The 115,343-nt window shown below is 46.8% G+C and carries 104 protein-coding genes (1 of these 104 running past the window's edge); 81 read left to right on the top strand and 23 right to left on the bottom strand.

Annotated features, from left to right (window positions below; all coding sequences use genetic code 11):
• The coding region (locus ACTHPG_RS01490) for a hypothetical protein (RefSeq protein ID WP_440387310.1) at nucleotides 1-203 on the bottom strand (203 nt) is incomplete at its 3' end.
• A gap of 58 nt (nucleotides 204-261) precedes the next feature.
• Here ACTHPG_RS01490 and ACTHPG_RS01495 point away from each other — a divergent pair.
• The 3 genes from ACTHPG_RS01495 to ACTHPG_RS01505 all read left to right on the top strand — a co-directional run bounded on the left by ACTHPG_RS01495 (nucleotide 262) and on the right by ACTHPG_RS01505 (nucleotide 2,838).
• A complete protein-coding gene (locus tag ACTHPG_RS01495) occupies nucleotides 262-1,242 on the top strand; it encodes a glycoside hydrolase family 43 protein (RefSeq protein WP_440387311.1) in 981 nt (326 codons plus the stop codon).
• A 194-nt stretch (nucleotides 1,243-1,436) separates the two neighbouring features.
• Entirely contained in the window at nucleotides 1,437-2,282 is an 846-nt protein-coding gene (locus ACTHPG_RS01500; protein WP_440387313.1) for an EcsC family protein, read from the top strand.
• 67 nt (nucleotides 2,283-2,349) lie between these two features.
• On the top strand, nucleotides 2,350-2,838 hold the full coding sequence (locus tag ACTHPG_RS01505; RefSeq protein WP_440387314.1) for a prolyl-tRNA synthetase associated domain-containing protein: 489 nt from the start codon (nucleotides 2,350-2,352) through the stop codon (nucleotides 2,836-2,838).
• Nucleotides 2,839-3,226: 388 nt separating this feature from the next.
• Here ACTHPG_RS01505 and ACTHPG_RS01510 read toward each other — a convergent pair whose 3' ends face one another.
• On the bottom strand, nucleotides 3,227-4,501 hold the full coding sequence (locus tag ACTHPG_RS01510; protein ID WP_440387315.1) for an MFS transporter: 1,275 nt from the start codon (nucleotides 4,499-4,501) through the stop codon (nucleotides 3,227-3,229).
• A 274-nt stretch (nucleotides 4,502-4,775) separates the two neighbouring features.
• Between ACTHPG_RS01510 and ACTHPG_RS01515 the strand changes: the two genes are divergently transcribed.
• Complete coding sequence (locus ACTHPG_RS01515; protein ID WP_440387316.1) at nucleotides 4,776-4,988, top strand: hypothetical protein; 213 nt, start codon at nucleotides 4,776-4,778, stop codon at nucleotides 4,986-4,988.
• 324 nt (nucleotides 4,989-5,312) lie between these two features.
• On the opposite strand, the gene queF is transcribed toward ACTHPG_RS01515, so the two are convergent.
• The 6 genes from queF to ACTHPG_RS01545 form a co-directional block, all read right to left on the bottom strand.
• Complete coding sequence (queF, locus tag ACTHPG_RS01520; RefSeq protein ID WP_076251365.1) at nucleotides 5,313-5,804, bottom strand: preQ(1) synthase; 492 nt, start codon at nucleotides 5,802-5,804, stop codon at nucleotides 5,313-5,315.
• Between the two features lie 154 nt (nucleotides 5,805-5,958).
• Complete coding sequence (queE, locus tag ACTHPG_RS01525) at nucleotides 5,959-6,732, bottom strand: 7-carboxy-7-deazaguanine synthase QueE (RefSeq protein ID WP_440387317.1); 774 nt, start codon at nucleotides 6,730-6,732, stop codon at nucleotides 5,959-5,961.
• A complete protein-coding gene (gene queD, locus ACTHPG_RS01530; protein ID WP_036611465.1) occupies nucleotides 6,725-7,216 on the bottom strand; it encodes a 6-carboxytetrahydropterin synthase QueD in 492 nt (163 codons plus the stop codon). The genes queE and queD overlap by 8 nt, the downstream gene beginning before the upstream one ends.
• Entirely contained in the window at nucleotides 7,213-7,893 is a 681-nt protein-coding gene (gene queC, locus ACTHPG_RS01535) for a 7-cyano-7-deazaguanine synthase QueC (RefSeq protein WP_440390076.1), read from the bottom strand. Before queC ends, queD begins: the two co-directional genes overlap by 4 nt.
• Before the next feature lie 389 nt (nucleotides 7,894-8,282).
• Nucleotides 8,283-8,987: an AIM24 family protein gene (locus tag ACTHPG_RS01540; protein ID WP_440387318.1), complete on the bottom strand. Its 705-nt coding sequence runs from the start codon at nucleotides 8,985-8,987 to the stop codon at nucleotides 8,283-8,285.
• A gap of 18 nt (nucleotides 8,988-9,005) precedes the next feature.
• Nucleotides 9,006-9,461: a hypothetical protein gene (locus ACTHPG_RS01545; RefSeq protein ID WP_440387319.1), complete on the bottom strand. Its 456-nt coding sequence runs from the start codon at nucleotides 9,459-9,461 to the stop codon at nucleotides 9,006-9,008.
• Nucleotides 9,462-9,792: 331 nt separating this feature from the next.
• Between ACTHPG_RS01545 and ACTHPG_RS01550 the strand changes: the two genes are divergently transcribed.
• The 3 genes from ACTHPG_RS01550 to ACTHPG_RS01560 all read left to right on the top strand — a co-directional run bounded on the left by ACTHPG_RS01550 (nucleotide 9,793) and on the right by ACTHPG_RS01560 (nucleotide 12,001).
• Entirely contained in the window at nucleotides 9,793-9,960 is a 168-nt protein-coding gene (locus tag ACTHPG_RS01550; protein WP_440387320.1) for a hypothetical protein, read from the top strand.
• A gap of 207 nt (nucleotides 9,961-10,167) precedes the next feature.
• Nucleotides 10,168-10,872 (top strand): hypothetical protein, encoded by a 705-nt coding sequence (locus ACTHPG_RS01555; protein ID WP_440387321.1) that lies wholly within the window; start codon nucleotides 10,168-10,170, stop codon nucleotides 10,870-10,872.
• A 157-nt stretch (nucleotides 10,873-11,029) separates the two neighbouring features.
• Nucleotides 11,030-12,001: a helix-turn-helix transcriptional regulator gene (locus ACTHPG_RS01560; protein WP_440387323.1), complete on the top strand. Its 972-nt coding sequence runs from the start codon at nucleotides 11,030-11,032 to the stop codon at nucleotides 11,999-12,001.
• Nucleotides 12,002-12,058: 57 nt separating this feature from the next.
• On the opposite strand, the gene ACTHPG_RS01565 is transcribed toward ACTHPG_RS01560, so the two are convergent.
• A complete protein-coding gene (locus ACTHPG_RS01565; protein ID WP_440387324.1) occupies nucleotides 12,059-12,730 on the bottom strand; it encodes an exonuclease domain-containing protein in 672 nt (223 codons plus the stop codon).
• A 437-nt stretch (nucleotides 12,731-13,167) separates the two neighbouring features.
• On the opposite strand from ACTHPG_RS01565, the gene ACTHPG_RS01570 reads away from it, so the two are divergent.
• Nucleotides 13,168-15,114 (top strand): FAD-dependent oxidoreductase, encoded by a 1,947-nt coding sequence (locus ACTHPG_RS01570; protein WP_440387325.1) that lies wholly within the window; start codon nucleotides 13,168-13,170, stop codon nucleotides 15,112-15,114.
• A 368-nt stretch (nucleotides 15,115-15,482) separates the two neighbouring features.
• A complete protein-coding gene (locus tag ACTHPG_RS01575) occupies nucleotides 15,483-17,267 on the top strand; it encodes a proline--tRNA ligase (protein ID WP_440387327.1) in 1,785 nt (594 codons plus the stop codon).
• A 595-nt stretch (nucleotides 17,268-17,862) separates the two neighbouring features.
• Here the strand turns inward: ACTHPG_RS01575 and ACTHPG_RS01580 are convergent.
• The 3 genes from ACTHPG_RS01580 to ACTHPG_RS01590 form a co-directional block, all read right to left on the bottom strand.
• Entirely contained in the window at nucleotides 17,863-19,662 is a 1,800-nt protein-coding gene (locus ACTHPG_RS01580) for a 5'-nucleotidase C-terminal domain-containing protein (RefSeq protein ID WP_440387328.1), read from the bottom strand.
• Nucleotides 19,663-19,842: 180 nt separating this feature from the next.
• The gene (locus tag ACTHPG_RS01585) at nucleotides 19,843-20,259 is read right to left on the bottom strand and encodes an ImmA/IrrE family metallo-endopeptidase (protein WP_440387329.1); all 417 of its coding nucleotides are present in this window, start codon (nucleotides 20,257-20,259) and stop codon (nucleotides 19,843-19,845) included.
• A 42-nt stretch (nucleotides 20,260-20,301) separates the two neighbouring features.
• On the bottom strand, nucleotides 20,302-20,745 hold the full coding sequence (locus ACTHPG_RS01590) for a helix-turn-helix domain-containing protein (RefSeq protein ID WP_440390078.1): 444 nt from the start codon (nucleotides 20,743-20,745) through the stop codon (nucleotides 20,302-20,304).
• An 833-nt stretch (nucleotides 20,746-21,578) separates the two neighbouring features.
• Between ACTHPG_RS01590 and ACTHPG_RS01595 the strand changes: the two genes are divergently transcribed.
• From ACTHPG_RS01595 to ACTHPG_RS01630, 8 genes are all read left to right on the top strand, one after another.
• The gene (locus ACTHPG_RS01595) at nucleotides 21,579-22,064 is read left to right on the top strand and encodes an ArpU family phage packaging/lysis transcriptional regulator (RefSeq protein WP_440387331.1); all 486 of its coding nucleotides are present in this window, start codon (nucleotides 21,579-21,581) and stop codon (nucleotides 22,062-22,064) included.
• Nucleotides 22,065-22,160: 96 nt separating this feature from the next.
• Nucleotides 22,161-23,828: a GAF domain-containing sensor histidine kinase gene (locus ACTHPG_RS01600; protein WP_440387332.1), complete on the top strand. Its 1,668-nt coding sequence runs from the start codon at nucleotides 22,161-22,163 to the stop codon at nucleotides 23,826-23,828.
• A gap of 18 nt (nucleotides 23,829-23,846) precedes the next feature.
• Nucleotides 23,847-24,581 (top strand): response regulator, encoded by a 735-nt coding sequence (locus ACTHPG_RS01605; protein WP_440387333.1) that lies wholly within the window; start codon nucleotides 23,847-23,849, stop codon nucleotides 24,579-24,581.
• A gap of 193 nt (nucleotides 24,582-24,774) precedes the next feature.
• Nucleotides 24,775-25,350: an NADPH-dependent FMN reductase gene (locus ACTHPG_RS01610; RefSeq protein WP_440387335.1), complete on the top strand. Its 576-nt coding sequence runs from the start codon at nucleotides 24,775-24,777 to the stop codon at nucleotides 25,348-25,350.
• Nucleotides 25,351-25,401: 51 nt separating this feature from the next.
• On the top strand, nucleotides 25,402-25,860 hold the full coding sequence (locus ACTHPG_RS01615) for a VOC family protein (RefSeq protein ID WP_440387337.1): 459 nt from the start codon (nucleotides 25,402-25,404) through the stop codon (nucleotides 25,858-25,860).
• Nucleotides 25,857-26,492, top strand: a complete 636-nt coding sequence (locus ACTHPG_RS01620; RefSeq protein WP_440387338.1) for a VOC family protein — start codon at nucleotides 25,857-25,859, stop codon at nucleotides 26,490-26,492. Before ACTHPG_RS01615 ends, ACTHPG_RS01620 begins: the two co-directional genes overlap by 4 nt.
• Nucleotides 26,493-26,749: 257 nt before the next feature.
• A complete protein-coding gene (locus ACTHPG_RS01625; RefSeq protein WP_440387339.1) occupies nucleotides 26,750-27,700 on the top strand; it encodes a hypothetical protein in 951 nt (316 codons plus the stop codon).
• Between the two features lie 593 nt (nucleotides 27,701-28,293).
• Entirely contained in the window at nucleotides 28,294-30,144 is a 1,851-nt protein-coding gene (locus ACTHPG_RS01630; protein ID WP_440387340.1) for a DUF4127 family protein, read from the top strand.
• Between the two features lie 4 nt (nucleotides 30,145-30,148).
• Here the strand turns inward: ACTHPG_RS01630 and ACTHPG_RS01635 are convergent, their stop codons facing one another.
• Nucleotides 30,149-30,493, bottom strand: coding sequence for a YfjL-like protein (locus ACTHPG_RS01635; protein ID WP_440387341.1), 345 nt, complete (start codon nucleotides 30,491-30,493; stop codon nucleotides 30,149-30,151).
• A 433-nt stretch (nucleotides 30,494-30,926) separates the two neighbouring features.
• On the opposite strand from ACTHPG_RS01635, the gene ACTHPG_RS01640 reads away from it, so the two are divergent.
• From ACTHPG_RS01640 to ACTHPG_RS01705, 14 genes are all read left to right on the top strand, one after another.
• Nucleotides 30,927-31,850: a hypothetical protein gene (locus ACTHPG_RS01640; RefSeq protein ID WP_440387342.1), complete on the top strand. Its 924-nt coding sequence runs from the start codon at nucleotides 30,927-30,929 to the stop codon at nucleotides 31,848-31,850.
• Nucleotides 31,851-32,036: 186 nt separating this feature from the next.
• A complete protein-coding gene (locus ACTHPG_RS01645) occupies nucleotides 32,037-32,237 on the top strand; it encodes a hypothetical protein (protein WP_440387343.1) in 201 nt (66 codons plus the stop codon).
• Entirely contained in the window at nucleotides 32,237-33,700 is a 1,464-nt protein-coding gene (locus ACTHPG_RS01650) for a phage tail sheath subtilisin-like domain-containing protein (RefSeq protein WP_440387344.1), read from the top strand. Before ACTHPG_RS01645 ends, ACTHPG_RS01650 begins: the two co-directional genes overlap by 1 nt.
• 244 nt (nucleotides 33,701-33,944) lie before the next feature.
• Nucleotides 33,945-34,352, top strand: a complete 408-nt coding sequence (locus ACTHPG_RS01655) for a phage tail tube protein (RefSeq protein ID WP_440387345.1) — start codon at nucleotides 33,945-33,947, stop codon at nucleotides 34,350-34,352.
• A 294-nt stretch (nucleotides 34,353-34,646) separates the two neighbouring features.
• Nucleotides 34,647-35,081: a phage tail assembly chaperone gene (locus ACTHPG_RS01660; protein WP_017690174.1), complete on the top strand. Its 435-nt coding sequence runs from the start codon at nucleotides 34,647-34,649 to the stop codon at nucleotides 35,079-35,081.
• 182 nt (nucleotides 35,082-35,263) lie between these two features.
• A complete protein-coding gene (locus tag ACTHPG_RS01665; RefSeq protein WP_440387346.1) occupies nucleotides 35,264-36,994 on the top strand; it encodes a hypothetical protein in 1,731 nt (576 codons plus the stop codon).
• Nucleotides 36,995-37,048: 54 nt separating this feature from the next.
• Nucleotides 37,049-37,681 carry a LysM peptidoglycan-binding domain-containing protein gene (locus tag ACTHPG_RS01670; protein ID WP_440390080.1) on the top strand — a complete coding sequence of 211 codons (633 nt, stop codon included), beginning with the start codon at nucleotides 37,049-37,051 and terminating at the stop codon, nucleotides 37,679-37,681.
• Nucleotides 37,678-38,664, top strand: a complete 987-nt coding sequence (locus tag ACTHPG_RS01675; RefSeq protein WP_440387347.1) for an XkdQ/YqbQ family protein — start codon at nucleotides 37,678-37,680, stop codon at nucleotides 38,662-38,664. The genes ACTHPG_RS01670 and ACTHPG_RS01675 overlap by 4 nt, the downstream gene beginning before the upstream one ends.
• Complete coding sequence (locus tag ACTHPG_RS01680) at nucleotides 38,657-39,067, top strand: hypothetical protein (protein WP_440387349.1); 411 nt, start codon at nucleotides 38,657-38,659, stop codon at nucleotides 39,065-39,067. The genes ACTHPG_RS01675 and ACTHPG_RS01680 overlap by 8 nt, the downstream gene beginning before the upstream one ends.
• Nucleotides 39,060-39,515, top strand: a complete 456-nt coding sequence (locus ACTHPG_RS01685) for a DUF2634 domain-containing protein (RefSeq protein ID WP_440387350.1) — start codon at nucleotides 39,060-39,062, stop codon at nucleotides 39,513-39,515. Before ACTHPG_RS01680 ends, ACTHPG_RS01685 begins: the two co-directional genes overlap by 8 nt.
• 4 nt (nucleotides 39,516-39,519) lie before the next feature.
• The gene (locus tag ACTHPG_RS01690) at nucleotides 39,520-40,659 is read left to right on the top strand and encodes a baseplate J/gp47 family protein (protein WP_440387351.1); all 1,140 of its coding nucleotides are present in this window, start codon (nucleotides 39,520-39,522) and stop codon (nucleotides 40,657-40,659) included.
• 137 nt (nucleotides 40,660-40,796) lie between these two features.
• Nucleotides 40,797-41,378, top strand: coding sequence for a YmfQ family protein (locus tag ACTHPG_RS01695; protein WP_440387352.1), 582 nt, complete (start codon nucleotides 40,797-40,799; stop codon nucleotides 41,376-41,378).
• A complete protein-coding gene (locus ACTHPG_RS01700) occupies nucleotides 41,378-44,497 on the top strand; it encodes a pyocin knob domain-containing protein (RefSeq protein ID WP_440387353.1) in 3,120 nt (1,039 codons plus the stop codon). Before ACTHPG_RS01695 ends, ACTHPG_RS01700 begins: the two co-directional genes overlap by 1 nt.
• A gap of 60 nt (nucleotides 44,498-44,557) precedes the next feature.
• Complete coding sequence (locus ACTHPG_RS01705; protein WP_440387354.1) at nucleotides 44,558-45,094, top strand: phage holin family protein; 537 nt, start codon at nucleotides 44,558-44,560, stop codon at nucleotides 45,092-45,094.
• Between the two features lie 124 nt (nucleotides 45,095-45,218).
• Here ACTHPG_RS01705 and ACTHPG_RS01710 read toward each other — a convergent pair whose 3' ends face one another.
• Nucleotides 45,219-45,518, bottom strand: coding sequence for a hypothetical protein (locus tag ACTHPG_RS01710; RefSeq protein ID WP_339259386.1), 300 nt, complete (start codon nucleotides 45,516-45,518; stop codon nucleotides 45,219-45,221).
• Nucleotides 45,519-45,725: 207 nt separating this feature from the next.
• Here ACTHPG_RS01710 and ACTHPG_RS01715 point away from each other — a divergent pair, with 207 nt between their 5' ends.
• The 9 genes from ACTHPG_RS01715 (at nucleotide 45,726) to ACTHPG_RS01755 (ending at nucleotide 60,410) form a co-directional block, all read left to right on the top strand.
• Nucleotides 45,726-46,655, top strand: a complete 930-nt coding sequence (locus ACTHPG_RS01715; protein WP_440387355.1) for a glycoside hydrolase family 25 protein — start codon at nucleotides 45,726-45,728, stop codon at nucleotides 46,653-46,655.
• A gap of 936 nt (nucleotides 46,656-47,591) precedes the next feature.
• Nucleotides 47,592-49,241, top strand: coding sequence for an ABC transporter substrate-binding protein (locus ACTHPG_RS01720; protein ID WP_440390082.1), 1,650 nt, complete (start codon nucleotides 47,592-47,594; stop codon nucleotides 49,239-49,241).
• 222 nt (nucleotides 49,242-49,463) lie between these two features.
• Complete coding sequence (locus ACTHPG_RS01725) at nucleotides 49,464-50,468, top strand: ABC transporter permease (protein ID WP_440387356.1); 1,005 nt, start codon at nucleotides 49,464-49,466, stop codon at nucleotides 50,466-50,468.
• A gap of 41 nt (nucleotides 50,469-50,509) precedes the next feature.
• Entirely contained in the window at nucleotides 50,510-51,409 is a 900-nt protein-coding gene (gene nikC, locus ACTHPG_RS01730; protein WP_440387357.1) for a nickel transporter permease, read from the top strand.
• A 726-nt stretch (nucleotides 51,410-52,135) separates the two neighbouring features.
• Nucleotides 52,136-54,016, top strand: coding sequence for a molecular chaperone HtpG (gene htpG, locus ACTHPG_RS01735; protein WP_440387358.1), 1,881 nt, complete (start codon nucleotides 52,136-52,138; stop codon nucleotides 54,014-54,016).
• Nucleotides 54,017-54,704: 688 nt separating this feature from the next.
• The gene (locus tag ACTHPG_RS01740) at nucleotides 54,705-56,120 is read left to right on the top strand and encodes a deoxyguanosinetriphosphate triphosphohydrolase family protein (RefSeq protein WP_440387359.1); all 1,416 of its coding nucleotides are present in this window, start codon (nucleotides 54,705-54,707) and stop codon (nucleotides 56,118-56,120) included.
• A gap of 20 nt (nucleotides 56,121-56,140) precedes the next feature.
• Nucleotides 56,141-57,166, top strand: a complete 1,026-nt coding sequence (locus ACTHPG_RS01745; protein ID WP_440387360.1) for an MsnO8 family LLM class oxidoreductase — start codon at nucleotides 56,141-56,143, stop codon at nucleotides 57,164-57,166.
• Nucleotides 57,167-57,450: 284 nt separating this feature from the next.
• Nucleotides 57,451-59,163 carry a methyl-accepting chemotaxis protein gene (locus ACTHPG_RS01750; RefSeq protein ID WP_440387361.1) on the top strand — a complete coding sequence of 571 codons (1,713 nt, stop codon included), beginning with the start codon at nucleotides 57,451-57,453 and terminating at the stop codon, nucleotides 59,161-59,163.
• 269 nt (nucleotides 59,164-59,432) lie between these two features.
• A complete protein-coding gene (locus ACTHPG_RS01755; protein ID WP_440387362.1) occupies nucleotides 59,433-60,410 on the top strand; it encodes a TRM11 family SAM-dependent methyltransferase in 978 nt (325 codons plus the stop codon).
• 163 nt (nucleotides 60,411-60,573) lie between these two features.
• Here ACTHPG_RS01755 and ACTHPG_RS01760 read toward each other — a convergent pair whose 3' ends face one another.
• On the bottom strand, nucleotides 60,574-61,530 hold the full coding sequence (locus ACTHPG_RS01760; protein ID WP_440387363.1) for a D-2-hydroxyacid dehydrogenase: 957 nt from the start codon (nucleotides 61,528-61,530) through the stop codon (nucleotides 60,574-60,576).
• 206 nt (nucleotides 61,531-61,736) lie between these two features.
• On the opposite strand from ACTHPG_RS01760, the gene thpR reads away from it, so the two are divergent.
• Together thpR and ACTHPG_RS01770 are read left to right on the top strand one after the other, a co-directional pair.
• Nucleotides 61,737-62,339: an RNA 2',3'-cyclic phosphodiesterase gene (gene thpR, locus ACTHPG_RS01765; protein WP_440387364.1), complete on the top strand. Its 603-nt coding sequence runs from the start codon at nucleotides 61,737-61,739 to the stop codon at nucleotides 62,337-62,339.
• A 131-nt stretch (nucleotides 62,340-62,470) separates the two neighbouring features.
• Nucleotides 62,471-63,328: a cell wall hydrolase gene (locus tag ACTHPG_RS01770; RefSeq protein ID WP_440387365.1), complete on the top strand. Its 858-nt coding sequence runs from the start codon at nucleotides 62,471-62,473 to the stop codon at nucleotides 63,326-63,328.
• Nucleotides 63,329-63,604: 276 nt separating this feature from the next.
• Here ACTHPG_RS01770 and ACTHPG_RS01775 read toward each other — a convergent pair whose 3' ends face one another.
• Nucleotides 63,605-64,819: an MGDG synthase family glycosyltransferase gene (locus ACTHPG_RS01775; RefSeq protein ID WP_440387366.1), complete on the bottom strand. Its 1,215-nt coding sequence runs from the start codon at nucleotides 64,817-64,819 to the stop codon at nucleotides 63,605-63,607.
• 378 nt (nucleotides 64,820-65,197) lie between these two features.
• On the opposite strand from ACTHPG_RS01775, the gene ACTHPG_RS01780 reads away from it, so the two are divergent.
• The 3 genes from ACTHPG_RS01780 to gltB all read left to right on the top strand — a co-directional run bounded on the left by ACTHPG_RS01780 (nucleotide 65,198) and on the right by gltB (nucleotide 73,539).
• Nucleotides 65,198-65,779 (top strand): TetR/AcrR family transcriptional regulator, encoded by a 582-nt coding sequence (locus ACTHPG_RS01780; protein WP_440390084.1) that lies wholly within the window; start codon nucleotides 65,198-65,200, stop codon nucleotides 65,777-65,779.
• 206 nt (nucleotides 65,780-65,985) lie between these two features.
• Nucleotides 65,986-68,268: a YhgE/Pip family protein gene (locus ACTHPG_RS01785; RefSeq protein ID WP_440387368.1), complete on the top strand. Its 2,283-nt coding sequence runs from the start codon at nucleotides 65,986-65,988 to the stop codon at nucleotides 68,266-68,268.
• A 672-nt stretch (nucleotides 68,269-68,940) separates the two neighbouring features.
• Nucleotides 68,941-73,539, top strand: coding sequence for a glutamate synthase large subunit (gene gltB, locus ACTHPG_RS01790; RefSeq protein ID WP_440387369.1), 4,599 nt, complete (start codon nucleotides 68,941-68,943; stop codon nucleotides 73,537-73,539).
• 484 nt (nucleotides 73,540-74,023) lie between these two features.
• Here gltB and ACTHPG_RS01795 read toward each other — a convergent pair whose 3' ends face one another.
• Nucleotides 74,024-74,392, bottom strand: a complete 369-nt coding sequence (locus tag ACTHPG_RS01795; RefSeq protein ID WP_047841965.1) for a helix-turn-helix domain-containing protein — start codon at nucleotides 74,390-74,392, stop codon at nucleotides 74,024-74,026.
• A 379-nt stretch (nucleotides 74,393-74,771) separates the two neighbouring features.
• On the opposite strand from ACTHPG_RS01795, the gene ACTHPG_RS01800 reads away from it, so the two are divergent.
• From ACTHPG_RS01800 to ACTHPG_RS01935, 28 genes are all read left to right on the top strand, one after another.
• Nucleotides 74,772-75,176: a hypothetical protein gene (locus tag ACTHPG_RS01800; protein ID WP_440387370.1), complete on the top strand. Its 405-nt coding sequence runs from the start codon at nucleotides 74,772-74,774 to the stop codon at nucleotides 75,174-75,176.
• A 155-nt stretch (nucleotides 75,177-75,331) separates the two neighbouring features.
• Nucleotides 75,332-76,090: a tyrosine-protein phosphatase gene (locus ACTHPG_RS01805; protein WP_440387372.1), complete on the top strand. Its 759-nt coding sequence runs from the start codon at nucleotides 75,332-75,334 to the stop codon at nucleotides 76,088-76,090.
• A gap of 33 nt (nucleotides 76,091-76,123) precedes the next feature.
• The gene (locus tag ACTHPG_RS01810; protein ID WP_440387373.1) at nucleotides 76,124-76,879 is read left to right on the top strand and encodes a YveK family protein; all 756 of its coding nucleotides are present in this window, start codon (nucleotides 76,124-76,126) and stop codon (nucleotides 76,877-76,879) included.
• The gene (locus ACTHPG_RS01815) at nucleotides 76,860-77,537 is read left to right on the top strand and encodes a CpsD/CapB family tyrosine-protein kinase (protein WP_440387374.1); all 678 of its coding nucleotides are present in this window, start codon (nucleotides 76,860-76,862) and stop codon (nucleotides 77,535-77,537) included. The genes ACTHPG_RS01810 and ACTHPG_RS01815 overlap by 20 nt, the downstream gene beginning before the upstream one ends.
• Nucleotides 77,538-77,723: 186 nt before the next feature.
• Nucleotides 77,724-78,626 (top strand): UTP--glucose-1-phosphate uridylyltransferase GalU, encoded by a 903-nt coding sequence (gene galU, locus ACTHPG_RS01820; protein ID WP_440387376.1) that lies wholly within the window; start codon nucleotides 77,724-77,726, stop codon nucleotides 78,624-78,626.
• The gene (locus ACTHPG_RS01825; RefSeq protein WP_440387377.1) at nucleotides 78,623-79,321 is read left to right on the top strand and encodes a sugar transferase; all 699 of its coding nucleotides are present in this window, start codon (nucleotides 78,623-78,625) and stop codon (nucleotides 79,319-79,321) included. The genes galU and ACTHPG_RS01825 overlap by 4 nt, the downstream gene beginning before the upstream one ends.
• Nucleotides 79,322-79,355: 34 nt before the next feature.
• Nucleotides 79,356-80,732 carry an O-antigen ligase family protein gene (locus ACTHPG_RS01830; protein WP_440387378.1) on the top strand — a complete coding sequence of 459 codons (1,377 nt, stop codon included), beginning with the start codon at nucleotides 79,356-79,358 and terminating at the stop codon, nucleotides 80,730-80,732.
• Entirely contained in the window at nucleotides 80,729-81,187 is a 459-nt protein-coding gene (gene pssD, locus ACTHPG_RS01835; RefSeq protein WP_440387379.1) for a PssD/Cps14F family polysaccharide biosynthesis glycosyltransferase, read from the top strand. The genes ACTHPG_RS01830 and pssD overlap by 4 nt, the downstream gene beginning before the upstream one ends.
• Complete coding sequence (gene pssE, locus ACTHPG_RS01840) at nucleotides 81,184-81,663, top strand: PssE/Cps14G family polysaccharide biosynthesis glycosyltransferase (RefSeq protein ID WP_440387380.1); 480 nt, start codon at nucleotides 81,184-81,186, stop codon at nucleotides 81,661-81,663. The genes pssD and pssE overlap by 4 nt, the downstream gene beginning before the upstream one ends.
• Nucleotides 81,664-81,701: 38 nt before the next feature.
• Entirely contained in the window at nucleotides 81,702-82,769 is a 1,068-nt protein-coding gene (locus tag ACTHPG_RS01845) for a glycosyltransferase family 4 protein (protein ID WP_440387381.1), read from the top strand.
• A 21-nt stretch (nucleotides 82,770-82,790) separates the two neighbouring features.
• Nucleotides 82,791-83,735, top strand: coding sequence for a glycosyltransferase family 2 protein (locus ACTHPG_RS01850; protein WP_440387382.1), 945 nt, complete (start codon nucleotides 82,791-82,793; stop codon nucleotides 83,733-83,735).
• Nucleotides 83,736-83,746: 11 nt separating this feature from the next.
• Complete coding sequence (locus ACTHPG_RS01855) at nucleotides 83,747-84,769, top strand: glycosyltransferase (RefSeq protein WP_440387383.1); 1,023 nt, start codon at nucleotides 83,747-83,749, stop codon at nucleotides 84,767-84,769.
• Between the two features lie 46 nt (nucleotides 84,770-84,815).
• Entirely contained in the window at nucleotides 84,816-85,718 is a 903-nt protein-coding gene (locus ACTHPG_RS01860) for a glycosyltransferase (RefSeq protein ID WP_440387384.1), read from the top strand.
• 8 nt (nucleotides 85,719-85,726) lie between these two features.
• The gene (locus ACTHPG_RS01865; RefSeq protein WP_440387385.1) at nucleotides 85,727-87,103 is read left to right on the top strand and encodes a lipopolysaccharide biosynthesis protein; all 1,377 of its coding nucleotides are present in this window, start codon (nucleotides 85,727-85,729) and stop codon (nucleotides 87,101-87,103) included.
• Entirely contained in the window at nucleotides 87,090-88,118 is a 1,029-nt protein-coding gene (locus ACTHPG_RS01870; RefSeq protein ID WP_440387386.1) for a polysaccharide pyruvyl transferase family protein, read from the top strand. Before ACTHPG_RS01865 ends, ACTHPG_RS01870 begins: the two co-directional genes overlap by 14 nt.
• Nucleotides 88,115-89,497 carry a sugar phosphate nucleotidyltransferase gene (locus ACTHPG_RS01875; protein WP_440387387.1) on the top strand — a complete coding sequence of 461 codons (1,383 nt, stop codon included), beginning with the start codon at nucleotides 88,115-88,117 and terminating at the stop codon, nucleotides 89,495-89,497. Before ACTHPG_RS01870 ends, ACTHPG_RS01875 begins: the two co-directional genes overlap by 4 nt.
• A 32-nt stretch (nucleotides 89,498-89,529) precedes the next feature.
• Nucleotides 89,530-90,861: a UDP-glucose dehydrogenase family protein gene (locus ACTHPG_RS01880; protein WP_440387388.1), complete on the top strand. Its 1,332-nt coding sequence runs from the start codon at nucleotides 89,530-89,532 to the stop codon at nucleotides 90,859-90,861.
• A 14-nt stretch (nucleotides 90,862-90,875) separates the two neighbouring features.
• On the top strand, nucleotides 90,876-91,796 hold the full coding sequence (locus ACTHPG_RS01885) for an LCP family glycopolymer transferase (protein WP_440387389.1): 921 nt from the start codon (nucleotides 90,876-90,878) through the stop codon (nucleotides 91,794-91,796).
• A 21-nt stretch (nucleotides 91,797-91,817) separates the two neighbouring features.
• The gene (locus ACTHPG_RS01890) at nucleotides 91,818-93,977 is read left to right on the top strand and encodes a WD40/YVTN/BNR-like repeat-containing protein (protein WP_440387390.1); all 2,160 of its coding nucleotides are present in this window, start codon (nucleotides 91,818-91,820) and stop codon (nucleotides 93,975-93,977) included.
• A 31-nt stretch (nucleotides 93,978-94,008) separates the two neighbouring features.
• Nucleotides 94,009-94,572: a VanZ family protein gene (locus ACTHPG_RS01895; protein ID WP_440387391.1), complete on the top strand. Its 564-nt coding sequence runs from the start codon at nucleotides 94,009-94,011 to the stop codon at nucleotides 94,570-94,572.
• An 85-nt stretch (nucleotides 94,573-94,657) separates the two neighbouring features.
• Nucleotides 94,658-95,179 carry a hypothetical protein gene (locus ACTHPG_RS01900; RefSeq protein WP_440387392.1) on the top strand — a complete coding sequence of 174 codons (522 nt, stop codon included), beginning with the start codon at nucleotides 94,658-94,660 and terminating at the stop codon, nucleotides 95,177-95,179.
• Between the two features lie 291 nt (nucleotides 95,180-95,470).
• The gene (locus ACTHPG_RS01905; protein ID WP_143023589.1) at nucleotides 95,471-95,722 is read left to right on the top strand and encodes a hypothetical protein; all 252 of its coding nucleotides are present in this window, start codon (nucleotides 95,471-95,473) and stop codon (nucleotides 95,720-95,722) included.
• A gap of 32 nt (nucleotides 95,723-95,754) precedes the next feature.
• Nucleotides 95,755-96,663, top strand: coding sequence for an ABC transporter ATP-binding protein (locus tag ACTHPG_RS01910; RefSeq protein WP_440387393.1), 909 nt, complete (start codon nucleotides 95,755-95,757; stop codon nucleotides 96,661-96,663).
• Nucleotides 96,656-97,435: an ABC transporter permease gene (locus tag ACTHPG_RS01915; RefSeq protein ID WP_440387394.1), complete on the top strand. Its 780-nt coding sequence runs from the start codon at nucleotides 96,656-96,658 to the stop codon at nucleotides 97,433-97,435. Before ACTHPG_RS01910 ends, ACTHPG_RS01915 begins: the two co-directional genes overlap by 8 nt.
• Nucleotides 97,436-97,610: 175 nt before the next feature.
• On the top strand, nucleotides 97,611-98,684 hold the full coding sequence (locus ACTHPG_RS01920) for an AI-2E family transporter (RefSeq protein WP_440387395.1): 1,074 nt from the start codon (nucleotides 97,611-97,613) through the stop codon (nucleotides 98,682-98,684).
• Nucleotides 98,685-98,887: 203 nt separating this feature from the next.
• Nucleotides 98,888-99,283 carry a GntR family transcriptional regulator gene (locus ACTHPG_RS01925; protein ID WP_440387397.1) on the top strand — a complete coding sequence of 132 codons (396 nt, stop codon included), beginning with the start codon at nucleotides 98,888-98,890 and terminating at the stop codon, nucleotides 99,281-99,283.
• Nucleotides 99,284-99,306: 23 nt separating this feature from the next.
• Entirely contained in the window at nucleotides 99,307-100,407 is a 1,101-nt protein-coding gene (locus ACTHPG_RS01930) for a DUF1648 domain-containing protein (RefSeq protein ID WP_440387398.1), read from the top strand.
• 51 nt (nucleotides 100,408-100,458) lie between these two features.
• Nucleotides 100,459-102,042: an alpha/beta hydrolase family protein gene (locus tag ACTHPG_RS01935; RefSeq protein WP_440387399.1), complete on the top strand. Its 1,584-nt coding sequence runs from the start codon at nucleotides 100,459-100,461 to the stop codon at nucleotides 102,040-102,042.
• 90 nt (nucleotides 102,043-102,132) lie between these two features.
• On the opposite strand, the gene ACTHPG_RS01940 is transcribed toward ACTHPG_RS01935, so the two are convergent.
• On the bottom strand, nucleotides 102,133-103,491 hold the full coding sequence (locus ACTHPG_RS01940; RefSeq protein ID WP_440387400.1) for a hemolysin family protein: 1,359 nt from the start codon (nucleotides 103,489-103,491) through the stop codon (nucleotides 102,133-102,135).
• 367 nt (nucleotides 103,492-103,858) lie between these two features.
• On the opposite strand from ACTHPG_RS01940, the gene cls reads away from it, so the two are divergent.
• Nucleotides 103,859-105,298 carry a cardiolipin synthase gene (gene cls / locus ACTHPG_RS01945; RefSeq protein ID WP_440387401.1) on the top strand — a complete coding sequence of 480 codons (1,440 nt, stop codon included), beginning with the start codon at nucleotides 103,859-103,861 and terminating at the stop codon, nucleotides 105,296-105,298.
• Nucleotides 105,299-105,646: 348 nt separating this feature from the next.
• A complete protein-coding gene (locus ACTHPG_RS01950; protein ID WP_278296378.1) occupies nucleotides 105,647-106,558 on the top strand; it encodes a YitT family protein in 912 nt (303 codons plus the stop codon).
• A gap of 55 nt (nucleotides 106,559-106,613) precedes the next feature.
• Here ACTHPG_RS01950 and ligD read toward each other — a convergent pair whose 3' ends face one another.
• The 5 genes from ligD to ku all read right to left on the bottom strand — a co-directional run bounded on the left by ligD (nucleotide 106,614) and on the right by ku (nucleotide 111,925).
• Nucleotides 106,614-107,504, bottom strand: coding sequence for a non-homologous end-joining DNA ligase (ligD, locus tag ACTHPG_RS01955; protein WP_440387402.1), 891 nt, complete (start codon nucleotides 107,502-107,504; stop codon nucleotides 106,614-106,616).
• A gap of 39 nt (nucleotides 107,505-107,543) precedes the next feature.
• Nucleotides 107,544-108,494, bottom strand: coding sequence for an ATP-dependent DNA ligase (locus ACTHPG_RS01960; protein ID WP_440387403.1), 951 nt, complete (start codon nucleotides 108,492-108,494; stop codon nucleotides 107,544-107,546).
• Nucleotides 108,495-108,547: 53 nt separating this feature from the next.
• On the bottom strand, nucleotides 108,548-109,645 hold the full coding sequence (locus ACTHPG_RS01965; protein WP_440387404.1) for a GerAB/ArcD/ProY family transporter: 1,098 nt from the start codon (nucleotides 109,643-109,645) through the stop codon (nucleotides 108,548-108,550).
• Nucleotides 109,646-109,822: 177 nt separating this feature from the next.
• The gene (locus tag ACTHPG_RS01970; RefSeq protein ID WP_440387405.1) at nucleotides 109,823-110,692 is read right to left on the bottom strand and encodes a VOC family protein; all 870 of its coding nucleotides are present in this window, start codon (nucleotides 110,690-110,692) and stop codon (nucleotides 109,823-109,825) included.
• Nucleotides 110,693-111,013: 321 nt separating this feature from the next.
• Nucleotides 111,014-111,925, bottom strand: a complete 912-nt coding sequence (gene ku, locus ACTHPG_RS01975) for a non-homologous end joining protein Ku (RefSeq protein WP_440387406.1) — start codon at nucleotides 111,923-111,925, stop codon at nucleotides 111,014-111,016.
• A gap of 209 nt (nucleotides 111,926-112,134) precedes the next feature.
• Here ku and ACTHPG_RS01980 point away from each other — a divergent pair, with 209 nt between their 5' ends.
• From ACTHPG_RS01980 to tsaD, 6 genes are all read left to right on the top strand, one after another.
• Nucleotides 112,135-112,431: a hypothetical protein gene (locus ACTHPG_RS01980; RefSeq protein WP_440387407.1), complete on the top strand. Its 297-nt coding sequence runs from the start codon at nucleotides 112,135-112,137 to the stop codon at nucleotides 112,429-112,431.
• Between the two features lie 4 nt (nucleotides 112,432-112,435).
• Complete coding sequence (locus tag ACTHPG_RS01985) at nucleotides 112,436-112,612, top strand: H-type small acid-soluble spore protein (protein WP_026081228.1); 177 nt, start codon at nucleotides 112,436-112,438, stop codon at nucleotides 112,610-112,612.
• Nucleotides 112,613-112,798: 186 nt separating this feature from the next.
• Nucleotides 112,799-113,281, top strand: coding sequence for a tRNA (adenosine(37)-N6)-threonylcarbamoyltransferase complex ATPase subunit type 1 TsaE (gene tsaE, locus ACTHPG_RS01990; protein WP_440387408.1), 483 nt, complete (start codon nucleotides 112,799-112,801; stop codon nucleotides 113,279-113,281).
• Nucleotides 113,282-113,283: 2 nt separating this feature from the next.
• Nucleotides 113,284-114,132, top strand: a complete 849-nt coding sequence (tsaB, locus tag ACTHPG_RS01995) for a tRNA (adenosine(37)-N6)-threonylcarbamoyltransferase complex dimerization subunit type 1 TsaB (RefSeq protein ID WP_440390087.1) — start codon at nucleotides 113,284-113,286, stop codon at nucleotides 114,130-114,132.
• Nucleotides 114,133-114,418: 286 nt separating this feature from the next.
• On the top strand, nucleotides 114,419-114,889 hold the full coding sequence (rimI, locus tag ACTHPG_RS02000; RefSeq protein ID WP_440390088.1) for a ribosomal protein S18-alanine N-acetyltransferase: 471 nt from the start codon (nucleotides 114,419-114,421) through the stop codon (nucleotides 114,887-114,889).
• A protein-coding gene (gene tsaD / locus ACTHPG_RS02005) for a tRNA (adenosine(37)-N6)-threonylcarbamoyltransferase complex transferase subunit TsaD (RefSeq protein WP_440387409.1) crosses the window boundary here: on the top strand, nucleotides 114,886-115,343 show its start. 598 nt of this gene lie beyond the right edge of the window; 458 of the gene's 1,056 nt are visible here — the first part of the coding sequence; it begins with the start codon at nucleotides 114,886-114,888; the stop codon falls past the right edge of the window. Before rimI ends, tsaD begins: the two co-directional genes overlap by 4 nt.

Consider the following 115,343-nt stretch of genomic DNA (forward strand, 5'->3'; position numbering starts at 1 on the left):
TAACCCAGCAAGCGCGAAAAGAGCGAGCTGCGGGGCTGAGGGTGCACAAGCAGTGAGGGGGAGGAAGGAGCCGCAGGAGTGAGTTTGGCATCCGATTTCAACCGCCAAGAGCGGTGATCAAAGAAATCGGAGGACAAGAGAGCCCCAAGGCACTGCCACCCCCGAACGTCCGCTGTGCACCATGTCTTGCCTGTTCTTTTCACGTATGCGTTATATCCTCAACTCCGAGCCATCACACACATTTGAAAGGGGAACATTCCCATGACTGATTCCATTACCTTTACTAATCCCATTCTGGAGCAGCGCGCTGATCCATGGGTGTACCGTCATACAGACGGTTACTATTATTTTTCCGCTTCCGTGCCGGCCTTCGATCGGATTGAGATCCGGCGAGCAGAGACTATAGAAGAGTTAAGAAATGCTGAGCCGGTAACGGCTTGGACCAAGCGTGACACGGGGCCGATGAGTGCCAATATCTGGGCACCGGAGATTCATTTTATCGATGGGAAATGGTACATACATTACGCTGCGGCTCATACCAGTGAGACCAATGAAGGCTTGTTCGATCACCGGATGTATGTGCTGGAGAACGATTCTGCGAATCCACTCGAAGGGGAGTGGGTAGAGAAGGGGCAGATCTATACAAAATGGGAAACATTCGCGCTGGATGCAACGACCTTTGAACATAAGGGAATCCGCTATCTGGTCTGGGCACAGAAAGATCCCGACATCGTGGGCAACTCGAACCTCTACATTGCCGAAATGGAAAACCCGTGGACGCTGCGCGGCGAACAGGTTATGATCTCTACGCCAGAGTACGATTGGGAAATCATTGGCTTTAAGGTCAATGAAGGTGCAGCGGTGATGCACCGGAATGGCAGGTTGTTCATTGGATACTCAGCGAGCGCGACCGATTACAACTATTGTATGGGTCTGCTCACCGCAGATGAAAATGCCGACTTGCTTGATCCGGCGAGTTGGGTGAAATCACCCAAACCGGTGTTCCAGACCTGCGAAGCGAATGGCCAATATGGTCCGGGGCATAACAGCTTTACCGTATCGCCAGATGGCAAGACCGATATTCTGATTTATCATGCTCGTAATTACAAAGATATCGAGGGTGATCCCTTGTACGATCCGAACCGCCATGCCAGAGCGCAAGTGATTCATTGGCGTGAAGATGGTACGCCTGATTTCGGTGTTCCAGTACCAGATGGAAGAGCAGTAGCTGAAACGAAATAAGATGTAGTATGACTTCAATATGAGAGCCCTTGGTTAGCGAGTGATGCTGATTAAGGGCTCTTTTGTATGTAAACGATAGGAAAGAGCGGTATGGGGATCGATGTGTTGAATATAAAACAAAGCAACCACAACGATGATTTCTGCGTATGAGAAAGATACAGATTACGATGCACAACCTATTAGGAGGATTATATATGGATTCACGCGAAACATTGGACCAGGAACTTGAACAGATTTTGAAATGGGAAAAACAGCAAAAAGACTTGTTTATATGGGATAAAATCGGGCGTTTGCCCTTTGCAATGTTGGATAAAGTGATGCCTAAAGCGCTGAAACAGAAAATCGGAGATTCCCTGAACGACGTCGGGCAGTATGTACAGCATGGAGGGAAATTCCTCGTACAGAAGAAAAAAGTAGCCAAGTTGCTGCAAGAGGAAGCCGAGAAGTCGGGTTATTCCATGCTGGATACGCCCCATACGCTAGAACAGGAAGCTGAAACCGAGGGTACAACGAAGATTCATAGCGTGGAAAAGTTGCCACTTCACGTGCTGGACCAGGTGGCTGATAACATTACCGAGAGTCGAACGAAGTTTGCTGCGGCTCAGGGAGCAGCTACAGGATTTGGTGGTATTGTAACCATTGCAGCAGATATTCCGATGGTGATGGGACTTTCCCTGAAGGTACTTCAGGAGATGGCGCTATGTTACGGGTATGATCCCGATGAACCGCTGGAGCGCATCTTTATTGTGAAATGTCTGCAATTCTCATCCGCAGATATCGTAGGCAAGAAAGCAATTATCGAAGAACTCGCAGCTTACGATGACCCGGACAAGCCCATTGAAGTGGTATCGCAGATGCAGGGCTGGCGGGAAGTTTTTAACTCCTATAGTGAATCCTTTGGATGGAAAAAGCTGTTCCAGCTCATTCCGATTGCCGGCATGGTGTTTGGTTCGGTGAGCAACAAAAATACGATCCGGGATGTAGCGGAAGCAGGCAAAATGCTGTACAAAAAAAGGCTGATCCTTCAGCGTTTGAAGTAATATCAGAGCAAACGTAATTAACGTAATATTGCAGAAGAATACTTTTATTGAAAGAGATGAATTTAACATGTTAAACAAACAAGGTTTCTATGATCTTTTGGATCGCAATAATATCGTCTACGAGAGTATTGAACATCCTGCAGTATATACGATGGAGGAAATATTCTCTTACCAAATTCCACATACAGAACATATCGTTAAAAATCTATTTCTGCGTGATGACAAGAAACGCAACTATTATCTGGTGACGATTGCTGGAACGAAGTCAGTTGATCTGAGAAGTTTAAGCGAGAAGATACCTAGCCGTAAACTAAGTTTTGCTAGCGAAAAGGATTTGTTGGAATACCTCGGACTGGAAAAAGGGCACGTCAATCCGATGGGGGTTCTCAATAATACTCAGCAAAACGTAACCGTCGTCTTTGACAAGGATCTGGTCGGTCAAAAAATTGGAATTCATCCCATGGAAAATACAGCGACGGTATTCCTTGAGTTTGAAGATGTGAAGGAACTGATTACAGCTCAGGGTAGCAGCGTTGTGATGTGTGACGTGGAGTAACGGGGTTAAGTCTAATTGAGAGAAAAACAAATATAACAAAAAGGTTCCTGCCGGTCTGTTCATACAGATGGCGGGAACCCTTTTGTTGTTATGGTTTAAACAGTTTGTTTAGACTTCAAATGTAGGTGACTAAAGTGAATCTAACGAACTCAGCAGACGCTAATTTGTGATATTTTACTCATCCCGATTTCTAAAGAATCTCAGGCACGTTATTTCTACATTTAACATGTACATTGCAAGGTTTTCAGTCTTTTTCTCGGAAATAGCGTTGCTCAGATTCATTATACTGCGAAATATGTGATATTCGTTTAAATAAGAGCCGTCAGGTTCGTTAGCACAACATAACGTCTTATAGTTGCGATGATTTCACGTGTAAGTAATGCCTTGCTTACTCTTCACTACCGTTTTCTTTTGCCCAGATATTCAGCAATTTATCGGATGGAAGCAGGAACGTAAAGATCCCGAGCAGGGGCAGGAAGCTGCACATCTGCATCACGGGTGATACGCCGAAAACGTCAATCCAGTTGCCCAGCACGAGTGCACCGAGACCTCCCATACCAAATGCCAGACCCGTAATCAGACCGGAAACCGTTCCAATTTTGCCTGGAATCAGCATTTGTGCATATACCACCGTAACCGAGAAGCTGGATAACATGATAAAACCAATAATGGTTAGCAGTACACCTGTCCAGAACAGATTCGCGTAGGGCAGTAACAGAGCAAGTGGAGCAGCTCCGGCCATGGACAGGAAGATCAGATTACGTTTGCCGAATCGATCCGCAAGAGGTCCTCCGAAGAATGTACCAAGTGCTCCCGCAGCCAGAAACAGGAAGATATAGATCTGTGCGTCCTCTGTGGACAATCCAAAGGTATCTTTCAGATTAAACGCGTAAAAGCTGCCAATGGAAGCGATATACCAGGAACGAACAAAGACGAGCAAGATCAATAGCGTTATTGCGGCAGTAATCTTTTTGCGTAAAGCAGGATTGGGTGCACGACGGGCAGCAGCCTGTCTACGCAGGTATCCTCCAGATTGCAGCATGCGGCCATACCAACGGGCGATGTAGATCTGAACGGCGATCCCCATGGCTGCAATGCCTGTAAATCCAATCGCACCGAATAGTCCAAACGGTATAAAGATCCAGCGTGTAAGCAAAGGGGCAAGGGATTGCCCGGCGTTACCACCGACCTGGAAGATGGACTGCGCCAGTCCGCGACGCTGACCGGCAGCCATATGGGATACCCGTGAACCTTCCGGATGAAAAGCGGCTGAACCCAGGCCGACAAAGATTACGGAAATCAGGACAGCCATATAACTGTCAGCAAAGGCCAACAGCAACATGCCGGTAAATGTAAAACCCATACCGATGGGTAGAATGGACGGTGTCGGTTTTTTATCAGCAAACCAGCCTACGACAGGCTGCATAATGGATGCGGTGAAGTTGATCGCAAAAGAAATCCATCCGATCTGAGTATACGTGAGATGCATGGAGTCTTTCAGAATCGGAAAAATGGCGGGAATGACCGACTGGATCGAATCATTGAACAGATGAACCAGACTGATCGCAATGAGTATCCGGTAAACGGTGCTTTGGGCATCCAATCCGGGTGGGGCTTTCGAACGCGCTGCGGCGTCCTTAGTTAATGAGTTTTGTGTAGACATGTACAATTCTCCTTTGGTCGCGGTCACGAGGGATCAGCGCCTGATGTTGTATTCTATGCGTGTAAGCATATTGTTACATAATAGGACAGATTGATTGGACCGACAAGGGGAACAAGAGAAATAGAATAACGTGGAAGAGTCAATTTTTGCTAATAAATATCTAGTTTGAAGCGTATTTTTGTTGTGATTGCATTTATAAAAGAAACGTACTATTTTAGCATTCAGTGTAAGAAGATCCATATTTCATTGCAAGAAGGCCTGAGGAGGGATGGAAATGAAACCACTGTCACCTTATGCTGCTGCCAAACGTGAGCTGGTCATGAGTATTGTATATATGGCTGTAATCACGTTTCAGGCAATCTATGTTGCACCGACATCTCTAACTACTGCCATCGTCATATTTATCATTTTTCAATCGATTGGTGTGTGGATGTTGATACATTTCCCAAAAAAAGTTAAAGAACTAAAGGAAGATCAGTCTACTTGAGAGTGTCTCCAAGCTTAGGATTGAGACACTGAGGTTCTACAGATTTATACTAAAAAGCCGAACTTCTTAAGCTATATAAGCTGAATTAATAATTTACACGATAACGGAGAGGACAGAAAAAACCTGAAAAAGCGAAGCGTTCGCCTTTATCCCCGGATTTTCCCCTTTTAGAAAGGGAATGGAAAAAATCTGGGGATAACAGCGATTGGAAGGTTGTTCTGTCAGCGTAGTGTCAGTGTAAATAATTAGTTCAACTTATATAGTAGAGTTCGGCTTTTGACATTCTATGATTCTATTTTGTACAGGATGTTTAAACCTCAAGAATCAACGATTATCAATCGTCTCCGGATACATATCATGATTCATCATGCGGTGGTCGGCCATCTGCTCGTACTTCGTTCCCGGCTTACCGTAGTTCGTATACGGGTCAATGGAGATGCCGCCGCGAGGGGTGAATTTGCCCCAGACTTCAATGAAGCGCGGATCCATCAGCTTGATCAGGTCGTTCATGATGATGTTCACACAATCCTCGTGAAAATCACCGTGGTTGCGGAAGCTGAACAGGTACAACTTGAGCGATTTGCTTTCGACCATTTTGATATCAGGAATATAGCTAATATAGATCGTCGCAAAGTCCGGTTGGCCTGTAATCGGGCACAGGCTGGTGAACTCCGGGCAGTTGAATTTTACAAAATAATCACGGTACGGGTGCTTGTTATCAAAGTTCTCCAGGATTCCCGGATCATATTCAAACGTATATTTTACGTTCTGGTTGCCCAGCAACGTCACATCTTGCATCTCATCAGGTTGTCTCATCGGTTCGTAAACGCTCCTCGTTTCCGCTTAAGCCCGAAGCCTCGCGGTATATATGAATAGGCGATTTGCCTGTTTAATTCTCTTTCATTATCTGGGTGTTTCATCTTTTATCCTCATCCGTACATCATGCCGCCCATTTCACCCATAATGCCCATCAAACGCCGCGTTTGTTGCCCCATACCAATGTATGAAGCTGTGGAAGCACACGCACATCATTCAGGTCATCGGAGGCACTGACTTGGTCGATCAGCCACTCATAACGAGTAAGCAGTGAGGACGCCAGATCTGGCGTATCAGCCGAAGTCACATCCGGGTTCCCGGTTTGTAAAAATAAATCCGTGCCCGGATACCGCGCATGCACACGACGGGCATAGTCCAGGTCTGTCTCATCGAAGATCACGATCTTCAGACTATGGCTTCGTTCTGCCGGGCCAGCGGCCAACCGGCCGATCAGATCATCCAGCACGGCCCAATCGGTGTCCATGCCGGAGCTGGGTGGCTTGGGCGATACCGTGACTTCGTCAATGTCCGCCAGCCAAGGTTGCCAGCGGGAGCCCTGCGTCTCCACCGCGGTGCGGATGCCATTCTCCCGCAGCAGGGCAACCAATCCGCCCAGCGAAGCGAGCAGGGCGGGATTGCCGCCGGAGATGGTGACATGAGAGAAACGCGTGCCGCCAACGCGGCGCAATTCTTCCCATGCATCCTCCGGCGTAATCATTCGAATCTGGTCCTTGCCACTGCCGTCCCAGGTAAAGGCTGAGTCGCACCAGGAGCAGCGATAATCGCAGCCCGCGGTGCGAACAAACATCGTTTTTTGCCCGATCACCATGCCTTCGCCTTGAACCGTCGGACCAAAAATCTCCATCACGGGGATACGAGCCTCTTGGTTGCGTTCGCGCGACTGTCTCTGTTCTGCAACACTACTCATCGATCATCCACTCCCGTCTCGCTTCCGCGTAACTGGTGGGTGTCTCGAAAAGTCGGACAAACTCCGTCCGCCCGCCATCGGTCAGCCCGGCATAGGGCTCCGTCTGGAGTGCATGTTCCATCTGTTCGAACAGCCAAACGACCATGTTTTCAGCTGTTGTATTCATTAAAGGCAGTGTTTCATTCAGGTACTGATGATCCAGATAACCCTCAATCTGAGTTTTCCATATGTCCTTAATATGTCCAAAATCAACCGTCAGCCCGGTCTCACCCGGATAACCGCTGATGCCAAAGATCACTTTATACGTATGACCGTGCAGGTTTTTGCACTTGCCTTCATAACAATGCAGATGATGTGCCGCGTCAAAGGTGAACTCCTTGCTGACCAGCACACGTTTGCGGTGATAGCGCAGCTGGGTGGGGAGAATATCTTCTCCGATGCGTTGCAGATGCTCTACAATACGGAATGTTCCAGGTTCTCTCATCGCACATCCACTCCCGCTGATTCGGCAGCAGTACGCTGCTCCACATAGCGATCCAGTCCGGCTTTACGCAATTTGCAGGCAGGGCATTCTCGGCATCCATCGCCGATTACGCCGTTATAGCAGGTCAGGGTACGCTCGCGTACATAATCAAAAGCACCGAGATCATCCGCCATCTTCCACGTTTGTGCTTTGTCCAGCCACATGAGTGGGGTATGAATGACAAATGGGTAGTCCATCGAAAGGTTAAGTGTTACATTCATCGACTTCACAAAGGAATCCCGGCAATCCGGGTATCCGCTGAAATCCGTCTCACATACACCCGTAACCAGGTGACGAGCTCCTTTTTGCTTTGCCATAATGGCCGCAAAACTAAGGAACAGCAGATTCCGCCCATCCACAAATGTACTTGGCAGTTCGCCTTCTTCATGTGTAATCTCCACATCCGTGCGAGTAAGCGCATTGGGTGCGAGCTGGTTTAACAGGCTCATATCCAGAACCGTTTGCTGTACGCCCAGATCACGAGCGATCTCGGCTGCACATTCAATTTCCAGCTTGTGGCGCTGACCGTAATCGAACGTAACGACCTCGACTTCGGCAAACTGTTGTTTGGCCCAGAACAGACACGTGGTACTATCCTGACCACCGCTGAATACAACGACTGCTTTTTCTTCGTTCAACATAAAAAAACCTCTCCATCTTCTTGAGATCAAACCATGCACCTAGGCATAGAGTGTCGGAAGAACAGAGAAGTTCATGAACTGGCATCCATCAAAAAACACACCTTCTCAATAATCGCTTCAAAAAAAGCAACGTTGAGTAAGTGTCCTTAGTTTTTTACGTACCTAATTGCATGTGACTGCAACGTGTACGCAAGACTTATACTGACCTTCACAGGGTCAAGTCTTATAGAGGGAGTTCGCGAACCTCTCCCATGCCGCAGGGCATGGATTTTCTTCTTCAATTGTCTGAACCATTATAACAATGAAAGCGCGTGGTGACCACCCCACTGAAGAGCATAGTGGCAGCTAATGAGTCGGCTTCAGCAACTGAAAGCGATTGAATCAGTTTATTTGATCAATACATTGCCGAAAGGGATCACCTCTTTCAGAATTCGTTTAAACAGTCCCTCATCATTGAGATCTTGTTCCAAGCGACGATTCTCACGTCCGGCCTGAAAGAGTACCGAGCCATGTCCTGTCATCTTCCAATGATAGTTCATATGCTGACTGGCCAGGTTGTTACCATATACCGTGAGTTCCAGGTGTGCATTTTCGGGATAAGCAATGATGCTGCCAGCATCCACATACAGCGGCGCTGTCGGGTGAAGTTCCTGTTGGCAGACCTGGCCTTGCGTGAGCAATCCGATTTTGCCTTTGCCGGAAAATTTCATTTTCACTGCATCACGGGTGATCAGCATGTTTTTGATTTTCTGAATTTTGGTATGCATCGTTACACCATCAGAGTAGAAGAACAGGTGGCGGAAGTCATAAAGCAGATCACTGTCCTCTGTGAGCTCCACTTCCTTCATGGTGAACCCGGGAGGCAGGGCAGCCACAAATTGGCAAGGTCCGGTAATTTCCGATTTGATCAGCTTTTTTTTGCGATATATGCCCGAGATATTCATGAATTTATCATTACGGCTCCCACTTGGACCGCGGAAGGCTACAATTTGCTGCGGATGCAAGATATGAAGGCGGTCATCTTGAATCAACGAGAACGTAACAACTTGTCCAGTTCCGCCGGCTTCAGCGTTGTTCAGGTGTATGTTCATGCAGTTGCTCCTGTTCTTTTATACTCGACCCGAACGTCGACGCATACCCCAGCGCATCACACGAATCAGAACAAAGTAACCCAATATGAGAGAAATGACAGTGATGATCATCGTCTGAATTCGTTTGCTGGCAGCCACTTTGGCATTCTGATCATCTTGCAGTTTACTTACCATTTCAGTAAGTTTCTGGTTCTGAGCCAGTAGCTGTTCGTTCTGGGTCTTAAATGCTTCGACATTGGCCTGGGCTTGTCCCAACTGAGCGGTCGTTTGATTTAATTGCTCCATCGTTTGCTTGTAACTTTCCTGCAGGGCGTTCACTTCACCAGGCAGTTCGGAGACTCGCTCCCATCCGCTATATATATCCGTAAAAATATTGGCACTGGCTGCACTTACTGTGGATGCTATGGAAACGGTAAATAGAATGCATGTGGTGAATAACACCCGAATGAAGTAACCCTGAATGGATTTTGGCATCGTTAACACCTCTTTCTTCGGTTAGGTATGTCGATCGCCGAATTCGTCGTCTATTGTTGAAACACGGCTCTTACATTATACGTCAAAACCGGGACAATGGGTTCATGATGATATCGTTTTATTACCCGAAATCTTTAAAAATATTTAGGATTAGAGCTGTTTAGCTTATAAATCTGTGGGGTAATAGAACGATAGGCAAGCACACCGGACCGTTTTAACAGATCTTTTACTTCAGTTCCGGGTGCATGCTATACACAAATGCGCAATTTAATGAACGATACCAATATATCCGATTGAAGAGAAGATCGTGAACATGAAGGAGTAGAAACATATGTATACAGCAAATCAGAACACATCAACCAAAACGATTATGATCACTGTTAACGGAGAGCCGGTAGGGCGTAAGCTGGTCATTGACAGTGTGACATATGCGCCGGTTACCGAAGCAGAAGGCACACAATATTTACACAAAATGGGAATGGATCATCCTACTGTTTAATTTGGGACTTGTCATAAAGAAGTGATGAAAGAGCTTGGCATACCGCCAGGCTTTTTCGTCGTTTATTGTCGTATTGAGACGGATTAAGGGATAGAAAACTAATATATTGGAAAAATTTTATGGGAACATGTGTTCCGTGACAATATAGTGTCCATTCACCCTGATAACTTAGAAGATAATACACATAAATCGGGGGAGAGACTACCAGTGAACTCAGTCTTTGAAGTATCTTATTCGTGGAATAAAGAGGCCATACCGACAGGGGGAGCCGACCCCGTATATATGATGGTTGAGTGGCGTAATGGTGCCCCTGCCAAAAGACTTAGGAAAATAGCACCCAAAATTGTATCAAGAGATTTGGAACTTTTGCTCAAACCGGAATTCGGAGTGCAACTTAAAGGGATTTATGGATGTCGTTCAAAAGAAACGGATATTGGTTGGTTACTTAGGCTAGGAGACGTGTACAAGGGAGAGAGTAAACAAATTTTGCTTGAATTCGTAATGGGACCCCATGTATCCGGAAAAGCAGCCGTATGTTCGGCCTACTGGAGCACAAGAAAATTAAAGCAAAGTCAACGTGTACTGTTACGAAGAGAGCAGCTGTATATTCAGTACACCAGTCACCTGGGCATGCTGCGGCAACCGGAAGATCCGAAGGTAGAGAAGACCATTAAGTTAAATGAAACTGTACCGCTGATCAAGCAAGCCTTACGTGCATATGAAAGAGGGCGGGTTCAAGAGGGAAGTAATATGTTGCGCCGTCATGCAGATGCGCTGTTAATTGAAGCTGCACGTAAGCAGGATCTGGATTATTACGCAGAAGCCGAAATTGTTGAAAAGTTGCGTTATCACTATGAGATCACGTTTACAACCGGATATCATGACCGTGAAAAAAAGATATTAGGCGAATAGGGTTGATTTGAGATGGTAACGGTATAGAGAGAACGAGTCTACATAGTTTTGAAGGTGAAGTTTGGGAGAAGGTCGAATGTATGTATCAATATCATATTAAACTATGGATGGAGTTGTATCAAATTTATTGAAACAACAACGTGGAGGGTCCGGCAAAATGACAGACCGACTAATCCGATTAATGCGCATTATCACGCTGGTACAAGCCAAGCCGGGTATTCTGGCACGTGAACTGGCCCAGCGATGCGAGACGACGGAAAGGACGATATACCGCGACATGGAGGCCCTCAGTGCAATGCATATCCCGATCGCCAATATGGGACACGGACAAGGGTACATGTTTATCAGCCATTTTGCAATGTATCCGCTTAATTGGTCTGATGAAGAAGCCCAAGCTTTCATGCATCTTGCTGAAGTTATGGAGAATATTCGTCCTTTGCTGAGTCCTGCTTTTGAGAGCGCCTATGAGAAAGTGGTTGCTTCGAGTCAGAAAAACAAAACAGAACGCGTGGAATGGTCTGAGCAAATCAGTGGATTATTCAAAGTGGGATCGCCTGTGTGGCAATATGAAAACAACGATTCCCAGAATCAATCTCTGATTAGTCTGCTTCAGGCTGGCATTTCACAGAACACCATTGAAGGGGAGTATCTGTCTCAAGGTAAAAAAGGGATCGTACGCATAGACCCTTACTGTCTTATCCCTCGTGAATACAGATTTGAGCTGTTAGGGTATTGTCACCTGTCGGAGAAACTTCAAATATTTCAGGTGAGCCGGCTGCAAAGAATACGGATATTGCCACGCACGTTTCGCAAAGAGGATTATCTGATCCAATCACACTTCCGCATTCCTTGGGCATACGAGGGAAGTACGGAGTGGACTGCGTTCAAAATTCGATTTGCACCCCATGCTGTAGAGCGTGTAATGCAGGAGCAATTCTATATACGCCCCATCTTAACTATAGAACCGGAAGGTAGCCTGTTATTTGAAGCCATATTAAGTGATGTCGAGGAGTTTCTCGTATGGATATCCAAATATGGACCTGATGCGGAAATCCTTGAACCTGAGATCTGCCGCATCAAGATGAAAGAACGCCTGAGTTACTGGCAACAAATGTACAATAGAAGTTGAGATTAGAATGACATCTGTTCTGAGGCAAGACCTGATAGAGTACCGTGCTGTGGGCGGTTACTCTTTGCTTTTGAAAAGACTTGCCAGATTGCCAAAAGGAGATTCTTTCTCTTCATCTTCTGAGGAGCTGGAATAGACGACCTTGGATGTAATGCCCTCATCATCGGCGGCACAGTTGTTTTCCAACGTGAATTGGTCAAATTGATGCATGAATACCTTGGCTGTGTTGATGGCATCATCCAAAGCACGGTGTTGGGTACCATCGAATTCGATTCCGCAGATTTCAAGAGCCTGAGCGAGACCGAGTTGACGGAACTTGCCTTCTTTGCGCATGGTGCGCGACCATTGTTGCTGGAGATCGTTATGATTGGTGATCCAGGCCACATCCAGTTGATGGGTGCGACAATGGGAGATCAGTTTGCTGCGGTCATCGGGTCCCCAGGAACACATGTAATAGGGATCACTTCCCATCCAGGCAATGAATCGGTTCAATGCTTCTGGAAAAAGCGGGGCTGCATCAATATCTTTCTGTGTGATGCCTGTAAACTGAATCGTGTCAGTGGACAGAACGGACTTGTTGGAAGGACGAACATACGTATGGAACGTATCCGTTACAGTTAATCCCTCCGCACTTTCCGTAACTTTGACGGCACCGATATCAATAATTTCAGAAGAATAACGAGTATTGCGGCTTACCGTGAATTCAAGATCATATATGATATATGGCATAGGACATGCTCCTTTATCGATTAATACCTGTGGTAGATTTGTATTTCTCTATATTACAGGGAACGTGCTGTCATGTCAGCCATCGTTATCGAATTCATTGTAATCGGATGTATGAACCGTCTACGTGTTTAATTATCTTTCTGATGCATTTCCGGTTTTGGTAAGTCTTTACTTCACAAAAAGTGGTCGTTATAATGAGGAAAGTTAGGGATTTTCCTATGTTTTTCCTGTATTTATGACAACATACATGTAAGTTTTTTCGTTGTATAATCAAAACTTCCTAACACCGTTTGAAGTGTTGGGAAGTTTTTTTATTATTGATAGCTTACCTCATGGAGAAAAGGAGAAAAGTTAGCCGGTTGTTGGATCAACATAGGAAAAACGGCTTACGAGTTAGTATATTTTTGAATATAAAATACATATGGAGGTTTGTTTCTTTGATTAGTAGAAAAATGAGAATAACTGCAATTACAGCTAGTGTATTTATGGTTTTAATGAGCGCTGCATATGGTGCATTCTATATTTGGAACAAGAATTATAAATTTAATAATAATTATGTATGGCAGCCTTTGGAGAACGTTGAATCTGCAATAACCTTGAAAGATTCCTATGACGTAATTGTAGCTGGAACGGATCCTGAGGGCATTACCGCAGCTTTATCAGCTGCTCGTAATGGGATGCGTGTATTGCTGGTGGAAGCAAGAGATCGCGACATGTTGGGCGGATTGTTGACCGAGGGAGGCCTCAATACACTGGATCTAAATTATTCGCCTGAACAACCGCAGTTATTGAGTAGTTTGCGGCAACCTGACTTTTTGAACAAAGGCATTTTCCAGGAATGGTTTGACCAGATCGAGGGTAGTTCATTTGATACGAATACAGCAGCTAACATTTTCTATCGGATGGTTCGTTCTGAACCTAATATTGACCTGTTGATGAATGCGAAGGAATTAGTCCCCCATACTGAAGAATCTACGGGAGATCATAAGACAATAACGGGGATGAGCATAACTAAAGAAGACGGAACAACGGTTCAAATTTCAACCCGCTCCATCATTGATGCCACGCAAGATGCGGATATTGCAGCCGCTGCCGGAGTCCCATATTCCATAGGCAGACAAGATATTGGAGATGGTAAATCCAAAATGGTCTCTACGCTTGTCTTCAAGCTAAGTGGTGTTACAGATGAGGTATGGCAAAAATTCAGGGAAAGAGAGGGTACCGGGGTTGATAAGATGAGTGCCTGGGGGTACGGTGATGCTCGGCAATATGAATCTTCCAATCCACAACGTATTAAGATCCGCAGTCTGAATATCGGAAGGCAAAATGATAATACAATCTTGATCAATACGATGCAGATCTTTGGGGTGGATCCGTTAGATCCCATATCTGTGGAAGATGGTTTGGAAATCGGGCGTAAAGAAGCCCCGCGAATTGTTGATTTTCTGAAGAAAAATTATGATGAATTTGCAGGGCTGGAATATGCCGGAACAGCGGATGAGCTCTATGTGAGGGAGTCACGTCATATCTATGGCGAGTACCGTTTAACATTAGCAGATGTCATGGAAAATCGTGATCATTGGGATGCCATTGCTTACGGTTCATATGATATCGATATTCAGAGTACGAGTGTTGGAAATGCCGGCACGATTATGTTGAGTCCAATTCAATATGGTGTACCTTTTCGTTCGCTTGTTCCGCTAGAGGTGGATGGTCTGCTTGTCGTCGGACGTGCAGCAAGTTATGATACAATCCCACATGGTAGTGCGAGAGTTGTGCCGCTGGGAATGGCAGAGGGAGAAGCAGCAGGAGCAGCGGTCAAACTGGCCTACATCCATAAGGAATCCTTCCGGGAACTCTCTGCTTCTGAAGAGCGAGCATCTGAATTGCGCAACATGCTGGAGAAACAGGGTATGGATCTAAAGCTACATCATTTCGAACAGCCTAAGTATATGGAACATAAGGATTATAAGGGATTGCTGGCTGCTGCGAGCATGTACATGACTTCAGGCAATTACAATAATGATGGTTGGGAACTGGATAAAAGAATGAATCCGGAACGATTTTTAAGTAAATTGAAAAGAATGCAAGCCATGTTCCCGGATGCCTACACAGGCAGTGCCGATCCGTACGTAATTGGTATGAAGCATGCCTCAACGCTACCTTTGACGTTGGACCAGGCTGCGTATATGTTATGTCTTGCCATAGGGTCTTCAGAAACTGAGACATCACTTGAACAGGCACTCGCTCAATTGCAAAGACAAAACTGGATAAGTGAGGATACGCTTGCTGGCATCGCTGACAAAAACAGTCTCACGAATGGGGATGCCTTTATGCTCATACGTGATGTAGTGGAATATTATTCGGGGGTTGTATTCGACTAATTGGTTGACAATTACTTGTAAATGCACTAATGTGATCAAAAATGAGAACAGCGTTATAACGAGGACATGATTGTACAAGCCAGCTTCAACAGAGAGGGGACCGTGTGGTGCAAGGTTCCTGTAGCTGCTTCATAATTCCTACCTCGCGAGCTGCGGAAGAGAATACCCATTCAGGGTTGCAACATCCGCCGGCAGGGCCCGTTATGCCCCGTAGGACTGCATTCTACAGATCGTACAGGTTGCGAACGGATTAATGTGCAGTTAAACAAGGGTGGTACCACGACACATTCGTCCCTTGACGGATGTGTCTTTTTGCTGTTTATACGCTGTATTTTGATAACAAAAAGGAAGATGGGGAGTGTGTCCGGATGCGTCAAAGTGAAATGCTTGTTCCAACATTACGTGAAGCGCCAGCGGAGGCAGATGCTGCGGGCCATCGCTGGTTACTGCGTTCCGGTATGATTCGCCAACTGGCAGCAGGGATCTATAGTTACCTGCCTCTTGGACGCCGTATATTGTTGAACGTTGAAAGAATCGTCCGGGAAGAGATGGATCGTGCCGGGTGTCAGGAAGTATTACTGCCAATTATGCAGCCCGCCGAACTGTGGGAAGAGTCCGGAAGGTACACACAATATGGTCCTGAATTAATGCGTCTGAAGGATCGTCATGCACGGGAATTTGCTCTTGGACCAACACATGAGGAAGTTGTAACTGCGTTAGCGCGGGATGAGGTGAACTCATATCGTAAGCTGCCATTCACGCTGTACCAGATCGGAACCAAATTCCGGGATGAACGCCGTCCACGATTTGGATTGCTGCGCGGCCGTGAATTTATAATGAAAGATGCGTACTCTTTTGCTTCGGACTGGGAAGAACTGGATCATACCTATCAGGCGATGAATACAGCTTACAGTCGCATTTTGGAGCGTTGCGGTCTGGACTATATCCGTGTCGAGGCGGACGCAGGAACAATTGGCGGCCAAGGGGAAACACACGAGTTCATGGCTCTTGCTGATGTGGGTGAGGACACGATTGTCACCTGCAAACATTGTGGATATGCCGCAAATCTGGAGAAAGCTGATTATCAGACTTCAGGAGATAGTGGTGAACTAAAAGGGACATCGGAAGTACCTGCTGTCTCTGTGATTGCAGACTCCGCAGTCCAAACGGATGAGCAATCTGGAGTGGAAAACGTAGTACGTATCTCTACACCAGGCGTTCGTACGATCGCAGAGTTAAGCGCCTTTGTGGGCGAAAGTGCTAATCATATGATCAAAACACTGCTGTATCTGGCGGACGGTCAGCTCGTTGCTGCCCTTGTACGTGGAGATCATGAACTGAATGATATCGCATTGAAGCAGGTGTTGGGTGCAGAGGAACTAATCCTTGCAGACGATGCAGCCATTGCGGCACATCCGAGTCTGAAGGTAGGTTTTCTGGGTCCGATTGGACTGAATCTGCCGATAGTGGTGGATGCTGACGTGGCAGTGATGAAGAGTGCAATTACAGGAGCCAATGAAGTGGATGTGCATGTTTCCGGCGTACGCCCAGGCATTGATTTTGCATTGGAGAGAGTAGAACGAATTCGCTTTGCTGCTGAAGGGGATGCTTGTCCAACATGTGCTTCACCACTTGGTTTTACCAAAGGCATTGAGGTTGGACACATTTTCAAATTGGGAACGAAATATAGTGATACCATGGGCGCTTCATTCCTGGATCGTAATGGTCGCCAATGCGCACCAGTCATGGGATGTTACGGCATTGGTGTATCCCGTCTAATGGCCGCTATAGCTGAGCAGTATGCAGGAGTTGAAGGTATAAGATGGCCTGCCGCTGTAGCGCCATATGATGTGCATCTGATTCCGGTAAGCTGGAAGGATGAGCAGCAGCGTCAACTCACCCTGGACCTGGAACAACAATTGGTCGATGACGGTTATACGGTATTGGTTGATGAACGGGATGAACGTCCTGGTGTGAAATTCAAGGATGCGGAGCTGATCGGATTGCCTGTGCAGATCGTGATTGGCCGAGGAGCTGCAGAAGGACAGGTTGAACTTGGATCACATGCACTAGCAGCATCAGGTGAATCGAAACGAATCGGGTTAACGGCCCAGGAAGCTGTACGTTATGTGAAGGAACAGCGCACTTCCTAGATCTAGTTGGCTAATAATATGTGTTCATATCGTAGTACCGAATATTATGCGGTAGATGATTTTAATTGCCGAAATTCCAATTCGGGCACGAAAAAGAGGGCTATAGGCATACAAATAGACGAGATTTTAGTTGTTGTATCAGACGAAATAACTAAATGGGGATCGTTGTATTCAGTATACAAATGATTTTATGATTAAGGTTTCAAGATATTCATGCTCAGAGCGGATGGATGTGCAAGTATGCAATTTTGAGAAGACAGATATGTCGAAATGAATTGTACAAGAACCGCATGAACAGGGTAATTCAGGAGCATTTTTGTATAGTTCGGTGTCGAAGCCAGATGATAAAGTTGGTCCGTAAAGGGCGGGTGGAGATTTATTTTTGCCACAGATGATTGTCAAAATTAGCAGGATATGTCCACATGGAATAATCATGCATCAACGTGTATGAAGGTGAAGAAAAGAAATGAGATTATAAAAGGGTGTCCCCTTAACCAGTAATCTGGCTTGGGGACACCCTTTTGGTTATGACATGATAGATTCGTTATGTTGTTGTACCACATATCTAGTCATGCCTAAATGCATCCTGTTGAGCTTAAGAAGCTGCAGGCAATTTCAATTGTTGACCTGGATAAATCCAGTGTGGATTTTTGATGTTGTTCAGCTTTTGCAATGCCTGCCAAGTTGTGCCGTATTGTTTGGAGATAGAGTACAGGGAATCTCCGGATTTCACAACATGCAGTTTGGCTGGAGCTGGTTTGCTTGGTGTGGGTTTAATCGGTTTTTCCGGTTTTGGTTTTTCTGGTTGTGGCTTGGTTGGAGCCGGTGTTTCTTCTGCTGGAGTTTCTGGCTCCACTGCGGGTTTTTTCGCTTCACTGATTCGACCATCTGTTTTGATATCCACAGCGCCAAGCTTCTGCATGTAATTGATCAATGCTTCGTCCAGCGCGCCATACATACCTGTTGTTGGGTATTTGGCAAACATGGTGTATTCGTCACCACCAACAGCTGTGAAATCATTTGTTGCGAGTGTATACGTTGCCTCCGGATCAAGGGCTTTATCGCCGACCGTTACGGAATGTACACGACTGCCTTCTGCAGCAGAAGTATCAATTTTGAACTTGATTCCGGATACTTGCGGGAATCCACCGCTTGGTTCCGGATAGGAACTTACACCGACTTCAAGGGCTGCCATAATATCGGACCCTTTCACTTCAAGAGTTACCACCTGATTACCAAAAGGAAGCACGGTGATAATATCACCTTTGGTTACGATGCCTTTTTCAATGGAAGCACGGATACCCCCACCGTTAGTCAGTGCAATATCAGCGTTGCTGACATCACGAATGGCATCTGCAAGCAGGTCACCCAGATTAGTTTCACCTGCACGTACCTGTTCACGTTTACCATCCAGCAGAATAGCTGTATTGGCTACTTCTTCTTTCAAGATAGGTTCTTGTTCTTTTTGAATGGAGTTTACAAGCGTCGCAACTTTTTCATTTGGTTTAATGTCTTTTGCTTCGGTTTCATCAATTAATGTTGCTTGTTTCTTCGTTACTTTACCGCTGTCTACCCACAGATCGATAACACCTACATAGTTGGTGTACTCTCCTGCACTTGCGATCAATGTCCCATTATCGGATACAAGGCCATCTTGCAGTACTGTGTGACTGTGACCATCGATGAATACATCGATGCCAGGTACTTCTTTAACGACTTTGAAACTAGTATCCGTGCTGGATGCGTCTTGTCCAAGGTGTCCCAAGACAACAACAACATCGACTTTGCTGCGAATTTCGTTTACGAGAACTTTGGCTTCCGCAGATGGATCTGTAATGTCAAGACCTTCTACGTTTTTCGGGTTCGTTTTGTACAACGTTTCCGGTGTAGTCAAAGCGATGATACCAATCTTCACGCCATCCACCTCTTTAATGAGGTAAGGATCGAAGAGACGTGTTCCGTCTTTTTTCTTCACGTTGGCACTCAGCATGGGGAAGTTCATCATGTCTGCCAGTTCGATTAGGCGATCTGAACCATAGTTGAATTCGTGGTTACCCGGTACGATGGCTTGGTATCCCATTTCATTCATGACTTTCACGATGCTCTCACCATTAACAAGGGTGGCAAATGTTGTACCATGTACAGCATCCCCAGCATCAAGCAGGAGTGTGTTCGGGTTTTCGCTACGATATTTGTCAGCGATTCCAGCTACTTTCGCAAAACCCATCGCAGGTGAAGATTCAACTGCACGGGCATGCGTGTCATTCGTATGTAGAATGGTAATGTGTTTGCCTGTGCCCGGAGTGGTGTCCGTTGCAGCCGCGGCAATACCTACACTGCCAAACAGCAAACAGACCGTTAGCAGAAGTGAAACGTAATTCTTCCAGATTTTCATATAATCCGAAACCTCCCCAAATCATAATCTAATTGAGCGTTTACATAGCTCATGTAGTATTTTAACAGACTATTATGTGGAAATCTCGCGAATTACGTAAAAATAAGTAACCTGAAAGTGACATGTAAATCTACTAATGGATAATAGAGAAGAAATAATCCTGCGAAGGAACATATGTTCTCAAAAGGTGTAAAAAAAATGCTGCGCTTCACGCGGCAGTCCGGTACGTAAACAAAATTTCTCCAAAGATTCTTCCGGTTCGGGCATCACGCCGGAGGTTAGCAATTGAATGGCAAAACGGTTGGCCTGTCGTTCGAGCTTGCCTGGTGCAAAATAGGAATGCTCCTCCAGAAAGAACCGATTAATTCCTTTATGAAGCCGGTCATGGCCAAGCTCATGGGCGCACACAAACCGCTGCCATTCCGGCGGCAAATCATTATGTATGACGATAAACCTGCGCCGGAGTTTCCGAAAGTACAGTCCTTTGGTGGATTTCCCCAAATTGGTGAAACGAATCTGTATGCCAACCGCACGGGCAATGCTGAACGGGCAGTTGGTCCGGTGTTTTCGAATCAGCTTTGTTACGATGTCATCCATATGATCTCACCTGCTGCCTCATTAAATTCAGTTGGTCATGCCTCATGGGCGATTGTCCGTATCGTCCGTCTTTTTGCGTTTGTTCATCTGTTTGGCTTCCCAGAACAGACCTGTCAGCACATCCTTAATTCGTTTTTTGTCATCTTCATCGAGTGGAATGCCGTCAAACATCAGATCATCATCGTCTTCCAGCATCTTTTTGAAATCGCGACGGTCTTTGTATGTAGCCCATTCCGGTACGTCCTGAAGTTCAGTGGAAATCCCGGGTTCAATATAACCGGCATGTTTCATCATCTCTGTGTAGGGCACTGAGAGTGCATCTGAAATCTTGCGGATGGTCGCTGGTTTGGGCACACCCCGGACGCCATTTTCAATACGTGAAATCTGTGAGTTGCTTATTCCGGCTGCTTCTGCGAGCTGATTGATGCTGTATCCCTGTTGTTCGCGCAGTTGTTTCATATAAGGACCAAAAGCGTGCTCCACAATGTATGCCAACTCCTTCGATTCGTACAAGTGGTTGAATGATAAAGAAGACAGTTGGAAGTGGGGGAGGTAGATGTGCGTTCTATGCGCCGTTCCGGATTCGGATCGTTCTTTTGATCGCTGTTATCCCCGGATTTCCTGTTTTCCTTTCCTAAAGGGTGAAATCCGTTGATAAAGGCGAATGCTTTGCTTCTTCAGGATCGATTCCGCCTCCTTCACTATGTTTGCGCGTGATACATACAAGTCCCTTCCCGAAAAATCTCGGTGGCTTCTTTATAAAAATCAAATGACTTATACGGAAGTTCATTAATTAAACAGTACTATAACGTATATATACCATTAGGTAAAGAGATATGAAACAATTATGCCAAAAGGCATAGGAAATAAGAGCGAAGGTTTTATTTTATCGTCAAAATGAACCAAAATGAAGGTTTACTCCGATCTCCAGAAAGTGGTATCCTCAAATAGAAATACGAACACTATACGAACAAAATGTAACGCTTAGACAGATTAGGTTTGTTGAGAAGACCTTCTGAACAATGGAATTTCCCGGATTATAGCAGTTTGGAGTTATTCCAAAAGGCAACAGGGGAAAATTGAAAAAATGTCGTTATTATTTTTGAGAACTGAACAACTCTATGAATAAGAGCATTTTGCAATCGTGCAAAGAATGATGGCAAAACAATAGGATGTGAACGATCGAGGCATTTGAATGATGAGAAGAAATGCTGGAGATGAGACCGTACATGTTCGATTGAGTTGTTCTGTCATCGCAGTGATCATATGAAACTATTAGAAATGTTGTTGATAGAGAATACTGAAGGAGGAAGATAAATATGGAATTGATGCTGCCCGAATTGGACCGACGCAAAACGCAAACGGCTGTCGAAGCTGCGCTGGAGAAATATCGAATCTATAAAACGATTGCATTTGAAGAACGGGAGGTTATGGTGACGGCAAGTTATGCCGAGCGTTTCCATGGTGCAACCAATGTGACCGGGGATTCCACGGCCAGAACGGCGATCTATAATGTGGACGTGCAGCGTGCGCGTCAGGCATACTGCGATACGATCGATTTTGTTGTGTCCCGGCTGAGTGAGAAGGAACGTGTACTCGTATGTGAAAGATACTTGAAGGACGATGATGTGTTTGACTATAAAGTGTATAACCATGTGTTTGATCCGCCTGTCAGCAAGGATACGTATACGAAGATTCGTACGCGTGCTTTCTACAAAATGGCGCTGGCTCTGTCAGATCGTGGTTTGATAAATATGGAGCCTTTATCTGTGTCCCGCAAAGAGCGGCAGAAGCTGGCTAAGTGAATCAGGTAAGAACTTGATCCTTTAATATCCAGGGTGGATTGGTTACAATAGTTGAACAAACCACAGTTGGCGTCACCCAAAGGAGAGGAAACTGCCATGTCAGAAGAAGTCGGAATGCAGGAAATGGTCACGCTCAAGACAATCGCAGAAACGCTCAATACGTCCAATGATCTGAACTTTATGCTGGATACCGTGGTCGGCAAATTATTGGAGTTGACCGGATTAACGGCAGGCTGGATGTTTCTGATTAATGAGCGTGGAGACTATACCTGTGTTTCGGATTACAATCTGCCCCCGGCATTACTACGTAAAGGTAAAGAGCCCATGCGTACGGGTACCTGCTGGTGTGTAAACCGCTTCAAGGACGGTCGTCTGAATCATGCGGTCAACATCATTAACTGTAAACGGTTGGAGGATGCGGTGGAGTTCCGATGGGGAGACACCCATGATATTACCCACCATGCAACCGTTCCGTTGCGGTCAGGTGATCAGATGCTGGGCCTGCTTAACGTGGCTGCGCCAGCCAAGGAGCATTTCAGCGACAGTGAACTTGCACTGTTACAGGGCGTGGCGTATCAGATTGGTAGTGCGATGGAACGGATGAGATTGTATCGTGCGGAGCAGCAACGAGCTGATCTGTATGCCAAGCTGGGGGAGTTCAGCACGGCCTTGGGTCTTGCGGTGAACGGATGCAGCAATTCTGATGCCTTTTCGTTACAAGTTGTAAAGCTCCTTGGGCAGCATTATGATTGGCCCTTTGTCGCAATGATTCAGCAGAGAAACGGGATGTTCGTTATGCAGGCTGTCTATTCAGATGATAATGTTCGAACGTTATCCAGTGAGCGGGTCTCTTCAGAAGCGGCAAACCACATGAATCGAGTAATCCATAGTCACCGTGCTTCATCCCTGTCTACCGTAGAGATAGCTGAGATATTTGCTCCGTACGAGCCTGGACTGACTATGGATTCCATTACCTCGGGGATTGCTGCTCCCCTTCCATACCATACGCCTGGTGAAACGGGAATCCTGGTGATCGGAATAGGAACAGCAGATCCTGTACAGGCAGACCGTGAAGTGCTGGAGGCAGTGGCCGAGCATATTGCGGCCTCCTGGGAGAGTCTGAAGCTGGCGGAGAATCGCCGTGAACTGGCACGACTGGAAGAGAGAAACCGGTTGGCTCGCGATCTGCATGATTCCGTTAATCAGATTCTATTTTCACTCTCGTTAACTGCCAAAGGTGCGGAAAGGATGTTGTCCGTATCCGAACAGTTGCACCCGGCAGCGGAAGCGATGAAGGATATTCGATCTTTATCTCAGGAGGCTCTTAAGGAAATGCGCGCATTAATTATGCAGCTTCGTCCCGCAGGGCTGGAAGCAGGACTGCTCCATGCGATACAGGAATATGGCACCAGCCAGGGTCTTCAAGTCATGGTGAATCGAACTGGAATGCAGTCTCTGCCGCGTAATATAGAAGAAGCCTTGTGGCGAATCGGGCAGGAAGCACTGAATAATATACGGAAACATGCTGATGTTCCTTCTGCCGAGGTTACTCTCAAGTTAAGTGATCATGAAGTGGTGTTCGCCGTCACGGATCAGGGAATAGGCGGTGCCAAACGGCCAAAAGCATCATCTGGAAGTTCACTTGGCCTGTCCATTATGAAGGAACGGGCTGAATCGCTTGGGGGCAGCTTAGAACTAGTTAGTTCTTCCCGTAAGGGAACAACAGTAACGGCAGTCATTCCACTTCCGTTCGAATCTGTATAAAGTCAGGGGGAAGAAGAGATGCCGATTACGATTTTGTTAGCAGATGATCATGCAATGGTGCGACGAGGGCTGCACGTATTTTTGACCACACAGCAGGATATGCAGGTTATCGGTGAAGCATCGAACGGTCAGGAAGCACTGGAGCAGGCGGAAGAGTTAAAACCTGACGTGGTCTTAATGGACCTGCATATGCCGGTCATGGACGGAATCGAAACAGCTAGACGGTTGCGTACGTTAATGCCAGCCACACGAATTATTGTGCTCACCTCGTTTTCCGATCAGGATCATGTGGTTCCTGCTGTGCGCGCCGGGGTGAAAGGATATCTGCTTAAGGATATTGAACCGGAGGATCTGGCCGTCGCTATTCGCAATGTGCATGCAGGTCAAGTGGAATTACATCCTGCGGCGGCGGGTCAATTGATGCATGTGATGGCTTCATCCGATTGGTCGATGAACGGACAGATATCAACGCATATAACGGCAGATCAGTCAGCAGACATTCAAGTTCAAGCGCTGAAGCAGACGGGGAAATCTTCTGAAGTATCCCTTGGTGGTCTCGATATGCTTACTCGCCGTGAACAGGAGGTTTTGGGGCTGATTGCTCAAGGGCTGAGCAACAAGGAAATTGCGGTTCAATTGGTCATCACCGAAAAAACGGTCAAAACCCATGTCAGTCACCTGCTCGACAAACTGGGTCTGGCGGATCGGACGCAAGCGGCTCTTCATGCCGTAAGAAACGGCTGGGTCGTCTGACCAATTCCGACATATATTCAGACTTAAGTCGTATAAACTCAACCTAAAGGTTGAGTTTTTTGGCATTTCAAGTTAAGTCTATCTGCTGACGAATGCGTCGCGAAATAAAGGTAAGATAAGGATAGTTAAAGACGGATCGGTTGAAGGAACGTTAGCGTTTGAAACAATAAAAAAACTAAGGAGAGTGACATGAATGAATATTGTTATTTTGGCAGGCAGCAATCGGAATAATGCAACCAGTACACGTCTGGGAGAGTATGCGATGGAGATTATTCGGGGTCAGGGACATCAGGCCATCCTGTTTGATCTGTATCAGACACCGCTCCCATTCTACGCACCAGATGAGAAACAAGCAGACCATGAACATCTGGCAGACCTGAATACACGTATGCTCGCGGCAGATGCGATCATCCTGTCTACACCAGAGTATCACGGCAGTATTAGCGGTGTGCTCAAAAATGCATTGGATCACCTGAGCCAGGCTCATTTCAGTGGCAAACCCGTCCTATCCATCAGCTCCTCTGGCGGAGCGGTGGGGGTAAGTTCGCTTTTACAACTGCAAGCGATTGTTCGCAATCTGCATGGCATTAATGCCCAAGAGTGGATTTCCATTGGTGGTGCACAGCGAAGACGATTCGAAGCAACGTTTGACGGATACGAAGAGTACGAAGGCAGTCAGGATATAGAGGACCGGGTGCAGCGGGTTCTTGGATCGTTTTTGAATCTGGCTCAGACCTTAACGAGTGCGCGGAACTCATCCATGAGCTAAGAGCGGCGCAAGCAACGACGAAAATGGGAAAAGGGAAAGAGGTTGAGCATCATGATTACAGGCATATTTGAAACACATCTAAACGTGACGGATCTGGAGAGATCCCATCATTTCTATGAAACAGTATTGGGGTTACCCCATGCTTACGGGCAGGCAGAACGCGGTAATTCCTTCTATTGGATTGGCGGGAAAGGCAATGCCATGCTGGGATTGTGGCAAAAAGAACCTTCCGAGGTGCAGCGTCAGCACTTTGCTTTCCATGTATCCTTGGAAGATATGAAAGATGCGGTTGCGCATTTGGAGAACAAAGGGATTGAGACACACAACTTCCTGAATGATGATATCGGTGATCTGTATGTCTTTGGCTGGATGCCTGCGGTATCTGTGTATTTTAATGATCCGGATGGTCATTCGCTTGAGTTCATCGCCATGCTCCCGGATGAAGCGAAGCCTGAACGTGGCATGGTGCCATGGAGTGAGTGGGAGAAGATGCAGGGGCGAAGCGTATGATGATTGAAGAATTACAGTTATATACAACTCGGCTGGAGGAGCTCAAGCATTTTTATAGTGGCACGTTAGGGATGGAGGTATCCAACGCGACGGATCAGGGATTCAACCTGCAGGTTGGATCAACCAGGATGATATTCAAACTGTGTGAGACGGAGCAAGAACCTTTTTATCATTTTGCCTGGATGATTCCGACGAATCGGTTCAAGCAAGCGAAGCAGTGGGCCGCATCCCGTGTTGTCTTAAGCAAGGAAGGCGAGCGGGATGAGACGTACTCTGCTAATTGGAACTCTTTTTCTCTATATTTCGAAGATCCGGCCGGCAATATTATCGAGTTAATTGCTCATCATCGTATTCAGAACGAGAGTGATCATAACTTTTCTGCTAGAGACATCGTACAAGTGTGTGAAATTGGACTGGTGACGGAGGATGTACTGTCTAAGGTGAATGAGCTTCAGCAGATCGGATTTACGCGCTGGGGTGAGATAAGTGAGACTTTTGCTCCTGTAGGAGATGTACATGGTTTATTTATTGTGGTGAAGAAGAATCGAACATGGTTTTTCTCTAAGCAAAAAGCACAAATCTATCCGCTGGAAATAACCGTTCGTGACGTGGGCAAGCTTCGAATCGGCTAAACTTTACATTCCGGGGCAAAACGGGCATATGTGGAGCATTTCCATCATGTTATAGAAGTAAGCGCTTTAACAATGAACTGGGATATATAAGTTGAACTAAAGCTACGCGATACGGAGAGGACAGAAAAAAACTGAAAACGCGAAGCTAAAAGCTTTCCTGAAAGAAAGCTACTTCGTAAGCATAATCTCATATTTATCAGCGGATTTCCCTTTAGGAAAGGGAATCAAAAAACATATGATGAAGGGTGGCGGCAAGCTTGGATCGACGTTTGTTGGAAGAGGGACTATCGATTATCGTTTCCAGTCGGGAACGTACAGGAGATCTGTGGCATGCCCATTATGGGGCGGGTGCAATTGCGGCATATTTTTGGGTACGGGAAAATCGTCTCACTGCCCTTGCCGCCGGCAGTGTTACGGCCGAAGCAAAAGCCATGCTTCGCCAGCATGGAATCAGCTCTGGTCAGACCTCTCCGATTGGTGAAATGATGCCCAGGGAAGATGCCGAAGCGCGTATTACGGACGCATTGGATCGAACGATTGGAGAGCTGCACTGGGTGGGACACCAGGCAATCTATGGGGCAATCAGTCTGAAAGCCATTCGTGAACTGGATGGATGGGGCACTACGGAGGAGATTGGTCGGCTGGTTGAACTGATCGATTCATTCGATCAAACCATCCCGGGAAGATCCTGGATGAATACAACGATGAAAGAAATTCGCAGTTTGAAGCTGGATTTAAGTGATGCTTTCCCCGAGATTGAAGATCCCGCTCAGTTGTCACGCCTGATTCTGGATGAACTTGGTGCGTTCCAGACGATCTATCACGCAGAAGCGCATCATGATCTGATTGGTCATATGCTGACTTACGGACATGCGCTTAACATATTATATGAATTGGGTTATCCGGCATTATTCCACAAAGGCATCCCGCCTTTCCTTACCATGGTGAAGGCACTACGCTTAAGCCGGGATGTGGATATTGAACAGGCGATGCCGACGTTGCAATCCCCGGTAGACCAGCTGCCACTGGAACGGGCGGAACGATCGGTGGCGCTCCCTCATGAGCTGGAATATTGGCTCACCGACAGACGTTCCCGTGACTGGAATGGAGGTCATGTATTCAAATTCCCGTTCAGTTTCTATCATCATGCCAAGAACGGAGATCCCGTACCGGAAACATGGGAGAACTTTCGTTATATCATCGCGTGATGGAACTAAGGATATGGAACTAACGTTACCGAACTAACCATAAGTAACTGAATTGAAGAGCACTTGCCAAACCTTCTCATACAGTGCTCTGCTCCAGACAGGATGCGAGTTCTTCCCTCAGTTTTGCAGTTGGAGCGGAGCGTGAGGAGTGAGAGCTAACGAACCTGGGACGTCTTATTCACCGTTTTGAAGCATCTATACAAATCTAAAGAATCTGAGACACATTATATACGAATAAATAGCCATTTTCAGCGTCAATGTCAGGTTTTTTTAGAAAATAGCGTGTCTGATGTTCCTTACATTTTTAAAAGAGGACTTGAATGCCAAATAAGACGTCCTGTGTTCCTTAGAAAATCATCGACAATTAGCCGCCATAGAGACGCCTACATTCAGGCGTAATTCATCCCGATTACCATCAGCATAAGTGGGCAAAGGCAGTAAAATGGTATTATCGGATCAGCAGCAAGGAAGACACACCGACAGCTCATACGCTAAAGTACAAACCGGCCATGGGGCCGGTTTTTTAATTCGGTGATTGTCCCTTTGCCCTGATCGGGTAATAAGACTAAACAGATAACAGGAGGCTACGTGATATGAAAACAGTATTGTATGTTCCACTGGATGATCGTCCAGCGAATCTGGATGATGTGATTGTGCAAGGGAAAGCAGCCGGTATCCATATCGTTACACCGAACCTGAGTGATCTTAAGAATCGTCTGGACTCGGAGAAAACCGTAGATGGCAAAACGCTGCTCGGTACCTCCACGCCTGTTTATGGCAAACCGTCTAGAATTCATGACTTTATTCTGAAACATGCTGCCAAGGTCGACGGATTCATTATCTCATCCGATATGCTCGCCTATGGCGGTCTGATTGGCAGTCGTCAGCTCCGCGAAGATGGGGGAGGCACCTACCCTGAATACGATGGGGAAACCACACGTTTGCTGGATGTAATCCGCGTGATCAAGCAGAAATATCCACGTAAACCTGTATTCGTAATGGATACCATCATGCGTCTGGCTACAACCTCGTTTGCAGATGGCTTGGCACTCGACGCATATAATGAGTCCCGTGCGTTGATGCAGCAGCCACGTCAGACATATACCGAGTTTGAGGATATTATCCAAGGTTATAACCTGTCCCCGGATGGGGTGGAATATGGGACAACGACGTATTTTGATAAAGAACAGTATTACAATACAAGACAGCATAAATTCAAAACGAATCTGTACATTCTGGATCAGCTGGCTCGCACAGGCTATATCGATTTCCTCGCCGTTGGCGTCGACGATGCCAACACGCAAGGGGTTCAGATCAATGAAATCAACTATGTGGAAGCACGAATCAATGAATGGCTCGGTGGAACCCATGGACAAAATCCGGATCGTGCCATCATCTTGCCGGATGCGGATGGTCTGGGGCACGCATTGGTTGCTCGTATGGCTAACCAGTTGTTCCGAGGCGGAGCGAAGACACGTTACGCCGTGAAATATTTTGGACCACACGGCAATACGATCATTAACACATATGAATACATGGATGTACACGAGAATGTCGTTCGTCACGTGGATATTGTCGGCGGTGTGCTTGTGGCGGATTCGGCATATCCTGAACCGGAGGTTGTGCCAAATCCGATGGCTAGTGTGGAAAATGAACAGCTGGTGGCTGTATCAGCCGAGCAGGTTGTTCCATTTGACATGGCCTCGGAACTGGACCGTATGACGAAGGGTCACCCGGGGAATTCCGGAGGGAATGCAGGCATCGACATCGAGATTATTGCGATTACCGCTCTGGATCAGGTGCAGGCTGCGGTGGAGCAGTTGACGCTGAATGGGGAGCAAGGTCTGCCTTCGGTATTGATTGATTTTGTAGGTAAAGGACCAGCTAATGTCGATGTTGCTGAAGCGTTGCTAAGCAGTCCATATACCGGACGGGTGCTGGGATACAGTGCATGGAATACGCCGGGCAACAAGATCGGTATTGCTGTAGGTATGGGGCAGTCCAGATACGCGTTGATCACAACGGAGAAGCATGAACATAAGTTACGTGATGCGATGAATGCCCATGGCTCGTTGTTGTTTAAACGTTTCCTGAAGGATTATTACTACAAAGCGGTAGCGATTGCAGAGATTCGCACGTACTCCCGAGCCCATGCGCTGTATACCAACGTAGCTACCCTGTCGGATCAAAATATGCTGCTGTTCAATTCGGGGGAAGACTATGCCCATCTGCAAACACTGCTCCGTGATCTGATGCAGACGTATACCACGGCGCTTGCAAATAAGACAGCCTTCCAGACAGACAATGTGGCGATTAAACAGATCTGTGATGACGAATTGTCCTATGCGACGTATAGCAGTGCGCTACTGGAATATGGGAATCCCGATTTCATCTGGGGCCGTGCGTTTGAGATTACATTGAACCCGCAGGTTAAGCTGAACTAAACTGTTATCTCATCATGGGCTCCTCATGTTTAGGGTAATCACTGGTATGACTGTACTGCTTAATCTCGCCGTTGTTAAAAATAATATATTGATACTTCGCTTTGAGTTCATCCGCGAATGTTACTGAGGCACCGTAAGGTGCTTCAGAGCTTTTCGAAGAGTAAGTCCCTTTTACTTCGATAAGCTGTTCGGGGGAGTAACCTTTCTGTTCAATCAGGTAAGTGGTTACCTGTTGTTGAGCATCATTTTTCTTGAGCGGATTACCAAGCAGTCCGAAATAAGCCCAGCAGGATATCCCGAGTATAAATGATAAGACGATAAGTGAAGTGATCTTGAATGTTTTACTCATGGGCATTCCTCTCTGTTTTAAGTAAGTGACAACGAATTTGATAATGAAATATTAATGTATTTGGATAAATTTATCAATTATTTGATCTTAAAGCTTACTTAGGTATTAGTTAAACGGATGATTCCAGAATCGTCTTTTTTCCACCCGAACGACTCCCTTAATCGCACCGAAGTCGTACGGAACACCATCCGCGCTAGGGATGAAAGGGAGTAAAATTGTATTATCGGATCAATAACAAGGGACACACCGAAAGCACATACGCTAATGTACAGACCGGCCAGGTGGCCGGTCTTTTTGATGCGGTGAATGTAGTCCCTGTAATGGTTCGATAGCATACAGACTCTGAATTCAAAGGGGGAGTCTACTGCTGCTGCACTGTCGCTGCATCGTGTGGGCAGATCTCAAACTTGCAGCCAAAGGGGGCGAAATGAATGTGTCTATGAACAATGAGATTAGCACGGTCATGAGCACCGATAAAATGAGTACGCTCATTAAAAAAACGCTAAAACAGAAGCTCGCGGTCCTTGTTCCAGATTGGGATGATCGTGTGCTGGATGTACCTGCGTCAGGCGAAGTGTTGGCTGGACCTTGTGCCGTAGTTGCGTTTGCTGAAGAGGTGCCGAAGTCTGCTTGGGCGGGATATCGAAGGATCATCAAAATCTCACCATACGCTCGTCTGGAAGATGGCGGCGCTGAACAGGTGGAAGCTTGGTCAGCCCATCTAATCGAAGGGTTGCACCAGGTAAGGCTGGTGGATGAAGCAGGTGGGGCATTCACTTGCATCTATCTGGGTTCTTCAGATTGTGACCGGGTGGATGCAGGATCTGGCATGCTTACGCGTAGTCTGCGATTCGGAGTGTATGTTCCCGAAGACTCGGGAAATGCTCTCGTTGAAACAGAGGACGCATGGTTAGCTACGCTTCAAGGATGGACACAGCACGAGCTTGGCTCGGACTGGTGGGTATATGGTGATTTCTGGCCCGGTGGATACGATACGCCGTCCGTGTTATGGCGATTGGCCGGATGCAGCACGTCTGTGGCGGGCACTTCAGCATTGGAGGTTCGACAACAGTGGATTGGGCATGTGCTCACCGATCATTCGGTGCTAACACGCCAGACCGTTACTCGGTTGGTGGCGCAACTTGCAGTGCAATCTCGTCTTGCCGTCACTGAAACGGGTGGCGAAGAGCAAGAAGGTAACACGCGATATATCACAGTGGATGAGGTCACGGCAGATCTGCAGACGGATGCGTATCTGAACGGACAGATTCGCCTGACGTTGCAACAGCGGATTCGTCGTCCGGGTACGAATGTACCTTTGATCCGTGAGATTTACCATAGCAAAGGTATGGAGTAAACGTTAGTCGAGAGGAACATTCACTATTAAAGTGTTTCCAGATTATAGCTTTGATTAGATTGATATAGTTTCAACATCGTAGCTTCAAATTCATAGATTCATCGGATCGAAAATTCATAGGTCAAGCTTAAAGATTGATGTTCATGTTCACGAAATTAGCAGTCCAACAAATGAGGTGAGATGGCTATGGCAAGCTCAGTGAAAAAAAGCAAACAGACAGCCCCGCGGTATACACGGGCCGAACTGATGAATCATGCAGAAGCCCTCTTTGCCGTTAAGGCAGAGGTGCTGTACGGTGCGCTGTACGAAGCGGCGCAGCAGACGTTTTCCATTAAAGAAACGCAGGAACGCATTAACCAATTTATGAAAGCGAAGGTGAAGGCATAATGGCAGGTGGAACTTGGGAACAAACGAATCGTCCGGTCCTTCCGGGCTTATATATGAATTTTCAGGCGGCAGCATCCTCGGCCATTCAAGCAGGTACGCGCGGAAAGGTCGTTGTACCGATCAAGGCCAACTGGGGTCCGGTGGGGACTTTTGTTGAAGTAGGGAGTGAAGCGGCGATTGAACGTATCTATGCGGCGAATGTGCTAGACAACGGTACGGCTTATACTTCCTTGAAGCTCGCCCTGTTGGGTGGGCCGAAGAAGTTGCTCGCTTATCGGGTAGCAAGTGCTGCGGCCAAAGCAGCTACGCTTACTTTGAAGGACAGCGGTGATGCCAATGTGCTGCAACTGGATGCGAAGTATCCGGGGGATCGTGCGAACGCGTTCTACGTCACTATCCAGCCAGGTGTAATTGATAATACGAAACATGAAGTGCGTCTCTTCGAAGGCAACCGGATGTTGTATGCACTTCTGACAGTGGATATTACAGCAGCTTCTCTGGCCAAAGAGATTAACGCGGATGAACAAAATGTCTGGGTAACGGCGCAGGCGATTGGTGATGGTACAGGCGTGGTTACTACCGTTGCGGGTGCGGCATTCAAAGGTGGCGTAAGTGGCAACGATGACCTAACCAATGCAGAATACATTGCTGTACAGGGGGCGCTGGAAGGGGAGCAATTCGACGTCTTGGCTTTGGATCAGGCGGCTGATGCGCCTCTGCTTGCTAGCTTTGCGGCATGGGTGAAACGTGTGCGTAGTGAAGGTAAACCGGTGGTAGCTGTATTTGGCGGTTCCGCAGCAGACGATACCTCTGCTACAGCAGCACAAAAAGCGGCAGCACGTTCGCTTGCGCTGAACCATGAAGGTGTGATTAATGTCGGTACAGGCGTGCGCCTTGGGGATGCATTCTACAGCTCGGCGGAAACATCCGCCTATGTTGCGGGACTGATTGCCGGACAACGTCTGAACCAATCCACAACCTATGCAACTACTCCGTTCGATGATGTGACACGTCGCTGGACGCGTGCAGAACAGGAGCAGGCGGTACAGAATGGCGTATTTATTTTCTTCCATGATGGACGTCAGGTGAAAGCCCTTCGCGGTGTAAACACATTGGTAACCCCGGCCGCTGGACAGAATAATGCCTGGAAAAAAATCCGATCCATTCGTGTGTTGGATGCAATCAACACGGATCTGCAACGCTCCGCGGAAGATACGTATATCGGTAAAGTAAACAATACCGAAGAGGGTCGTCAGGCACTGATCAGTGCCATGAAGGCCTATTTGGCGCTGCTTGCACAGAGCAATGTAATTGAAGCTGACGGTTACGATGTCATTCTTGATCCGGCGTATTATGGCACTGCTCCAGTTCTCAAACCTGAAGCGGATCAGGTATTCCTGCAATGGAATGTGAAGCTGACGGATGTGATGGAGCAGTTGTTTGGTACGTTTTACGTGCAATAAGGTTGTGTGAAGGAAAGAACTGTTTTTATAAATTGATTATTACAGGTTGAACGGATGCTTTACACGATAACGGAGAGGGCAGAAAAAATCTGAAGAAACGAAGTGCTCGCCTTTATCACCGGATTTTCCCTTTTGAAAAGAGGATCAATAAAATCTGGGGATAACAGCGATCGGAAGATTGTTCTGCCCGCGGAGTTATACCGTGTGATATTTATTAGTTCAACGAACCTAAGGAGGAAAATATATGTTGGATGCGTCAAGAGTGATTCTCGGTACCCATGGTCAGCTGCATATCGATGGTGTGTGGCAGACAAACATTAACAAGTTGGAAGCGAGTGTGGAGATTGAAAAGCGTGAGTTGAATCTGGTCGGTAACGACTGGAAAGTGCACAAAAACGGCGCGAAGAAAGGAACCGGCACGATCACGGGATACAAGGTCACTTCCGATATGATCCAGCGAGGCTTCACCAAATTCGAGATTATCTCGAAGCTGAATGACCCTGAATCGTATGGACACGAGAGTGTTTTGCTGAAAGGTTGCATGGTGGACAAAATCCAGCTTGCCAACTGGACCGCGGGTGAGGAAGTGCCGGAGGAAACGGGCTTCACGTTTGAAGGATTTGAGTTGCTGAATCCGATTGTGGCGAACTAAAAAGGACTTTAATGGAGGCCGAGATGATCTCGGTCTCTTTGTTGTCTATTTAAAGCAAATTTAGTATCTACACGATAACGGAGAGGACAGAAATAACGTGAAGAAGCGAAGCGCTCGCCTAAAAGCTTTCTGAAAGAAAGCTGCATCGGAAGCATAGGCTTTCCCCGGATTTTCCCTTGAAGAGGGGAATCAAAAAAATCTGAAGATAACAGCGATCGGAAGGTTATTCTGTCATCGGAGTGGCTAGTGTACCATTATGATTGCCAAATGTGAACAAGAAGGAGATAACGACCAATGAGTATGAATGAAAATATGTCCGAAGAACAGATTTTGGATCAGTTGTTTGAGGCAGCAGAACGTTTGCCAGAGGAGAATGTGCGGATTCAGCGTCTGGATCTGCTGTTGACCTTGCGTGGATTGACGTCTTCCAAAGTGGATCACATTCGCGAACGCTGTACGATTCGAAAAACGACCAAAGGCCGCACCGAGGAAAAGGTGGATACCGAAACGTTTAACGCGCTGCTTATTTCCGAAGCAACGGTGAAATTGAAAGTCCGCAGTCTGGAACTGTCCGGCTGGGGAGATACACGCATTACCGGCCGCATGAAGCTGTCTGGTGGTGAACAAGCGGTTCGCCGTATGTTGCTCGCGGGTGAACTGGATGCCGTAGGCGATAAAGTGCTGGAGCTGTCCGGCTTCGGTGTGGAGATTGAAGACCTAAAAAACTGATTCACTCCGGCGGGATGACCACGTTCCTGTATCACATGTGGGTGCGTCATCATCTCCGGCCCGGAGAGTTCTGGTCTTTGCCACGCGGGGAGCGTTCGCTGTTGATTGCGTTCTCGGAAGAGGAAATGTCAGCGATCACTTCGCAAATGAATCGATAGAGAGATAAGGCAGGAGGTGAAAAAATGGCAGAAATGATTGTAGGTCTATCTAAATCCAATGCGGAAATGCGGACAACCCTTCGTTACTTGGATCAGATTCAGCGCTCATCGGAACGTCTGGGCAGAGTTCGCTATCAGAGTCTGATCAAGGTGAATAATGAGCTGAGAACGACCGGGCGCAGGTTGGAGCATATTTATAGTATGGCCGTGCGAATCAGCAGGCTGCGTATTACACCGACGATTGGGTTGATTGATAAGCTCAGTCCAGCACTGGATCGCGCATTGGCGAAACTGAACAGTTTCAGGGACCAGATGGTTACAGCTTCAGGCACTGTATCGCTTGAGGTTCGGCAGAAGGTTGAAGTAGCGATGGGCAAGATGAATCCGGCAAGTGGGTCTTCCATGTCCGTTGTGATCGGGAGTAATAATACGACGATTAATAATACAGCTAAAGAAGAGTCCAAAAATAAGTGGCTCGAATATCTTCAGATAGCTAATGACATTATGGATGCAGCGAATAATGTAACTGATTTATTTGAAAAAGGTAAGGGCGCTTGGGATAAAATCTTTAAAAAGGATAAGAAATCAAAAGGTAAGAACCAGACACGAACCAGTTCTAGAGCGGGAAGCGACTCTCCAAGCAAACCGCCTGTACGGAAAGTATCTGGTGGACGAGGAAGAGGAAGGTATGCTTCCAGAGCGGCTACACCAGCTCCTGCACCAAAGCCGAGTATATCACGAATTGAGACAGACACATCTGAACGTACCTTTCAGGAATCTAAAAAAATAGAAAGAAACCGAAGAATTGGTGGCGGCAAAAAGTCGAATATAGTGTCAGGTTTGATGTCCAGTTCACCAACGGCAATGTCGAATCTGTTTTCAGGTGATGGCATGCTTGGTAAATTGGGCGGTGGCTTTGCCAAAGGAGCCAAAAGGTTGCTCGGACCCATCAGCATGCTTGCTGATGTGGCGAACGTAGCGACAGCACCACCGGAAGAACGCGGCCGAGCTGTGGGTTCCATGATTGGGGGCACAGCAGGTACTGCGATTGGTAGCGCCATCGGTAGTGTACTTTTACCTGGTATCGGGACATGGGTTGGTGGTGCAGTGGGAGGTTGGGCCGGAAGTGCAGCAGGCGGCTGGATTGGAGACAAAGCGAAGGATATTGGAAACTTTATGTCCAGTGCTACCGAGGGTGTAGGGGATGCTTTGTCGGGTGCAGCGGACTATGTCTCTGAGAAGACCAAAAAAATCACCGATGGCATATCCGGCTTCTTCGGCTTTGGTTCCAAAAAAGAAGAAAAGACGGTCTCGGCAGCAACGGTGGCTGCGCCGTCTCCAGTTGCAACAGGCCCGCAGATGGCACCTGCTTATATGCCACCGGCACTGACCATGACAGGCCCAGCCGCATATATGAACAGCAAGGTCGGTCAACCTACCTCTGCTGGATTCATGGGAACAAGCATGATGCAGAACCAAGCGATGGCGCTTGGTAACGGTGCGCAGACGAATGGAAAATCATCCACGATGACGGTACAGATATCTGAAGATCAGATGAGCAGTCTGTCCGGATACTTGAAGGATTTCAAAACCGAAACTACCAATCAGATTGCGATAAATATTGCACCGGGAACGGTACAGGTGACGGTTCGCGAGAACGCAATTGATTATGACGCAGTTTCTCACCAGGTGGGGCAACGGATCTCTAACGAGTTCCGCCGTGCGATGCAAAACCGCAAAACGATTATGGCCTAAGCAGAAAGGAGGCCGTGTATGTCTGTACTTAAAGATGAAGTAGGGCCTAACGAGATGGCATTTACGCTGAAGGACGGCAACACTTCATTTCAATTCCCAGTGAACCCTGAAGAAGTTAATATCTCCAGGTCCAAAGGGTATGAAACGATTAATATGCTGGAGCATGGCGAGTTTGATTTTGCGCAGGGGGAGAAGGTGAAGGAGATCACCTTCTCTTCTTTTTTTCCCAAAGAGTATGATGCGTCCTATTGCATGTACAAAGAAAATTTGCCTGATCCGCGTGTAGCGATGAATGTCCTGAACACGTTTCTGATCTCCAAAAAGCCGCTGCGTTTCATCATTTCAGAGACGGGCGTGAACGTGCCTGTTTTTATTGTCTCACTTAACTCAAGCTTTCGCGGCGGTGAAACGGGAGATATTTACTTCGACCTGACCCTGCGAACCTGGCGGGATTCCAAAGTGGAGAAGGTGGGTTCTGCCGCATCCGGGAGCAAGTCAGGTTCTCGTACGGATTTGAAAAAGTCTAGCAAGACCTACACCGTCAAATCCGGTGACTCCCTGTCCAAAATTGCAAAGCTGGAGCTCGGTAGCAGTTCAAAATGGAACGAGATCTACAAGCTCAACGCGAAGACCATCGGCAGTGATCCGAACCGGATCAAGCCTGGGCAAAAGCTGGTGATGCCATGACCTACAAGGTCATTGTCGACGACAAATATGACATCACCAAGCTGGTGGAGACCATTACGCTGAAGGACTCGCTGGACCAGATTGCGTATCAGGCCAACATCCGGCTGGCGGTGTCTGCATCTTCCGGTCTGCCTTCGATTTCACCGGGCATGGCGGTGCGGATTAGCGGGGTTCCTTTTGGCGAAAAATCCATGGTTCACTTGCTGCATCCTGCGGTCATCTGGGAGGTGGAAAGCTTGAACAGCGGTACCAAGCGTCTGTCCCTCACGGTGTACGACCGGATGATTTATCTGGAAAAATCGGAGGACGAGTTCCTGCTGCCGAAGGATCAGACGGCTACACAGCGGCTTAAAACCTACGCCAAAGAGTGGAAGATTCCATACGCTACACTGCCGGATACCAAGACAAAGCTGGGCAAAGCCGTGTATCGGTCACAGACGATTTTCTCCATGATGTTTGCCGATCTGAAGGAAACGGCGAAGTCCGGCGGGGAGATGTATCATCCGAGGATGACACCCGGCGGGTTGCAGCTCTTCCAAGTGGGAAGTAATGCGAAGGTGTATGAGCTGGATCGACTGATTGATCTGACCCAGATGCGTACGCTCGAAGGAGCGGTCACCAAAGTTAAAGTGATGGCGGCGTCGGAGTCTGGCAGTGGCAAAGAAGTCCCTTCCAAAGTGCTGGCGATTGAGCAGAATGGTGTGGAAGAACTGGGCACATTGCAAAAGCTGATCGAGGATGATCAGGTGAAATCGACAACCGCTGCGAAGAAGCTGGCAAAAAGCAAGCTCACGGGTATTCAGGAGACCTTTACAATCTCCGCACCGGACGTGAATACGATTCGCGCCGGGGACGCCGTGTTGTTAAAAGGGCTCAAGCTAATCGTCATGTCAGTCAGCCGTGATCTGTCTGCCGGACCTGGAACCATGACATTGGAACTCGGTACAGCTGAGCTGGTGAAAAGGAGGGTTTACCTTGAATAAAGATGATCCGTATGGGCATTTTGCCGACGTCATGCGGGGTGCGATGAGTACTCATTCCCGTCAGGCCGTGAGCGGCATGGGCGCGGTATTGGGTACGATGACCTCTTCCGGCGTGAAGCTGGATGATTTCAAGCACGAAGTGCAGGACTATCTCGTGGCCGAGTTGCCGGGCACGCTTGGATTGCCGGAGCGCGAGGCTACTGGCGCGATCTCGGGTATATCTGACGTGGCAAACGGCGGAACGACGGGCACGGGACGGTTTCTTTTGCAGGAAGAGGAAGTGGAAGAAGCGGTGTGGTCTCTTGGTAAGGGATTAAAAGCGGGAGATCGCGTACTGGCGATGCGGGTGAATGGCGGCAACGACATTGTGGTGCTGTGTAAGGTGGTGAGTGCGCATGCCTAGTTTGTTCCCGGAAACGGGTGTGGTCTGGGGAGATGAGGAGGATCTGTCGGGGGCGGCTTCGGAAGAGGTGCGCTTTGGGCGGAGCTGGCGATTCGATTACGATGCAGGGGATTTTGTGCTGACCCCAAGTGGCAAAGTAGCTGCGGCTGGTGGACATGAAGCCTGGATACAGTGGTGCATTAAGGCCGTGAAAACGCCAAGGTACAGACATGTGATTTACTCCCGGAACTATGGTTCGGAGCTGGAGGATCTGGTGGGGCAGGGTGACAGTCGGGGTGTGATGGAAAGTGAGATTACCCGTATGGTTACGGAGACACTGCTGGCTGATCCACGGACGGATTCGGTAGACCAGTTTACGTTCGATTGGAATCGGGAGCAGTGCATGTTCTCGTGCCGGGTGGCGAGTGTGCAGGAAGAGATGTTTATTCTGGAAAGTGAGGTGATCTGACGGGATGGCTGAGATTCCGCGTTATTTGGAGGACCAGACGGAGGAACAGATTATGCAGCGCATGCTGGATCGTCTGCCCGCGGGTCTGGATAAGTCGGAGGGTTCGTTCCTGTGGGATGCGGAGGCTCCGGTTGCATTTATGCTTTCCGAGGCGGCGTTGTGGGCGCAGGAATTACTACGGCGGGGGTTTGCAAGTACGGCTGCGAGCAGTGATCCGAATTTTCGTTCGGAAGAGCTGGATCTGCGGGCGGGAGAGCACGGCATTACGCGGCGGGCTGCGGTGGCGGCACAGGGTTCGGTGCGGTTCGTAGGTGCGCCGGGGAAAGTGGTGCCTGCGGGAACGGTCGTGGCTACGCTCGCGGATGAAGTATCTGCCGAAGCTTCGCTCGAATATGAGACGGTGGGACGTGTGGAACTGGATGCAGAGGGCTCCGGGGTGGTAGGCGTGCGAGCGCTTGTTGCCGGAAAAGAAAGCAATGTGCCTGCGGGCACGGTAACGGTGCTGTCTACACCTGTAAGTGGCGTGACTTCTGTCACGAACAATGAGGTGATTAAAGGCGGTGCGGACGTGGAGGCGGATACCGCGCTGCTGGAACGCTTTTATGCCAAAGTTCGCAACCAAGGGACAAGCGGCAACAAGTCGCAATATGTGCAATGGGCCAGTGAAGTGCCAGGTACTGGTGCAACGCGTGTGATTCCGTTATGGCAGGGGCCGGGCACGGTGGGATTGTATCTGCTGGATACGGACAAACGTGCTGCGGGTAACGATCTGGTGGCGGCCGTACAGAAATATATTGACCCAACGCAGGATGGACAAGGTGAAGGTGTTGCGCCCGCGGGGCCAGTGGTGTCCGTGATGCCAGCCGAAGAAGTGCCGATGAACATTCAGGTCAAGCTGACGCTCGCAAGTGATGCAACGTTGGCTGATGTACGCGCATTGATCGAACGCGGGGTGACCGCGTATCTGAAACAGTTGGCTTTTGCCGATCCACTCGTGCGTTACACCCGGATTGCCGCGATTCTGCTGGACATTCCGCCCATTATCGACTATTCGGAGCTAACCGTGAACGGTGTGAGCGACCAGAATATCGAGATGACGGCGAGTCAGGTGGCCGTGCTGGGGACGGTGGATGTGCATGAGTAGTGTTGGGCAGATGGTGGAAGAGGAAGTAGATTTGGAGTGCGGAGAGCGAGGAAGATTGGGAGAAGTACGCCGATCCGGATTAGAACTGGCGAGCGAGAAGCTCCATGATGAGGTGCAAGGAAGGGAGGGGACAGAGCATGAGTGCTCCTTCTACTGTAGATGTTGGACTGACGAGTGAGAAAGGGCGGGAACTGTTCTCGTATTTGCCAAGGTATTATGAGACTTCACGCGTCATGCAGGCCGATATGCAGACCAAAGGCAGCGAAATGGATCTGCTGTATCAGGCGCTGGATGAGACGTTGGCGCAGTTTTTTGTCCGTACAGCGACGTGGGGGCTGGACTTCTGGGAACAGGAGCTTGGCATTGAAACAGATCGTCTCAAACCTGTGGAACAAAGGCGTGCCGTGGTGGAGTCCAAGCTGCGTGGTGCCGGGAAGTTTTCGGGGAGACAAGTTGCGAATGTGGCTGAGGCGTATGCCGGGGGCAAGGTGGATGTAACGTTTCAGCCGGAAGTGTGGAGTTTTACAGTAAGCTTTGTGGATAAATATGGATTACCTCCTAATTTGGATGATCTGAAGGCAGTAATTGAAGATATTAAACCGGCTCATATGACCGTAGAGTACCGTCTGCGGTATCTGACCATTACCGAGGTTGAGAGCATGACCCTGACTGAGATGGAACAAACCCGGCAGGATAAATTAGCAGGAGGTGGAGCTTAATGAGTGAACCAAAGACACCCAATCTGGGGTTGAATAAAATAGATCGTTCCTCGCCATCAACAACCTACTTTGATCTGGATAAGTATCTGGATCAGAACTGGGAGAAGATTGATGAATTTGCAGTGCGGGCTGAGGATAAGTCTGAAGAAACAGCAACCAAAGTAAGTGACATTGAGAAACGATTGGATGTGGAGAAGAGAAGATCGGTAACGCTGGAGCCCGGGTTGCAGATCATTCATGCGGAGCGCGCGTCGACCTTTAAGTTGGAGGGGCTGAAGGGACGCACGCTTGTGAACTTGTTGGGGCGTGATGGTGGTTTTGAAAGTATGAGCGGTTGGTTTACAACGCCAGGTATAGCGTCTGCATTGGATTCGTCACAGAAAACGCAAGGTAATCAAAGTATTAAAATTTCGATGAAGGAAGGCAACACCGGAGGCAGCTTATACAAATTATTAGGGCAAACCCTATCAACGAGTAAAAACTATATTGCACTTGCAGATTTGAGAAATGGCACTTCGACGAGTATTTCTCTTTCTTTGTGGAATGGCACGTCTAACGTTTCCGGGACAGTGGTCACAACTGATCAGTTCTCGTCAGCAGTCTTGCTGATTCCTGCTGCGAGACTAGGGACAACGACAAATAATTTACAGATTTCAATTGTGGGAAGTGCAGCTGGACAATTTGGTCATGTAGATGCAGTGCGGTTATATGAGATTACTTCAGATGAATTGAAGGCTCTTTCTAACATGCCCTCTAATAAAATTGCAGCGAAATATCCTTATGTGGATAGTGTTCAACCTGTGCATAATCCATTTGTAATTCGATACGGAGAAAATCTTTTGCCACCGTTTTATGAATGGAATTCTTTGGGTCATAGTTTAATGATCGATGCTCCGTATTCTGCTAGTGGCAAAATGCTGGCCGATTCTATTGGAACTGATGCGTACGCTGTGACTTATTTGAATATATTAGCTGATCAAGAATACACGATTAGCAATCCATTAAAAAGCACAGGTAAGCTTCGATTAAGTGTTTATGCTACTTCTGAAAGGGTACAGGGGTTATTCATCAATCCTGGAGAAACTAAAACAATAAGAACAGCACCCAATGCTGTGTATATCGGAATGCATCTCAGCGGTGTTACACAATACACTGATGAATTTGATGTGAGCAAATGGACATGGGCTGCTGGGAACAAAGCAACTTTTGAGCAACCTGTAATGACTTTAGGTGAAGGGGCTAGATCGTTTAAAGTACGTGAAGATTCAATGCTCGCACTTCAGACGGAGTTGTATTCTGATCCAGTGACTGGTGAGAACGCTGATGAAGTTTTCTTTAGAGAAGGACATTATTATAAAGTAAAAAAGTGGGGAAAAGTTCAACTTATCCCTGAAAATTTAGATTCTAATAGTCTTGGGGCTACTAAATATACTGGATATAAACAAATTGCTATTTACATGCCAAGAAACGTAGATACTTCGAATTTTAAGGCTTATCTGACCAAATATAACGGGAAAAACCTAACATTAGATCGATCAAGTTCCCCTCTCTTAAGTGCCGATGTTTTTAATATTGGCAATGATTCATATAAGGGATACCTCTGGATGACCGTTTCTAATGATGAAAGTGGTTGGGGAGATTCATACAATCCAAGCACTGATGATATTAAGGCATACTTCTTAGGTTGGAGACTATATGACGGAGAAAGTTCATTGTATAACGGAGCTGGCACAAAGTATTGGCATAAGCTGACAGATGGTATTTCTACACCGGGAGAAGGGACTAAGATTCTGCCAACGACACAGATTCCGGGGTGGACTCCTTATCAGATCGTGTATCTAGTTTCAAAACCGACTATCGACCCTATTAAAGCGGAAGGACAACTAACATTTTTAAATGGGCAGAATCAGCTAGAAGTAGGGTCAGGCCTGGAGATTAGAGAGAGTGTTAATCCAGTGTTTACTTCAAACGAATATAAATCCTACAACATTAATAACTACAATCAATCTTCTAAATTAAAGAGCAAAGTTAAAAAAATAATGTCCATCTATAAAGACGATATTCAGGATTATTGGGACGTAAATCGATTTAGTCCTGAGTCAGAAATTTATGGCAGGGAACTCGCTAGTCTACCAGCTTTGCAATTTGATTCATCGGCTAAATACTCAGTCACATATCAGAGTTTAGGTGATTTCTTTTCAGTACCATTGACTGGATCTGTTGGATTGAGCGAGAAAACAGTAATAGATCAATTAATAAATGATTCATCAGCTATTTCTAAGAAGCTATCAGTAATTGACGGTAAAGATAGTGAAAAAGAATTAAAGAATTTCTTAGTTGAACATTCTCTCAGTAAGTCAACAAGTATCAAACAAAATGATGATTTAAATAATTTCGTAACAGAAGGGGAGTTCTATTGTCAACTTAGTAGTGTTGCTGAAACATTAAAAAATTGCCCTGTAGGAATAGCCTTCAGTCTGAAAGTAAGCAAAAATGGAACCCAGAATACAGGGAACATACCAGGAGTGACACAAACTCTAATCACATTTCTGCCCGTAGGATTTACTACTTGGCAACGAAATCTTTATGATACTTGGGGAGCGTGGGTTAAGGTTCCGTCTAGAGAGGAATTTGAGAGTTTAAAGTCCTCTGTCAGTGATGGGAAATCGGCTATCGCTGCCGCCATTACTGGCAAGGGAGTAACGGCATCAGGCAGCGATACACACGCACAATTGGCGACAAAAGTAAGTCAAGTTATTACTGGAAAACGAGTATCAAGTGGCACAATAAAAAATATGACTTACAATAATGGAAGTTCCTTTGGTGGAGAATACCGATTAACGAGTGCCCCTTATGTCTCCACAGGGTTTAGACCAACCAAAATAATTTTAAAAATTACACTCTACTATTTTACAAGTTATGTATGGGAATTCACATATTCTTATATTGATGGTCAAAATTGGGGTCATTCTAGAGGGAGTAACGCTAGCGAATTTAGAGCATCAATTAGCCCGGGAGCAACAGGATTCACAATTATTAATGCTCCAACCACTAGTTTTTTTGGTGATAATTCTAATACTACACTGTACGCGGATATATCTTGGTATGCAACAGAATAGATAAATTTTAATTTAGTTAATGTTTAATTTACAAAAGTGAATATTAGAGGAGGTGAAACCATGGAAAAATGGGATACCCTATGGAAATGGGGAATCGCGCTCATGAGCAGCTCAGTAACCTACTTTTTCGGTGGCTGGTCAGGCGTGCTCGGCGTACTACTCGTTTTCGTCATCCTCGATTACCTAACGGGCATCGCAGCGGCGGGTATGAGTGGAAAGTTAGAGAGTAATGTTGGCATGTTCGGCATCGCACGAAAGGTATTTATATTTGCAATGGTATCGGTGGCTCATCTGGTGGACGGTGTTCTGGGAGACGGACATTTGTTCAGGGATGCGGTCGCCTTTTTTTATATCGCCAATGAGTTGTTGTCCATTATTGAAAATGGGGGTAAGTTGGGCGCTCCAATCCCGCCAGCAATCCGACAGGCGATTGAAGTACTCAAGGGGAAGGCGGGAGAGGGCACCATTTCTAATCATGTACCTTTTAGTCCCCCACCAGAAGACAACAAGCAGGGATTCAATAGTATTGACGGGGATATGAAGTTAGTAGAAAAGAAAACAGAGCATAGTAGTCCAACTACTGAAAAAAGTGACTAGCATTTTAGTCAATTATCTCTCTAGTAATGTAGATAAAGATAGAATGGATAAAAGTAAAGTTGGAATGAGAAAAGCACCCAATCCGGGTGCTTTAGCATTTTCCTATACTCATATACTGTACTTACTATTTTTTGAGCTTATCAATAAGATTATAGTAATAAATTAACTGATCCAAGTAAGAGTTTTCCTTCATAAGACTAGCTCTGTATGCTGCTGAAGAAGTTTCAAGATAATCTCTTTTGGCCTGCAACGTTTCAATTTGCCCTTTGATTTTTTTGATTTGTTTTTTGTAGTAAGCCATTTTCTCTTGGTATGTACTTTCTTTCTTTTTGGTAGCAGCCTGGGCGCTTGGCTGAATGACAACAGCTGAAGTTGCAGATAGTAGAACGGTTAGACTGAGTACGGCAGTTAATAGCTTTTTCAAAGAATTTTTACCTCCAATGAAGTGTTTTTACAATCTGTATTAATGATTCTTTATCTAATAGGAGTAGTCTAACAGATACAATATGGATTTACTATTGAATGAATTGGTAATATCCAACACATCAGGGACACGCACACAAGCAACCCCTGATCCAACCGCATTAACTATATACAAACGGCAATTTGCCGCATAAAGGGTGTGAGAAACATGCAAACGAGAAGTTTGGGCAACACACAGGGCATTGACGTCTCCCGATACCAGGGCAATATTGACTGGGCCAAGGTGAAGGCAAGTGGCATGACATTTGTATTCATCAAGGCAACCGAGGGACAGACGTATACCGATCCAAATTACCAGAAAAATGTAACAGGTGCACTGGCGGCAGGTATGCTGGTGGGAACGTACCATTTCTTCCGCGCGACCTCTACCGACGGTGCCAAGGCAGAAGCGGCACATTATGCCAATACACTTAAAAAAGTTGGAGGCGCCAAGGCGTTACAGCTGCCACCTGTCATGGACTACGAGAACAACCCAGGCAACCTGAACAAAGCGCAGATGAATACGGTTGCCAAAGCATTTTTAACCGAACTACAACGCCTCACAGGTGTAAAACCGATCATATACACAGGCAATTCATTTGCCGGGAATTTTGATACATCACTCAGTTCATACGATCTGTGGATCGCGCGTTACAGCAGCACCCGCGTACCGGACGACCAGCCGGCATGGAAGCGTTGGACGTTCTGGCAGTATACGGATTCGGGCAAGGTGAATGGCATCAGCGGTAACGTGGATATGAATGAATTCGAGGGGACCGCGGCACAGCTCAGAGCAAGATACGCAGCAGCCACTCCGAAACCACCGGAACCGACCAATCCGAATCCACCAACTGAACCACCGAAAGGGGGCGAACCAATGACAGCCGAAGAGAAAGCAGCGTTTGATGCGCTCAAATCCCAGGTCGATAAACTGCAGGCGCGTCAGCAAATGGAAGTTCCAGTATGGGCGAAAGCTGCTGTGGATGCAGCACTGGCATATGACACCAAAAATCCATTGTTCAGCATTGATAATGGGGCGAGTTATGATTTTTACCGTTTTATTACCGTGATGCATCGCAGAGGTTTGTTTAAAAAGTGAGCTGATTCTTAGCAAATTAAATTGTTGATCTTATCTGAATAGGGATGGAATGGAGAAGGGACACAAGACGCTTTTTGTCGATCTGTGTTCCTTTTTTGTGTTTTGTGTAAGTAATATTAACGCATATAATAAAGTTGAAGACTTATGTCTGTAAATCTCTTGTCTAATTGATTAATGTGATGTAAAGTAAGTTACACGAAATTGTTTTTCACTACGGTTTATTTACCAATCCTCCTCATCATGACAAAACCATAACATATGAAGTTATTGTAATGTCTCCCTGTTGTACAATCCAACATCTCAAGATGACTCGTTCATACGTTTTACACATCCAATCTGCAAGAGAAAACCACCGTATAAACAACTTACACATCTAAACAACCTGACCTATGTTGAGTTTCTTTCATCCCGTATTGCAAACGAACGATGCTTAATTGGGTTCCCACACTTCATGCTCCAAGTCTACACGCTCAAGGAACAGACGTTATCGGTACCCAGCAGCGTAGTATCCATATGCCTATTTACATTTTAAATCCACTGACTTGAACTTGCTCTTACTGGCCCGTTACCATCTGCTGTTGCTTATTGACCTTTGTTCAAATAAATCGCAACAATCTCATTCACTTGCATAGTTTCATCTCACAAGATACTTCGTTCGTTGCACGTCTTCTTTTTCTATAAAAGTAATCGTCCATATCCGTAATCCATGTGCATGATGATCTGACTTTTACTTATATCCATTGTTCACCTGTCTCCCAGCTGTTTTTACATTTTATATATTTACCGTACTTTTCCCGGAATTCTAATTCAGGTATCACAGGCACCTAAAGCCTTTCATTGATACAAGCAAGCACCGAACCAATGGCTATCATTGAAGTTTTTTCATGCCAGCATCACACACATTATGAGACAGGGAAGGGTGTTGTACGTATGCGAATGAAAAAGAAATGGATGTCCGGTTTTTTGACTCTGGCTTTGAGCACCGTCTTGGTGTTGTCAGGCTGTTCAGGCAATGAGGGGACTGGGAATTCGCCTGCTCCGGCGGAAGGCAGCGAGCCGCCAGCCGAAGTGACGGAAGCGCAAGATACGATGATCATGGGCCGCGGCGGGGATTCCGTAGCACTCGACCCAGCGATTGTGACCGATGGGGAGTCACTCAAGATTGGACATCAGGTATTTGATTCATTGCTGGATTACAAGGAAGGCGAAACAGAGGTCGTTCCTGGACTGGCAGAGAGTTGGGAGATTTCGGCAGATGGGCTCAAGTATGTGTTTAAGCTGAAGTCCGGTGTGAAATTCCATGATGGTACGGACTTCAATGCGGAGGCTGTTGTATTCAACTTCAACCGCTGGAGTGATCCGGCCAGTGAATATAAATTCGAGGGAGATTCCTTCGACTATTATGATTCCATGTTTGGTCCAGAGGACGGACGTGTGATCAAGGAAGTGAAGGCGACGGACGAGACTACAGTGGAGTTCACATTGAACCAGCCACAAGCACCTTTCCTGCAAAATATTGCGATGACGCCATTTGGCATTGCCAGTCCAACCGCGGTTCAGGAGAAAAAAGAAAACTTCAAGAGCGAACCTGTGGGCACGGGCCCATTTGTATTCAAAGAGTGGAAACGTAACGACTCCATTACCCTGGAGAAAAATGCGGATTACTGGAAAGAAGGACTGCCGAAGCTGAACAAAGTTATCGTGCGTTCGATTCCGGATAATACGGCTCGCTTCAATGCCCTGCAAAACGGCGAGATTGATGTTATGGAAGACCTGAACCCGGACGATCTGTCCATCCTTGAAGGCAACAGCGAGTTGCAGAAGATCGAGCGTCCACCGTTCAACGTGGCATATATCGGCTTCAACTTCAAGAAGAAACCATTTGATAATGTCAAAGTCAGACAAGCTCTCAATCATGCGGTGAACAAGCAGGCCCTTATTGATGCGTTCTTTGCTGGACAAGCTGAGCCTGCTGTCAACCCGATGCCGCCAACGCTGTGGGGATACAACGATACCATTGAGGATTACCCATATGATCTGGAAAAAGCAAAAGCTTTACTGGCCGAAGCTGGCTTCCCAGACGGATTGCCTGAACCGGTAACCTTCTATGCCATGCCGGTATCCCGCCCGTATATGCCTGATGGCAAGAAGGTTGCGGAAGCGATCCAGGCTGATTTTGAGAAAATTGGTGTGACCACCAACATCGAATCCCCAGAATGGGCGACGTATCTGGATGATGCCAAAGCCGGGGAGAAAGACGATATCTACATGCTCGGCTGGACGGGGGACAACGGGGACCCGGATAACTTCCTGTACACTTTGCTCGACAAAGACGCCATCCCAGGTAATAACCGCAGCTTCTACGTCAACGAAGAGTTGCATGTGTTGCTGACGGATGCGCAGAAAGAAACGGATCAGGAGAAACGTGCCGAGCTGTACAAACAAGCACAGGTGATTATCAAGGAAGATGCACCGTGGATTCCACTCGTGCACACCACGCCAATTCTGGCGGGTAAATCGAACCTGAAAGGTTTTGTACCATCTCCGCTGGGCAGTGAATCCTATGCGGGTGCCTACTTCGAATAATACAGACGTAAACTGAGCTTATCCATTTCAGGATAACGTAGTGTACAGAATCACTCTGAAGAGGGCGCTGGACTCGGAGTAATGAAGTGTACCTTCTTTCTATTAAAGCGCTGGTGAGACGCAATGCTTGGCAGAACCCACATCCGGACGTAACTATCCAAAGCATGCGTTTCTGCCAGCGCTTTTTATTTTGCATGATATGTCGAAGGCAGGTGAACAGGATTGAACAGCTATATTGTCAAACGTGTGCTTGTGTTGCTGCCCGTGCTGCTGGGCATGACCCTGATTGTCTTTTCCATCATCCACGCCATTCCAGGTGACCCGGCCGAGACCATACTTGGGCAAAAGGCAACCGAACAATCCAAGCAAGCCTTGCGTGACCAGCTTGGACTGGATAAACCCTGGTTCCAGCAATATTTCGCCTACTTGGGCGATTTGTTCAAAGGAGACCTGGGGACATCTATTCGCACCAAGGTGCCTATTGCCCAGGAAATTGTGCCTTATCTGACAGCAACGCTTGAATTAACGATGGCAAGTATGTTGTTTGCTGTCATTATCGGGGTGAATGCCGGGATTATCAGTGCATGGAAGCACAACTCCTGGTTTGATTATTGTTGTATGGTCATTGCTCTAGTGGGTGTATCCATGCCGATCTTCTGGCTCGGTCTGATGGAACAATGGCTGTTTGCGAACAAGTTGCAGTGGCTGCCATCCATTGGGCGCATGAATGCACGTGATCCGGTGGAAGCCATTACGGGCTTGTATGTGCTGGATACGATGATTGCTGGACAATGGAATCAGTTGTGGACCGTAACGAAACATTTGTTGCTTCCGAGTATTGCGCTGGGCACCATTCCAATGGCCGTTATTGCCCGGATGACCCGTTCCAGCATGCTGGAAGTGATGAGTTCCGATTACATTCGTACTGCAAAAGCCAAGGGACTGGGGCCGTTTTTTGTTGTATATGGACATGCCCTTAAAAATGCGTTTATTCCCGTGCTTACGGTGATCGGCATCCAGACCGGATCGTTGCTCGGGGGTGCGGTGTTGACCGAAACGATCTTTGCTTGGCCGGGCGTGGGACGCTATATATATGAAGCGATTAGTTCGCGGGACTATCCGGTGATCCAGAGTGGCATTCTGATCGTGGCATTCTTTTTCGTGGTGATCAATCTGATTGTGGACTTGCTCTACGCCGTGTTCGACCCTCGTATCAGTTATAAATAGCGAATTCTTCATTCATTCATGTCCAAGAAGGGAGACGCCGCATGGCCAAATTATCGACCAATACCGGACCCTCCATTGATGCTGCAACAGCGAGCACATCCGGTCCGTGGCGTGAAGCGTGGAGAACGTTTCGGAAGAATCGGCTTGCGCTTGCAGGTTTGATTATTATTGTGTTTTTTATTCTATTGGCCTTCCTCGCGCCATACATTGCACCCTATGATTACAAGGAACAGGTGCTGGTGGAACGGCTTCAGGCTCCTTCGGCAGAGCATTGGTTTGGTACCGATGATCTGGGGCGTGACGTGTTTTCCAGAGTGCTGCATGGGGCGCGTATTTCCTTGTGGGTGGGCTTCTTCTCCGTTATTGGTTCCATTATTGCGGGTACGCTGCTTGGCCTGATTGCCGGATTTTATGGAAAATGGGCGGACATGCTCATCTCGCGTCTATTTGATATCCTGCTCGCCTTTCCGGGGATATTGCTCGCCATCGCCATTGTGGCGATACTGGGCCCGTCATTGCAAAATGCGCTGCTCGCCATCGCTATCGTGAACATCCCGACTTACGGAAGGTTGGTGCGTTCACGGGTACTCAGCTTGAGACAGGAGGAATTCATCACGTCGGCGCGGACACTCGGAGCAGGCAACGGGCGAATCTTGTTTCGCCATATCTTGCCCAATAGTCTTACTCCACTGATCGTGCAGGGTACACTCGGGATTGGAACGGCGATTATCGAAGCTGCTGCACTCGGATTTCTGGGCATGGGCGCGCAACCACCCGACCCGGAATGGGGTAAAATGCTGTCAGACTCCCGTCAGTTTATACAAAAAGCACCGTGGACACTCATCTTCCCCGGCGTATCCATCATGTTGACCGTTCTCGGCTTCAACCTCATGGGTGATGGACTGCGCGATACCCTTGATCCGAAAATGGCGAAAAAGTAGAATTTTCTACCATACCAACAGACACATTACAATCTTTCACCTTGCCGGTTCGAACTTTGGTTCGGAGCGGCTTTTGTTTTACCTACGGGATTACGTTAAAATGATTAGTGATGTGCAAAAGTGAAGGGTTAGTCGATCTTTTTGTTAAAATAACCCCCTGCGTATTGACACCCAATTTTCCCATATGTTATATAAAAGGAAGGGTTTAGCACTCCGATCATTAGAGTGCTAACAAATGATGTTTTTACTACACGCCTACATATGGAATGATTCTGTTTTTGAAAATAAATATTGAACCTGAGGAGGTCATGCAGAGCCAACGGGCGCTACAGACCTGAAGCTGTATTCCACGTCTAAGAGTTATCACTTCAATGATATTCTCTATGCTAAAAAATAGTCGCTGATTAAATGCGGAAGTAGTGCAGGGGACGGAATCGATTTGGAGGAAGCAAAGCGTTCGCCTTTATCACCGAATTTCTCCCGTTTAAAAAAGGGAATCAAAGAAATACAGGGATAACAGCGATCCGAAAAACGATTCGTAACCGGAACGGCTACATTGCAGAACGTCATGCACTTTTTTTTACAATGAGCCATTAGAGTGAATCACGGTATCTGTGGACTAGAGCGATCTAAGGTTCTAGAGTCTAATGGCCGTAGGCATATCTCAGTTATTTCTATTTTCAATCCAATCATTCGATATCCAATCTGAAAGGAGTCCAACCATTCATGGCTAAAAAAGAATTCCAGGCAGAATCCAAGCGTTTGCTCGATATGATGATCAACTCCATTTACACCCAAAGAGAAATCTTTTTGAGAGAATTGATCTCCAACTCCAGTGACGCTATTGATAAAATTTATTACAGAGCACTTACCGACGATTCGCTTGTTTTCAACAAAGAGGACTACTTCATCAAGCTCACCATTGACAAAGAAAACCGCACGCTCACACTGACGGATACTGGTATCGGGATGACGCAGGAAGAGCTCGAGAACAATCTGGGCGTTATCGCGAAGAGTGGTTCCCTGGCGTTCAAGAAAGAAAATGAAGCCAAAGACGGCCACAACATCATCGGACAATTCGGGGTTGGTTTCTACTCGGCATTTATGGTGGCGGACAAGCTGACCGTAACGAGTAAAACGCTGGGCAGCGACGAGGCTTGGAAATGGGAGTCCGAAGGCGCAGATGGATACACGATCACACCAGCTGAGAAGGATTCCGTAGGTACAGAGATCGTCCTGACGGTCAAAGAAAATACCGAAGAAGATTCGTATGACGAATTTTTGGAAGAGTACCGCCTGAGATCCATCATTAAGAAATACTCCGACTTCATTCGCTATCCGATCAAGATGGATGTAACGGGTCAACGTCCGAAAGAGGGCACGGAGAACGAGTTCGAAGAATACCAAGAAGAACAAACCGTGAACAGCATGGTGCCGATCTGGCGTAAAAATAAAAGCGAATTGACCGAAGAAGACTATAACAACTTCTATATGGAAAAACGCTACGGTTTTGACAAACCGCTCAAACACCTGCACATCAGCGCAGATGGCGCAGTGGTGTACAATGCCATCCTGTTTATTCCGGAGAACACGCCGTTTGACTACTATACCAAAGAGTATGAAAAAGGCCTTGAACTCTACTCCAACGGTGTACTGATCATGGATAAATGCGGGGATCTGTTGCCGGATTACTTCGGATTTGTCAAAGGTATGGTGGATTCGGAAGACCTGTCCCTGAACATCTCCCGTGAGATGTTGCAACATGACCGTCAGCTTAGCCTGATCGCGAAGAACATTAAGAACAAAATCAAGAGCCAACTGCAAAGCCTGATGAAGGACGAGCGTGAGAACTACGAGAAGTTCTACCAAGCGTTTGGTCGTCAATTGAAATATGGTGTATACAGTGACTATGGTGTGAACAAGGATACCTTGCAGGATCTGCTGCTGTTCACGTCTTCCAAAGAGAGCAAACTTGTGAGCTTGGACGAATACGTCTCCAGAATGCCGGAAGATCAGAAGTACATCTACTATGCATCCGGTGAGTCCATTAGCCGAATTGAGAAGCTGCCACAGATCGAGGGTGTTCTTGAGAAAGGGTACGAAGTATTGTACTTCACCGATGACATCGACGAGTTCGCAATCAAGATGATCATGAACTACAAGGAGAAAGAATTCAAATCCATCTCCAGTGGTGACCTGGGTATCGAAGATAGCGCGGACAAAGAAGAAACGGAAGCTCAGGACAACGATAACAAAGAGTTGTTTGAAGCTATGCAAGCTCAATTGGCGGGTAAAGTCAAAGCAGTTAAAGCTTCCAAACGTCTCAGAAGCCACCCGGTATGTTTGTCCACCGAAGGCGAATTGACGATTGAGATGGAGAAGATCCTGAAAGCTATGCCGAACAGTGAAAACGTACAAGCCGACAAAGTGCTGGAAATCAACGTGAATCACGATGTCTTCAAATCGTTGAAAGATGCTTTCGCGCAGGATCAGGAAAAATTGAACCTCTACACAAGCCTGCTGTACCATCAAGCATTGCTGATCGAGGGATTGCCAATTCAGGATCCAGTAGAGTTCACCAACGATATCTGTAAAGTTATGGTGTAACATCAGTTATACAAGAGTGCCGTAACATCCCTGATGCAAAAATTCACACCGCTTCAAGAGTTAAATGGCGTGAGCATTAAGGCTGGAAGTTAAATTACTTCGATGCATCTACCATATACATCCGACAGGGCATTTCCGTCCTGTCGGTTTTTGTTTTTTTACCCACAACGGGGAGGGGCGCGGGGGAGGCAGACTATCATTGCAGCGATGGATAAACATCTTAATAAAATTCTTTAGTCATTCAAAAATGTTTGAAATCCCATTTTCTAAGGAATGCAATGTCATTTAGATTGGGAGTGAATCAAACAGCAAAAGCAGTGAAGGGGACGGAATCGATTCTGAAGAAGCGAAGCGGTCGCCTTTGTCTCCGGGTTTTTCCCTTATTAAAGGGAATTCAGAAAACCTGGAGACAACAGCGATCACAAGAACGATCCGTAACCGGAACGGCCACGCCAACTGTATCATGCACTTTTTTTTCATATTAAGTCACGATAGTGGATTTCAATATAGAATCATGATCATTTAGGTGCACGAATGATAGTCTGGCAGGGTATAATAAAAGAATAGGACTGTTTATTACAAGTTGATGTAAGAAGAGATGACAATCGCAGACAGGTTTTACTTTTCGAAACCACAGATGTTGTGTATAATCACTCAAAATAGAGACAGTCGGCTAGGAGTGATCCCCATGCAATGGAACGATCTGAGAGAACATAGACAATATCCTGAACTAACCAAATTGGATGGATCTCGTGCAGCATACGAACGGGACTATTCCAGACTCATTCATTCTCCGACCTTCCGTCGGTTACAGGGCAAATCGCAGGTGTTTGGCGCAGGAACGGGTGATTATTATCGTACTCGGTTGACCCATTCCCTCGAGGTGGCACAGATTGCACGTGAGGCTGCCCGAAGCCTGATTCGTCGTTTCCCCGAAGTGGACTGGGATCGGGCCGAGAACCCCGGTCTTATTATTGATTCAGAAGTGGTGGAGTGCGCTGCAATCGCGCATGATTTCGGCCACCCGCCGTTTGGACATAAAGGTGAAGAAGTGTTGGACGGCATTCTGGATGACCTAATCAACACCGAGGCTAAGAAAATCATGAAAAAAAGCCGCAGTGCCAAAGTTCCCAAGGTAGAGTCTGAAGTCCGTGCCGAGTTAAAACGGAAATACGAGCATTTTGAAGGAAATGCACATAATTTCCGCCTTATTATGCATTTGGAGAAGCGTGAAGATATCGACGGACTGAACCTGTCTGATGCGGTATTGCTTGGAATCAACAAGTATCCGTACCCTGGCACGGAGAGCAAGAAAGGCATGTACCATCATGAATGGCAATATATCCGTGAAATTCGCGATCGCTGGAACGTGCCAACAGGCAAGAAAACACTGGAAGCGCAGCTGATGGACCTTTGCGACGATATTGCGTACTCCTCGCATGACCTGGAGGATGGTATCAAAGCAGGGAAAATTGAAGTACATGAGCATTTCCTGCAAGATCCGCATGTGAATCGACTGATTGTGGATAAGATTACAACGCTGGAGGATCTGTTCTGGAACGGATGGACCCGAGAAGCCATTGGGCAAAAGGTAGAAGAGGTGCTTGCTTCGTTCCTGCGCATCTGGAATGAGAAGATGCCTTTCTGTGAGCATGATTACTCCCGTACCCGCCGTGAAGTGAAAGCATACTGGGTGAGCTTTTTTGTGGGCAGTCTGGGCGTTATTGACGACGGTGACTGGAAGAAGGTAACCTTTGTCCGTGAAGGGGCTGAGGATCTTGATATGCTGCGTACGGTGAGTGTGCTCAAGAGTTTTGCCTGGGTGACGATGATTCGTGATCTGCGTGTGCAGCGGCTGCAGAAACGCAGTGAGTGGATGATTAAGCGGTTATGGGATGCATTCCTCGATCCGGAAACGTCCAAATCCATTATTCCATCGGACTGGCTGCAACGTTATGAGAAGGATCAAGCCAAAGCCCAACCGATCTGGACCTGGGAACACATGGTGATTGATTATATTGCAGGAATGACGGATGCGTTTGCCGAGAAAATATACAATGAGCTCTACGGTCTGAAGGTGGGTTCCATCTACGATTTGGATTAGAGTTAACCGATATATAGGAGATGAGACGTTTGGCTACAAGAATGAGTGAGACGTTCAGTCTGGGCGTACTTGACCTTGTTCCTAGGTTAAACGATGCCTCAGCTGAACAGGCACTTCAACAGTCGGTGTCACTTGCGCAACATGCCGAGGCTTGGGGATACGCCCGATACTGGACATCAGAGCATCATGATATGGCTGAACTGGCATCGGCTTCTCCCGAAGTACTGCTATCCCACATTGGAGCAAGAACGACCACGATTCAACTTGGCTCTGGCGCGGTCCTGTTGCCCCATTATAGCCCGCTCAAGGTTGCAGAGTCGTTCCGCCTGCTGGCTGCGCTCTATCCTGGGCGCATTGAGCTGGGGCTCGGACGTGCTCCTGGAGGTGGACCTCATGCAACGATGGCACTTAGTGGCAATTACTTGCAACATGTGTCTAAGCTGCCCGAATCAATCACTGCACTGACCGAACTGCTGGAAGATCGATATTCTTACGAAGATCATCCCGTGACGGCCCGTCCAATTCCCCAGTTTCCGTTATCGCTCTGGATGTTGGGAACCAATGTGAAGAGCGCAGAATTTGCAGCACGGTTTGGCATGGGTTATGTCTTTGGTCAATTCATGAGTGATGCAGATGGCACAGAGGCTGTAAGGCGATACCGAGAAGGATTTATCCCCAGTGCAACCATGAAGGAGCCAGAGGTTATGGTGGCAGTCAGCGTATTGTGTGCGGAGTCAGAAACGGATGCCTTGGCCTGGAGTCGTGACATGGCGGAGAGACGCAAGGCCGATGGGAAAGAACGTTTAAGCGAGCTGAATTCGAGTGGTATCGGGGTCTCCCACACGAATGTTACAACCAGTACTGATCATCATGAATCGGTGCGTCACTATGCAGGTACTGCCGAGCAGGTATGGGCTCGATTGCAACAGGTAAGTCGCAAGCTGGGTACGGAGAAGTTGCTTCTGGTTACGGCAGGACCGGATTATGAGCGCAGGCTGGATTCTTATCGATTGCTGGCTGATCATAAGACCACCATCCTGAAGTAGGCCGATTACTTTAAGTGGCAAGCCGTTGAAATTTGGACAAACCGAAGAACTACAGATCAGGAATTTTCCGAATGCTGCAGTTCTTCGGTTTTACTTTGTAGAATTTCGACAATCTTTTACAAAATTAAGCATCTTAACAACAAAATAATGTTATACTACTTTACGTCTATTTCCCTATCTATATAATATAGATATGTTCTTTTGACAAGAGGTCACAAGAAGGAAAAAACAATGACAAAAGCACCTGAATTCGGGATGACCGAAGGGGTCAAGGGGGAGATCATATGTTCAGCAGATTCAAGATCAAGAGTATCGGTCTGCGTATCAGCATCGCGTTCTACTTATTAATCCTCTGTTTGATTGTTTTAAGTGTCACGATTGTCACCCGGATGAACTCAATTGAATCCAACACGAATGAAATCACGAACAATTGGATGCCCTCTATTCAACAAATTAACCGGTTAAACTATACCACAGAGCATGTCCTGTCGCTGAGTTATCGTCATTTTGACGCGGATGAAGCAGACAAGGCATTCTTGTCAGAAGAGCGTACCAAGTATATTCGTGAAACGACGCAGGCGATTAAAATCTATGATCAGCAGGAGAAGTCTTCGGAAGAGCTCGAACACTGGACTGCGTTCAAGAACAAATGGGAAGCGTATCTCAAGATTAATACGCAAGCGATCAAGCTGAGTGATGAGGGTCAGACACAGTTGGCAAAGGAAGTTGCTGATAAAGGTGCGGATTCCTTTGACACCATGCAAGTCGATCTCGATTATCTCGTGGAGTATAATCAGAAACAGTCTGACATTGCGGCGTCCCAAACGATCAGATCGGTACAGGACGGTAGAGTAATCATCATTATCGGTGTCCTAGTCATGATTGTCATTACAGCGATCAGCATTCCGATTATTCGTTCACAGGTTGTAAAACCACTGCTACGTGTGATTAGCGCGGTGAAACTGATTGCAGAAGGCCAATTGAATGTTCAGGATATACATACTAAACATGACGATGAAGTCGGTGTTCTAGCCAAAGCAGTGAATGATATGAAAGGTAACCTGACTTCCATGGTGCTAAGCGTCAGACGAATTGCGGAAGCTGTCAATCGGCAGAGTGGGGAATTGGCAATCTCCTCCGAAGAGGTTAAGATTGGTAGTCGCCAAATTGCTGTGACAATGGAAGAGTCAGCGAAGGCTGCGGAGAGTCAGGCAGAGACAGCCGTGGAATCGGCCCGTACGGTTGAAGCGTTGAATGATCACATTCAGAATCATACGGAGCAGGGCAGTCAGCTGCGTGTTATGTCGGATCTTGTTCTGGAGCAAGGACTGAATGGTCGCAAAGCGATGGAGCAGTCCGTGCAGCAGATGCAACAGATTTCCGGTTCGGTCTCGGCTTCCATGAACAGAATGGACCGGTTGAATCGTAAAAATGAAGATATTTCGAAACTGGTACAGGTCATCCATGATATTGCACGCCAAACCAATCTGCTGGCATTGAATGCCTCCATTGAGGCAGCGCGTGCAGGAGAGAGTGGACGCGGATTCGCCGTAGTGGCATCTGAAGTGCGGAAGTTATCTGAGGCTGTGCAGACCTCTGTCGAAGAGATTACGGCGATTACCGAGGATATTCAGCAGGAGTCGCAAGGGGTAGTCGCGGAATTGCGTACCGGCGTTCAGGAGACCGAGTTGGGTCAGGAACATGTGCATGCTTCAGGTCAACTTTTCCGGACGATTAATGAATCGGTGGAAGGCATGGTTGGTGTCATCAGTACGATGACAGATGGCCTTGCAGGCATGCAGGAAGCAAGCGGACGAATGAATGATTTCAGTCAGCAGATTTCGGCTGTTTCGGAGCAATCGGCAGCGAGTGTGGAAGAAGTTTCTGCATCTGCGGAAGAGCAGGTAAGTTCCATGGAGACCATTAGCGGCAATATTCAAAGTCTGAAACAATTATCGGAAGATTTGCTTACATCCATTGAAAAATTAAAAATCTAACCCTCTTCTTATATATAGAAGAAGCTGGAATCACACAAGCGGCTATTGGTGAGAATCTGTAAATAAAGTAAGGCGTTCCTCAATAAGGGGAACGTCTTATTTTTATCTTTTCAACAGAACCGTGCAAAAAAAAGGATAGTTGTCTTGAGGTCTAACATTGTATACAATGACTACCTGAAGCTTGCGTAACAGCCGATATTGGAAGTATCTACAATGAGCTACTATTTATATAGAAGGAACATGATTAATGAAGGAAGGAGAGGGTGATTTTGCCTGATGAAACACTTGATACATATTCTATTTCTGCGAAATACCTCTACACCTTTGCTTGTCACGAGAACGAGCGCGAATTGTGCTTGCTGGAGCTGAAAACACTGCTTGAACCGACTTCGGAGATCCGTATGGATACGGGGGCGTATGTGCGTTCTGAACGACGTATACCACCTGGACGCAGTCCTTTTATCCATGGCAGATTAGATGTGATCGGTGAAGGAGACACGGTGACAGACCTGCTTCCCTTTGCCCAAGAGATCCTGCTGCTGCCAGAAGAGACATTTAAGGTAGTTTGCCTGAAAGAAGGAGATCATGCCCCGGATTATGCACTTTCTCGTCAACTGGAAAAAGAAGTCGGCATGTGCATTAAAGGAAAGGCGCAGATGAAGGAACCTCAGGTGACTTTCGGCCTAATCCGAACAGGAGAAAAATGGATCTTGGGCCAGTGGACAGAAGCGGACCGATCATGGCAGATTCATCGGCAGAAACCACAAAATTACTCAACTGGACTTGGCATCACGCTTGCCAGAGCACTGGTTAATATTGCTGTTCCAGACGTGGGAAATCATCGGTTGCTTGATCCGTGCTGCGGTATGGGCACGGTTGTTATTGAGGCTTTATCCATGGGTATTGAAGCGAAAGGTAACGATCTGAATCCGTTGGCTGTCCGAGGTGCGCGTATCAATCTGCCGCATTATGGATATGAGTCGGATCGAATCACATTGGGGGATATGAATGATCTGAAAGAGTTGTATGATGCAGCAATTCTGGACATGCCCTATAATCTCTGTTCTGTACTTCCAGATGCTGAGCAACGAGCCATGCTGGAGAGCTTGCGCAGGTTGACAAAGCGGGCAGTGATTGTTTCCACAGCGTGGGTAGAAGAGCACTTGCTGGAAGCGGGGTGGGCGGTAAAAGAGTACCGAACTGTACACAAAGGCACGTTTATACGTCATATTTGGTTGTGCGTGTAAGCATAAATAACAAAACTCTACCTCTAGAGAAATTTCAGAGGTAGAGTTTTTGTTTATTTCGTACATATTAATTGACGAACCGTCTACACTAAAAGGTAGAAGACAGAAATAACCTTATGAAGCAAGTGATTTGCACAATATTGCATGGGAACGGATGTTTGTGTTAATATTTATGACTATAATCCACCAGGTTAAGCGGAAGTGTCTGGCCAGCTACATAAGCTTCCAGATTTTTGACGAAAATATCGAGGGCGCGATCCGTGTATTGCTCTGTACTTCCTGCGATATGTGGCGTCATTAAGACGTTATCCATACCCCATAACGGGTGGTCTGCAGGAAGTGGTTCTTCTTCGAACACGTCCAGTGCAGCGAAGGCAATCTGGCCGTTCTGGAGTGCATCTAGCAAGGCTTCCGTTTTCACACTTGGGCCCCGGCCCACATTGACGAAGCAGGCACCGGATTTGAAATGCTCAAATGCAGTTTGATCATATATATGCTTGGTTTCATCGGTCAACGGTAAGATGTTAATCACATAATCACCTTGATTCAAGGCTTCATGCAACCCGGTCATGTCATACATTTGATCCACGTTGGGGACATCTTCACCTGAGCGACGAACTCCGATCGTGCGCATGCCGAGTGCTTTGAGAATGCGGGCTGTTTCGGTTCCGATCTCACCTACACCAACGATGACTGCTGTCTTGCCGTGCAGTTCTGGCAGTGGTTTGGCGGGAGCCTTCCATTCGGACTGCTGTTGATGCAGCATGGCTTGTCTCAGCCAGCGACTGTGGGACAACATCATGCCAAGAATAATCTCGGTGATTGGAATCGCGTGAACTCCATTTGCACTGGTGACCTGAACGTTCTTGTGCTGCAAATCTCCGAAGGGGAGATTATCCACACCAGCGGACCAGACCTGAACCCACTTCAACAGGCTGTCCTTTTTCAATGCATGTTCGGTGACAAGGGGTGACCAGCCGAGAATAATCTCAGCCTCTTTTAACTCAGCGGGGTCCAATTCCTTGGCTTTTCCGAGTTTCAGGGTGTATCCCGGTGCAGCATTCTGAATGCGTTGTTGCTGTTCTTCAGTTAGAGATGGAAAACATACAATTTTACCCATAATGTGTGGTCCTCCTGAGACAAATAGTTTGATCAATTTGATAATTAAAGTGTATCAGATTTGATGTTGGATGTGCATAAGGTGGGAAATGCAGGAATCTAGCCTTATTTGCAAATGGTTAACTTTGTGTCACTCTATACTTACCCAACTTGAAACGATATGTATAGTTATGAAATAATAGAGCGAACTTTAGAGAGGTGTATGCAATGAATAACCAATCACATCAGGATCATGCATCCCGACGGGAAAGATTGTTTGTGGCCATTCGTCTTCCTGTTGCTGTACAGCAGTCTCTTCAGATGGATGCGAGGCTTGTACAGAACAAGCTTGATTTTCGTAAATGGACAGATCATAGAGATTATCATATAACCTTGCAATTTCTTGGGGATACATTCGTTAGTGACATTGGGCATCTTCGTAAAGCCCTACGCTCGGTAGCCGTTGAATGCCAGGCTTTCGAACTCCAGCTTTCGGATTGGGGTACATTTGGACTTGAAGAAGCGCCTAAAGTTCTATGGAAAGGTGTTAGCGGAGAGGTTGATCGTTTGATATCATTGCAAAAACAAATTGTACAGGCTACATCGACCCTTGGATTTGAAGCTGAATTAAGACCTTATGCTCCCCACATTACCATTGCCAGAAAATATCTGGGACAGATTCCAGGTAATGAAAATAAAGGGATATCCGGAGTGCTTCCCGAACATTCCACAGGAGTTAATTCATGGATGGTGGAGGACGTTGTACTTTATGTGACAAGGCTGGGACAATCGCCAATGTATGAGGTAGTGGATACGTTTTCTTTTTCCTGATAATCATTTTTATGCCATAAAATCACATTGACATTACGTTTATCCCTATGTAATATTAGCCATCGTTATTCAAATTCTTTTTTTTTGGGTTACTTAGATAAGGGAATTGTTTCGACAGGAGGAATCTTCGAATGAACATTATAAGCAAGAATCGTTGGGTAGCACCGATGTTATCAGTGCTGCTTGTATGTATAGTGGGGGTAAATGTCGTTCAGGCGACGGGGAAGTGGAATGAAGCTAGTGATAGTAAACAGATGACCGAGCTTGCGGCTTCTGTGCAAAATAACCAAACATCTGCGCAAGATGAGAGGCGCATGATGGAAGATGGGACAAGTCTGTCTTCTAATCTGTCTGCCCACACCGTAGCGTGGACTGAATCACTGCCAGCCAAGAACTGGCTGACGACTGCTGAAGAAAAGCAGAAATTGCAAGAAGCCAAGGCCAAGAACAAAGCTAGAGCAATAGCTGCGGCCAAAGCCAAAAAAGAAGCTGCACTGAAATTGGCCAAGGTGAAACGTGCCAAAGAAGTCGCTGCTGTAACAACTCCCCCCCAAAAACTATACTTTACGCGGACCAAACTTTTGAGCCAGGATGAATCGAAACTTGCAACCTGGTCATACAGTGTGTCCGATAAAGAACTGCATCTGCTGCAAAAAATCGTCATGGCAGAAGCGGAAGGTGAACCGTACGAAGGCAAGGTGGCAGTTGCCAATGTTGTCTTAAACCGGCTGCGGTCAGCCAATTTTCCCGATACCATTTACAAGGTTATCTATCAGAAATCCCAGTTCAGTCCTGTAGCGAACGGACGTTTGAAACGTGTGGTTCCCAACGAGGACAGTATCAAAGCAGTGAATGCTGCACTGAACGGGAAGAAGGAAGTTGCCGATGATACGTATTATTTCTTATCACTGACACTTGCCGACGATCTGACAGTTGCCCGCTCGCAGAAAAAAGTAAAAACGATCGGTCATCATACTTTTTACAAGTAATCGACCTGTAAATTCTGCAAACAGGCAGGGTAGTTAACTGTGTGTACATCACATGGCCCTTTTTTAAAGCCTGAATCGTAGTTTTATTTCGTTATTTAAAATATCGTTATACTCTAAATTACCCTTTTTTCTGCCAAATCATACGGTGGAATCAATGAAAAATAAAAGAAGGTTCCCTTCCGAATTTTTGGAAGGGAACCTTCTTTGTATATGAAGATAACTTGTCTCGTCCTCTATAACACCTCATGAGAGCTATTCTATAGGCCCATAGAGACGTCAGAATGGTATTCTGGTACCTGACAAGGACGTGGCAGCGATTCCGGCTGAGAAGCGTTCCAAGGAGGTTGTTGTGACCTCGGGTGTAGTTGGGAACAATAAGTCATGAACAGCTTGAGCACAGCACTTCGGATCATAGACCGAATGCTTACCTGAATTACGCACTACGTTCAGCGGGCTTTCAGCTTGAGTGGATGCCTGCTCACATAGTTGTCTGAAACGTTTGGTAATCACGTCTGCAGAATGGATGACCTGGCCGTATCCGGCTTGTACAAAGTATTCACAGTTCTCTTCCTCTTGACCCGCCAGCGGAGGAATAAACAGCATGGGTAACCGTTTAGCCAACGCTTCGGTACATGTCATGCCACCAGGCTTCGTGATCAGCACATCGGATACATCCATCAGTTTGCTGACTTCACGTGTATATCCGAGAATACGAATATTGGGATGCTGGAAGCAAGGCATTTCTTTCATCTTAGCAATCATTTTCTCATTGCTTCCCAGACAGAATACCAATTGAACACGATCTGCCCAAGACGTGAGAGCTTTCATATGATCCTCATCAAAAGAAAGTCCCCATCCACCACCCATAAGTAAGGCAGTAGGCATGTTCTGAAGTCCCATCTCTTCTCGCAGTCTCACCTTGTCTCCTGTTTCCCAGAAGTCTGGATGCACAGGGATTCCCGTAATCTGAATATGGGATGGATCGACTCCCCGGATTTCAAGCAATGCTTTGACCTGAGGGGTAGAGACCAGATATTTGTTCACTTCCGGATTGATCCACGTTCCATGCACGTCATAATCCGTCACGACGGTATAGAGCGGGATATTCAGTCCCTGACGCTTGAGCCGGGAGATGACCGCATTCGGAAAAGGATGGGTACAGATTACCGCATCCGGTTTGAGTTGAGATACGACTTGTGCCGTCTGTGTATAGAAAATTCGGTGCAACGCCAGCTTGGTAAAGCCGTTTAATGATTTGTTATACTGTGTGCGGTACAACAGGCTAACCAGTTTGGGTTGAACCGACAATGTCTTTCGATATGCAGAAAAAATTAGCGGAGCTACCGTCGGATTCAAAAATTTGCCTAGTTCAATGACACGACTGTGAACATGTGGACTGACTTTTTTGATGCCATGTGCCAGCGCATGAGCGGCCTGAGTGTGACCGGTACCGAATCCTTCCGATAATAAGAGCACTCTTGGTTTTCGCATGAGTTCACCTTTATTCATAAGTTTAAATTTAAAATTAAGATCGTTATTATTATTCTAGCTATGGATTACGTTACTACATGAATATACATTGAAGCGCAGAATCATGTTTCATCCATGAATATTTACACCATATATCTTATTCTGAGACAGCCTGACTTCATTTATATGCGTATTGTTTGAGTCATCTTACACTATAGACGACGACAGAAGGAGTTTCCACTGCATTTCGGTTAAAAAAAATTAACACAATTTTTAAAATGTTAGGGTTGCAATCTGTTTTCCAAGGTGGTAATGTATATTTTGACCGAATGACCAAATTGTATTTCTGGTCATTTATGTAGAGCGAATGGATACCGAATGAGTTAAAGGAGGGATATGATGGCTCCGATTGACAGGAGACAGCAGGTTATTCATGCAGCAGCCCAGTCGTTTGCCATGTTTGGATACAAAGCAACCACGATGGATCAGGTCGCCAAGATTGCGAATGTTGGCAAAGGAACGATCTATACGTTTTTCACCAATAAGGAACAATTGTTTGATCAGATTTTGGTAGAAGTGATCCAGGAAATGAAGAACATCGCGCATCGTGAAGTACATCAGGAAAGTGCTTTTTTTGATAACCTGTTTCGGGTGTTGGATGCATTGTTGGAATTCCGGCGTGATCACGATCTGCTGGTTAAGTTATCACAGGAATTGAAGGACTTTGGAACACTGCAGGCCAAGGAAGGTTTGGACAAAGTGGAGAAGGTTATTTCCGACTTTCTGGCCCGGGAGCTTGAGAAAGCGAAAGACAATGGAGAGATTCGGGATTGTGATCCACAAGTTGTCGCTTTTATGATGATTCGCTTATATATTGCACTCACCTCAGACTGGAACAAACAACATCAACCGCTGAGCAAAGAGGAAATCAAGAATTACTTTCGCCTTTTCTTAATGGAAGGAATTGCTGCTATAACGTAATCCAAATTTAATCTACTATAAATAAGGGTTATTATGTGTGCATGGCAGCGAGGCTTGTCGGAAGACAGGTTTGTTTTTTTGCTCTAAAGTGACCATTTGAGGAAAGTGGTCAGTCCGTGTTTCGGTAATTTTACTGAAACGCAACATTTTATTTCATCATTGTTATTCCTGCTCAAGGAGCAGAGAGATTAAGGGGAGAAAATGACATGAAATCTTTATCCGTGTTTTTCAAGGATGTGGGATCGGCCGTGAGAAACCCGAAGGTGTTGATCCCTGTTATTGCAATTATGTTTATACCGATCCTGTATAGTGGAATCTATCTGGCGGCTTATTGGGACCCGTATGGTCATGTGGATGAGATGCCGGTGGCTGTTGTCAATCTGGATAAAGGCGCTGAGCTGGAGGGGAAATCACTTCATGTAGGTAGCGATCTGGTAGATGAGCTGAAGAAAAATGCAGATTTCAAATGGGACTTTGTCAGTGCGAGTCAAGCCAGAGAAGGTATGAGTAACGACAAATATTATATGCAAATTACAATCCCGGAGAACTTCTCGTCTCAGGCAACAACGTTGCTCGATGACAAGCCCGCGCCGGCTGACCTGATCTACGAACCGAATGGCAATTACAGCTTTGTCGGTGCGCAGATCGGCAAGACCGCGATTAAGGACCTGAAAGCAAAAGTATCAGCCAAAGTAACGGAATCCTATGCAGAGACCTTGCTCGACAAGTTCTCCGAAGTATCGGATGGTTTGGCTGAGGCAGGCGATGGAGCAGGTGAACTGAATACGGGCGCAGGCAAACTGGATGATGGTGCGGTGAAGCTCAAGGATAACCTGGCGAAGCTCGCATCCGGTACGCTTGAACTTCAAGAAGGACTTTCTCCATTAAGTGATGGCGTTAACGCGTTGCATACGGGCGCGACGAAGCTTGAAAGTGGAACAACGAATCTTGTGTCCGGTCTGCAGCAGCTTCAGGCAGCCGCTTCAAGTCAGCTTCAGAGCGGAGCAGATAAGCTGAAGGATGGCAGCGCCAAGTTGGAAACTGGACTCCAGTCTTCACTGGATGGCACAAGCAAGTTGCAGGCTGGTTTGAAATCGTCAGAACAGGGCAGTGCGAAGCTGTCTGATGGTCTGCAAAGTGCCGTTCAGGGCAGCGGTACTTTGGCAACAGGATTGCAATCGGCCGTAGACGGCAGTGGCAAGGTAGCTGATGGCGCACAAGGCGTAGCTGCCGGATTGAAGCAGCTTGCTGCATCGAACCCGGAACTGGCTGAAAATGCGGATGTGCAGAAACTGCTTGCCGCAAGTGAAGCGGTTGCCGATGGCAGTGCGCAATTGCATGACAGCGAGCAAAAGCTGGCACAAGGTGCAGATCAACTTCATCAGGGCAATCAGCAGCTGGCTGCGGGTGCAGCTGAGCTTCATGGAGGCCAGGAGCAACTTCTTGCTGGTGCGAACCAGCTGGTGGATGGTCAGAAGCAATTGCTGGCTGGTGCAGGACAGCTCAGTCAAGGAGGAGCACAACTCTCCGATGGTCTGAAGCAGTTCAGCGGCAAATTGGGTGATGCTGCAAGCGGCGGCACGTTGCTTGCAGATGGTGCCAAGCAGCTGGGCTCAGGTACAACAGCGTTGCAGACAGGTGTAGGTAAACTCAGTGGTGGTGTTCATTCCCTCACCGATGGTTCCAAACAACTGGGCGATGGCGCGGGCAAACTGGCTGACGGTCTTACCGAGCTGAAAGATGGCTCAAGTGAACTGGCAACCAAGCTGAATGATGCTGCACAGAAAACATCAGAAGTGAAGAAAACGGATGATGTGGTGAACATGTTTGCTGAACCGGTGAACTCCTCGGAGAACACGGCAGAGAACGTAAGCAATTATGGTACAGGATTAACACCGTTCTTCCTGTCGATCGGTCTATTTGTGGGATCGTTGATTTCCACGATCGTATTGAAAATGCGGGAAACGTCCGTACCTGGTGCAACAGGCTGGAATCGTTTTGTCAGCCGGACACTGGTATTCGGCTCCGTGAGTATTTTCCAATCGGTTATCGTGGCAAGCTTCATGTTGTATGGTCTTGGACTGGAGACGCATAGCGTAGGTCTGTTCTATCTGTTTACCATTATTACAGGGCTGACCTTCATGTTGATCGTTCAGGCGCTTGTCACCTGGCTGGATCTGCCTGGACGTTATGTTGTCATTCTGCTGCTGGTCTTCCAACTTGCGGCTAGTGCAGGAACATTCCCGGTAGAACTGATTCCATCTTGGCTTCAGGTGTTTAGCCCTTGGTTGCCAATGACACACAGCATTATGGGCTTCAAAGCCGTTGTATCCAGTGGTAATCTGGATGTGATGTGGCATCAGGCAGGCATTCTTAGCATCTATGCAGGTGTATCCATTCTGCTGACGCTTGCTTACTTCCTTTGGAATGGCAGACGTCCGAAAAAAGAAGTCGAACAGGCTGATTCCGGTCAAGTTGTGACGGCATAAGTCGAACTTGATCCTCATCAGGGGGATATTTTTGAAAAAAAACTTTATATTTATGTAGTGAAATTATGCAATATAGTAGTCAAATAGTGCAAATAGCCTGCAACCCCAAAATGGGGTTGCAGGCTATTTTGTATACAAATGCATAAAGAAGTAAAGATTCGCTGGCTTAAGCAGTGAGAATTTGGTGGAATTATGGATAAACGCAGGCTGTATATGGAACGATTTTCTTCCGTCAGCAATTTAATTCAGTTGTACTCTGCCTTAAAAAGTGTATAATTATTCGAAAAAGAGATGAATTTAAACGTCATTGCTGTAAAGCTGTACTGCAAAACATTTCTTATCAGAGGTATTAAAAAGTTTAAATTGCGCGGATGTTAGGTCGGTGTTAAAATAATAGAACTATATCAAAAAAACGTCGCTTCATTTCAGTAGCCGTGCCAGCGGCTGCGTGTTGATTTATACATGCTGTTTGCCGGATCGTCCGGATCAGCTCATCTCATTTAATGGCTTCTGCCCAATAGCAGGCATTATTTTTGACAGTCTCATGCTGTCACCTCTTCTATCTAGCAGGCTCTATCGCAAGCGAAAGGCCAGCTCCTCCCGTTTCATTGTTGCCTGTTGCCTATGTTCTTGATCTTTCCGAAATACTTCATTATAGAAAGGTTGCGTTCCATGAGACACATCGGATTACCTCCAAAACAGGGTCTGTATGACCCGCAGTTCGAAAAAGACGCATGCGGAATGGGTTTTGTTGCCAACATCAAAGGAGTACCTTCACACGATATCGTTAGTCAGGCACTGACCATGCTCAGTAACATGGAGCACCGTGGAGGACAGGGAAGTGAGCCGAATTCCGGTGACGGAGCAGGTATCCTGATTCAGATTCCACATCGTTATTTTGCACAGGAAGCGGAACGTCTTGGTTTTGCATTGCCTGAACAGGGCTTCTATGGTGTAGGGATGTTGTTCCTTTCTCAGGACCCTGCCATCCGTAGTGCACACGAAGAGAGCCTCAAGAAGATTATTGAAGAAGAAGGGCAGACGTTCCTCGGTTTCCGGGATGTTCCTACTTATGACGAAATGCTTGGCCGTTCTGCACTTGCAGCGAAACCTTATGTACGTCAGGTGTTCATTGGAAGATCGGCAGATGTGAAGGATGAGCTTGGATTCGAGCGTAAGCTGTATGTTATTCGCAGACGCGCTGAGCTGGCTATTCGTTATTCGGCAGATGAAGCGGAAGGCGGTTCATTCTACCTGCCAAGCTTGTCTTGTCGCAAAATTGTATATAAAGGCATGCTGACAACAGAACAGGTGGGAGAATTCTATCTGGATCTGCAGCAAGACCTTGTTGAATCGGCTATTGCTCTCGTGCATTCCCGTTTCAGTACGAACACCTTCCCAAGCTGGGAACGTGCTCACCCGTATCGCTTCATGATCCACAACGGTGAGATCAACACGATGCGTGGTAACGTGAACTGGATGCATGCACGGCAGTCTTTGTTCGAGAGTGAATTGTTCGGTAACGACATCGCCAAAGTGAAACCGGTCATCAATCCGGACGGTTCGGATACAGCGATGTTTGATAACACGCTGGAGTTCCTGTATCTGAGTGGTCGATCCCTGCCACACGTGGCGATGATGATGGTTCCTGAACCTTGGAGCACGGATGAGGGCATGGACCCTGCCAAAAAAGCATTTTATGAATATCACAGCACGATGATGGAGCCTTGGGATGGACCAGCAGCAATGGCCTTCACAGATGGTTTGCAAATTGGTGCAACACTTGACCGTAACGGTTTGCGTCCAGCTCGTTATTATGTAACCAAAGATGACCGTATTATCCTGTCCTCAGAAGTTGGGGTACTTGATATCGCGCCGGAAGAGATCCTGTACAAAGATCGTCTGCGTCCAGGCCGGATGTTGCTTGTGGATACACAAGAAGGCCGCATCATCTCGGATGAAGAAGTAAAAGCAATCATTGCAGCCGAGAACCCGTATCAGGATTGGCTTGATGAGCATTTGATGGATCTGAGTGAGCTGCCGGAAGCACCGGAACTTCCTGATCCAAAACATGATAACGTGACCCAGCTTCAGCTGGCATATGGTTATACATTTGAAGAGCTTCGTAAGATCCTGGAGCCTATGGCAACAACAGGTATGGAAGCTACGGGTTCGATGGGTTATGATGCACCGCTGGCTGTGCTGTCGGATCGTCCGCAGCGTCTGTACAACTACTTTAAACAGATGTTCGCCCAGGTAACCAACCCGCCAATCGATGCAATCCGTGAAGAGATTGTAACGTCTACGGCAACAACCATTGGTCCTGAGCGCAATTTGCTCAACCCTGAACCGGAGAGCTGTCGCCAGATCCGTCTGGATACACCGGTATTGTCCAATGAAGACTTCGCAAAGATTCGCCATGTGCGTCGCCCAGGCTTCCGCTCCATGACGATTCCAATTTTCTTCACCGCTGCGGAAGGAGCAGAAGGACTGCGCAAAGCGATGGATCTGCTCTTCGAAGCTGCGGATCGTGTCATTGACAAAGGGCATAACATTCTGATCCTGTCTGACCGTGGTGTGGACGCAGAGAATGCTGCCATTCCTGCATTGCTTGCTGTAGCAGGTCTGCATCACCATCTGATTCGTCAGGGAACCAGAACAAAAGTCAGCATTATGCTTGAATCGGCAGAGCCGCGTGATATTCACCACTACGCGTTGCTGCTGGGTTACGGTGTAAGTGCCGTGAACCCTTATCTGGCCTTTGAAACGCTGGATGACATGATTCAGCAAGGGTTGCTGCGAGGCATCTCGCATGAGAAAGCAGTGAAAAACTACATTAAAGCAGCTACCAAAGGTGTTACTAAAGTGTTGTCCAAAATGGGGATTTCTACGATTCAATCGTATCGTGGAGCTCAAATCTTCGAAGCGGTGGGTCTGAAATCAGACTTCGTTGACCGTTACTTTACCTGGACACCTTCCCGGATTGGTGGAATTGGGTTGGAAGAAGTGGCAGCCGAAGCGCTGACACATCATAACCGTGCCTTTACGGAAAAAGACGGTAACGATAAAGTATTGGATTCCGGTGGGGATTATCAATGGCGTAACGACGGAGAAGAGCATCTCTTCAATCCGCAAACCATTCATACCCTGCAACACGCAGTTCGTACTGGGGATTACAAGCTGTATAAAAAATATTCCAAACTTGTGCAAGGGGAGAATGATCAACTGTTGACCATTCGATCCATGCTGAAACTGAAACCCGTTGGAGATTCCATTCCACTCGAAGAAGTTGAATCCGTAGAGGATATCATGCGTCGTTTCAAAACGGGGGCAATGTCCTTCGGTTCGATCAGTAAAGAGGCGCATGAAGATCTTGCCATCGCGATGAACCGTGTTGGAGGTAAATCCAATACCGGTGAAGGTGGAGAAGATCCGGCTCGCTTCATTAAAGATAGTAACGGGGATTCCCGTCGCAGTGCGATCAAACAGGTAGCATCCGGACGTTTCGGTGTTACATCGAACTATTTGGTTAATGCCGACGAAATTCAGATCAAAATGGCGCAGGGAGCAAAACCGGGTGAAGGCGGACAACTGCCAGGACGCAAAGTGTATCCTTGGGTTGCAGAAGTCCGTGGTTCAACACCGGGTGTAGGTCTGATCTCGCCACCACCGCATCACGATATCTACTCGATCGAGGATCTGGCAGAGCTGATCTATGACTTGAAAAATGCCAATCCGCGTGCTGAGATCAACGTGAAGCTCGTATCGGAAGTGGGCGTGGGTACCATTGCGGCAGGTGTAGCCAAAGGGCGTGCCGATATTATCCTCGTCAGCGGTTATGACGGTGGTACAGGTGCATCACCGCAAGGTTCGATCCGTCATGCGGGTATGCCGTGGGAACTGGGTCTTGCAGAGACACATCAAACGTTGATGCTGAACAATCTGCGTGATCGCGTCGTACTCGAAACAGATGGCAAAATGTTGAATGGCCGTGACTTGGCGATTGCAGCCCTGCTTGGTGCCGAAGAGTATGGTTTCTCTACAGCACCACTCGTTGCACTTGGCTGTATCATGATGCGTGTATGTCAAATGGATACCTGTCCGGTTGGTGTAGCGACACAGAATCCGGAGTTGCGTAAAAATTATATGGGTGATCCCGCTCATGTGGTTAACTTCATGCGATTTGTCGCAGAAGATGTGCGTGAGATCATGGCTGATCTTGGTTTCCGTACCATTCAGGAGATGGTCGGACGTACAGATTGCCTTGAAACGGTAGAAGCCGTAGATCACTGGAAGAAAAAAGGTGTGGATCTGTCTGTATTGTTACACGTGCCTGAAATGCCGGAAGGCTCTGCACGTTACCGTACACAGTATCAGAACCACCAATTGGAAGAAACGCTGGATATGCAGCAATTGCTGCCACTCGCACAGTCTGCTATTGAATCCGGTCAACCGGTTGAAGCGGTACTTCCAATTACGAACGTTAACCGTGCAGTAGGTACTATCTTGGGCAGTGAGATCACACGTAAATACGGACTCGCAGGATTGCCTGAGGATACGGTTAAATTCAAATTTATCGGCTCTGCCGGACAAAGCTTTGGGGCCTTTGTACCTAAAGGCATGACCTTGACCGTTGAAGGCGACTCCAATGACTATGTGGGTAAAGGACTGTCCGGAGGCAAATTGATTGTGATGCCTTCTCCGAAAGCAACGTTTGAGGCCGAAGATAACATCATTATCGGTAACACGGCTCTCTACGGCGCAACAAGCGGTGAAGCGTATATCCGTGGTATTGCGGGTGAGCGATTTGCGGTACGTAACTCGGGCGCCAAAGTCGTCGTTGAAGGTGTAGGCGACCATGGTTGTGAGTATATGACGGGTGGACGTGTCGTTGTACTCGGCGATACAGGTCGTAACTTTGCAGCCGGGATGTCCGGAGGTATTGCTTATGTGTATGATCCGGAAGGCACATTCCTGCAACGTTGTAATCTGGAAATGGTTCTTTTGGAGCGCATCGAAGATGTGGCCGAAAGCGCAGATCTGCGTGGCATGATCCAACGTCATGTTGCCAATACAGGAAGTGCTGCCGGTCAGCGTATTCTGGATAACTGGCAAGATGCAGTGAACCAGTTCGTTCGGGTTATTCCGAAGGACTTCAAGCGCATGACCGAGCAGATTGAACGGGTTCAGGCGACAGGCCTGACTGGGGAAGCAGCGTTGCTTGCAGCGTTCGAAGCAAATATGCGTGAACTTGCGCGTGCTGGGGGCTAATAACTACCTGGTTCAAAGGTGAAAGTGCATGAACAGGTTGTATGAAGAATAATAGGAGCTATATGGTTGCCATTTTGGCACCATATAGCTCCTATTTGTCTTTCGACAAAATTAGAACCCATTCAAAAAACGTTATCGCCATGAGACGACAACATCGAGGAACGTTCTCAAGTATAATAAGGCTAGTTTTGGAGGGCAGGGAAAGTATATAGATAAGAGAGGTTAGCGGAATGAATATGAAGCATCCAAACAGGGACGATCGTAGGCCGACAGGTAAACAAGTCGAAGCAACCCAGATAGACATCATGAAAGTTTTACTGCAATGCGGAATCGACCCGGAGCGTTGGAACCATTTCGTATCCTCCGTCAACAACAAGCGTCCTTGACACAATAGATAATGATGGAATGAGAGGGGAATTAGGACGCAAAAAAAGCCCAGAAGCCAGAGATACTATCTCTTGGGAACTGGGTCCTCTTTTCGGGTTTAGTCCATGCTGCGTTCCATCCGGACAAACGCAATAAAACGACGTGCCTCTTCTTCCGTTAAGGACTTCCCGTCAATCATCAGATCGAAGCGCTCCAACACTTCTTTGTCCGATAACTCCAACGTATCAACGAATTCACGTACGTCTTCATCCATCACGACATCGCTTTGCTTCGTACGTCCTATAAGATAATCAATAGACACATCAAAGATGTCAGCAAGTCTCGTTAACACTTCGAAATCCGGTTTACGTCGGTTCTTCTCGTAGTGGGATAGAGCAGCTCTGGTAATATGAATGGAGCTCGCAAGTTCTTCTTGAGTAAGTCCCCGCTGTTCCCGTAATTCAGCAATGCGATTTCCGTAGCTCATAAGCTATTTCCCCCTGAACGACATCAAATATATATTGAAACAATCCTGAGCCAAGTTTTTGATCAGGGCAGCTTTCCTGCAAAAGAGTAACTCCTCATGCGTTTCCTGTAATCCAATTCCATTTTGTAAATAGGTCTGTCTAAGGACATCTCATATTGTCGTAAATCAAAAGAACCATGTCCAAATACCGCTTGACATGATACGTATTGTATCGTAAATTGGACGTATGGAGTTACAAAATGTATCATTTGGAATATTTTAAGTATCTCCTTGTTGCCTAAACCCTATACCTGTGAGAAGGAAGTTGAGGCAGTCCATGTAGGCTAATCCATTCTAAAGGAATGAAACCATGTATTCAATAATTCAGGAATGGGCTGATATGAAATTAAATGTCCATATGTACATTCAGGAGTTTCATGGGAAAATGGTAGACCGCAAAAGACGCCCTGTTCTGTTACTTGGAATGGACACTCAAGCAATCACCTTCCTGAGCGACCTGAACTTGCCAGTATCATCAGAAATGCTCATTGGTTTAGATGTTGAAGATCATCATGTATGTGTAAGACTTCAAGCAAGGTTGCAATGGAAACAGCCCTTCGGAGAGCTCACAATGTATCATGCAAACTTGCATATTCAGCACGAACAGAAACTATATATAACTGGACAGTTAAACACAATGCTTACTGAAGTTCAGTTTCCCGCGGTTTCCCGTTTTCAGTATGAAAAGGCAACAGAGCAGAAGGCTCTGCAGGAACCCTATCATTACATTGATTTCACCATATAATTCCAAGTCGATTCTTAACATTTTCTGAACAAAACATGTACTTAACGCCATTTTACTATATTTCATAGCGTTATGCATTAGTTCTTTAACACCAAAAGCATTTGCGCGATGAATAAAGGGGCGAGGGGGCTCATACTATTTCAGGAAGTTTGGATATGGTTGAAATGCACTGCCACATATTATCCGGTCTGGATGATGGTCCTGTTCGAATGGAGCAGTCCGTTGCGATGGCTGAGAAGGCGGCAGCCTCTGGAATTACCTCCATTATTGCTACTCCGCATCACCTGAACGGGCAATACAACAATGAACCGATGGTGGTCAATCAAGCCGTGAACCTGCTTCATGCAGAACTTCGCAAACGTAACATTCGCTTGGAGATCCGTCCCGGACAGGAGATCAGGGTGCATGACAACCTGATTGGAGACTTATATGCAGGAAAGTGCTGCACACTCGCCGGAAGTCGTTACATGTTGCTGGAACTGCCCTTTGATCATATTCCCTCACAGTTCCCCAGGATACTGCATGAATTACGAATAGCGGGAATTACCCCTATTATTGCTCATCCGGAACGCAATCGTATCATTTTGAAGAAGCCAAAGCTGTTGGCTGATTACTTGAGTCAAGGCGGACTATGTCAGCTCACGGCTCAATCTTTCACTGGGCTTTTCGGGCGGAAAGTTCGGCAGTGGTGTTTTCATTTTTGCAAAGAAAATGGGTTTCATTTCATTTCATCAGATGCACACGATACGTGCAAAAGGACATTTGCCATAAGTGAAGGGGAGCGGGTCATTGAGCGTCGCTTTGGAGTTGAAGCCGTGAAGAGGCTGGCAGAGAATGCGTCGCACATCCTATCGAATTCATGTCTGGTCACTGAACGCTGGAAACCTCGCAAATGGCTGCTGTCCATCTGGTAGTTACATAGGATAGATCACAAACGTATAGGAGGAATGAAAGTGGAACTGAAAGGATATATTCGACTTTTACAAAAGAAACTGTGGTTGATTGTTGCAATTGCTTTGATAGCGGGTGTAGGTGCAGGGGTGAAGAGCATATTTTTCACCCAGCCTATCTATGAGGCAAGTTCCAAACTGATCGTGAACCAAACCTCTAACGTTCAAGGCCAGGCGATGATGGACTTCAGCATGATTCAAACCAATATCAAACTCATTAACTCATACAGAGAAATTATTAAATCTTCCGCCATTATGGATAAAGTGGCTACCACATATCCGGATCTGGGCTTAACCTCTGCCCAGCTTATGAATAGCACCTCCGTCTCTACAGCCAGCGAATCCCAAGTGATGAGCATAACTGTACAGGGGACTACCTACGAAAAAGCCGCAAAAACGGTCAACGCCATCTCCAACGTGTTTCAATCTCAAATCCCCCTAATCATGAAAATCGATAATGTGGCTATCCTCAGTGAAGCAAAAGTGGATAGTAACGCATCTCCAATCAATATGAAAACCACATTAAGCATCATTGTCAGCCTGTTCGCAGGTCTTGTGCTCGCGATTGCACTCGTATTCCTGCTGGATTATCTGGATGACACATTCAAATCCGAAACCGAACTTGAAAAAGAGCTGGGCCTGCCTGTGCTTACAGTGATATCCAAAATGAAAAAAGATGATCTGAAAAATACGAAAAATTACGTATCTCAACAGAAAGTGGGGGATGGCACATATGTCACGGCTAACCAATGAAAATAACAGTCTGGTGACCTATTTTAACTCCAAATCTCAAATCTCGGAGGGCTACCGTAAGTTGCGGACGAACATCCAGTTCTCCTCGATCGACAGTCATATCAAAAAGATCATGGTGGCTTCAGCCGAAGCTGGCGAAGGCAAGACCACAACCATCAGCAACCTGGCGGTAACCTATGCCCAGGAAGGCAAAAAAGTTCTGCTGATTGATGCCGATCTGCGTAACCCTTCCTTGCACCAGGTGTTTTCCGTACCCAATCATATCGGTCTTAGCAGTGTGCTCTCTAATCAGTACAGTGTGGAAGAAGTACTCAGAGAGAGCTATATCGATAATCTCCAATTGTTCACTTCGGGCCCGATTCCGCCGAACCCGTCCGAGATGATCGGTTCCAACCGGATGAAAAGGCTGATTGAGAAATTAGAGGATCAATATGATGTCATCATGTTTGATACACCACCGGTGCTCGCAGTAACGGATGCGCTCATTGTGAGTTCGCTGTGTGATGGTGTCCTGCTCGTCGTGAACTCAGGCAAGGTCAAGAAGGAATTGGTGAAGAAGACCAAGGCTGCTCTGGAGCATGTGAATGCACGAATTCTGGGCGCCATCCTGAACAATATCAAAAACGTTGCAGTTCCGGTGGGCTACGGAGAGAAGTAAAACTTCCATCCAATGTTCCCAAGGTATACAGGTAATGTCTACTGCACCTTTATCACTGTAGGCACTCGGTCATGCTGTGGGTTCTGTGAACCTTAGACGTTAATCGTCGAAGGTATGACGTGAGGACGGGTTAGATGCCCCGGTTCAACTTTTATCAAATTAAAAAAAGAGGATAGGGTGGTATTTATGAAAAAAGTGAGAAAAGCGATCATTCCTGCAGCTGGACTGGGTACACGTTTTTTGCCAGCCACGAAAGCGATGCCCAAAGAAATGCTCCCTATTGTGGACAAACCAACTATACAGTATATCGTTGAGGAAGCCATTGCCTCTGGAATTGAAGACATCATCATTGTAACCGGTAAAGGGAAGCGTGCAATCGAAGATCATTTCGACAATGCTTTTGAACTGGAACACAACTTGCTGGAAAAAGGGAAGCTGGGCCTGCTTGAAGAGGTTCGCAAATCCTCTAACGTGGATATCCACTACATAAGACAAAAAGAGGCCAAAGGACTTGGTCATGCTGTCTGGTGTGCACGTAACTTTATCGGTGACGAACCTTTTGCTGTGTTGCTCGGAGATGATATCGTCGTATCGGAAGTGCCATGCACCAAACAATTGATTGATCAATATGATCAGGTTCAACATTCCATTGTTGGCGTACAGACCGTACTTGCTGAACAAACAGACCGATACGGTATTGTGGACCCGCTTCAATCGGATGGCCGTTTGACAGAGGTTCTCAGGTTCGTAGAGAAACCTGCCCAAGGCACAGCGCCTTCCAACCTGGCGATTATGGGGAGATACGTACTGAGTCCAGAGATTTTCGAACATCTGGAGCAACAGGAGATTGGTCAAGGGGGAGAGATTCAATTAACAGATGCGATTCAGCGTTTAAATGAGACACAAGGAGTGTATGCTTACGATTTTGAGGGAGTACGGTATGACGTGGGCGAGAAACTGGGATTCATTTTGACAACCATCGACTTCGCTCTGCAAAAACAGGAACTTAGAATTCCAATGCTGCAAGCTCTGCAACATATCCTGGAAAAAGAGTCGGTAGAACATGCAGCCGGGGGGGAGTTTGAATGAGTCCATCTCCCCAAACGAAGGAAGCGGAGATTGTTATGGACCCAAGTCTGGGGTACAATGCATCAACCATGTCAGGGCAAAATGCGGATAAAGTGTATCTATTTATGAAAAGAATGCTCGATTTGCTGGGTTCTTTCATAGGTTTGATCATTTTGTGCCCCTTGTTTGCGGTCATTGGATTATTGATCAAAATCGAGGCCCCGAAGGGGTCTGTTTTTTTTCGTCAGGTCCGGGTCGGTCAGAATGGGAAAGAATTTTATATGTACAAATTCAGGTCCATGGTTGCGAATGCTGAAGATCTGCTGGAACAGCTGATTGATCAGAATGAAGTGAACGGGAATATGTTCAAAATGAAAAACGACCCCCGCATTACCCGCATTGGCAAGTTCATTCGGAAAACCAGTCTGGATGAGCTGCCGCAGTTGTGGAACGTGTTCAGAGGAGAGATGAGTCTCGTTGGACCCAGACCGGCTCTGCCCAGAGAAGTGAAGAACTACTCTTCCTATGACAGACAACGCCTTCAGATGATCCCGGGATGTACAGGATTATGGCAAGTCAGCGGTCGAAACAGTGTTGGTTTTGAAGAAATGGTAGAGCTGGATCTGACATATGCCCGTGAACGCAGCATGATGGTGGATATCAAGATTATCTTCAGAACGTTCAAGGTGCTGGTGGGTTCCAAGGATGCGTTTTGAAACACGATTCTGGCTTTGAGGTGGCATAGCAGATATGCAAAAGACCGGTATACTTGCTGCATTGAATATGAAGTCGTTTAATATCATACTTTTTTCGCTGGTAATTGTCTTCGCAGCAATCTATCTTCCGCTAGTTTCGGTTGTTGCACTCATGGCTGTGATTCTGCTGGGCGTTTATATTAAACAGCCCAGCTGGATCTTTATGATTCTCATTGTAAGTTTTTCATTGTCCATTGATAAGATATTTAGCATTCATCTGGCAGGACTGGATTCGCTGTCTTTCTACAAGCTGGCGATCCTGGGTTTTGTCATTTCTCTATTTTTACGCTTTGGTATTCGAAAAGATCTGATATATCCTGCACTGGCGATTGGTTTTTTATTTGTGGAAAGTTATTTTCTGTCTGATCTGCCCAGTAAGGTTAGCCCGCTCGATCCATTCAAGGCTTTTCTGGGTGTCATTGTTCCTTTTTTATTGCTGATGCCCCATTTCTCAAGAGAGATCAGTCAACGCATTATACGTGTACTTGCATGGCTGCCGCTATTCAGTCTTGCTGGTGGTTATATCTTTCAGCTGGCCGGCATATTGTCCATTACTAATCTGGAGATGTCGGGAGTAACCCGGCTACAGGGAGCCAACATCGCCGCGCATCTGGCCATGTTGTGTTTTATCTCGATCTGCGTCTGTCTGATTCAGATCAGGCAAGGCCATCAGGTTGTTCTGTATTACATGCTTACCTTGACACATCTGGTCATTCTGGTCCAGACAGGAACAAGGGGACCGTTGATTGCGCTTATTCCGATTATTCTGGTCTATCTGTTTGATCAACTGAAAGCCTTTGTCAAAGGCAGAGTTAGTGCTATTATTCCTCTCATTCTATTCGTTGTGGCTGTGGCCTACATGGTGATTGCGCAGTGGGACAATTATGAGATGAGGTCAGAGAGCAAAGGCTTGTCGGGAAGGGATGTAGCCTGGAATTATTTCATTGGCAAAGCGAACGAGTATCCGATATTTGGACGTGGACTCGGCTCGACTCTCGTGGCTAATGATGGAAGTATCTTTTCTGGCTTCGTCGTTCCGCATAATGAATACATTCGTTTTTATTACGATGGCGGATTAGTTGGAGCCATCCTGTTGTTTCTATCGCTGCTTCTCGTGTTCCGGTCTGTGTACTTCCGATTGGGCGGCATGATCCGGTTATATTTTGCCGGTATGATTATCGGTTTCCTGACCTATTCCTTTTTTGACAATACCTTGTCCACGGTTCATCTGATTGCTCCATTCTGTATCTTCCTGAACGCATTATATGCTACGGGAAAAGGAGCACACTCCAAGTCAGGGGCTGAAGCAGAAGTGGATATCCAGGTGCAGCGAGCCAAGGACGCATCCTTTTCAAAGGAGATTAGAACATGAAGGTCTGTTTGATCAGTTCTACAGGCGGTCATTTTGATGAATTGACCAAAATTATTCCAGCGGTTGAAGAACATGATTATTTTCTGATTACGGAGAAGAACAAGAGCAGAAAAGTAGAATCATCTCAGGGCAAAGTATATTTCTTAATGCAGCAAGAGCGTAAGAATGCGATGTTTTTGCTGATTTTTATGGCTAACATTATCAAATCATTCTTTTTATATCTGCGCGAGCGTCCAAAGGTAATCATTACCACAGGGGCAGGGGCCACATATCCATTTTGCCTCATCGGTAAGATCTTCGGTGCCAAGCTGATTTATATCGAAAGTTATGCCAAAATCTATTCCTCCAGCGCAACCGGGAGATTGATGTACAAAATCTCGGATGAGTTTTTCATTCAATGGGAAACGTTGCAGGATAGCTATCCCAATGCGAAGTATAGGGGGGCTTTATTTTGATATTTGCTATTGTTGGAACCCAGCGGTTTCCCTTCAATCGAATGTTTGAGCTTATTGATGAGGCGATTGAGGCGGGAATCATTGAAGAAGAGGTTATCGCCCAATCCGGATATACGGAGTATCAGCCGCGAAATTTCACTGCGATCCCTTTCCTTACCCAGGAAGAGATGAATGAATATGTGGAGCGCAGCAGATGCATTATCTCTCATGCGGGTGTCGGTTCCATCACGAACTGTCTTGAACGAGGCAAGCCGGTGATCGTCATTCCACGCCGACAAGAATGGGGCGAGCATGTGGACGACCATCAGCTTGAGATTTCCAAGGTATTTCAGGACAACGGTTATGTGGCTGTTGCGGAGAGTCAGGCTGAATTGCAAAAACTGGTTCCGTGCATAGAGGAGCTAACGTTCCAGCCTTATGTGAGAAAACAGTCTGATCTGATCTCATCCATTAAAAATTACGTGAATAGTCTGTAAGTGGTCTGAAGATTAACCATGAAAAAAAGGAGTCTATCATGAAACCAAAAGTATTGGTTGTTGGATCATCCTTGAAGGATATGGGTGGAATTGTGAGTGTCATCAAAAACATTGAGGATTCTTCCATCTCTGATATGTATGCCATGCAACGGGTGGAAACGTATATTACGGGCAGCGTGTTCTCACGGCTGCTTATTTTTATACGGGGATTCATTCAATTCTGGATGAAGCTGTACACGTTCAAGCCGGATATCGTGCATATTCATATGGCGAACAACGGGAGCTTTTATCGGAAATCTCTATTTCTGCTAACGGCACGAAAGTTGTTTCGAAAGTCAGTCATTCTGCATATTCATGCGGCCAGCTTTGATGATTTCTACAATCAATTCACGCTGCAGCGCAAGTATTGTCACTACATTCTGAATCAGGCAGACAAGTTGATTGTCTTATCCCAGACGTGGAAAGAATACTTTGCTACGATTGTGCCGGAGACAGCCATTGAGGTGCTGTATAACGGAGTCTTTGTCAAAGAACCGTTTGCCAGAGAACAACAGGCAGCCGTGAATGCTCTTTTTATGGGCAGACTGGGTGAGCGAAAAGGAGTCTACGATCTGCTTCAATCCATTCAACAATTGAAGACGCTGGGCGTTACAGCCAACTTCAATCTGGCCGGGGATGGCGAAGTCGAAGAAGTCAAAGCACTTGTACAGCAGTATGGAATTGAGGATTGTGTCAACGTACTCGGCTGGATTAACGGAGAGCAAAAGGAAAAGCTGATGCGGGAAGCGGATCTGTTGGTCCTGCCTTCTTATCATGAGGGATTACCTATGGCCATACTTGAAGCAATGAATTGTGGCTTGCCCATTATATCGACCACCGTCGGAGGCATCCCCGAAGTGATTACATCCGGTCATAATGGGCTGTTAATCGAGCCGGGAGATGTGCACGGGTTAACATCAGCACTGGAATATCTCATCATGGATGAAGAGGTTAGAGCAAGAATGGGTTCATATAACAGAGCGATTATATCGGATAAATTCGATATGAATCTTCTTGTGGGCAGATTATCAGGAATATATGATGCACTTCAAGTGAAGGTATCCTAGTGAACAGGAAAAGGTGATGAAATGAACCCCTTGGTATCTTGCATCATTACGACCCATAACCGGGCCGATTTATTGAAAAATGCGTTGAGAAGTGTACGGGAGCAAACACATCCGTACCTGGAGATTTTCATTGTGGATGACGGTTCAGAAGATCAGACGCCAGAAATCTGTCAGGCCTGGACACGGGAAGATTCGCGGATTAGGTACATCCGGGTTCCGTATCCGAAAGGAGCCAATCATGCAAGGAATGTGGGGATATCCCATGCCAATGGCAAGTACATTGCATTCCTGGATGATGACGATGAATGGATGGCCGACAAAATCAAAACCCAGGCAGAAGTGCTGGAGCGTACACAGGAATCATTCACTTTTTGCAGCAAGTATCTCGCATATACGAATGAGCAGCATCAGGTGGTCAAACGGAAATTGTCGGTGGAGCCTCGTGATGTTGTGCGGTATGAGGACCTGCTTACATTCAACTGGATCGGGGAAACGTCCAAAATCATGGTACTCACTTCTCTTGCCCGTGAAGTTCGCTTCGATGAGAATCTGACATCCGCTCAGGATTATGACTTTTATCTGCGCATATTGAAACGAGGCTACATCGCCGTGAATGTGAAAGAACCGCTGGTGGATATCAACATCCATAGTGGACCGCGCATTTCAACCTCTACAACAGCCAAGTACAAAGGTCAACGCAAGATTATTTTAAAATACTACAATGATATGTCCAAGGAGCAGAAGCGCCGTCAATTACACCATTATCGAATGCTCGAATGGTCGAGAAATACACTTCGCAATAATGTTTATCTGAAAAAGGCATTGTCGCTGTATCCCTGGTGGAAAGATTGGGTGCTGCTCAAGCGTAATACCAAAATTATGATGCAAGGATTCCTAATGAGATTTCATGCAAGGCGCGCAGTTGGAACGTATACAGAGGAACCTGTGCGAATGAAACTAAAGTAAGAGGTGCCTGGATGGAGAATCCGACGGTGTATATGCTGCCCAAGATGATTGAGAACAATAAATTCAATGAGCTGTTATCCGATTCCATTGAGAATAAGGGATGGGAAGTAAAACAGTTTACCAAAAAAGATCTGCTCAAACTGAGAAAAAATGACGTGCTGCATTTTCATTGGCCCAGCTTTTATTACAGAGGGTCGTCGGTGCTGTCAACCGTAATCAAATCCATTCTATATGTGTTGATGATTGGTTTTGCACGCATGCGGGGAGCCAAATTATTCTGGACGGTGCACAACATCTGGCCTCATAACAGCGGTAAAACGCGCTTCGATTACTGGATGAGAAAAATACTGGTCCGAAATTGCTCTAAGCTGATTGTTATGGGCAAACCCCTGATCTCTGAGATCTGTTCGACCTTTGGGATTGATTCCAGCCGGATCGAGGTAATTCCGCATGGGCATTACAAGGGCGTGTATCAGGGAAAAGGCGTGAATATCCGCTCCCGGTTTGGCATCCCGGAGGATAGTTATGTGTATGCATTCTTCGGTCAGGTGTCGCCGTACAAGGGCGTGGATGATTTGCTGGAGGCATTCAAGGAGCTGAAATCGGATCAGGCCCATCTGTTGATTGCCGGTAAAAAAGTGAAGGACTACGATCTCGGTGAAGAATTCCTCGAGAGCGGACATATTCATACCCATTTTCATTTTATTGAAGATGATGAATATTCGGACTATTTTGATGCGGTCGATTCGATCATTCTTCCATACAAGCAAATCGCAACTTCTGGTAGTGCAATTCTGGCATTGACCTTCAGCAAACCTGTGGTGGCACCACGAATTGGCTTGTTGGAGGAATACCTGCCCGAAGATTGTGCGGTACTCTATGAACCTTCGGACCCGGATGGGTTGCTGAAAGCAATGAATATGATCCGTTTAAAACAATCGGAGTTTCAGGAAGGCAGTGGTTTTGTCAAAGCGTTAGAGCGGTTGGATTGGCCAGTGATTGCCCAAAGGACACTTACCCTGTACTCCAGTTAGTGCAGATCAAAGGGTGGGCCTAATTGAACAATATGGGGATGAAATAATGAAGGTAACCGTGGCGATCTGTACGTATAACCGTGCACATGATGCGGTCGAGGCGATACGAAGCGCAATACAACAGAATTACGCAAGCAGCGACTATGAGATCATACTCATTGATAACAATTCGAAGGACAACACACGGGACATCGTGCTGCAAACCATCTTGCAGCATGAGAACCATTCGATTAGGTATGTGTTGGAAGAAAAGCAAGGCTTGTCTGTAGCCCGTAACCGGGCCATTCACGAGGCGCGCGGCGAGTATATCCTGTTTCTTGACGATGATGCCTTTGCTTGCAGGGACTGGATTCGCCAGATCGTTAACGTATTTGAGATGAATGAAAATATCGGGTGTGTCGGTGGCAAGATTGATCCGATCTGGGAAGTACCGGAACCGATGTGGATTCCACCCGAGAACAGGTCACTGTTCACCATTCTGGATTTTGCAGAAGAAGTCACTGAAATGAAAAGTCCCTATATTCCATTTGGTGCGAATGTGGCTTTTCGTTTGTCCGTCTTTGATCAATTGGCCCCCTTCCGTGAAGACCTTGGAAGAGTGGGGAACAATCTTCTCTCCAGTGAAGAGAGTGAGATAATTGCAAGAATTCGGACAAAGTTCAAGGTATATTACACGCCGTATGGTGCGGTACAACATAAAGTAGCCAAAGAGCGAACGACGAAGAACTGGTTTCTGCGCCGAATCTATTGGCAGGGTGTGAGTGATGCCATTCGTGATCAGGATCGTGGTGTTGTGCGTACAGCCAAACATGGCATTAAGCTGGCGCAAGGGATCACTACGGCACTGATCTACATCTATAATGCAGATCGGTTCACACGTCAGCTTGCCAAAGTATGTTACCGAAACGGCATGATCGTCGGGTCGCTTCGTCAAAACAGTAAGGGATGAGGATCGCTATGGCGCAAGTTGCACTTCGCAAAGTATTTAGAGGAAACGGCTTAATGAGTGCCATATTTCAGACAAGTGGAACCAATCTGCTGGTCATGACACTGACGATGCTGTCTTCCATTTTGACGTCACGCATGTTCGGTGTAGAGGGAAAGGGCGCATTCTCGGCCATCCTGTTCTGGCCTGCACTATTAACCGGATTGGTCGGTTTTGGATTACCCACGTCTATCATTTATAACATCAAACAGAGCGCAACCGAGAAGAGTGCTCAGTATGTTCGGTTAAGCTTTCTTTTTCAAGTTCCGGTGTGCATTATCATTGGTGTCGTGGCTTGGTTTGGATTGCCTTTCTGGCTCTCCAGCTTTCCGCCGGAGGTTGTGCAGATCTCCAGATGGTATACGATTGCTACCGTTCCGGTACTTATCGTCATCAATCTCATATCAGCTCTCACGCAGAGTCGGGAGAAATTCGCTGTCTATAATGGCATTCGATTAATGATCCCCCTGTTTAATGTAGGCGGGCTTTTTGTGTTATGGGGTCTGGGCATGCTGAGCATTCAGCTCGCGGCTGCGATCTATTTTGTAACCAGCTTCTCCGTGGTGGCATGGGCCATCTATGCCAACCGTAATGAATTGAGACTGAGATGGTTCAAGGATCGGGTGGACCGGAGTTCAGCCAAGAAGCTTTTTGGTTATGGCAGCAAGGTGTATGGCGTTGAATTGTTAGGAACGCTGTATACCCAGTTCGATAAAATCATTATTTTGGCTTTGCTCACCCCTCGTGATTTTGGACTGTATTCCGTTGTATTTGCGTTATCAAGAATCTACAATGCTGTTCAAACAGCGATTAGCAATGTGGTTTTCCCGAAAGTGACCGGATTGCCTCAAGAGCAGATTATTCGAACGGTCGGCAGGGCCTTCCGCATCTCGCTAATGGTCATGATGATCATTGTGATACCAACCATGTTTGTGGGGAACTACCTGATGGGTCTGCTGTTTGGCTCCGAATTCCTGGAAGCGAGTGTCGCATTTTATATTTTGGCTGTGGAATGCATTATTGGTGGCGGCTCATGGATTCTGGCATCCGCATTCAATGCACTTGGTCGGCCAGGGCTTGTGATGATCAGACAGCTCATTGCACTCTCGGTAACGGTGGCCTTGTTCTTCGTGTTCACCCCGCTGTGGGGGCTTAATGGAATTGCGATTGCCTTATTGATCGGGTCCATTGTACGCATGGTAGTCACTGTGGCCGCGATGAAGATTGTATTCAAGGTGAAGTTCACCGCCATGTTCTATGACAAGGAAGATCTGCCGTTCCTCTATGAACGGTTAAACAAAAAAAGAAGAAGAGTCACCCAAGGAGGAGATGGAGATGCTGGGCACTAACAATATTCATCCAATGGAAGAATTGAAGGGACATTTACGTCAGATTTTGAAGGTCATTCCACCGCGTACCGAGATCTATTATCTGGATTACCCGGTGCATAGCAATGGTGGCGATTTGTTGATTATGAAAGGTACCGAGGCTTTCTTCCGGGACAATGATATTCAAGTACGTGCCAGATACAGCATTCTGGATTGCCCTCTGTCTCTCAAGGTTCCGGAAGGTATCACGATTGTGCTGCATGGGGGAGGTAACTTTGGTGATCTGTACCCTGCCCATCAGAAACTGAGAGAACGTATGATTGCCCAGCATCCGAATCACCGGATTGTGATTCTGCCTCAGACGATGTTTTATAAAAGTGATATTGAATTGAAAAAGACAGCCCAGGTGTTTAGCCGTCATAAGGATGTACACTTTTTTGTCCGGGATACCTTATCTTATGAGATAGCCAGTAAAGAATTTCAGCAAACCAATGTGTACCTATCCCCGGATATGGCACATCAATTATGGCCTCTGAAGTCCAAAAGCAAGCCTACTGCAGAGATGTTATATTTCTTCCGTAAAGATATTGAGAAAACTCAGAATCAGGTGCATTACGAATCCGTCAGTGGACCCAAGGCTACGTTTAAGGACTGGGAGACATTGTACAACCGGGTAGACCGGAAGATCATTCGCATGATTACATCCCGGTTGAAGTCAGGAAAAGGCAGCTCTTTCGCCCGCTGGTTGTGGTACAAATACTCTGATCGGATGGTACATACGGCCATTAAGGAATTCAATAAATACCAAACCATCACGACCTCCCGTCTGCATGGACATATTCTGGCCTGTCTCCTGGATCAACCGAACATCCTGCTGGATAATTCATATGGCAAGAACTCGAATTATTATGCAGCCTGGACCAAGAGCAATCCAGCAGGCAGACTCGAATCCAATCAGACCAGCACATACAACAAGCAAACGGAGACCGGCAAGGCAGCAAGCAAGGTTGTATTGTCGGATGGTGCAGCCCTATGAGAAGCATTCTGTTATCCGGCGGTTCTGGCAAGCGTCTCTGGCCGTTATCCAATGATTCCAGATCCAAGCAATTTCTCAAAGTGCTTCATGGACCAGACGGAAGTCCCGAATCCATGGTACAGCGGGTATGGCGACAGCTGAATCATGCGGGACTTGCATCAGAGGCGCTGATTGCAACCAGTTTGCCACAGGTCGAGATTCTGACTTCTCAGCTGGGAGACGATGTGAGACTCGTCGTGGAGCCTGAACGCAGAGATACGTTTCCTGCGATTGCACTCGCGGCCTCCTATCTGTATTCCGTAGAAAGTGTGAGTCTGAATGAGACCATTGCGGTCTTGCCTGTAGATCCCTTTGTTGAAAAAGAATTCTTCGAAGTGCTGGCTACCCTGCCGGAGATGCTCGATAAGTCAGGTGCCGATCTGGCCCTAATGGGAGTTGTGCCGACGTATCCGTCAGAGAAGTACGGATACATCATTCCACAATCCCTATCTTCCAGTGAAAATAACAATGAATACGTGAATGTAGCGAAGTTCCAGGAAAAACCCTGCGAATCCGATGCGGTCCTCATGATGGAGCAGGCCGCATTATGGAATTGCGGGGTTTTTGCTTTTAAGCTGGGTTACTTGATCAATCTGCTGATTGAGATGGAACTGCCGATCCAGTATGACGAGATGCTGAAGCAATATGGAAGATTGAACAAGATCAGCTTTGATTACCAGGTCGTCGAGAAGGCGAATCAGATTATTGCCATCCCGTATGATGGATTTTGGAAAGATCTGGGCACGTGGAACACACTCACGGAAGAGATGGGAACCACGGTTGTGGGAAAAGGATGGATCACGGGAGATTCCCTGAATACTCACCTGGTCAATGAATTGAACATTCCGGTCGCGATATTGGGCCTGTCGGATGTCGTGGTGGCCGTAAGTCCGGATGGCATTCTGGTCAGTGACAAAGAGGCTAGTCCACGCATCAAGGAAATCTTGAAGAACGAGGATCAACGTCCCATGTATGAGGAGCGCAGGTGGGGTTGCTACCGAGTTCTGGATTATACAAGAAACGAAACTGGCGGCGAGGTGCTCACCAAACGAATCTGCATCAGTGCCGGGAAAAACCTGAGTTATCAATACCACCTGCTCCGCAATGAGGTATGGACGGTTGTATCGGGAACAGGGGAACTGATTCTGAATGGACAGAGCCGAATGATCGGGCAGGGAGATACGGTGGTCATTGACCGCAGTATGATTCATTCCGTCAGAGCGGTTACGGAACTGGACATCATCGAAGTGCAGATCGGCAGCCAACTGATTGAGGAAGACATCGTTAGAGTATCTACCGAATGGCAGGACATTGTTCAGACATATGTGAAGCACGCGTAACCAACACATTAGGACATGGGGGAGATTATGGAATGAATATTACGGTAATTGGCACAGGGTATGTAGGATTGGTATCAGGCGTATGTTTTTCGGAACTGGGCAATAACGTGATCTGTGTCGACAATAATGTGGAAAAAGTGAACATGCTGACGGTTGGTCACGTGCCGATCTATGAACCAGGTCTGAAGGACATTATGAATGCCAATATGAAAGCAGGAAGGCTCACCTTCACGACCAACATTCAGGATGCCATCAGTCGTTCGGATATTATTATCATTGCGGTCGGAACGCCGTCCCTGCCGAATGGCGAAGCGAATCTGAGCTATATTGAGCTTGTCGCGCGAGAAATTGGTTCTTATATGGATAATTATAAAATAATAATGACTAAAAGCACTGTTCCTGTCGGAACCAACGATCGCATTCAGGAATGGATCAGCAGTTTGACAAATCATCCATTCGACATGGCATCGGTACCTGAGTTCCTGCGGGAAGGTACCGCTGTGAAAGACACACTGTATCCTGACCGGATAGTCATTGGCACTCATAGCGAACGGGCGGTTGCCACACTGAAGGAGCTGCACCAGCCATTAACCGATCAGATTATCGTCACGGATATTCGCTCGGCAGAAATGATTAAATATGCATCCAACGCTTTTCTGGCAACCAAGATCTCATTTATCAATGAAATCTCTAACATCTGTGAAAAAGTAGGCGCAGATGTCAGCCGCGTTGCTGAGGGAATGGGATATGACAGACGGATCGGGGCTTCATTTCTCAAGGCAGGCATTGGTTATGGAGGATCCTGTTTCCCTAAGGATACACAAGCTCTGATTCAAATTGCAGGTAATGTGGATTATGACTTCAAACTGTTGAAATCCGTAGTGGAAGTAAACAAGGATCAACGCTTCAACGTCATTCGCAAACTGGAAGACGCATTGGGCTCACTTGAAGGGAAGGAGATTGCGATCTGGGGGCTCGCCTTCAAGCCGGATACCGATGATGTTCGTGATGCACCGGCAATTGAGATTATCCAGCGTTTGCTTGAGGAGGGGGCAGTGATTCGGGCGTATGACCCCATCGCAACCGAGAACTTCCGCAAAGAGGTGGATTCCCCATCCATTACATGGGAAGAGCGTGCCTTGAACGCGGCGGAAGGCGCAGATGCACTCTGTGTTCTGACCGAATGGAAAGAGTTCATGGAGGTCAATCTGAATGAGTTGGCAGCACATATGAATCAACCCATCCTGATTGATGGAAGAAACATCTACGGAGAAGATCAGATCCAAGATACGTCCTTCCAATACTACTCCGTTGGTCGTCCAGGTTTAACCAATATAGATGGAAGAAAAACGGCAGTCATCTGACGGAGGCCCATACCATGAGACGCGGGATCAAAATAACATTAGGTGCCATTTCCCTTGTTGCAGTCGTCATGATTGGATATTCTGTGTATCTGTATCTGCATGTTAAATCAGCGGCAGATCAAATGTATGAACCCCGGGAGCCCATCAAGCAGGTATCTATTGTCGATCAGAGGGGCGGGGGAGATTTCCCTGTGGACATGGAGAATGAGGAACCTTTCAATGCTTTGATTCTGGGTGTGGATGAGCGTTCGAATGATCGGGGGCGCTCTGACACCATGATTGTATTGAGTGTTAACCCTGCGAAACATGCTGTCCTCATGTTTAACATCCCCCGGGATACCAGAACAAGTATTGTAGGGCATGGTACGGAGGATAAGATCAATCACGCATATGCTTTTGGTGGTGTTAACATGTCTGTGCAAACCGTGGAACAATTGCTTGGCGTTCCCATACACTACTACATGAAAGTGAATATGGAGGGCTTTGCACAGGTCATCGACATGGTGGGTGGAGTGGATGTGAATAATCCGTTCGCATTTGACTATGAGGGATATCAGTTTGAGCAAGGAAATATTCATCTGGATGGTGCAGCAGCTTTGGGATTTTCGCGAATGCGTTATGATGATCCGAAGGGAGATCTCGGGCGTAATGACCGTCAGCGGGAGATTATCAAACAAGTGCTGAAGAATACGGTTCAAGTATCCAACGTATTGCAGCTGGAGACATTGCTGGATGAAGTCAGTGCACACGTGAGAACCGACGTTACCTTTGATGAAATGAAGCAGATGTTTTCCAATTACCGCTCGGTACTGGATCATATTGAGTCTGTTGAGATCAAGGGCACGGGCAAGAAAATAGACGGAGTGTATTACTATATCGTGGAACAATCGGAACGAGACAGGATACATCAGTTGATTGAAGAACATTTAAAATGATTAGATAGGGCGGTGAACCAGATGCGTATCTCCAGGCTATTGAAATTATCCCTGATTGTACTACTAATGTATATGCTCATGATACCCGCAAGTACAAACGTTGTTCAATCAGCTCAAAACTATCAATGGAAAAATATGCCTATTGGTGGTGGGGGGTACGTTACAGGTGTGGTCATTCATCCGACTGAGCCTGATCTGGTTTACGCTCGAACTGATGTTGGAGGAGCCTACCGGTTGGATGCAGCCTCGGGAGATTGGATCCCACTACTTGATCATTTTGGCGATGAGGACAGCAATCTGTACGGTGTGGATGGCATTGCACTGGATCAGCAAAACCCCAATGTCGTGTATATCGCGGCAGGGAAGTACGGGAATGTGGGGCCAAGCGACATTCTGAAATCTACAGACCGAGGAGAGACCTGGATTCGAACCGGACTTAATCTTCGGAATGAATCAAATGGAAATATCCATCGGGCCATGGGAGAGAGTATCGCCGTTAATCCAACGAACTCTAATTATCTGCATGTCGGTACACGTTATGATGGATTGTACACCTCCAGTGACGGTGCAGCCACGTGGAGCAAGGTATGGGATGTACCGAACGGTTTGTCAGGTGAGGGTATACGGAGTGTAGCCTATGGATTAAATCCCGTGACGAAGCAAGGTCAGGTTGTGTATGCAGGGGTTCGTGGGATTGGTGTCTATAGCAAAGCGCCAAGAAGCAATGGGCAGACCACATGGCAGCTTACCGGGAGAAGTCCCGAATATCCCGCCCGTATGACTGTGGCCAAGAACGGAACGTTATATGTCACCACTGATAATCAGGGTGTCTACAAGTTCAATGGTGTGCAGTGGACGAATATCACGCCAAGTTCCAGTTACTCTTCTTATTACGGAATCACCATCGATCCCACTAATGATAATCATATCCTGGCAGCCGTTCGAACAGGCGGAGATAATCTGCCACTGTATCGTTCAGTTAACGGTGGGCAGAGTTGGACCACAGTGAACAAAACGCTGGTGTCCAAACCATCATGGTGGACACCCAACATGTTTTTCTCAGCAACATCCAGTATCAAGTTCGATCCACATAACCCAGGCACTGTATACGCTACAGACTGGTTTGGTGTGTACAAGACGGAAAATATCAATGGTACCAATGGATTGACTGGCAATACGTCGAGTACTTGGGAAGCCATTACCGATGGTCATGAAGAAGTTGTCGCACTTACAGCATCCACACCACCTCAGGGTGTTTCATTCTTTAGTGGTTTAACGGATCAGGTCGGATTTAGACATGACAATGTAAATAATGTTCCTCTTAATAAAATTCCGCTCGCAGGTATGCGAGAAATTGTGAGTATTGACTATCATGAGGCAAATCCGAATTACATGATATTTCTCGGAAGCAGTGACTGGTATGGTACGACCACACGCTTATTTGTCTCTTCCAATAACGGAGTTACCGTAACTCCAATGAATGTTCCGGCAGGCTCCATCCTGGGGAGGGTCGCTTACTCGGCCATTAATCCGAATGTAATTGTCTATTACCCTCAGACTGGTAATCCGGTCAGAAGCACGAATCGTGGTGCAACTTGGCAAAATATGAATGGTGCCCCTTTTCAGGCTATTGGGGGAAATATGGTCTTCTCTTATAATCATCCACTGGCTGCCGATCGCATCAATGGATATAAGTTTTATATGTATGCTGCCGGTTATCTATATCGCTCAACCGATGCAGGGGCCAACTGGTCCAAAGCGAATGCGGTTCGCCTACCATTTAATACGGATATCAATACGAGCTTCATTAAAGTTGAGGCCGCTCCTGGCGTAGCGAATGCCGTATGGGTAAGTTTGGGGACCGATGGATTATATGCATCGACGAACTCGGGAAATACATTTTCCAAGGTCCAGGGTGTGCAGAATTCCAAATTATTTGCCTTCGGAAAAGCTAAGCCAGGTAATTTTGTTCCAGCTGTCTATGTATATGGAACCGTAAATAACGTGAATGGATTCTTCCGTTCAGATGATATGGGGGCAACCTGGAACAATATAGGTCCTTTAGGGGCTGGAATTGGGTTAGGTAACGAACCTCAAATTATGGCGGCAGACCGTCAAAACTATGGTCAGGTATATGTAGGTACGAATGGCAGAGGCATGTATGTCGGATCAATAGAATAACGAAAGAGATATGAAAGTGGTGAAGATCTAAATGATGGAGGAGGGCTCCGGGCGCACGAGACAAAAGCATGTACGAAGAACGTACGGATTTCTTATAGCTCTGTTGCTGATTGTGATCTGGATTATCGTCATTTGGTCGATGTCTACCCAATCTTCTCAGCAACAGGACATTCAGCCTTGGCTTCATAAATGGTCCCAAAGAGTGCAGATTGGCTTCGTACTTCCTGATATTCAATTCACATATGGGCCGTATGAGTATTCCCTGAAGCAGCGCCCGTATGATTTTGCAGAGTTCATCTTTCGCAAGAGTGCGCACTTATTTGTATACGCTGTGCTCGCCATGCTAGTGTATGGCGGGCTGCGATACAGGAGAATCCGCATCATGACTTGTATTCTTGCTGCTCTGTCTGTGGTACTTATCATCGCATCCATTGATGAGTATATTCAGCAATTCAGTCCGAACCGGACAAGCTCGATACGTGATGTTGGTGTGGACTTGCTTGGCGGTTGCTGTGGAATTGCCATATATGCAGGACTTCATTCCATTATCCGCAGGATTAGAAAGAAACGGCCTGCTTCAATTCACGATAAGTGATTTCCCAGGAAATGCTGTCTTCAGAACCTGCTTCTACTTGTCTTCCAACCATCATAAGTATGGAGTAGGACAAGGAGGCGGAGACATGCTGCGAAGAAGGAACAGGAATGCTATGCTCAAGAAGGTTGGCCTCATTGCGATCATTCTAATATTACTATGGTTAATCGTCAGAACCATTCCGTATTTATTTCGTGCAGATACCCCCGATGAAGCTGCAGCTGTTGCCGAAGAGTTTTACAAATATGAACAGACAGGTGACTTCGGCAGTTCATGGGAGCTCTTTCATCCCTTGATGAAAGAGCGGTTTCCGAAGAGCGCATATGTACAGAACCGGGCACATATATTCATGCAGCATTTCGGCGTGGAAACCTTTGAACTGGAGATGGAAGAGCCGGAACGCGAATTCGATGTAACGGTGATCGATGGCGTGAAGCCATTCTCTGAAGCCTACAAGATTCGGGTTACTCAAACGTACTCAGGTACGTTTGGGCAGTTCGATATAGTGCAGACCTGTTATCTGGTAGAGGATGGCGATGACTGGACTTTACTGTGGTATTATCCAGACTCGAAGCATGAGGATGCCGCAAAGGAAAACAACAGTGAATGATCAGGCAACGTGGACATCGTTGTGAAAGAAACCGGGACTCCGTCATGATGATATTAACCCATACCTTGAACCGATTTGTATCATTTACCTAACATGAAGCTCTGTAAATGCGAGACTTTTGTCGCATTTATGGAGCTTTTTTTGTATTTCACTTGTTTTTATGGCTCTAAAGCCTTGACAATAGGCGCAGTGTCAAGTAAATTACGAGATAGATACAAAATGTATCAATTTTCAGCGTCTAACGACAAATAACAAGGACTTCTAAGCTCCTTGTGAGGGGAAGGAATATCATTGATCGAAACGGGCCGCTTTTACTGTGTCAGTTGTGGGATGATTGTGTCGGTCGCTAGAAGCTCTGTCGAAATGAAGGAAGAGGGCAATGGAGGCAATCACGTATTTCGCACCGGATTCTATCGGAGTGAAATGCCGCTTGGATGCTGTGAAGCGTGTGTAGTTGAAGCGAAACGTCAGGGGAAATCCCAGTTTGCGGGACAATATACTAAAGATTATGATACACTATGTGCATATGAGAAACGGGCATGAGGTATATGCTCGTCCATGAAGGAGGAGATTGAATGCAGCAGGAGCCGGTCGTCCGGATTCAGGGCGTCAGCAAAATCATATCCTCCCGATCATTGGTCAGCGACCTGACTCTGGATATTTCTCCGGGGCAGGTTTTTGGTTTTTTAGGACCTAATGGCGCGGGGAAAACAACGACAATTCGAATGATGGTTGGACTGATGTCCATCAGTAAGGGCGACATTTTGATCTCGGGACACAGTGTGAAGAATGAGTTTGAACAGGCAGTAGCGCAGGTAGGAGCCATTGTGGAAAATCCGGAGATGTACAAGTTTCTGACCGGGTACCAAAATCTCGTACACTTTGCTCGCATGTCACCTGGAGTTACCAAAGAAAGGATCGCGGAAACGATTGAACGTGTGGGACTTACCGCCCGTATCCACGATAAGGTCAAAACCTACTCACTGGGCATGCGCCAGCGTCTGGGTGTCGCGCAAGCGATATTACATAAACCGAAGCTGCTTGTACTGGATGAGCCAACCAATGGGCTTGACCCACAGGGCATACGGGAACTGAGAGATTATTTGCGTGAGCTCACTCAAGCGGAAGGCATTACAGTCTTCGTCTCCAGCCATTTGCTGTCGGAGATGGAGCTGATGTGTGATACCGTGGCTATCATCCAGAACGGCAAGTTGATTGATGTAAGGAACCTTCGAGCGGAAACGGGTGCGGATGCATTAATTGAAGTTGCTTTTGAAGTGAATGATGCAGAACGCGCTGCGGACCTGATTCAGGGTGCTACTATACAGGGCAAAATCCTGGTGGTACGGGTGTCTCGTGAACAGATTCCGGATATCAATGCCAAGCTGGTTAGCGAAGGGGTTCAGGTATATGGTATTCGTAACGTGACTCATACCTTGGAAGAACAATTCTTGCAAGTCACTGGGGGTGGAGGCATTGGGTAGTTTCGGTAATCTGATATTGAATGAAAATATGAAAATATTCCGTCGTCCCCGTACCTGGATCATGTTATCGATTCTGGTGCTGATCTCACTGTTAATGCCCGTGTTGCTGCGAGAAGGAATGGGATCCGCGGGTGTTCCATTCTGGGAAGCAGCTGTAACAACAGTGCAAATTGTATTTTTTCTGAATACGATCTTCTGTGTTGTAATTGCAGCGGAAGCGGTAGCTGGAGAATTTACTTGGGGAACAATCAAACTGCTGCTAATTCGTCCATGGTCAAGAAGCAAAATTCTGGCGTCCAAATATCTCACCGTGATTCTCTTCAGCATTTTGAGTACTTTGGTTGTCATTGTCATGGCAACGGGCATGTCCTATCTGCTGTTCTCGCATGATGGTCCCTCGGGGAGTGGTCATGCACTAACGTTATGGGGATATTTGTACGTTGATCTGTTCATTACACTTGCGATTGCCTTCATGGTATCGTCCGTATTCCGTTCAGGCGCACTTGCGATTGGATTATCCCTGTTCATTATGTTCTCGCAAAGTATTTTCTCTCTCATATTCAATCCGGAACGTTATGAGTGGGCCAAGTATGTTCTATTCAATAACATGGACCTTAGCAAATACATGAGCTCGGGGGCGGATTTTGCGTTCATGGGTGGTCCGAGTGCAGGAATGACACTTGGTTTCTCCATTGCAGTCCTGGCAGTGTATTATGTTATTTTCATGGTGATTTCCTGGGTTGTATTCAGCAAAAGAGATGTGGCAGGCTAACGCCTGCTTCTTTTTTTTGCTCCAATGCTGTTTTGGGAAGAAAACGGTGTATATTCAGCATCGCCTGTGGCATGACTGTCATTTAAGGGTAATTAGTATCATTAGGTAATGACTAGATATACATATGAACGCCGCAGTCACTTTGGCAGAGCAGCGCATGGAGGGATCACGTTTCTTGATTAACAACAAGTTCTATCGCATATGTACAGCAATTATTTTGTTGCTGCTCATTGTGTATCTGGGGGACAAAGTCAACTTTATTTTCAGCCCCCTGACCTCACTCATTCACATCATCATCATTCCGCTGCTGATTGCTGGTTTCTTCTATTATCTGCTGCGACCGCTCGTCGATTATATGGAAAGGCATAAGATTAAGCGCGCATTGTCAGTTCTGATTATTTATGTTGTGACTGCATTATTGATCGCAGGTTTCAGCGTACTGGTATGGCCTTCATTGAGAGAACAACTGATGAATTTTGTGGAGAATGCTCCAGCGTTGGTTACTTCGCTCAGTGATCAGTTGAGTGCACTTGAAAAGAGCAATTTTGTATCCAGATACCTGCCTGACGATTCCAATCTATTCTCACGATTATCCGATGTTCTCAGCCAAGGGATCACGCAGGTAACCGATTATGTTTCCGGGTTATTCTCCGTGGTATCGAATCTGGTTATTATTCTGGCGACGTTCCCAATCATGCTGTATTACATGCTCAAGGAAGGCAGCAAGTTTGGAACAAATCTGACCTTGTTGTTGCCAAGGCGTTATCGAAAGGATGGGGAAGAAACCGTCCATGAGATCGATGAAGCACTGAGCAGCTATATTGTTGGCCGAGTCATTGTTAATGTTGCTCTGGGGATTCTGATGTACATCGGTTTTCTTATCTTAGGTTTGCCTTATGCATTGCTGCTGACGGTCGTATCCATTATTCTGAACTTCATCCCTTATGTGGGTGCTTTGCTGGCAGCTATTCCGGTGGTCATTGTCGCGTTTATCGAATCTCCTTCGATGGCAATCTGGTCACTGGTGATCATTGTAATCGCACAGCAAATTCAGGATAACCTGATCTCACCTTACGTGTATGGCAAGCAGCTTGATATTCATCCACTCACGACCGTTATCTTGTTGCTGGTGGGCGCTGACCTGGGAAATATCTTGGGTATGATTATCGTTATTCCACTGTACATGATTCTGAAAATTATCGTTCGCAAGATCCATTATCGTATTGTCGAAGATAAGACTGAACTTTGAATGTCAATTGAATACCTTTTGTTCATATGATTCGATTAACGTTTTGCCGAATCACGCGGATAAGCTGCATATCAATAGTGAAGCGTCAGGTAAGTTGGCCCTCACGATGGATATGCAGCTTTTTTATTTTCATGCGTATTGCTCATACGTGTTATAACTGTTATACTTGATATATAACAGATATCAAAAAAGAAGGTGAACCCTTGATTATTCAACTGGATATGCAATCTGAACTTCCCATATATTCGCAACTCGTTTATCAAATTATTGAAGGCATTGCTAGTGGTGAGCTACAGCTAGGTGAGGCGTTACCTTCGGTTCGGAATTTGGCCGCAGATATTGGTGTTAACCTTCATACGGTCAACAAGGCTTATACACTGCTCAAGCAAGAGGGGTACATTCTGATACATAGACAAAAAGGAGTCGTAGTGAACCCTGAAGGAATGCCCGAGTTAACGGATGATTTTTTGAAAAAGCAGCAAAGAGAATTAAGACCGATTATTGCCGAAGCGATCTGTCGCGGAATGAGCAAAGAGGAACTATCTGCGGTATTAGACGAAATGTATGATGATATAAAGATGGGTGACAACAAAAAATAAAGAATCGAGGGAGTGTATGATGTATGCAACTATTTAGTATATTACCTATCATTATAATCTTTGTTCCATTAGCTTTATTTCTATCCTTTGCACCTTATGTAACTAGGGAAACCATCAGCTTTGGGGTTACGATAAGTCAATATGATTACTACACACCAGTCTTACGCAAGCTCCGGAGAACGTTTGCCACAGTAAGTCTGATCGGAAACGGTATGATTATTCTTGCCTGTCTGTATGTACTCCGATCTGCCAATGAAGAGTCTGCCGCAATGATCACCGGTGCGTGCACAATGATATCCATTCTGTACTGGGCAGCACTACAACTATATTTTCGTTTTAAGATGAAAAAGATAAAAGGCACACTTACATCTGTAGAGTCACCTTCAAGGGTTAAAATCGATACCACCTTCCGCCAAAATAAACTCACCTATTCCAACTATTGGTTTCTCATTCATATTGCTATTAATGTGGCTATTGCGATCATTTCGATCTTGAATTATAACGCACTACCTGATGTCATTCCGATGAAATATGATCTTCAGGGCAATGTCACTTCAAGTGTGCCCAAAACCTACCTTTCGGTACTGGCTATTAACCTGGTACAGCTAGGAATCATTGCACTGATGATGTTGGTGAACTGGAGTATTAAAACAAGCAAACAACAGCTTACTCCATCTAATCCTGCCCAATTTGCTGCTGATCATATCCGATTCCGCCGTAAGTGGTCCCTATTTACGATCATAACAGGCTTGCTTCTTACTATTTTATTCGCCTTCATTCAGATAAATATGTTCATCCCTAATCAGGTCTTGTTAACAGCGATTAGTCTGATCACCTCAGTGGCGATCTTATTAGGCGCTATACTGCTGTCTCTCACAGGCAGACAAGGCGGCGGGAAAATTCGTAATCATCAGGAAGATCGTGAACGATCCAAGGAACAGCCTGTGAATGATGATGATTATTGGAAGCTTGGATTTATTTACTTCAATGCCAATGATCCTTCTTGGACCGTAGAGAAACGGTATGGAATAGGCTGGACAATTAACTTCGCTCGTCCACTATCTTGGGTCCTGGTGTTATTCATTATTGCTATTGTTGTTATAAGCAGAGTTCTGAGCCGGTAAAAGCTCATAGAACTATGCATATTATAAAGAAGATTTGGAGGAGTTATGACGATGAACAATTGGAAAAAGCTATTATGTTCTCTTACTGTCGTATGTCTTATCCTGCCGGTAACATCCATCTTAGCAGCTGCCGAGAAACCTTTTGGTCATGAAAATCTGGTTCCTGTTCGTGAGATTGCAGCAAAGAATGGGGCAGAGGTATCTTGGCAACAACAAACAGGACAGATCACAATACGAAAAGGCGAGCTTACGATTGTAGTGAGGGTAGGAGAGAAACAGGCGATTGTGAATGGGCAAGTCATCCCCTTAGACCATCCTGTTCAGTTAACGAAAGGGGTTACCTTTATGGATGAAGGATTTCTTACCGAGATACTGAAGGCAACACCTGAGGATATGTTCATTTCACTTTTAAGTGAGGGTGACGGCAAAGAGGCTGCCAAGTATATTCATACCTCGGTGAGTGGAGTGTTGACACCGACTTTGTTGAGTCAGCTATGGGGCGCTTTAGAAGGACAAAATGGCAAAATTACAAGTGAAGCCATAGCAAAACACGTAGAAAATAACACCGTGCATCGCAATGTTACCTATACTTTTAAGACAGAGCTTACTCGGATAAATATCACGGTCAGAATGAATGATGATGGACTTGTCGATGACATGTATATTGCTGCAGCTACGCCAGATGTGTATCAAAAACCAAGTTACGACGACCCATCAGCCTATACCGAACAGGACATTACGGTTGGTCAGGGGAATTTAGCTTTACCAGGGACATTAACTTTGCCCAAGGGAGAGGGACCTTTTCCGGTTGTCATACTGGTACACGGTTCTGGGCCCAGTAATCGAGATGCTGCCATTGGTGGGGCAAAGCCATTTCGCGATCTTGCGGTAGGGTTGGCTTCACAAGGAGTTGCTGTATTAAGATACGATAAGGTCACGTATGAGCACACGTATAAGGTGGCCTCACAGCCCAAGTTCACATTAAAACAAGAGAGTGTAGATCAGGTAACGGATGCTGTAGACATGCTTAAAAAGAATACGCAAATTGATTCTTCATCGATTTTTGTAGCTGGACATAGTCAGGGTGGATTTGCATTACCATTAATCATTGCCGAGGATGATCAACATGATATTGCAGGTAGTATTCTGCTTGCTGCACCAAGTAGCAGCTTTGTGGATGTGCTTACCGAGCAGCAGGACGAATTGGTCGATCGCATGAAGCAGCTTGGTTTGGACACGGAGCTCATTCAAGGACAGGCTGATTTTTATAAAAATGTTGCTAAGATCGTCAAAGATCCTAATTATTCTGTAGATCATCTTCCTGAGGCGTTTCCGCTTCAACCTGCTTATTGGTGGTTTGAGCAGAGAGATTATGTACCTGCGGAATTGGCAAAAACGCAAAATATCCCTATGCTCGTCATACAAGGCGAAAATGATGTGCAAGTGTCAATGAATCAATTCCGAACCTGGAAGTCAGCTCTGCAAGGTCGTTCCAATGTAACGTACAATAGCTATCCAAAGGTAAATCATCTGTTAACCAGCTATGATGGACTTTCGATTGGTCAAGAGTACGCGGAGCCATCCAATGTATCCAAAGCCATTATCGATGATATTGCGAAGTGGGTATTAAAATAACATGCATGAGAGTTGCACATTGAGCCGGATATAATAAGAAGAGGAGCACTTACCATACAGGCAAGAGCTCCTCTTCTTATTTATAAAGTTTTATTTAGTCCAATTGGACTCTTTCTCGTCTTCATCGGTGTAGTCAGACATCGTCAGTGGTTCCTTGGGAACAACAGCGACTTTGTAGAACCGATTCTTGTCTTTTTCCAGCAAAACAAAAGTCAGATTCTCGAACTCATATTCTTCCTGTTCGTTCATCTCGGGACGATGGCTATAGAGCCATCCACCAATCGTGTCCCACTCATCCGCATCCAGGCTGGACATAAACATGTCGTTCACCTTCGATAAGGAAACCTTGCCATCCATAATGACATAGTTCTCATTGATGACCTGAATATCCTCCACTTCATCTGCGTCGAACTCGTCGCGGATCTCGCCGACAATCTGTTCAAGCACATCTTCAATGGTTACAATGCCGGAAGTGCCTCCATATTCGTCGACCAGCACGGCGATGTGTACGCCATCTTTCTGCATTTTCTTGAGCAAGTCCTTCACAGGAGTTGTTTCGTGAACAGCGGATACAGGCTGAATCAGGGAAGACAAATCAACAGGTTCATCATTTCCGTAAAGTTCCAGGAAGAATTGTTTCGTATTAATGATACCGATAATATCGTCTTTACTCTCATTAACTACGGGAAAACGGGTATATTGCTCTTCACGAATAATCTCCAGGTTTTCCTCGTTTGTTCTATTCACATAAAGGCAGACCATATCGGTCCGGGGTACCATGATTTCTTTCGCTAACATCTCATCAAAAGCAAAGATCCGGCTAACATAACCGAACTCAGCTTGGTTGATTTTACCATTTTCGAAGCTCTCATTAATAATGATCTGCAGCTCTTCTTCGGAGTGCGCATCTTCGTGCTCGGAAGCAGGTTTGATTCCGAACAGTTTCACCAGTTGGTTCGCTGAGCCGTTTAACAGCCAGATAAAAGGATACATAATTCGGTTAAACCAGATGATAGGTGTAGACGTCAGCAGGGCAACAGTCTCCGCTTTCCGGATTGCAATCGTTTTTGGAGCAAGTTCACCAACCACAACATGCAGATACGTGATGGAAGCAAACGCAATGACAAACGATAAGAATGAAGAAACCGCCTCAGGAATTTGCAAGCTTTCGAACACAGGATGGAGAATCTTCTCTACCGTCGGTTCCCCCAGCCAACCCAGTCCCAGTGAGGTGATCGTGATCCCAAGCTGGCAGGCGGACAAATATCCATCCAGATTGGCAACGGCTTGTTTCACAGCCAGCGCACGCTTGTTTCCTTCTGCAATCATTTGGTCGATCCGGCTTGGGCGAACTCGCACCAGAGCGAATTCCACTGCGACAAAAAACGCCGAAAGTCCTATCAAAAATGCAACCAATATTAAGTTTATTACATACCTCTCACTTTCCATTCACTGCTCTTCTCCTTTAGGTAATAAGTTTTTAACGAGTATTATATCTAATTTTACGTAAGAAGACCACCTCCCGACCAAGAAAAGAGGAAGAGTCTGGAAGGGGACTTGAGCAGATTGGCGTCACCATGCGGTTCTGCTCCAGGATTAAACAGATATGTAGAAGGGTACACAGTCAGGATATACATCGATTGAAGTAGAAATCTCAGTTTCCAGAATCAAGCATTCCGAATGCTTATGTAAAGTTTTATCTAAGCCAACGTTACGAACAGGGGCTTTATTGGGTATCTATGATTAGCTGTATGCATAAACGTCAAAGCTAGAGAACGGCAAGGTCATGAAGCTTGCCACCTGAGGAGGAAGCCGAATGTTCTGGCTGGTCATTATATTAATCGTATTTATTTTTCAGGCAGCCACAATTCTTTTGCTGGAATTTCGTAATCCGGCTAAAGCGGTGGCTTGGCTGTTTATTTTGTTCTGCGTACCTTTGATCGGTTTTGTAGTGTATTATTTCGTGGCGCAGGATTATAACAAACGAAAAAAACTCCGCAAGGGTGGATCGCGCATCTTCCGTGAAATGAAGGAAACGATCTGGGAACAAGCCCACATCATTGGAGATGTCGAACAGATGCCGGGTGATCGTTTCAGCCATCAGCATCGATTGTTTAACCTGTTATCCCATCTGTCGGAGAGCCCAATTACGGGTTGTAACCACAGTACGGTACTCACCAATGGGGAAGAGGCATTTACGGCAATGCTGAGAGAAATGAAAAAAGCAAAGCACCATCTGCATGTGGAATTCTACATTTTCCGTGATGATATCATCAGTACCATGTTTCAGGATGTCATGATTCGTAAGGCGCAAGAGGGTGTGAAGGTTCGGTTTATCTGCGACGGTCTCGGCAGCCACAAGATGAAAGGGAGCTTTATCCGCAAACTTCAGGATGCAGGAGTGGAATTCCATTACTTTCTCCCACCGCTAATCGCTACGATTGACCGCAGAGTAAACTACCGCAATCACCGCAAAATTGTTGTTGTAGATGGACAGGTTGGTTTTGTGGGCGGCATCAACGTAGGCGATGATTATCTTGGCCAGTATCCAGAGGTGGGTTTCTGGCGGGATACACATGTGCAGATTGAGGGAGACGCCGTATACTTTCTGCAAAGTACGTTTCTTAATGATTGGAAATTGGCTGCTGGGGAGCGCATTACCGAACCCCAGCTTGCAAGTTTATTTCCTCCCCATATATGTCGCGGGGAAGAACGGATTCAGATACTGGCCAGTGGACCGGATCAGGACTGGGATGCGATTCAGGAGATGTGTTTTGGGGCCATTTCGGTAGCTTGTGAACGGATCTACATTACCACACCTTATTTTATCCCTGATCCAGCACTGTATGAAGCACTCAAAACAGCGGCTGTCAGTGGCGTCGATGTAAGAATTATCATTCCGTATCAATCCGATTCAAGGCTTGTGCATCTGGCATCACTTTCATATGTGGAGGAACTGTTGCGAGCAGGTGTGAAGTTTTTCCAATATCGCAAAGGTTTTATACATGCCAAAGTGATGATTGTTGATGAGTTGCTCGCTACAGTTGGAACAGCCAACATGGATATGCGCAGTTTTTTCTGCAACTTCGAGTTGACGGCTGTTCTGTTTGAATCCTCTGCGATTCAGCGTTTAATCACTGACTTTGAACGTGATCTCGGGGAATGTAGTCAGATTGACGGGAAGGTATTTCAGATGCGTTCACGATGGCAAAAAGGCGCAGAAATGCTTTCTCGGATGCTTTCTCCGCTTCTTTAGCCGATTTAGAGCAGATTTCTGAAGATAAGTTCACTTTTTGTGAATTTATCTTCTTTTTGCTAAGTATTTTGTGCAAATTTGATCTTTTATGATATAATAGTTATATAAATTATGTCTTGGCGAAGGAGGGGAGTCTGCGGGAAAACAGGCTCCCTTTTGCTCTCTTTTGAAAGTACAAACCGGGATGAATAACATTTTGAATCCATTTTATATCGCCTTTAGATGCTTGCGCTGTATAGCCAGGGTACATATAGAACGCAGTTTGCTGTTTTCCATATGTAGATTCACCCTGAGTATTTAAATGATTTATAAAATGGATTCACACACTGATTTAACGGGGGGGATACCATGTCCAATGTAACAGTGAAAGAACTAACAGCCAAGCAAGCTGACCGCGGGGTCAAAAGCTCGGTGTTTACATTAAAGCTGCTGCAACGTATTGTGATGATTCTGATCGGTGCTGCACTAATGGCTGTATCGCTTGAAGTGTTTCTCGTACCGAATGGTGTTATTGATGGTGGGATTACGGGGATTTCAATTATGGTGTCAGAACTTACACATCTGCCACTCGGCGTATTCCTGACCTTGCTCAACTTGCCTTTCCTGATTCTGGGTTACAAGCAGATTGGTAAAACATTTGCGTTATCCACGTTGCTGGGGATTGTGGTCATGTCCATCGGGACTTCGTTATTGCACCATGTTCCTGCGTTAACACCAGGGGAGCCATTGCTCGGAGCTGTATTTGGCGGATTGATCCTGGGTGTGGGTGTTGGACTCGTGATTCGGTCTGGCGGTTCACTGGACGGTACGGAGATTGTAGCCATCCTGCTTAGTGAGAAGTCACCATTGTCTGTAGGACAGATTGTATTGTTCATTAATGTATTTATTTTCGCAGGTGCAGGATTTGTATTCGGTTGGCCGAATGCCCTGTATTCCATGATTGCATATTATATTGCGATGAAGATGATTGATATCGTGAATGAAGGACTGGATCAGTCCAAATCGGTGTGGATCATTAGTGAGAAGTATCGTGATATCGGTTCAGCCCTGACAGACCGTCTTGGTCGTGGGGTAACTTTCCTGGATGGCGAGGGCGGATTCAGCGGGGACGAGAAAAAGATCATCTTTGTTGTCATCACCCGCTTGGAAGAAGCTAAACTCAAGTCCATCGTTGAAGATTGGGACCCGCAAGCCTTTGTGGCGATTGGTAACATTCATGACGTGAAGGGCGGACGTTTCAAGAAAAAAGGTATCCATTAGCGAGTTATATACGCACGAATGACAATAGCCGACACCCTTGTGATGAGGGGGTCGGCTATTTTTTCTTCAAATGCTTGAGAATGAGCTCTACCGGTTGAGGTTCAACAGTTGCAATCAAATCACCGGTTTGGTTCAAGCGTTCAATAATGTTCATCAGATGGTAATCCTGGATGGAGACGTTGCTTCTAACCTCATCCCAGGTAAGAGGAGTCGAGACAGTGGCCCCTGATTTGGCACGTGGTGTATAAGGGGCGGCAAGGGTTTTGCCTCCATAATGCTGGAGATAGTCAAAATAAATGCGGTCGCCACGATCCTTTTTAAGTCGTTCCAGTGTGAATAGATCCGGGTGCTTCTGAGTGACATATTTGCCAACAAAATAGCCGATATCTCGCAGTTCATCAAAGGTCACACCTTGAATAATCGGAACGATGATCTGAACTCCTGTTGCCCCTGAAGTTTTGGGAATGGACCTCAGACCAAGCGAAGTCAAGGTTTCGCCAACGATGAGCGCAGCCTGCATAATCCGGGGCTCGTGTTCCTGAGAGGGGTCCAGATCAATCATCCATTCACAGGGCAGATGGCTTCCCACAGCGTGAAGAGAAGGATGAAATTCAAGTGCAGCCAAATTGCCAAGCCACAATAATTCGGGAAGTCCATTCATGATTACATAGCGAATGCCGTCGTGGACTTCGGTCCGCACATATTCTGGTATAGGTTCAGGGGCATTTTTTTGATAGAAAAATGTCCCACCAGCGCCGTGGGGATATCTGATGGTGGTTAGCAATCGATTGTTTGTATACGTGAGCAGATATGGTGCCAGGGCAGCCAGCTTTTGCAGATAGATGGCTTTGGTGACGCCCGCATCCGGCCATAACAGCTTGTCCGGGTTCGTGATCGTGAGCTCTATACCTTCAATTACGATGGTTCCTTGGATCTTGGGAGCCATATACATTCACCTCCTATACTAATCAAGATTTGTACTGACTCATTGAAGAAGCTGGTTCGCCGGGCAATCCTCACGGGTTACATCCGCAAAGGTCTGAATACTGGGATGGCGTAGTGTGCGATGATGTGTCAGTTCCATATATTGCACTTTGACACCTATTCGTGGTTCCACCCAGGTGGTCTCTGCACTGCGTTCGGGAACATTATGGAACGGTCTGTCCTGTCTGATCAGAAGCTCAACTTGATGGGTGAGTTCACGCCAGGTATCGGAGTTCAGCCTGCCAGTCCCGACATGACCAATATAGACAAAGTCAGGCCCATCGTATACACCGATCGCGACGGCGTTCACAATACCGCTCCGGTACGTGACTCCCCCAATCATGGCATATATATCATGCATGATTTTGACCTTCTGCCAGCGCGGGTCCTTACCCTGTATGCCATAACTGCTCGTGAGATCCTTGCAGACGATGCCTTCCATCTGATGCTGTCTCATAACTGAAAGCAGAGAAGCGGCATCCAGTGTATTGGTGACCTCCTGAACATGCGGGGCAGTGTTAAGTACTTCGTGCAACAGGCGCTGTCGATCTGCCAAAGGCTGATCCGTCAACCATTTCCCCTCATAGAAGAGGATATCAAATACCATATATGTGACCGGAATCTGATGTATGGCTTGGGCAATGCCTTCGGGCCTGCTCATGCGATCCCGCCGCAGAACATGATAAAACGAAGGTTTACCGGTGTCCGGGTCCAAGGCAATAACTTCTCCATCCAAGATGTAGGAAGAGCCTGAACATAGATTACGTGGTGTCACCAGTTCGGGATATTGTATAGTTCGGTCATGTAATCTGCGGTTCACCAGGCGAAGCTCCTGCCCATCCTCATAGGCAAGCATGCGGACTCCATCCCACTTGATCTGCGCAATCCATTGCGGTCCGGTGGGCAAGGTATCCCGGGATACAGGTTCGAACGGAATCAACGGTTTGAACATGGAGAACTCCTTTCTCGTACCAACCCGTCTGCACAGGTTAATTCGGAATGTAATTATATTTTTTGAAAGCGGGACTTCATATGATGTACCAGAATGAGCAGTAACGGAAGTGCAATCCCGCAGGTCAGATCCCAATCGATCCAATAGGGAATAACGATTTTGAGATAAAAATTCTCATCTGGAGAGATCAGAATGGACATGGCGATAATCAGCATGGCACCGGGCAGGATCAGTGGACGATAACTGGACAAGCGGCACAGGTGAGCGACGCCCAGGACAAAACTGTAGAAGAAGAGCGCGGCTTTGAAGAAAACGGCAATAATCCAGACCGATGCCATAAACGCTTCAATCCGTTGCAAAAAGTTCCCGATATTGATCTTCTGTGAAAGGGTGAAGGAGGCGAACCAGTGATGTTGTGTCATCCATGGTCCCATGACAAGCAGACACATACTCAGCGTCAGTGTAAGTAACAACCCACCAATCATCCCCGACAGCAGGATGTCCTTCTCCAGATGGGGCTCCTTTTTCGTGTAGGGAAAGAGCATCATGAAAATGCATAGCTCGCAATAAGGATACGTGAGTACAGCGACAAAACCTTTGAGTGGATCAAGAAAGCCTTGTGCAAGCACAGGTCGGATGTTGGTCAAATGTGCATGAGGGAGTAGACACACCGTCAGGATTAGCAGAAACAACACGATTAGAGGAAGAAATACCTCAGCGCTTCTACCGATGCTCTCCAGACCCGACAGAAGCCCCCAGACAAGTGCACACATAAAAGCCAGATGCAGAAGCATTAATGGAGATTCGGGCAAGATCTGAGTCGCCATAAAATCGCCAATCTCCCTGATGAACGTTGAGGTGCTGATCAGGAAATAAAAAATGTAAAAAGAGCTGAATAGGGTCCCAAACCAGGGTCCCAGTATGCGAAGGGCATTCTGAATCAGATTCAACCGGGGATGCAGTTTGTAGGCAATAAGCATAATGGAGAGTACACCCCAGCCACCTGCGACTCCGAACAAGGCGGATAACCAGGCATCCTGCTGTGCAAAGGATGTAATCATGGAAGGAAAGACCAGGATTTGCTCCCCAATCGTGCACAGGAACATTAATGATGCGAGCTGCCTAACGGTTAAGCGCCCCTTTTCAATCATAAGGTATCTCCTTAACATATTTTGTCTGTGTATATGGATAGGATGCGCCAACTGTGCCATTTTTATAAATAGCCAAACCAAAAAGCCCGGACAGCCGATCTCTCTGTGAATAGAGAAAACAGCTGTCCGGGCTCAATAAAATGTGGTTAAGCAAACCAATTGTACGGCTTAACCATATCAGTTCGCAGTTGTCAGACGTATGCGGATATTCTGCGGGTCCACCGTAAACCAGGCATCCTCGACTTGTGTAACGGCTGCGCCAGATTGACGTAATTGTTCGATTGCCTGTTCAACCTCTTCCTTCGTGGCATAAACAATGGTGAAGTAGTCAATTCCTGTAGCGTTCTCCGGATTGACGGGTGCATTCACGCCAGCCCAGATATTAAGTCCCAGATGGTGATGATAGCCGCCTGCCGATACAAACAGTGCCGACATGTTGGCGAAGTTACCGACGATATCAAAACCGAGTATGCCGGTGTAGAATTTGCGGGCTTCTTCCAGACTGCGGACGTGGAAATGTACGTGACCAATAACGGTGCCCGCAGGCAGACCGTGCCAAGGTTCATTCTCCGATATTGCGAACAGGCTTTCCACATCAACCGGATCACTTGCCATCACATAGTTATTGTCGCTATCGCGTTTCCAGGTATCACGTGCACGGTCAGCATAGATCTCAATACCGTTCTGATCGGGATCAGAGATATAGAAGGCTTCGCTGACCAAGTGATCGCCTTGACCGATCTCAATACCGGATGCAGCCAGATTACGAAGAGCAAGGCCCAGGGACTTACGGTCAGGCAGCAGGATGGCGAAATGATACAAGCCAGCGTGTGAGCGTTCCGGAAGGGTAACTCCATTCGTCAGTTCTTCCAATCGCAGCAGGGACTGTTTCCCGTCGGCTGTCAACGTAGCCACTTTGCCGCTCCGCTCCAATAATTTCAATCCGACCACTTCGGTATAGAACTTAATTGAACGGTCCAGATTCATAATTCGGAGACTCACTTCACCCAGATGGGTTGTGGCAGGGATCTGATAGGTCGTATTCATGATTGTTTCCTCCTTGATAATAGATAATATGGTTCTCGTTTGATTGTGTATATGCATTGAAAAAAGGATGATTGAATGGCATGCGGTAAAGCTGAACGCAGAGTGACTGTACATTCATAAATAAGTTACTTTTCATAAGTAAATATAAAATATAAATCAACTTTCGTCAATCTCATTTTACAATAATGGCTGGAGTTTTATTGACAGGAACGGTTCCCAAAGTACTGTAAAACAAAAAAAATCCGACTATGAAGCCGGATCGGGAGAAAACATCATGACATGGGGATATTACGGAGTCGGGCTTGCCGTAGCTTAGTGCATTCAACTTTTGGGTTTGGGCGTCGCCTTTTTTCTTTTGGCTGGTGCAGGTGTATCGGATTCTCCTCCCGCAACCGCTTGAGCGGGCACTTTACGCGGTGCACGTTTCTTGGGCTTGGCCGTTGTTGTCCCAGGGTCAGCCGGAATAGGCTTCACGGCCTCAATGCTTGCCTGCAAGGCAGCCATCAAATCCATGACATTGGCTTCAGGTTTGGCGGGAGCAATCTTGATTTCTTCGCCTGCCACTTTGTGCTGGATCAGATCCAGTAGTTTACTGCGATAGTCATCGGTGTATTTACCCGGTTCAAAAGGCGTCGACAATTGATCAATCAGCAGTTTTGCCATCGTGAGTTCCTTCTCATTCACGTTCTGCACTTCAGGCAAGTTGGGCACCTGGGAGACAGGACGAATCTCGTCCGGATAGAAAATGGTCTCCATGGAGAGGCAATCTTCCAGCACGCGTATGGCAGCCAGACTGCTCTTGGAGCGGATGGAGATTTTGGCGATGCCAATTTTGCCGGTATCCCGCATCGCGTTCATCAACAGCTGGTAGGCATTTCCCCCAGCCTGATCGGGCGAGAGGTAATACGTTTTTTGAAAATAAATCGGGTCAATCTCAGTCAAGTCGACAAAATCCAGTATGGTAATGGTTTTACCGGTGGAATCATTTAACGCTTCTAATTCATCTTTCTCGAAGAGCACGAACTTTCCCTTTTCATATTCATAGCCTTTGGTGATCTCTTCCCACTTCACGTCCACTTCACAGGAGGGACATTGACGAACATAAGCGAGCGGGCTGCCGCAGACTTTATGGATATAGCGCATGGAAATGTCTTTGTCTTCGGTAGCCGAGAACATTTTGACAGGGACATGCACAAGGCCAAAACTGATTGCACCTTTCCAGACGGTATGCATAGGTTGGCTCCTTTCGGAAGGTTGTTCAAAAATTCCGCTTTTGATTAGTATGGGCATCTGCCGCAAGGGATAATCGTCTTATGGAAGAACGAATTCGTATGGTTCGGCGAGACTCGGGGATGATAACAGAAACATGCTTGAATTCCGACAGGAAGATGGGCATGGAAAGGTTAGTTATTCTCGCAGCACATAAGCCGGGAGGTGCAATATTGAAGAACAGACGGGATGAGGAAGAAGCACACAAGCATGCATTTTCTCCGTATCCTCTTGCGGAAGCCGAAAGCGCTGAAGAATTCTATACACCCGCTACAGCTGTGAATTGGGAAGCGGTCACATCTGAAGAATTACCCCTTGATCGGGAGTCGTTCATGCTTGACATTGACCGGATGGTGAATGAAGGATTAGGCGGGGGACAGGTTACGGAAAATAACGGTTATATTGGTGACAGTACAACAGATAGCATGGTTCGAGAATCACATAATGATCCGGAAGGGGAGTATGAATAAGATGATGGATGCGAAGCGCGCCAAAGCGATATATGATTCCAAGGATACCATTGCCGTCACGCTGGAAGGAGATCCGGTTTGGATCGAGAATGTGGATGAAGCCAATGGTATGGCGACGGTTCAGGTTGGGAGCAGACCGGGAAATACCCAGACGGTACGTGTGGATCGCTTGGAGGAGTAAATACAACCAGCATATAGTTGAGGAATTCGAGAATGAATAAAAGCTGAAATATATGGATGGCATGGCCGGTACCGAGAGGTGCCGGTTTTTGGTTTTTGCCAGGGTTGTTGCGGGGGAAGAAAGGGACCGATATAATAAGGTTCAAAGTGAACTCAGGCGGCTGGACCGCCAAAGGTGGGGCGAATATTGAATCAGACGCACGAGCAGTGGGTGTATCCATCCCATGGCATTGCAGATACAGAAGCACTCGCTTCCGCACTCGCCAGACAGGCAAACGCCGGCATGGTGATTGCTCTGGATGGTGATCTGGGCGCGGGAAAAACGGCATTTTCGCAGAAATTTGCCTGGCATTTGGGTGTACGTGATGTGGTAAGCAGTCCCACATTCACGCTAATCAAGGAGTACGAGGGGCGCCTGCCCTTATATCACATGGATGTATATCGCATATCGCTGGAAGAAGCGGATGAGCTTGGACTTGATGAATATTTCTATGGAGCCGGAGTCAGTCTGGTGGAGTGGTCGAGTATCATTCCCGAATTGCTGCCGCAAGAGCACTTGCATGTGCAGATTGAAACCACGGGCCTGGAGGATCGAACGATTACACTGGATGGGTACGGCGAGACTTATGCAGCCATATGCCGACAGTTCAGACAGAATGGGGTCAAATGATGATGGAAGATTTACAAAAAGAGCCGCGTCAGCGGTTTTTGGCGTTGGATACATCCACCGCAGTGATGGCAGCGGCGATGATGGAAGGTCATGCGCTTCTGGAAGAACGCAATGAACGCGCTGAGCGCAACCATTCGGTACACGTCGTACCGGTGATGGAGCAGCTGCTGGCCGCCAGCAGCACACAGCCTGGGCAACTGGACGGCATCGCCGTGGGCGTTGGCCCAGGCTCGTACACGGGCATCCGCATTGCGGTGACCGCGGCGAAGACACTGGCCTGGGCATGGGACATCCCCGTAGCCGGGGTGTCCAGCCTTCAGGCCCTCGCCTGGGGCGGCTGGCACAGCGGCCTTGCCGCCAAGGCGGAAGCTGCGGCAGAGGATGCCGCAGCAGGGGCTGGCGGAACGCCATCCGCGGACCAGGGCAGCACAGGTGCTGCCCCTGTCCACTGGATCGTTCCGCTTGTGGATGCACGGCGCGGTCAAGCGTGCACCGCGCTGTTTGCCTCCGCCGGGAGCGATGCGCCCCGGCGTTTGGCGCCTGATGCCATCCGCAAGATGGACGGATGGCTGGAAGCCCTCGCCGCCCGCATGGCGGAGGCGGCGCCGGAAGAGCGGCCCGCAGCCGTCTGGATCGTCGGCGAGACGGGCCCTCATGCTGGGGCAGCGGCAGAGCTTCGCTGCCCCGCAGGAACGGCGCTCCAGCTCGTACCTTATGAGCTGGAAGGCCGCTGGGTTGGGCGCCTTGGCGCCGCCGCGCTGCTTGCAGGTCAGCGTGATGACGTGCATGCGCTGGTGCCAAACTATACCCAGTTGTCTGAAGCGGAAGCCAATCTGCTGCGCAAAGGCTAAAAGAGGTCGTTCAAAAAGTCCGCTTTTGATTACGAAGGATGCCTAGCGGCATCATCAGCATCGAATATGGAATTCAGCCGAAATAAGCGGGGGCTTACGAAGTATGTTTCCTTTGGAAACATTGTGGTTGCTCACGTAGTTTTCCCTACGCTCCGCTACTCCATTTCTAGCTTCATCCCATCTTCTCGGTACTGAAAACCGGTCTTTTTGAACACGCACTAAAGGGGGAAAGCAGTTGGACAACGTGGCGAATAACAAGCAGGAAGCATCGCTTCAGTTCAGGTTCATGACACTCGCGGATATTCCCGATGTGATGGAGATTGAACATGAGGCCTTTACCCTGCCCTGGACGGAAGAAGCATTTCAAAATGAATTGACACACAATCATTTTGCTAAATATATGGTGATGGAATTGGAAGGCAAAGCTATTGGTTATGCCGGAATGTGGACGATTATGGATGAAGCCCATATTACCAATATTGCAGTCAGAGGCGCGTATCGTGGGCGCAAGCTTGGCGAAAAGTTACTGGATGAATTAATGAGTACAGCGGCTTATCTCGGGATGGAACGAATGACGCTGGAAGTCAGAGTCTCGAACAGCATAGCTCAGCGTTTATATCAGAAAAAAGGGTTTGAATCGGCGGGTCTTCGTAAAGGCTATTACTCCGACAATGGGGAAGATGCGATGATTATGTGGGCGAACTTGCCGTCTGCAGGCCGGAGCGGCGAAGAGGAAGGAAGCGTACTGGATTCATGAACGAACTCAATGAAAAAATAAATTCTGCACCATCCTACATTTTGGCGGTGGAGACAAGCTGTGATGAAACATCGGTAGCTGTAGTCAAGGACGGCCGGGAAGTGCTGTCCAATCTGATCTCAAGTCAGATCGAGACGCATAAGGCATTCGGTGGTGTGGTTCCTGAAGTCGCTTCACGCAAACACGTGGAGGTCATTACGTTGATGCTGGAACAGGCGATCGAACAATCCGGCATCCGTCCGCGTGATTTGAGTGCAATTGCCGTGACGCAAGGCCCGGGACTCGTTGGGGCATTGCTGGTCGGAATCGTAGCGGCCAAAACGCTGGCTATGGCACTGGGCAAACCGCTCATTGGCACACATCATATTGCCGGGCATATCTATGCCAACCGGCTTACTCATGAACTGCAATACCCGGCGATGGCCCTGGTCGTATCCGGTGGACATACGGAACT

It is taken from the genome of Paenibacillus sp. SAF-068 (assembly GCF_051967555.1).
Taxonomy (GTDB): domain Bacteria; phylum Bacillota; class Bacilli; order Paenibacillales; family Paenibacillaceae; genus Paenibacillus.

Coding starts and splice junctions, on each gene's coding strand:
- ACTHPG_RS01515 (WP_440387316.1), top strand. CDS start 4,776: ATGAAACCACTGTCACCTTATGCTGCTGCCAAACGTGAGCTGGTCATG.
- ACTHPG_RS01785 (WP_440387368.1), top strand. CDS start 65,986: ATGAAATCTTTATCCGTGTTTTTCAAGGATGTGGGATCGGCCGTGAGA.
- ACTHPG_RS01745 (WP_440387360.1), top strand. CDS start 56,141: ATGAGACGTTTGGCTACAAGAATGAGTGAGACGTTCAGTCTGGGCGTA.
- ACTHPG_RS01495 (WP_440387311.1), top strand. CDS start 262: ATGACTGATTCCATTACCTTTACTAATCCCATTCTGGAGCAGCGCGCT.
- ACTHPG_RS01580 (WP_440387328.1), bottom strand. CDS start 19,662: ATGAAAATCTGGAAGAATTACGTTTCACTTCTGCTAACGGTCTGTTTG.
- galU (WP_440387376.1), top strand. CDS start 77,724: ATGAAAAAAGTGAGAAAAGCGATCATTCCTGCAGCTGGACTGGGTACA.
- gltB (WP_440387369.1), top strand. CDS start 68,941: ATGAGACACATCGGATTACCTCCAAAACAGGGTCTGTATGACCCGCAG.
- ACTHPG_RS01605 (WP_440387333.1), top strand. CDS start 23,847: ATGCCGATTACGATTTTGTTAGCAGATGATCATGCAATGGTGCGACGA.
- ACTHPG_RS01850 (WP_440387382.1), top strand. CDS start 82,791: ATGAACCCCTTGGTATCTTGCATCATTACGACCCATAACCGGGCCGAT.
- ACTHPG_RS01815 (WP_440387374.1), top strand. CDS start 76,860: ATGTCACGGCTAACCAATGAAAATAACAGTCTGGTGACCTATTTTAAC.
- ACTHPG_RS01685 (WP_440387350.1), top strand. CDS start 39,060: ATGCCTAGTTTGTTCCCGGAAACGGGTGTGGTCTGGGGAGATGAGGAG.
- ACTHPG_RS01715 (WP_440387355.1), top strand. CDS start 45,726: ATGCAAACGAGAAGTTTGGGCAACACACAGGGCATTGACGTCTCCCGA.
- ACTHPG_RS01950 (WP_278296378.1), top strand. CDS start 105,647: ATGTCCAATGTAACAGTGAAAGAACTAACAGCCAAGCAAGCTGACCGC.
- ACTHPG_RS01655 (WP_440387345.1), top strand. CDS start 33,945: ATGTTGGATGCGTCAAGAGTGATTCTCGGTACCCATGGTCAGCTGCAT.
- ACTHPG_RS01910 (WP_440387393.1), top strand. CDS start 95,755: ATGCAGCAGGAGCCGGTCGTCCGGATTCAGGGCGTCAGCAAAATCATA.
- ACTHPG_RS01895 (WP_440387391.1), top strand. CDS start 94,009: ATGATGGAGGAGGGCTCCGGGCGCACGAGACAAAAGCATGTACGAAGA.
- ACTHPG_RS01800 (WP_440387370.1), top strand. CDS start 74,772: ATGAAATTAAATGTCCATATGTACATTCAGGAGTTTCATGGGAAAATG.
- nikC (WP_440387357.1), top strand. CDS start 50,510: ATGGCCAAATTATCGACCAATACCGGACCCTCCATTGATGCTGCAACA.
- ACTHPG_RS01775 (WP_440387366.1), bottom strand. CDS start 64,819: ATGCGAAAACCAAGAGTGCTCTTATTATCGGAAGGATTCGGTACCGGT.
- ACTHPG_RS01880 (WP_440387388.1), top strand. CDS start 89,530: ATGAATATTACGGTAATTGGCACAGGGTATGTAGGATTGGTATCAGGC.
- ACTHPG_RS01795 (WP_047841965.1), bottom strand. CDS start 74,392: ATGAGCTACGGAAATCGCATTGCTGAATTACGGGAACAGCGGGGACTT.
- ACTHPG_RS01635 (WP_440387341.1), bottom strand. CDS start 30,493: ATGAGTAAAACATTCAAGATCACTTCACTTATCGTCTTATCATTTATA.
- ACTHPG_RS01545 (WP_440387319.1), bottom strand. CDS start 9,461: ATGCCAAAATCCATTCAGGGTTACTTCATTCGGGTGTTATTCACCACA.
- ligD (WP_440387402.1), bottom strand. CDS start 107,504: ATGGCTCCCAAGATCCAAGGAACCATCGTAATTGAAGGTATAGAGCTC.
- ACTHPG_RS01870 (WP_440387386.1), top strand. CDS start 87,090: ATGCTGGGCACTAACAATATTCATCCAATGGAAGAATTGAAGGGACAT.
- ACTHPG_RS01550 (WP_440387320.1), top strand. CDS start 9,793: ATGTATACAGCAAATCAGAACACATCAACCAAAACGATTATGATCACT.
- ACTHPG_RS01845 (WP_440387381.1), top strand. CDS start 81,702: ATGAAACCAAAAGTATTGGTTGTTGGATCATCCTTGAAGGATATGGGT.
- ACTHPG_RS01810 (WP_440387373.1), top strand. CDS start 76,124: ATGAAAGTGGAACTGAAAGGATATATTCGACTTTTACAAAAGAAACTG.
- ACTHPG_RS01645 (WP_440387343.1), top strand. CDS start 32,037: ATGGCAAGCTCAGTGAAAAAAAGCAAACAGACAGCCCCGCGGTATACA.
- ACTHPG_RS01600 (WP_440387332.1), top strand. CDS start 22,161: ATGTCAGAAGAAGTCGGAATGCAGGAAATGGTCACGCTCAAGACAATC.
- ACTHPG_RS01690 (WP_440387351.1), top strand. CDS start 39,520: ATGGCTGAGATTCCGCGTTATTTGGAGGACCAGACGGAGGAACAGATT.
- ACTHPG_RS01615 (WP_440387337.1), top strand. CDS start 25,402: ATGATTACAGGCATATTTGAAACACATCTAAACGTGACGGATCTGGAG.
- ACTHPG_RS01855 (WP_440387383.1), top strand. CDS start 83,747: ATGGAGAATCCGACGGTGTATATGCTGCCCAAGATGATTGAGAACAAT.
- queD (WP_036611465.1), bottom strand. CDS start 7,216: ATGAGAGAACCTGGAACATTCCGTATTGTAGAGCATCTGCAACGCATC.
- ACTHPG_RS01700 (WP_440387353.1), top strand. CDS start 41,378: ATGAGTGAACCAAAGACACCCAATCTGGGGTTGAATAAAATAGATCGT.
- ACTHPG_RS01750 (WP_440387361.1), top strand. CDS start 57,451: ATGTTCAGCAGATTCAAGATCAAGAGTATCGGTCTGCGTATCAGCATC.
- ACTHPG_RS01935 (WP_440387399.1), top strand. CDS start 100,459: ATGAACAATTGGAAAAAGCTATTATGTTCTCTTACTGTCGTATGTCTT.
- ACTHPG_RS01675 (WP_440387347.1), top strand. CDS start 37,678: ATGACCTACAAGGTCATTGTCGACGACAAATATGACATCACCAAGCTG.
- ACTHPG_RS01985 (WP_026081228.1), top strand. CDS start 112,436: ATGGATGCGAAGCGCGCCAAAGCGATATATGATTCCAAGGATACCATT.
- ACTHPG_RS01890 (WP_440387390.1), top strand. CDS start 91,818: ATGCGTATCTCCAGGCTATTGAAATTATCCCTGATTGTACTACTAATG.
- ACTHPG_RS01540 (WP_440387318.1), bottom strand. CDS start 8,987: ATGAACATACACCTGAACAACGCTGAAGCCGGCGGAACTGGACAAGTT.
- queE (WP_440387317.1), bottom strand. CDS start 6,732: ATGAGTAGTGTTGCAGAACAGAGACAGTCGCGCGAACGCAACCAAGAG.
- ACTHPG_RS01705 (WP_440387354.1), top strand. CDS start 44,558: ATGGAAAAATGGGATACCCTATGGAAATGGGGAATCGCGCTCATGAGC.
- ACTHPG_RS01720 (WP_440390082.1), top strand. CDS start 47,592: ATGAAAAAGAAATGGATGTCCGGTTTTTTGACTCTGGCTTTGAGCACC.
- ACTHPG_RS01770 (WP_440387365.1), top strand. CDS start 62,471: ATGAACATTATAAGCAAGAATCGTTGGGTAGCACCGATGTTATCAGTG.
- ACTHPG_RS01940 (WP_440387400.1), bottom strand. CDS start 103,491: ATGGAAAGTGAGAGGTATGTAATAAACTTAATATTGGTTGCATTTTTG.
- ACTHPG_RS01650 (WP_440387344.1), top strand. CDS start 32,237: ATGGCAGGTGGAACTTGGGAACAAACGAATCGTCCGGTCCTTCCGGGC.
- ACTHPG_RS01500 (WP_440387313.1), top strand. CDS start 1,437: ATGGATTCACGCGAAACATTGGACCAGGAACTTGAACAGATTTTGAAA.
- ACTHPG_RS01565 (WP_440387324.1), bottom strand. CDS start 12,730: ATGCCATATATCATATATGATCTTGAATTCACGGTAAGCCGCAATACT.
- ACTHPG_RS01670 (WP_440390080.1), top strand. CDS start 37,049: ATGGCATTTACGCTGAAGGACGGCAACACTTCATTTCAATTCCCAGTG.
- ACTHPG_RS01695 (WP_440387352.1), top strand. CDS start 40,797: ATGAGTGCTCCTTCTACTGTAGATGTTGGACTGACGAGTGAGAAAGGG.
- ACTHPG_RS01965 (WP_440387404.1), bottom strand. CDS start 109,645: ATGATTGAAAAGGGGCGCTTAACCGTTAGGCAGCTCGCATCATTAATG.
- ACTHPG_RS01620 (WP_440387338.1), top strand. CDS start 25,857: ATGATGATTGAAGAATTACAGTTATATACAACTCGGCTGGAGGAGCTC.
- ACTHPG_RS01960 (WP_440387403.1), bottom strand. CDS start 108,494: ATGTTCAAACCGTTGATTCCGTTCGAACCTGTATCCCGGGATACCTTG.
- ACTHPG_RS01780 (WP_440390084.1), top strand. CDS start 65,198: ATGGCTCCGATTGACAGGAGACAGCAGGTTATTCATGCAGCAGCCCAG.
- ACTHPG_RS01660 (WP_017690174.1), top strand. CDS start 34,647: ATGAGTATGAATGAAAATATGTCCGAAGAACAGATTTTGGATCAGTTG.
- ACTHPG_RS01585 (WP_440387329.1), bottom strand. CDS start 20,259: ATGGATGACATCGTAACAAAGCTGATTCGAAAACACCGGACCAACTGC.
- queF (WP_076251365.1), bottom strand. CDS start 5,804: ATGAGACAACCTGATGAGATGCAAGATGTGACGTTGCTGGGCAACCAG.
- ACTHPG_RS01885 (WP_440387389.1), top strand. CDS start 90,876: ATGAGACGCGGGATCAAAATAACATTAGGTGCCATTTCCCTTGTTGCA.
- ACTHPG_RS01830 (WP_440387378.1), top strand. CDS start 79,356: ATGCAAAAGACCGGTATACTTGCTGCATTGAATATGAAGTCGTTTAAT.
- ACTHPG_RS01510 (WP_440387315.1), bottom strand. CDS start 4,501: ATGTCTACACAAAACTCATTAACTAAGGACGCCGCAGCGCGTTCGAAA.
- pssD (WP_440387379.1), top strand. CDS start 80,729: ATGAAGGTCTGTTTGATCAGTTCTACAGGCGGTCATTTTGATGAATTG.
- tsaB (WP_440390087.1), top strand. CDS start 113,284: ATGGAAGATTTACAAAAAGAGCCGCGTCAGCGGTTTTTGGCGTTGGAT.
- cls (WP_440387401.1), top strand. CDS start 103,859: ATGTTCTGGCTGGTCATTATATTAATCGTATTTATTTTTCAGGCAGCC.
- ACTHPG_RS01595 (WP_440387331.1), top strand. CDS start 21,579: ATGGAATTGATGCTGCCCGAATTGGACCGACGCAAAACGCAAACGGCT.
- ACTHPG_RS01575 (WP_440387327.1), top strand. CDS start 15,483: ATGCGTCAAAGTGAAATGCTTGTTCCAACATTACGTGAAGCGCCAGCG.
- htpG (WP_440387358.1), top strand. CDS start 52,136: ATGGCTAAAAAAGAATTCCAGGCAGAATCCAAGCGTTTGCTCGATATG.
- ACTHPG_RS01900 (WP_440387392.1), top strand. CDS start 94,658: ATGCTGCGAAGAAGGAACAGGAATGCTATGCTCAAGAAGGTTGGCCTC.
- ACTHPG_RS01860 (WP_440387384.1), top strand. CDS start 84,816: ATGAAGGTAACCGTGGCGATCTGTACGTATAACCGTGCACATGATGCG.
- ACTHPG_RS01665 (WP_440387346.1), top strand. CDS start 35,264: ATGGCAGAAATGATTGTAGGTCTATCTAAATCCAATGCGGAAATGCGG.
- thpR (WP_440387364.1), top strand. CDS start 61,737: ATGAATAACCAATCACATCAGGATCATGCATCCCGACGGGAAAGATTG.
- ACTHPG_RS01610 (WP_440387335.1), top strand. CDS start 24,775: ATGAATATTGTTATTTTGGCAGGCAGCAATCGGAATAATGCAACCAGT.
- ACTHPG_RS01930 (WP_440387398.1), top strand. CDS start 99,307: ATGCAACTATTTAGTATATTACCTATCATTATAATCTTTGTTCCATTA.
- ACTHPG_RS01505 (WP_440387314.1), top strand. CDS start 2,350: ATGTTAAACAAACAAGGTTTCTATGATCTTTTGGATCGCAATAATATC.
- ACTHPG_RS01630 (WP_440387340.1), top strand. CDS start 28,294: ATGAAAACAGTATTGTATGTTCCACTGGATGATCGTCCAGCGAATCTG.
- ACTHPG_RS01865 (WP_440387385.1), top strand. CDS start 85,727: ATGGCGCAAGTTGCACTTCGCAAAGTATTTAGAGGAAACGGCTTAATG.
- ku (WP_440387406.1), bottom strand. CDS start 111,925: ATGCATACCGTCTGGAAAGGTGCAATCAGTTTTGGCCTTGTGCATGTC.
- ACTHPG_RS01970 (WP_440387405.1), bottom strand. CDS start 110,692: ATGAATACGACCTATCAGATCCCTGCCACAACCCATCTGGGTGAAGTG.
- ACTHPG_RS01560 (WP_440387323.1), top strand. CDS start 11,030: ATGACAGACCGACTAATCCGATTAATGCGCATTATCACGCTGGTACAA.
- ACTHPG_RS01740 (WP_440387359.1), top strand. CDS start 54,705: ATGCAATGGAACGATCTGAGAGAACATAGACAATATCCTGAACTAACC.
- ACTHPG_RS01825 (WP_440387377.1), top strand. CDS start 78,623: ATGAGTCCATCTCCCCAAACGAAGGAAGCGGAGATTGTTATGGACCCA.
- ACTHPG_RS01760 (WP_440387363.1), bottom strand. CDS start 61,530: ATGGGTAAAATTGTATGTTTTCCATCTCTAACTGAAGAACAGCAACAA.
- rimI (WP_440390088.1), top strand. CDS start 114,419: ATGACACTCGCGGATATTCCCGATGTGATGGAGATTGAACATGAGGCC.
- ACTHPG_RS01805 (WP_440387372.1), top strand. CDS start 75,332: ATGGTTGAAATGCACTGCCACATATTATCCGGTCTGGATGATGGTCCT.
- ACTHPG_RS01875 (WP_440387387.1), top strand. CDS start 88,115: ATGAGAAGCATTCTGTTATCCGGCGGTTCTGGCAAGCGTCTCTGGCCG.